Raw genomic sequence first — 115,343 nt, 5'->3', positions numbered from 1 at the left:
AGGCGGCAATCATATCCCTGACCCAATCGGCCGGACTGAACCTGATCTCTCACGGGATCAACGTGAACGCCATAGCTCCGGGTGTAGTGGACGGCGAACACTGGGACGGTGTCGATGCGTTCTTTGCAAAACACGAAGGCAAACCCCTTGGACAAAAGAAACACGAAGTGGCGGCGGCGGTCCCCTATGGCCGGATGGGGCGCGCCGAAGACCTGACCGGAATGGCGGTGTTTCTGGCCTCGGACGAGGCCAAGTACATCGTCGCACAGACCTACAATGTTGATGGCGGAAACTGGATGAGCTGATGAACCCTGTGACGAAGGCAAACCCTCCGGCGCGGCTGCGGCGCGATAGTCTTTCGGACCTGCCGGCAACCGTCAGGACTCCGACATATGCGCGCACTGACCTGACGCCGGGGATCGTCCATATCGGGCTAGGCAATTTTCACCGCGCACATCAGGCCTGGTATATTCACCAGATGATGCAGCAGGGTCTGGCCTATGACTGGGCGATCATCGGGGCCGGTGTACGAAAATATGATGTCGTGATGCGCGAGAGGTTGCTCGCGCAGGACTGCCTGACCACCTTGATCGAACTGGACCCGACAGGCATTTCCGCCGAAGTGATCGGCCCGATGATCGACTACCTGCCGATAGAGGACAACAATGCTGCCCTGATCCGTAAGTTGGTTGACCCATCCATCCGGATTGTGTCGCTGACAGTAACCGAGGGCGGGTACTTTCTGGATGCCAACACCGGGGCCTTCGACACGGATCACGAAGATATTCGCCATGATGCGCGGAACCCGAACCAACCCCGCACGGCTTTTGGTGCCATTGTAGCGGCGCTAAAGCAGCGCCGGGCGAACGGCCTCAAGCCCTTTACTGCGCTCAGCTGCGACAACCTTCAGGGCAATGGCAGAATCCTGCGCGACTGTGTTGTAGGCTTGGCGCGTATGTCCGACCCTGATCTGGCCAACTGGATTGATGGACACGGCGCGTTCCCCAATTCGATGGTCGATTGCATCGTGCCCGCAACGACGGACCAAGTGGTCTCGCAAAGCCTCGCGCTTGGCATCGACGACCGCGCTCCTGTTTCGCACGAAAATTTTCGCCAATGGGTGATCGAAGATGACTTCTGCGCCGGGCGGCCACCTTTGGAACAAGTGGGCGTAACGCTCACCCATGATGTCCACAGCTATGAGATCATGAAACTGCGGGTTTTGAACGGAGGGCACCAACTGCTGGCAAATGTTGGGGAAATTCTGAGTATCCCGACGATTTCAGACTGCATGCTGGACCCTGACATCCTGGCATTTTTTGAGAAAGTTCAGGCGGAGGAAATTCTACCTCACGTCCAAGCTGTACCCGGGACGACCGGGGAGGAATATCTTGAATTGGTAAAGAAGAGATTTTCCAACAGTGCAGTTCACGACACAACACGCCGGGTCGCGTTTGACGGATCTTCCCGACACCCGGTTTTTTTGCTGCCCTCATTGCGCGATGCGGTTGTTTCCGGGTCCTCCATACAAGGACTGGCACTGGCCGAAGCATTTTGGTGCAGGATGTGCACTGGTGTTCGTGAAGACGGCTCCGAAATTGCGCCAAACGACCCGTATTGGGAAGACCTTCAAAAGACAGCCCTGGCGTCCAAAGCCGATCCGGAACTTTGGCTGAACCAACGCCAATATTATGGCACGTCCAGCATCAGCAAACAGTTTTCCGAAGCCTTCACCGCGTGGATGAACACGATCTGGCAGAGTGGCGGTCGGAGAGCTATTGCTGAATATGTCACTCTGGTTTGACAGACATACTAATCTACCGCCGCAAATCAGGATCAGTCTCCGATACACTTTTCAATTTCCGATGGTCAGAAATATGGCGTCGGCTTACTTACGATACTTGAGCCTCTGTCAATGCAGTCGCAGTGAAGATCTGCTTCCCGCCCGTTCGTGCCCCGATGAGGACAGCTTGGATGCTGACACGAGTGCAACTACGTACGAAGCAAGCTGGTGCCGTTTTTCAGCGCCCTACCCGTTCCGGTCCAGGTTTGAACAATCGGGCAAAGACTTTGCTTCTGCTGCGGCAACTTTGGATGGAATCGAAGTCGCAAACATGATCCGCAAAGGTCAATTCACGCCTGGGCTCTGCCCATTTCTCCAATTCGCGAAACTGGCTTCTTAACCCGCTGGTCCGGCGTGATCTCCTCGTTCAGTGATAAGCTTCGCAACAGAGCCCCTATAGTATGGCAATCAGTTGGTTGGGTGCGCAAAATAAAGTCGTTTTGCGCACCACTAACGTCACCCGTAACATCAAGTCTTTTGGTCCAGGCTCAGGTTTCGCGGCGAAACTCACCGAGATATTCGGCAAGTTTCCCTACGATATCCTGTGCGTCCTCGGCAGAGACCTCTTTCCCACGAACACGAATGCGCAGCTCTCCGGCGGAAACTTCGGCCATGATATCGCCTCCCCCAGGCAGGGCGACAGTCGGCAACCGCTGAACCTGCTGTGGACGCCCCCCGCGCGCCTTGTCCTTTGACGGTGCGGGTGACGTTTTCAAGGCGTCCTCCAGCAAAGCCCACTCCGATTTCGGATCCAGCTCCCCTACCCCGGCCAGAGCCTGACGCAGTTTGGTCTGCGCACCGTCCCGCAGTGCCGAGGCCAGTTTCAAGCCAGACTTCTCGGACAAAGCAACGGGATGTTGCAACAGGTCACCCAACGCTTCGTGCACCATCGCAAAGCTGCGAACCTTGGATCGTTTTGCCTTGGAGGCCGCTGCAAACAGGACATCGACAGCGGCTTCGGTCGACGCAAACACCCCCTGCCCTGCAGCCAGCACCGCAATGCGACCGCGTTCATAAGGGCTGAGGTTTGACCTGAGCTCGTTTTCCTCGACCATGGACACATAGGCACCCTGCCCCGATCCCGCCTCGCGGATGAAGGCCGGGATTTCAGCAAAACGCGGATCCGTGTCCGCAAGACGCCGAAAGGCGTTCAGACGTCGGAATCCCGAGATCAGCCCGTAACTGTCCCCATCCCGCGTTACCTCGATCGGAGTACGCAGACCGTGGACGCGCAGCGACTCGAGCAGTTCGGCCATGGCATCTTCGTCTTCGACCATCCGGTCGCGGCGAATGAAGTCTGCGTCGATTTGATCCAATGGCAGCATTTCCGCCACCAACCCTGCGTCTTGAGCATCGCGCCACCGTGCCGCATCCCCCTGATCCTGCGCCAGGGCCAGACGATCCGTGACGGCGGTCATGCCATTCAAAGTCGCTGCCTCAGCCGCAACCTGAGCAATCGGGGGCGTTGAGGATATGGTCTCAAACGGGCTAATTGACGGTTTCGCGGCGAAACCGGCCTCAAGCTGTTCCAGTTCCGCAGTATCCGGAGCGGTCAATCTTCTGCGCTTAGCCATCTGCTTCTCCTCCCATCTGAGCGTCACGCCACCAGCAGCCGATCAGAACCTGTTTGAATTCGGCATAGGTGCGGTCAAACGTTTCCCGACCTCTTACGTATGTGTCCCGGTTGAAATCCCTGTAATCGGCCTCATAGATGCCGTTCACCTGTTCCCCAGCCTGCCCGACCAACGCCGTATAGTCCTGCCTGTATGCGTTCATGAAATCCCCGAAATAGGCCTGGATAACGTTGGCCATATCCGTCTGTTGGCTGGCATCGAAGCGGGTGATGATCGCCCGCACTACATCCCATTCAAACTTAAGTTCAGGTAAACCCGCCGCCCGCTGGGCCGCGTTCTCACCATCCTCAATGCTTGCGAAAGTCGTGTAGAGCATGTCGAAGAACCGACCCGTCGAGTCGAACTCAAGGAATGACGCGCCGAGGGGGACCAACAAAATGTCAGCAGCAGCCAGCGCGTTGATCGTTAGGTACCCAAGTGCAGGAGGCGTATCCAGGAATACGATGTCATAATCGTTAAGAACGCCTTCATCATGCAGGAAGTTGGTCAAGCCGTCCCAAAGCGGCCAGCTGCGCAGCCCCATACGCCAGACCGGGATCTGAAACTCGGCCCAATAAAGGTTCAGCTGAGCGCCTATCAGATCGATATTGGGCCAGTGCGTCTTTTGAATGACATCGCGGGGCAGGGTATTCAGCGCCTCTTGCAGGGTCTCATCCAGGGGAATTTCAGGCTGACCCGCAGCATCCCTAACCCTGTTTTCCTCCTGCACGGCACGAGCGTAATCTTTGGCAATCAGCGGAAATACCGTTTGCCATTCATCCGCAACATTTCCACCCAGAATGGAGGTCATCGATCCCTGACTGTCCAGGTCGATGACCAGTACTTTATACCCGTCCAACGCAGCAGACATGGCCAGATGCGCAGCGGTCGAGGTTTTGCCGACACCGCCTTTGAAGTTGGCAACCGCCACGACTTTAGCAGGCAACCCTTCTGGTCGGTACGGCAAGTATTCCTTAGTGCTGACGCCTTCCGCGGCGAAATGCTGCCTGAGTGTGAGAACTTCTTCCAGCGTGAACCATTTCGAACCAGCCTCGCCTTCACCCTGGGGCAGATCCGGGTTTGCCTTCAGAACCCGGCGCAAATGAGCGGGAGCCACTGGGATCAGGTATTTGGTGATTTCCCAAATCGAGAACCGGCGCAATCTTTTCTCACCATCCGGGGCATATCCCCGACGGGCCAGATCTTCGCGTCCCTTGGCACAGAACGTAGCCGCTTTTGCGAATCGAGAGGTCCCGATAGGATCAGGCAGCTTCTCCGCTGCAAGCTCGGGGTCCAGGTTCAAATAGGGCGGCAGAGGAGGTTGGGTAGATTTATTCACTGTCGATGCCTCAGATAATGTTCGCCTTACCGGCGTATATTGCCCAACATAGCGAACATTTTGCGCTGAGGCTATCCTCTGAAAGGGAGTTTTCCACAGAATATGGTCTTGGTGCTCGGTTTCGCCACGAAACTAAAAGAAAAGAGAGCACACAGGCCAACAAAGAGTTTATTATTTTTAGATGTTTTAGAATCTTTAAGTCAAAAAAATCATTATAAAACAATAGTTAGGTGTACTTCCAGTACCTGAATACGGGATCAAAGGTACCCGATTCCGGGATCAAAAGAACCCACATGCAGGACCAAAGGTTCCGGTTTGCGGGAAGAAGGGTGCCGATTCGCAGGGCTTTGAATTTTCGGACAGTTTAGACCCTAAACCCGGACCTTTCGGTGGGTGGATTTAGGTGACAGTGTCTATTGGAGGCGCATTCATGGACCGTTTCTGTGGATAACTTACCTGAGTTTGACGCTAGGTACCCAGATACGGGATTCCTTCATTCCTGTATTTGGGTACCCAAATTGATTTGATCCGCAGGTACTTTTCATGTCAGATATACCGAAAACGAGCAGCCAGGCAGAATCATGCCGGATACACAATTGGATATGGATCAGCTTTCCGGGGCACTGCGCCGGGAGACGGTCAAGAAAAACGTCGCCGCGATTCACATCAGCGGCAAACTTACGTTGTTGCAGCGCAAGCTGTCCAATGTCCTGTTGCTGAATGCCTATGACGCTCTGACCTCTGCACAGACACATACTATTGACGCCCGCACCCTTGCGATGATGGTCGGCTACAACTCCAACGATTTCGATACGCTGCGGGCCAGCTTGCGAGCGCTGGCCGAGACCGTCGCAGAGTGGGATATGCTGGACGAACAGGGTCGGCAGGAATGGGGTGTGTCCTCGCTGCTCAGTTTTGCCAAGCTGAAGAACGGGATTTGTGAGTACGCTTATTCTCCGGCCTTGGCGCAGAAACTCTATGACCCAAAAATCTATGCGCTGATCAACGTCCAAATCCAAAGGAACTTCAGCTCGGGCCATGGATTGGCGCTTTATGAGAATTGCTACCGTTTCGTTCGAACCGGGTCGACGGGATGGTGGGCGCTGGATGTGTTCCGCAAGCTCATGGGGGTCGATGGCAGCGACTATTACAGCAGCTTCAAGCACCTGAATGCGAAGATCATCAAGCCGGCCGTTGCCGAAGTGAACAAAAGCTCGGACATTTTGATCGAGCCAGAGTTTCAGAAAAAGGGACGCACGGTCACCGATATTCGGTTTCTGATCAAGGGAAACCCGCAAAAGGCGATGTTCGAGATCGACGACAGCGATGGCGTTCGCAACCTGCAGGTCTACAAGACGCTGCGCAAACAAGGGGTGTCAGACCGGCTTGCCCGCCAATGGATCGCAGAGCATGGCGAGGACTACGTGCAGCAGAAGCTGGATTATGTCAGCGGGCAGGGGGACGTGAAATCCACGGTCGGCTATTTGTCCGCGGCTTTGCGGGACGACTACCAGCCGCCGGAAAAAGAAGTACCGGCTGAACCCAGTCCCGAAGCCGTTGAGGCTGCGCGCGTGCGCAAGGCCGAAAAGGTGCTCGAGGATCAGGCCTACGCGGCGCGCGCAGCGGAACGGGCCGAGCGGTCCCGCAAATTGTCCATCGTCGAAGAGCTGGTTTCGCGGCGAAACCCCACTCAGAGGGATGCGGACAAACGGCTGTTTCTGGCAGGGCTCGACAATGATTTGGACCGGGAGCATTTCCGCGCTCATGGCTGGCGTTCGGGTCTGAACGCCAACGCTATCTTCGATTTTTGGGAAGAACTTGAACCCGACGCATTCACCTAGACGTCGGAAGAAGGGGCCGTAAACGGCCCCTTGGAACATCAACGGTCTTTCATCGCCGACTTAAGTGCATCCGCGAATGCACTGTTGTGCGCATTACCGTCAGATTTTGCGCGTTGTGTTCCTTTGGCTTTTGAGTGACCAAAGCTCTTTTTCGGTTCACGGTTGGCCCGATCCTCGCGCGCTGAGGCACCGCCATCCTTGCGCATCGTCAGGCCGATCCGTTTGCGGGGAACATCCACTTCAACCACTGTGACTTTGACAACCTGGCCGGTTTTGACCACTTCATGCGGGTCCTTGACGAACCGGTCCGCCAGTTGGCTGACATGCACGAGCCCGTCCTGATGCACACCGATATCCACGAAGGCACCAAAGGCGGCGACGTTGGTGACAGTACCTTCCAGCACCATACCCGGTTTCAGATCGGTGATCTCTTCAACGCCATCGGTGAATGAGGCGGTGACAAAGCTCGGTCTTGGATCGCGGCCGGGTTTTTCCAATTCGGCAAAGATATCCCGAACGGTCGGCAGGCCGAACGTGTCGTTGACGAATTGCTCGGCTCGCAGTCCTTTCAAAGCGCCGTCATGGCCCATGATCTGCCGGATGTCGCGTTCGCAGGCGGAAACAACCCGACGCGCCACGTCATAGGCTTCGGGGTGAACCGAGGAGGCATCCAAAGGTTCCAAGCCGTCGCGAATGCGCAAAAAGCCCGCACATTGCTCATAAGCCCGGGGGCCAAGGCGGGCCACTTTCAGCAGCTCCTTGCGCGATTGAAACGCGCCGTTCAGGTCGCGATGCAGGACAATCGCTTCGGCCAGCCCGGGGCCCAGACCCGAGACATGAGAGAGCAGGGGCGCCGAAGCCGTATTCAGATCAACGCCCACGGCGTTCACCACGTCTTCGATCACCGAGGCCAGGGATTGCGACAGGCGGTGCTGATCCACGTCGTGCTGATACTGACCGACGCCAATTGACTTCGGTTCGATTTTGACCAGCTCGGCCAGTGGGTCCTGCAGCCGCCGAGCGATTGACACGGCTCCGCGCAACGACACATCGAGATCAGGAAACTCGCGCGCGGCCAGTTCTGAAGCGGAATAGACCGAGGCGCCTGCTTCGGAGACAACCACCTTGGTCGGGGTTTTCACGGTTTTGGGCAACAGCTTCAGCGCGTCGGCCACCATCTTCTCGGTTTCGCGGCTGGCGGTGCCGTTACCGATGGCAATCAATTCGATTTTGTGGGCGGCGATCAGGTTCAGAATAGTGGCCTGTGCACCGCGCAGATCATTCTTTGGCTGAAACGGGTAAAGCGTGTCCGTTGCGACCACCTTGCCAGTGGCGTCAACAACGGCTGCTTTGACACCGGTGCGGATACCGGGGTCCAGACCCAGGGTTGCCCGCGCTCCGGCCGGCGCGGCAAACAGCAAGTCCTTGAGATTGCGGGAAAAAACCTGAATAGCTTCGTCTTGCGCCCGGCTGCGCAGGTCGGCCATCAGCTCAACCATCATCGACAGGGACAGTTTCACCCGCCAGGTCCACCCGGCCACTTTGCGCAGCCACTTATCCGCGGGGCCGTCACCACGCGTGTGCAGATGGGCGGCGACGATGGCCTCAGCCCGCGCGGCGCCCGCTTCGGGTTCCGGCGCGATATCCAGCGTTACGATCCCTTCTTTCGAGGCGCGCAGCATCGCCAACGCCCGGTGCGACGGGGTTTTCGACCAAAGCTCGGTGTGGCCGAAATAGTCGCTGAATTTTGCGCCTTCCTGTTCCTTGCCGTCGATCACTTTCGAAGTCAGCAGAGCCTCGCGTTGCATGAAATCGCGCAGCTCGCCCAGCAGGGTGGCGTTTTCGGTCAGCCGTTCGGTGATGATATCCCGCGCGCCGTTCAGCGCGTCTTTTGTGGTCGGCACCGCCTCGGTCACATAACCCTGCGCCAGAGTTTCGGGATCGGCGGACCGGTCGTCCAGAATGGCATCGGCCAACGGCTCCAGCCCATTTTCCCGCGCGATCATCGCCTTGGTTCGACGCTTGGGTTTGTAAGGCAGATAGATGTCTTCCAGCTGTGCTTTGGTATCAGCCTGCGCGATGGATTTGGCCAGATCGTCGGTCAGTTTACCCTGATCCTTGATCGAGCCCAAGATAGTCTCGCGCCGGGCCTCAAGCTCGCGTAAATAGGTCAGCCGGTCGGATAGGGTCCGCAGTTGGGTATCGTCCAGCCCGCCGGTTACCTCTTTTCGATAGCGGGCGACAAAGGGGACGGTGGCCCCTTCGTCCAGCAGTTTCACCGCTGCCCCCACCTGTTCAGGGCGGGCGTTGATCTCGGTGGCGATGGTGCGGGCGATGCGGTCCAAGGGGGCCTCCTGAAAATGTCTGGAGGAACTTCTTAGCCAGCCGCATCCCCAAGGGGAAGGGGGATCGGACCTGTTCGGCGAACCCCTGCAGGTCATCGTGCCGAGATTTTGGGACTTTGACATATCGACCCGGATCAGACGTTTCATTTCTTTCTTCCTCGGGCTATGTCAATTCTGAGCCTTCGGACCCTGGTCCGTGAGTAACACAAACAGGTCGCGAATTTTTTGATGAGTGTTGAAACAAGCTCGGAACAGGCCGTGCGCGGCGCGATCCAGATGCACTCGAAACGTGTTTGGCGGTTCGGGCTGGCGCTGTCCGGTGCATCGGATGTGGCCGACGACCTGTTGCAATCCACTTGTCTGCGCGCGCTGGAACGCCATCATCAGGTGACGTCCTTCGAGCGGCTGGACAGTTGGCTGATCACCATCTGCCGCTCGATCTGGCTGAATGAGGTGCGGGCTCGTTCGGTCCGCAAGGCGCAGGCACTGTCGGTCACGCCCGAAGCGGAACTGATTGCTGCCGGGCCGGACGCGGAAACGAATATTTTCGCCGCTGAAGTGTTTACTCAAGTGATGCAACTTCCGGAAGCGCAGCGCGAGACGGTCATGCTTGTGTTCGTCGAGGGCTATAGCTACCGCGAGGCCGCCGCGTTGCTGGAGGTGCCGATAGGAACGATTATGAGCCGGCTGTCCAACGCCCGGCAGAAACTGAAAACCGTGATGCAGCATGAGGCGGCAGACGCCGTTCGACGGAGTGGCAAATGAAGTTTTCCGACGAGACGCTGACAGCGTATCTGGAAGGCAAACTGGACGAGGCCGAAGCCCGCGCCATCGAAAGCGCGGTTGAGGCCGACCCCGAGCTTGAGCAGCGCCTGATGGCGCTGGACCCGTTTGCGCCTGTGGTGCAGGCGGTGTTCGAGCGTGTCCCCGCCGAAACGCCTGCGGTGGATCTGCCCGAGCACGTGCCTGTTGCGCCCGTTCGGCCTGCGGGAGGTGGGTTGCGGTTGCTGGCCGTTGCAGCCTCGGTCGCGGTTGTGGCCGTATCCGCCACCTACTGGGCTATGCGTCCGAAACCTTTGGGCTGGGCCGCGCAGGCGGCCATTTATCAGTCGCTCTATACGCCGGACACGATCGCGTCTCTGGACAGCTCGCCTCAGGCGCTGGACGCGCAGTTTGCGATGGCCGAGGAACAGCTGGGGCGGTCGCTGAACCGCGCGGCGCTTGAAGCCCTGCCGGGCGGAGAACTGAAACGCGCGCAGATCCTGTCATTCAAGGGCAAGCCCCTGGTTCAGGTCGTGTTTGCCGACGAACAGGGTCAGCCCTTTGCCTTTTGTGTGATCCGGCAGGGCGAAGGCGCGCCGACAAGGGAACTGAAAGAGGCGGTTCTCAGCGGGTTGGCCACGGCGACCTGGGCGCGGGATGGGTATGGATACATGCTGATCGGCGCCAAGGATCAGACCGATCTGGCCGGGCAGCTGGACATCCTGACCACAAGTTTCCCGGGCTGATGGCACGGGGTGTAAAAACGCCTTGTGAACTGCGGCAATTCCCCGAAATATACCGGATATGACGACAAGACCTGTCATACCTGATCCGGATGAGGACGCCGACGCGGTTGGTCCTCCCAGTATCTATGACGTGGACCCGCCCGAAGACGACGATCTGTGGTTTCTACCGCCCGAGGATGAAGAGGCGGTCGAGGACTATTTGATCCCCGGTCCCAAGGTGGATCGCCGATTGTTGTTCGATCCGCGGGATTGGCGCGCGGCACAGGCCGAGCTGTCCTATGAACTGGCCGATCTCGCTGCGATCTTCGGTGCGTTGGACGAACGGTTGCGCGCAGGGCCGGATGGGTGGACCCATCGGTTGGCTCTGATGGATGTGTCCGATCTGGGCTGGTGGACCGGCGACCGGATCAGTGTGGATCGACTGGCGCTGTGGACGGGTCTGCGCATCGGTGCAACCGGAGACGACGTTCAGGCGCTGTTCCGCGCAGGATGGGCGGTGCGGCGGCTAACTGCCGGTCCCGGCCCCTCGGAGGGCGGGTGGGAGACCGGCCTGACAGCGTTTCTGGACCGGATGGCGCAGGGGATCGAAGACATCCCCGAGGCGGTGGCCGATCTGGCCGAAGTGATGCGCAACTCGGAAGGTCTGCACCCGGTCACGCAGGCCGCAATGGCCTTTCACGCCTGGCGCGCGCTGTCGCAGGGTATTGGGCAGGATACCGAGGCCGCAATCATCGCGGCCCGTCATGCGGCAACGATGGGGCGGGGCGGGGCGATGTTCATGCCGCTGGCCCTGTCAGGCCCGGGCGCGTTGCGCGGGGCAGGGGAGGTGGACGAAAAGCTCTCGGCCTGGGTCCGGGGGGCAGGGCAGGCGGCGCTGGCCGCGTTGATGCACCTGGACCGGGTCAGCGCCTGGGACCAGCGCGCGCGCGAGGCCACCAGCGGGCTCAGTGGACGGACACCACCCCTGTTGATTGATGTTCTGACCGCATGGCCCATGGTTTCGGCGCCGCTGGCCGAAGAATTGACCAAAGCCTCACGCGCGGCGGTGCAACGCAATATCGACAGATTTACCCGACGTGGCCTGATCCGCGAGGTGACAGGGCAGGGGCGTTACCGGGTCTGGACTGCGGCGCTGTAATCCAGCAGCCAGTCGCGAAACGCACGCGCAGGAGGGCGCAGTGCGGCGCGCGACGGATAGACCAGATGATAGGCTTCCTGCCCGGCAACCTGAATGTCCGGCAGGCAGGGGACAAGGCCGGACAGTTGCATGATACGATCGGAGGCAGGCGCGCGGGCCAGCGCAATGCCACCGCCGCTGGCCGAAAGCTCGGCCGCCATCAGCGAATTGTCGGCAAAGAAAAACCGTGCCTGACCGGCGGGCAGACGCAAGGTTTCGAACAGGTGCAGCCAGCTTGCGCGATGGGTCGAGACCTCGATCAGCGGGAACTGAAACAGGTCCTGTGGGCTTTGGATCTGCGCTGCAATCACGGGCGGGGCCATCGGATACAGGGTTTCATGCAGCAACATGTCGCTTTCGGTCCCGTAGAGCGCCGGGTTGCCGAAGACGATCTGCAAATCGGTGAACTGGTTGGCAAAATCCGACACCAGATTCCCAGTGGTCAAGGACAGGTTGATCTGAGGATGCGCTGTCTGAAAATCCGGTAAGCCACCGGCAATCACGCCATGCGCGAACAACAGGACGGACTGTACAAATAACCGTTGTGCCCGGGATTCGCCAAATAGCCCTGTAGTGGCGGTTTCCAGCATCAGCAGAGATTGCTGAACCGATGGCAGATAAGCCCGTCCCGCCTCGGTCAGGGTCACCGCATGGGCGTGGCGGTGAAACAGCGGCGTGCCCAGCCGTGTCTCCAACGCCTTGACCTGTTGGCTGACGGCTGCTGCCGACATGTTCAACTGAGTGGCAGCGCGGGCAAAGCTTTCGGTGCGGGCCGCGGCCTCGAACACGCGCAGCCAATTAAGAGAGGGGATGCGGGACGACATGAACAAAGGCTAAGCTGAACTTATCCTCACGGGCAAGAGGTTGCGCGCTGGCCCGATTGGTTTGTGCCCTATCCTTCGGCGACACGCATCCAAGAGGTACGACATGCCGCAAACCGCCCCAAAGTCTGAAACCGCGCTGACTGCAGCCCAATCCGCACAGTATTGGGAAGACGGGTTTCTTTTTCCGCTGACGATTTTTTCAGCCCAGGAATCCGCCGAGATTCGCGCTGAGCTGGAACAGCTTGAACAGGATTGGCTGGCTGCGGATTTGCCCCTGCCGCTGAACACCTACAAGCGTGTAAACGCGCATTTGGTGATCCCGCTGGCGGCCCGGATCGCGCTGGACCCTAGGGTGTTGGACGCGGTTGAGGGCGTTCTGGGCCCGGATATCATGGTTTGGTCGGCCGAGTTTTTTATTAAAGAGGCACATACCGATCACACCGTGGGTATGCATCAGGACCTGACTTATTGGGGTATGGGTGAAACGCCGGATCAGGTCACCGCCTGGATTGCGCTGTCCCCTGCCACGGTCGCAAGCGGCTGCATGGACTTCGTGCAGGGAAGCCACAAGAACCCGATCCTGCCGCATAACGATACCTATTCCGAAACCAACCTGCTGTCGCGCGGTCAGGAGGTTGCTGTCGATGTGGCCGAGGAGGACAAGACCCATATCGAACTGGCACCCGGGCAGATGTCCTTGCACCACGGGCTGACCATTCACGGCTCGGGTCCGAACCGGTCCGAGGATCGCAGGATCGGTCTGGCCATCCGGTATCTGAACCCCAACGCAAAGCAGCTGGTTGCGGATCGTGACTATGCCATGTTGGCGCGTGGACAGGACGGGCAGTCCAACTTCGTGCATGTCGAGCCGCCAAGCCACCTGTTCTCGGAGCGGGCGTTGGCCCTTTACGAACAGGTGCGCAGGGATCAGAGCAAGGCGCTGGCGGATGGGGCCAAAAGCGCGGTTCCGTTGTACGGGTAGGCTGACCACAGCAGACAGTGTTAGGCGCTGACTTCGCCGCCTGTTGCAAAACCTCTGTTATCCTTCGATTTCCCTGACCGGCGTGCAGGCAGGAACCTGCCGCCGGTAATTTCGGCCATTTCTAGCCTTGGGTTGCATTCCGCGAGTTCTTGCTGTTTCTGAGACGTCAAAGATGCACACAGTATTCCGTGGGAAAAAATGATGACGAAAAAGGCGTTGATTACCGGTATTACCGGACAGGACGGGTCTTATCTGGCCGAGTTTCTGTTGGAAAAAGGCTATGAAGTTCATGGGATTAAGCGCCGCGCGTCCTCGTTCAACACGCAGCGGATCGACCATATCTATCAAGACCCGCATGTTCCCAACCCAAATCTGTATCTGCATTACGGTGACCTCAGCGATACGTCGAACCTGACGCGAATCATTCAGGAAGTGCAGCCGGACGAGGTTTACAACCTCGGCGCGCAGTCCCATGTCGCGGTCAGTTTTGAATCTCCGGAATATACCGCCGATGTCGATGCCATCGGCACGTTGCGCCTGCTTGAAGCGATCCGGTTCCTAGGGCTTGAGAAGAAAACCCGGTTCTATCAGGCCTCGACTTCGGAACTGTATGGTCTGGTGCAGGAAATCCCGCAGCGTGAGACAACGCCGTTCCACCCGCGCTCGCCTTACGCGGTGGCCAAGCTGTATTCCTACTGGATCACGGTGAACTACCGTGAAGCCTATGGCATGTATGCCTGCAACGGCATCCTGTTCAACCACGAGAGTCCCCGCCGCGGTGAAACCTTCGTGACCCGCAAGATCACCCGCGGTCTGGCGAATATCGCGCAGGGTCTGGAAAACTGCCTGTATATGGGCAACATCGACAGCCTGCGCGATTGGGGCCATGCGAAAGACTATGTGCGGATGCAATGGCTGATGCTGCAACAGGACAACCCCGAAGATTTCGTGATCGCGACCGGCGTGCAGTATTCGGTCCGTCAGTTCATCGAATGGTCGGCGGCTGAGTTAGGCATCACCCTGGAGTTCACAGGCGAAGGCGTGGATGAGATTGCAACGGTCAAATCGATCGAGGGCGACAACGCACCGGCCTTGAAACCGGGCGATGTGATCATGCGCATCGACCCGCAATATTTCCGTCCGGCCGAGGTGGAAACGCTGCTGGGCGATCCGTCGAATGCCAAGACCAAGCTGGGCTGGGAGCCCGAGCTGACCGTTCAGGAAATGTGCGCCGAGATGGTTGTCGAGGACCTCAAGACCTCGAAACGTCATGCGCTGTTGAAAGAGCATGGCTATGAGTTGCCTGTAAGTCTGGAAAACGGCTGAGGAGGGCGCCATGCGCAAGATCTACGTAGCAGGCCACCGCGGCATGGTTGGTGGCGCAATCCTGCGCCGCTTGCAGGATCGGAAGGCCGCAGGCGAAGCGCTTGAGTTGGTCACCCGTACACATGCTGAGTTGGACCTGACCGATCAGGCCGCCGTGCGCGATTTCATGCAGACCGAACGCCCGGATGTCGTGATCCTGGCCGCGGCCAAAGTGGGCGGTATTCACGCCAACAACACATATCCCGCGGATTTCATCTACGACAACCTGATGATCGAATGTAACGTGATCCATCAGGCCTTTGCCGCCGGGGTGAAGCATCTGCTGCAACTGGGCAGTTCCTGCATCTACCCGCGCGCTGTACCGCAGCCGATGCGCGAAGATGCATTGCTGACCGGCGTACTTGAGCCGACCAACGAACCCTATGCGGTGGCCAAGATCGCCGGGATCAAACTGTGTGAAAGCTATAACCGGCAACACGGTGTCGATTACCGCTCGGTCATGCCGACCAACCTCTATGGCCCGGGCGACAATTTCCACCCGGAAAACAGCCATGTGCTGCCTGCCCTGATCCGTCGCTTCCACGAGGCGCAGCGGGATGGTTTGGATGAGGTCGTGATCTGGGGCACCGGCAAACCCCGCCGCGAATTCCTCCATGTGGATGACATGGCCGAAGCGTCGCTGTTCGTGCTCGACCTGCCCCGCGATGTTTATGAGGCGAACACCCAGCCGATGTTGAGCCATATCAATGTCGGCTGTGGCGAGGATGTTTCGATCGCGGAACTGGCGGCTCTGGTGGCGAAAACCACCGGATTCACCGGCAAGATCACGCAGGATGTCAGCAAACCGGACGGCACTATGCGCAAGCTGATGGATGTGTCTCGTCTGGCTGATATGGGCTGGCGCGCGCGCGTCGGGCTCGAAGACGGGATTCGCGAAACCTATGCCTGGTTCCTGGATCAGGCGGACGCGGATCTGCGCGCAAAGTAAAAGCCCGGGCGTGGGCCCGGGCAATTCGAGATCAGAACCAGCGGCCAATTGCAGTGGCCGTTGGTGCCAGCGCCGTCGCATCAATCGCGGTGGACAGAACCTTGAACTGTACCTGAGTGTCAGTCGGTGCATCGAGCCCCATGAAACGGGTGGTAGCGCCTCCGCTACCGGACACCGCAACGGTTGAGCCCACCGCAAAAGCCACCGGGAAATCCCAAACCACCGCATTGCTTGCAAACAAAGCACCTTCTGTATTCGTACAGTCCATGGCCGTCAGCGAGACGGCGCAGATCTGGGTACCATCGGCAAAGCGCACATAATCGCCATTTGCGTTTGAACCGCGTTCGATGACGCCCCCGGTCGGACTGCCACCGCTCTGCGCCACGACACCCAGCAGGTTGCCCGGGCCATAGCCGAAGTCCGCCCGCATCAGCCGACCAGCGGTGGTGTCATCCGCGCTGGTCTGAACAGCCGCGCCGCTGGCGGCTCCGGTCGCTGGATCGAAACTCAGCGCGTCGGTCCAGCTGCTGCCATCGGGCGAGACTTTGATGGCAAAGCCGGTGTCGCCGGACAAGCCCATCTCGGCATGGCCGGTCCAGTTGGATTGAAACAACAGGGACGCGGTGTCGCCTGCGTTGGCCTTGTTGATCTTCAACTGATGCCCGCCGCCATCATGACTGAGAAGCGTCGCCGGAGACCGCACCGAAAGACGGTTTGTGCTGTTATACCCGGTGGCGATACCCACACCGTCCAAGTTTTGCGTCGCGACCGGAGGATTGATCCAGGCGCTGCCATCCCAGATTACTATTTGCCCGGCGCTCTCATCCCACGCGCGCCAGCCCATGCCGGGCGTCACGAAATGCCAAGCATTGTCCAGCCACGCGGCCAGCTTCCCGGCTTGCCCGGTCCAATCCCCCGTGGGTGATGGGCCCAACGCGTGGACCTCTCCCTGGTCCGGGACGGCGGGCGGGGTCGAGGCGTTTGTCGTGGCCACACTCAGTTGCGTGATCAGGTCCAGCTGCCGCAGCGCTTCGTTATGGGTGACGTGTTTTTGCGCCTGCGACGGCTGTAAAAATGGCAGGTTTAAGCGAGGTGAGTTCTGTGACACGGGCGTCCTCCTGAGGCTGTCGGTCCGACAATTGAATTGCGCGCCACATTGCCGTGTGGTGCATGAATCCTGTCTGACCGGGCCGGACGCCCGAAAAACCACTTGCTAACTTTTGCAGGCGCACAAAAAAGCCGGGGTGCAGAACACCCCGGCTGGAATTCTTGAACCTGTTTAAAGGCGGTTCGTTACTGCGCAGCCTGACCTGTGGCGACGATGTCGTGCAGATACTGGCTCAGGTCTTCGCGCAGGTCGTCGCGGGCCAGTGCAAAGGCAACCGTGGCCTGCAGGAAGCCGGACTTGGACCCGCAGTCAAAACGCTGCCCTTTGAACTTGTAGCCAAAGACCGGCACACCGTTCCCGATATCCTCGGCAATCGCATCAGTCAGCTGGATTTCTCCACCGCTGCCCTTTTTCATCTGGTTCAGGTTGTACAGAACCGACGGGCCCAGAATGTAACGCCCAATGACCGCCAGATTCGACGGTGCCTCCTCGGGTTTCGGTTTTTCGACCATACCGCGCGCACGGACGACCGAGCCGATATTTTCACCCACATCCAAAACGCCGTACGCGCTGGTTTTGTCGGCCGGAACTTCCATGGCCGCAACCATGTTGCCGCCGGTTTCCTCATAGGCTTCGACCATCTGCTTCAGGCAGGGTTTGTCGCCAGCGATCACGTCATCGGGCAGCATCACGGCAAAGGGTTCATCGCCGATCAGACGGCGGGCACACCAGACCGCGTGACCCAGACCCAGCGCTTTGTGCTGGCGGATATAGGCGATTGCACCGCTTTCCATATTGGTCGCGCTCAGGGTTTCCAGCAGCTGATCCTTGCCCTTGGCTTTCAATTCCTGCTCGAGAACCAGGTTGTGGTCAAAATAGTCCTCCAGAGCAGATTTGCCGCGTGACGTTACAAAGATGAATTCGGTGATACCGGCGGCGCGCGCCTCGTCGATGGCATATTGTACCAGCGGGCGATCAACCAAAGTCATGATCTCTTTCGGAACCGACTTTGTCGCCGGCAGGAATCGGGTGCCGAGTCCTGCGACGGGGAAGATCGCCTTTGTGACCTTACGTGCCATTTGACCTCTCAAGCTACTAAAACAATGTCTGACAGTGTGTTTACTACGCAGACCTCTTAGGACCTGTGGCCCGAACATTCAACGTCAACGGGTAAACAGACCGCGAATTCCCAAGATGGTGCCACCCAGTGGGGTATAAGTCAAAACGATCGACCTACAGCCGCTGAAACATCGCGGGTTTCTGCGTCCTCTGCGGCGAAATGAGGCATCCGAACAGTGTCTGCTGAGGCAGTGCAGAAGTGGCCGGTCGGACGTGTTACAGCGATTTGCCCCGAAGCCGGGTAAAGGGCTTCGGGGCAGGGGCGTCAGCCCGGGTTCATGATGGCCTCCAGCGGGTCATGTTCGGCCACGAAATGATCGGGTCTCACTTCGGTAAGCTGCGGAACATAGTTGTTTTCCCCCGCGGCCAACCGGCTGGGCAGGAACCGAAGCGCAGCTTTCGGGTCCATGGGCGAGGGTAGCTCACCCGGCAGTTTCAACCGCTGGCGGGTCCGTTCGACATCCGGGTCCGGGATCGGAACCGCCGAGATCAGGGACTTCGTGTAGGGGTGGATCGGATCGGAACAGATCACCTCTCCGTCGCCCAGCTCAACGATCCGGCCCAGATACAAAACCATGATCCGGTTCGACACTGCGCGCACCACCGACAGGTCGTGGCTGATGAAGATCATCGACAGCCCGAACTCTTGCTGCAACTCGCGCAACAATTCGACGATCTGCGCCTGAATGGACACATCAAGGGCCGAGACCGCCTCATCGCAGATGATCAACTTGGGTTTGTTGATCATCGCGCGTGCGATGCCGACGCGCTGGTTCTGGCCGCCGGACAGCTCGTGCGGATAGCGGTTGATCATGTTGGCCTTCAGGCCGACCCGCTCCATCATCTGCGCGACCATATCCTTGCGTTCGCGATCGGTCAGATCGGGGCGATAGGTCTTCAACGGCTCGGCAATCGAGGCCGAGATCGTCATCCGCGGATCTAGGCTGGCCAGCGGATCCTGGAACACGATCTGCAGGTCCTTGCGGTACTTGTTCAGCTCGGCCCGTTTCAGCCCGACGATGGGGTGGCCCAGCCAGCTGACATTGCCCGCGCTGGGTTCGATCAGTTGCAGAACCGCCCGCGCCAAAGTGGACTTGCCGCAGCCGGACTCACCCACTACGCCCAACGTTTCCCCTTTGCGGATGTCAAAGCTAACGCCGTCGACGGCCTTCAGCGGCACCTTGCGCCCGAACAGTCCGCCTGAGACGTGGATCGGGAAGTGCACCTTGACGTCATCGACTTTGAGAAGCGGCTCATCGATATTGTCCAGCGCCTTGGGCGCGTCGCCGGCGTCAATGCGGGGCATCGCGTCCAGCAATGTCCGGGTGTAGTCATGCTGCGGTGAACGGAAGATTTCGCGCGTGTCCCCGGCTTCGACAAACTGACCCAGACGCATGACCTGAATGCGGTCGCACATCCGGGCAACCACGCCCATGTCATGGGTGATCAGGGCAATCGCCGTGCCTTCGTCCTTCTGCAGACGCACCATCAAGTCCAGAATGTCGGCCTGAACTGTCACATCCAGCGCTGTTGTCGGCTCATCCGCGATCAATAGCTTGGGATTACACAGCATCGACATGGCGATCATGACGCGCTGGCGCATCCCGCCCGACAGCTCGTGCGGGTATTGGTTCAGCCGCCGCTTTGCTTCGGGTATGCGGACCCGATCCAGCCATTCCAGACAGCGCGCCCGCGCGGCCGAGCCCTGCAGCCCTTCATGCACCTGCAGGACCTCGCGCATTTGCTGGCCGACCCGCAGATGCGGGGTCAGGGCGGTTAGCGGGTCCTGGAAGATCATGCCGACGTCGTCGCCGCGAATCTTGTTCAGCTTGTTGATGGGCAGGTTCAGGATTTCCTTGCCGTTCAGAGTGGCGGATCCCAAGGCCCGACCGGCGGGTGGCAACAATCCCATCGCGGCCATGAAGGTCTGGCTTTTGCCCGACCCGCTCTCGCCGACGATGCCAAGGCATTCGCCCGGGTTGATGTCGAAACTGATGCCTTTGACGGCCTCGACCACGCCGTCGGGGGTATCGAACTGGACGCTCAGGTCTTTAACAGAAAACAGGCTCATATCAGCGATCCTTCGGGTCCAGAGCGTCACGCAGACCATCCCCGATGAAGAACATCGTGATGATGATGGCGACGTAGAATGTCAGGGGGAACATCAGCTGCCACAGGGTGCCATAACCCATCGTGCCTGCACCTTCGGCGATCAGACGACCCAACGAGGTATAGGGTTCCGAAATGCCCAGTCCAAGGAACGAGATGAAGCTTTCCGTCAGGATCATCTCGGGCACCAGCAGCGAGGCATAGACGATCACTACGCCCAGCAGGTTGGGCAGGATATGGCGATACATGATGGTAAATTCGCTGACACCGGCGGCGCGTGCGGCTTCGATGAACTCGCGGTTTTTCAAGGTCAGAGTCTGCCCTCGAACGATCCGCGCCATCGTTAGCCAGCCGACCGCACCCAGAGCGATGAACAGCATGAAGAACGAGCGCCCCGCGACCACCAGCAACAGGATGATGATAAGTGTGGCCGGGATGGCCAGCAGGATATCGACAAAGCGCATCATCACGCTGTCGGTACGACCGCCGATATACCCTGCCGCGATACCGTAGAAGGTGCCTACGATCAGCGCGGTTGCCGCCCCGATCAGACCCACCAGCAACGACGTGGTCGTTGCCTGAATGACACGGCTGTAGAGGTCGCGCCCCAGATCATCGACACCGAAATAGTGCCCGGTCTCAACGGACGGCATCCCCATGCCGCTAACGTCACCCATGACGTTCCAGTCTATTTCCTCGTTGTTCCACACGGCGAAATATGGGCCGACGATCGTGAACAGAACGATCAGCACCAGAATGAATACGCTGGCCATCGCGGCCTTGTTGCGGACAAAGCGCATCCGCGCGTCCTGCCAGAGCGAGCGCCCCTGAATGACCGTGTAGTCGGTGACATCTTCGGCCAGTTGGGCGGCTTTTTGTGATTTTCCAAGCATTGCCAGACCCTCAGTAACGGATTTTCGGATCGAACCAGGCATAGGCCAGGTCGGTCAGCAGGTTCACGATGACGGTCAGCGTGCCGTAAAGGATCGTGACCCCCAGCAGCACCGCATAGTCTCTTGAAAGAGCCGAACTCACATACGACTGACCCAATCCACCTGTCGAGAAATACAGGTCAACAAAGACCGATCCTGTCAGCACGTAGACAAAGACCGGGCCCAGATAAGACACGACCGGCAGCAGGGTGGGTTTCAGCGCATGGCGCCAGATCACGGTTCTGGTTGGCAGACCCTTGGCGCGGGCGGTGCGGATGAAGTTCGAGTTCAGAACCTCGAGCATCGAAGACCGTGTGATCCGGGCGATCGACCCCATGTACGAGGTCGCCAGTGCGATCACCGGCATGATCAGATATTGCCACTGTCCGCCGTGCCAGCCGCCACCCGGCAGCCATCCCAGCCACAGGGTAAAGGTCAGGATCAAGATCGGGCCCATGATGAAGTTCGGCAGCGCCTGTGCAGCGATGCCCAGACCCACAGCGAAATAGTCGATCCAGCTGTTGTGCTTGATTGCAGCGGCAATCCCCAGACTCACACCGATGACGGTGGCCACAAGGAAGGACAACGAGCCATAGGTCAGCGAGATCGGGAAACCCTGCGAGATGATGTCATTCACGTCCCGGTCCTTGAATTTGAAGGACGGGCCGAAGTCGAAATGCACCACGATATTGTACAGGTAGTCCCACAGCTGTTTCCACAGCGGCTGGTCCAACCCGTAACGCGCCTCGATATTGGCCAGAACCGCCGGCGGCAAGGGCCGCTCTGACGTGAAGGGCCCGCCGGGCGCAAAGTGCATCAGAAAGAAACAGGCGACGATCAGCAACAGGATCGTCGGAACGGCGATCAACAACCGCCGGATGATATAGGCAAGCATTTCATGCCCCCGTTATTGGCTCTGCCCCGAAAGTGGTTTTCGGGGCAAAGCGTGTTTTCAGGATGATTATTCGGCGCGTTTGTAGAGGTTCTTGGAATACCAGTTCTGCTCTACGTTGTTGATCGGCCAGTTTCCGAGATCACTGTCGATCATGAAGACGCCAGCATAGTGGTAGATCGGGATAACCGGGGTCTCTTGCGCGATGATCCGTTCCACTTCGGTGTACAGCGGAGCCGGGTCGTCCGAGGTTTTCGCTTCGGCCAGCAATTCGTCGACACGTGCATTGTTGTACTTGCCGTCGTTATAGCCGGACTGCGATTGCAGCAGGTCCAGGAAGGTCGAGGCTTCGTTGTAGTCGCCACACCATGCGCCACGGGCCAGATCGAAGTTCTGGTTGCCGCGCTCTTCCAGGAACACTTTCCATTCCATGTTCGCAAGGTTGGCGTTTACGCCCAACTTCTGTTTCCACATCTGGCTTAGCGCGACAGCCACTTTCTTGTGCGCTTCGGATGTGTTGTACACCATTTCAAAGCTCAGCGGGTTGTCGGGGCCATAGCCTGCTTCTGCCAGCAGTTCCTTGGCCAGCTCATCCCGTTCCTGCTGAGACATCGAGGCCATCTCGACTTCGGGTACGGTAAACCCGGCGGTGGCTTCAGGCGCGAAGGTGTAGGCCTGTGGTTGGCCGCCTGCCATGACGTTTTCGGTGATGATCTTGCGATCCACGGCCAGGGACAGCGCCTGACGTACGTTCGGATCTTTGAACGCTTCGGGGCCACCTTCGGACAGGTTGAAAGTGTAATAGTAGTTACACAGACGCGGATAGCTTACGGCTTCTTCCGGGTGTTCTTTTTTCAAACGCGGGAACTGACCTGCCGGGATATCGGTGCGGTCCAGCTCACCAGCCAGATAACGGGTCAGGGCGACGTTCTCGTCGTTGATGACTAGCGCAACGACCTTGTCGAGGATCGTGTTTTCATTGTCCCAGTACATCTCGTTGCGCTCACGGGTCGAACGTTCCTGCGGCAGGTGTTCGGTCAGCACGTAGGCGCCGTTCGAGACGATGTTTCCGGGTTTGGTCCATTCGCTGCCAAGCTCTTCAATGACTTTCTGCGGGGCAGGGAAGGTGGTGGTATGAGTGGTCATCTGCGCGAAATAGGGCAGCGGTGCGCTCAGCTTGACTTCAAGCGTGTGGTCGTCGATCGCGGTGACGCCCAGTTCATCGACGGGTTTTTCACCTGCGATGATCTCAGACGCATTCTCGATCGACATCAGCTCCATGAACCAGGCATAGGGCGAGGACAGGGCAGGATCGACGGCCCGTTTCCACGCGAAGACAAAGTCATTTGCCGTCACCGGGTCGCCGTTCGACCACTTGGCGTTGTCGCGGAGGGTAAAGGTATAAACGTCTTTGGTGTCGTTTGTGGTATAGCCGGTGGCAACACCGGGAACCAGATTACCGTCTTCGTCCTGGTTCATCAGGCCTTCGAACAGGTCCCGGACGATATCCGAGCCGTCGACGTCTTCAACGACCTGAGGGTCAAAGGACGTGGTTTCGTCCAGAAGGCGATAGATGAAGGTCTGATCGTCCGCCAGCGCCTCGCCGGTTTCAGGATGGGTCCCTGCGGCAAAGGCCGCGCCGGTAATCATGGTCGAGGTCAACAGCCCGGCCAGAGATGTACGAATATACTTGTTCATTTTTCTACTCCCATTTTTTAGAGGCAAGGCGCGCGCATCCATTCAGGATGGCTGCTGGCCACCTTGTTTGTCCGACTCTGGTCGAGACCGGGACCCGTTCGAATTTTGCTTTTTCAGATCGCAATGAACACCGCGTCGCAGTCTTTCGGTTTGCAGTCGGGAACGTGGTTGCGAAAGTCGCCTTTCACTGGCGCCGAAGGTGGCACTATTTCAAAAAAGGATAAAGCCTTTGCCTGAAAAATAGGCAACTATAGGTGGATTGTGAATGAAACCCGGGGTGGTTCCGAAATATAATGAGGAAACTCCAGCGGTTCTTAACACTTTCGTGAAGGTCTCGATTTGTGCTTTGCCCAAAGGACGGGGTTTTGCCGACGAAGTGACGTAAGGGACCGTGCGAATCGCTATTGGTTCAGGGTGGATTTCATGCTGGCTTCGGGGAAACAGGTCGGGGTGCGGCCCGTGGCCTGTTGCCAGCGCCCGATCGAGCGGCGGGTTTTGAATCCGGGCAACCCGTCCGCGCCGCCGACATCATGGCCCTGGCGTTCCAAAGCCCTCTGCATGGCGGCCACATCAGACCGGTACAGACTGCCGACCTTGCCCCAGCGGGCGCTGAAATCTCCGACGCCATACTGAATGCGGTCTCCGACATGGCCGACGAACAGGGCGTAGAGATCGCTTTTGTTGTAGTCCTTCAGGACGTAGAAATTCGGTGTGACGATGAAGGCTGGGCCATTGCGCCCTGCGGGCATCATCAGAAAGCCTTCGCCCGGCAGTTCATGTTTCGGGAACGGTTTGCCCGACACTCGGGTTACGCCCATCGCCACCCAGTCCCGAATGGGCTTGCCCTGATCCGGTCCTTCCAAGGCACAGGAAACCGAGGGCGGGACGGTCACTTCAAAGCCCCAGTCGCGCCCGGCGATCCAACCATGTTGGGACAGAAAATTCCCGATCGACGCGATTGTATCCTCGGGTGAGACCCAGATATCGGATCGCCCATCACCATTGCCGTCCGCCGCATAAGTCAGAAAGTTCGAGGGCATGAATTGCGGTTGGCCCAACGCACCGGCCCAGCTGCTTTTTAACGTGCCGGACGGGGCGTGCCTGGCCTCGGCGATTTGCAAAGCGGCGATCAGTTCCTCGGTGAAATAGTCCGAGCGGGTGCTCATGAAGCCTTTGGTCCCCAGCACCTGAAACGCGTTGTGGCGGATGGGGACTTGCCCATATCCGCTTTCGCGGCCCCAGATTGCGAGAATGATGCGGCCGGGCACGCCGGTTTCGGCCTCGACCCGCGCCAGTGTTGTCGCATGGCGGCGCGCCATCTGCCGCCCTGTGGCTGTCGCACCCTGCACAGAGCCTGCGTTGAAATAGCGCCCGGGCGATCCGAACTCAGCCTGTTTTTGCTGTTTGGGTGTTTCTGCCTTTTGCCCCGGCGGTACAAGATCCGGTAGTTTCCAATTGAGCGTCACCCCGTCAAAGGCCTGCTTCATGGTCTTGCGTGAGACGCCTTTGGCCCTGGCACGTGGCCAGACCGTTTCGTTCAACCAAACCTGAAATTGCCGCTCAACTGCAGCGCGATCCTGCGCATAGGCGCTTGTCGAAAGGCACCACAGGCTGAGGGCAAGAACAATCCAACGCATCACTGGAATGTGTCGCGTGCCTGTAGGGTCAAGTCAACCGCAGCATTAGTGGCGTTTTGTACACTCCTAAAGCTTTGGTTGTTCAGGTGACGCCGGGGACAATCGATGGTTTTGGAAAAAACCTTGAGAAATTTCGTGACTCTGCCGATAGTTGGCCGAAACGAAGGCAGAAGAGGACGATCAGGCGTGACCTTACTCAGACCTTCAGCTGCGGCATGGGCAGTGCTGGTATCGGCCGCAAGCGTGGCTGTATCAGCGCAGATGGCGTGGGCCGCCGACAGTTTCATGGACCCTCAGGGCCCAATTGCGGCTGTCCAGAAAACCCATCTGTTGCGGGCGACCGTTCTGATCATGATTGCCGTGCTTCCGGTGCTGGTTCTGGTGCCGTTGATTGCCCTGCGGTATCGGCGACGCAAGGGCGGTACGGCGGTCTATCGGCCGAAATGGGATTTCTCCGCGAAGCTGGAATTCGTCATGTGGGGCGTGCCGGTGGTGATTGTAGCGCTGCTGTCCTTTTATTTGTGGAAAGCGACGCACCGGTTGGATCCATATTCGGCCGCTTTCGGTGAGACACCGGCGCTGAACGTTCAGGTCGTTGGCCTCGATTGGAAATGGCTGTTTATCTACCCCGATCTGGGTATAGCCACTGTTGGTGAATTGGGAATTCCGGTCAAACAGCAGGTTGCGATGACGCTGACCACGGACACGGTCATGCAGTCGTTCATGATCCCAGCCTTGGCGGGGCAGATTTACGCCATGCCCGGCATGACGACAAAACTGCATCTTGTGGCGGACGCGCCTGAGACGATGCAAGGCGAAAACACGCAGTATAATGGCCGTGGGTTCACCAAACAGAAGTTCCTGACGCAGGCCATGCAACCCGAAGATTTCAATGCATGGGTTGAAAGCGTCCGCGCCAACGGCATTCCGTTGACCGAGGACACATACAGAACACTGGCCAAGCGCACGGATCGGGATGAGGTTCAGGCGGAATTGGGAACCCCTCTCATGCCGCTCAACGCTTTGTATTTCACGCTGGAGGGCGGTGATCTGTTTCAGTCCATTCTGCATCGTTATCACGGCGGGCAACCTCTGCCAGTGGATCAACAGCCGGGAACGGTTGAATTCGGAAAGGAGGCCACGCAATGACCGATACCGGGTTCTTTGGCCGCCTGAACTGGGACGTGTTTCCGATTGCCGGCCTGATCCAGACGCCTAACACGAATGAGATCGTGGCGAATGCGGCCGCTGGCATTGTTGTCGTGGGCGTGATCGCTGTAGTCGGGTTGCTGTCGTGGTTCCGCCTGTGGGGGCCGCTATGGCGTGACTGGCTGACCAGCGCCGACCACAAGAAGATCGGCATCATGTATATCGTCTTTGCCATCGTCATGCTGGCGCGGGGCGTGCTTGAGGGCGTGGTCATGCGCGCCCAACAGGCGGCAGGGCCGGGCGATGGTTTCCTAGAGGCCGAACATTTCGCCGAGCTGTTCAGCACCCATGGCACCATAATGGTGTTCTTTGTGGCCGTGCCCTTTGTCTTTGGCGTAGCGAACTATCTGGTGCCGCTGATGATCGGCGCGCGGGATGTGGCCTTTCCGGTGATGAACCAGATCAGCCTCGGGCTCACCGTCTCGGCCGGCATGATGTTGATGGTGTCTCTGGTGGTGGGCAATTTCTCGACCGGCGGCTGGACGGCCTATCCGCCCTACACGGGCGCTGCGTTCAATCCCGGGGTGGGGCCGGATTACTGGATCTGGGCTATTGTCGTCTCGGGTATCGGCACTACGCTGACGGGGATCAACTTTGCCGTCACCATCTACAAGCTGCGTGCGCCCGGGATGAAGTTCATGCGGCTGCCGATGTATTGCTGGACGATCATCAGCAGCTCGATCCTGATCATCTTTGCCATGCCGCCGCTTGGCGTTGCCGCGCTAATGCTGGCGGCGGACCGGTATCTGGACTTCCACTTCTTCACCAATGACCTTGGCGGCAACATGATGAACTATGCCAACCTGTTCTGGCTGTTCGGCCACCCCGAGGTCTACCTGCTGGTTCTGCCCGCCTACGGCATCTATTCCGAGGTTTTTGCCACCTTCTCGGCCAAGCGGCTGTACGGATATAACTCGCTGGTCATAGCCACCATGTGTATCGCGGTACTCTCCTTCACCGTCTGGCTGCACCATTTCTTCACCATGGGCCAAAGCGCACTGATCAATGCGGTGTTTGGCATTGCGACGATGCTGATCGCGGTCCCGACCGGGGTGAAGGTTTATGATTGGATGGCCACCTTGTACCGCGGGCGCATCCGGTTTTCCGTTCCGATGCTGTATGGCCTGGCCTTTTTGATGCTGTTTGTCATCGGTGGGTTGTCGGGCGTGATCCTAGCCAATCCCACAGTCGATTATCAGGTCCATAACACCTTGTTTCTGGTGGCGCATTTCCACAACGCGCTGTTGCCGGGGGTGCTGTTTGGCTTGTTGGCGGCCTACAACTACTGGTTTCCCAAGGCCTTCGGGTTCCGCCTGAACGAGTTCTGGGGCCGGGTTTCGGTCGTGTGCTGGACGGTCGGGTTCCTGCTGACCTTCATGCCGCTCTATTTCGTGGGTCTCATGGGGATGCCGCGCCGGTCCTTCAGCTATAGCGACGCCTCATTCCACCCCTACATGCTCGTCGCGATTATCGGTGCTTTGATCATCACCTGCGGGCTGCTGTCCATCCTCGTCCAGCTGTGGGTCAGCATCCGGGACCGTGAGAAAACCCGCGCCCCTGTTGGCGACCCATGGGACGGGCGCACGCTGGAATGGTCGATCCCGTCACCACCGCCGCCCTATAACTTCGCTATCATCCCGCAGGTTACTGACCGGGATAACTTCGCCGTGGCCAAGGAGCGGGGCGAGGCCTATCCCAGCCCCGACACCTATGAGGATATCGCGATGCCGCGCAATACTGCGATCGGGTTTACACTCTGTGTGCTCAGCGGTGTCTGGATGTTTGCACTGGTCTGGTGGATCTGGTGGCTGGCGGCCTTGATGACAGTTCTGATGCTTGCGTCCTTCATCGCCTGGACTTTCAAAACCGACTTTGAAGAAGTCATTCCGGCCGAAGAGGTGCGCAAACAACACGAAGCCTGGCTTGATCTGGTGCGCAACTCCAAACCTGTAGATCGCGACTATGAAACGACCCCAGAAAACCGCGGCCTTGCCCGCCCCGATCTGGAGGCCCTGACATGAAGCGTGCGCCCACCCACAGCTATCCCGGCCTGAACCTTGGGCGGCGTCACGAAAGTGCCCACAGGGCCACCGAGGTTGTCACCTTTGGCTTCTGGGTCTTTCTGATGAGCGACCTGGTCTATTTCGGCCTGATGTTTGCCATCTATATCACCATGATCGACGCACAGGCGGGGGGGCCGGGTCCGCATGAGCTGTTCGATCTGTACAGCATCTTTGCCCAAACGCTGATCCTGCTGACCAGCAGTCTGACGGTGGGTCTGGCGATGCTGGCGCTGAAATACAACCTGCCCCGATGGCGGATCGTTTTCTGGTTCTGCGTGACACTGGTGTTGGGCCTCAGCTTTCTGGTGCTGGAAATCCGGGACTTCATCGCAATGGCTGAAAAGGGCGGTATCCCCCAGCGCAGCGGTTTCCTGTCCGCCTTCTACGGGTTGGTGCCGCTGCACGGGTTGCATGTGGCGGCTGGCTGTCTGTGGCTGATCGTTTTGGGCATCCAACTACGGGTGTTTGGCCTGACCGACCTATTGATGTCGCGCGTGGTGCGGTTGGCGCTGTTCTGGCATTTCCTCGACCTGATCTGGATCGGCATCATCACCATCGTCTATTTCGGAGGGCTGACCTATGGATAAGCGCAGCGAGATGCACCGGCGCGAACGTCGGCGGTACGTCATCGGCTATGGCGGCTCGCTTTTGCTGACGGCGGCGGTGTTTCTCATCGCCTATAAATACGGCATCAAAACCACGGGCGTTTACCTCTCGATTGCATTGTTGGGCTTGGCGCAACTGATCGTGCAACTGGTCTATTTCCTGCATATCGACCGTCGCCGCAGCAGCCGCGAAGACCTTGACTTGGTCCTGTTTTCCACGCTGGTCCTGCTGATCATCATCCTCGGAACCGTTTGGATCATGGGCAATCTGGCGGTGCGGATGCACACCTATCCGATGTAACGACCTGCATGAGGCCTGATGCATGAAATCTTTCAAAATCGCCGCCGTCGCAGCCATGCTGATTGCCATCGCCGGCGGGCTGTTTCTGTATTGGCGGCACGAGGAACGGTATCCCTCGACCAAAGACGCTTATGTGGGTGCGAACATCATTAACGTGGCGGCGCAGGTGACGGGGCAGGTCGCTGAAGTTCCGGTCACCGACAACCAGCCGATCAAGGCTGGAGATCTGCTGTTCACGATCGACGACACGCAGTTCAAGGCGTCAGTGGATCAGGCACAGGCTGATCTGGACAGTTCGCTTCAACAGGCGCAATCCTATTCCAATCAGATTACTTCGGCTGAGGCGGCGGTTCAGTCTTCTCAATCGGCCTTCAACACTGCCAAGAATAATTTTGAACGGTCCAAGGCGCTGTTTTCGGACGGCGATCTGGCGCAGGTCTCGCTGGATCAGGCGACAACGGCGTTTGCCGAGGCCTCGGCCCGTCTGACCACCAGCCAATCCGAACTGTTGGCGCTGCAAAGCGGGCTTGCCGCGAAGCAGGACGAAGTTTTGGCCGCACGAGCGCAGCTTGAGATTGCACAGGCCAACTTGAATTGGACAAAGGTCTACGCCACCGCAGACGGCTGGATCGCAAACCTGACATTGCGCCCGGGATCGGCCGTTTCGGCTAATGCGCCGCAGTTTTCCATCGTCGAATCCTCTGACTGGTGGGTGGATGCCAATTTCAAGGAAACCGCACTGCCGCGTATCCGACCCGGCCAGCCGGTTACGATCAAGGTTGATATGCTGCCGGGGGTTGCCCTGACGGGCAAAGTGGCCTCGATCGGGCGCGGCTCGGGGGACACGTTCTCGCTCTTGCCGTCTGAGAATTCCAGCGGCAACTGGGTCAAGGTGACCCGCCGGTTCCCGGTGCGTGTGGAACTTGACCCGACCGATGTACCGCTGCGCGTGGGCGGTAGCAGTAAGGTGACCGTGGACACCACAGCGGATCAGTCCGGGAAATGACCGGATCGGCGGCAAGCCGCGTCAATCCGGTGATTGTTGTCGCTGTTGTGCTCAGCGCCATTCTCGAGGTGCTGGACAGCACCATCGTCAACGTCGCGCTGCCCCATATTCAGGCGGCATTTGGGGCCACGACCGATCAGGCGACTTGGATTCTGACCAGCTATATTGTCTCGGCGGTTGTGATCATGCCTCTGACCGGATTTGTCGCTCGCCGCGTCGGGCGCCGGCGGCTGATCCTGACGGCCATCACCGGTTTCACCACGATGTCTGTCATGTGCGGCCTGTCCTGGAGCCTTGAGACCATCGTTTTCTTTCGTCTCGCGCAGGGCATGTTCGGCGCGTTTCTGATCCCGTTGTCTCAGTCCATTCTTTTCGATGCTTTCCCCCGCGAAAAACGCGGCCAGGCGATGGCGGTTTTTGGGCTGGGTGTTGTGGTGGCCCCGGTGTTGGGGCCGACAGTTGGGGCGCTTCTGACCGAGTACTTCTCGTGGCGGATGGTATTTTTCGTCAACCTCCCGGTGGCCGCGATGGCTTTGTTGCTGCTGGCGGGCGAGCTGCCCGATGACAAAACCAAAGAGGTGCGGATCGACTGGGCAGGCCTGGCCCTGCTGGCAATTGGCATCGGCTGCCTGCAATTCATCCTCGATCAGGGCGAGACCAAGGACTGGTTGTCGTCTCGTGTCATTCAGGTGGCACTGATCGCGTCGGTTCTGGGTGCATTGGGGTTCATCGCCCACGCGTTGACCACCAAAAGGCCAGTAGTGGACTTGCGATTTTTCGCGGATCGTAACTTTGCCCTGTGCAATCTGGTCATCGCGGGTTTTGCCATCTCACTGTTTGGCGGCATCGCGATCCTGCCGACCTTTGTGCAGAACCTGCTGGACTATCCCGTTATCGCCTCGGGGCACCTGTTCATTCCGCGTGGCATCACCGCCGGGCTATCGATGGTTGTGACCGGAGCGGTGCTGGTGTCGCGGTTTGATCCGCGTCTTCTGGCCGGGGTGGGGATGCTGTTGACGGCCATAAGCAACTTCATGATGGGCGCGCTGAACATGAATGCCGGGTTCTGGGAATTGGCCTGGCCGGGGGCAGTCAGCGGGCTGGGGATGGGGTTGGTTTTTGTGCCGATGTCGATTCTGGCGTTCGAGAGCATCTCCAAATCCCGGCAGGACGAAGCTTCGGGCCTGTTCAACGTGACCCGGCAACTGGGCTCGTCGGTTGGGATATCGCTGGTGGGCACGTGGGTCGTGCGTGGCTTGCAGACGAATACAGCGGTGCTGAGCCAGAATGTGACGCCATATAATCCGGCGGCGCAGGCTTACCTGCAGCCGCTTGGCTTGACGCCCGAAAGTGCCGAAGGGGCTGCCATTCTGGGGCAGGTGATCGGCCAGCAGGCCGAGCTGATTTCCTATCTGACTGTCTTCAACAATCTGGGATTGCTGGCCTTGGCAACGATACCGCTACTGTTTTTCTGCAAAGCGCCCAAACCCGGAACGCAGGCTGCCGTTGCCGCGCATTAGCGCATCAGCACCAAACCCAGCCATAGGGCAAACCAGCATAATCCGAGGCTGAGCAGGATGTTTCCCGCGGCCAGCACGATTGTCCGTTCCCGCCGCAGCTCCAGCGATTGATACGCAAAGCTGGAAAACGTGGTGAAGCCGCCGCAGAAGCCAAATACCAGCCGTCTTTCTTCCTCGCCCAAGTCCACCGGCCCGCCAAGGTAACCAATCCACAGACCCAGCAGGAGGCTGCCCAGGACGTTCACGATCAGCGTTGCAAAGGGTAGGTCATGGTTGACGCGCAAAGCGATCCAGTGACGCAGAACCGCGCCCAATCCGCCGCCCAATCCGAACATGGCGTGAAGAAATAACGCGCTCATCCCGCCGACCTCTGCCCGTGAAGCCGCCGCCCAAGGGCCTCGCCCAGAATGGCCGCGGCAAGCCCGACGGCAATTTCTAGTGAGGCGGCGGAAATGGCACTCCAAAGGTGCGTTTCAGCCATTCGTTCCAGCTCGGCTACAAAAGAGGAAAAGGTCGACAACCCGCCGCAGAACCCGACCGCCCCCAGATGCAGCACATGCGCGTGGACGCGGTTGCGAACCGCATAAAGCCAGCCCAGCACGAAACAGGCCACAATATTGATGCCGAAAGTTGCCGTCAGCACTGGAGCACCGGGGATCTGGGCCGAGAACGCCTCGCGCAGCAACGATCCCGCCGCGCCGCCAACAAAAACAGCGACGAACATGATGGCCGTGGTCCGGACGGCTGGTCGGGTTTTTGTCACGGCCGGTTGTCCTGCTCAAGTTTACCTCAGTCTCGGCATACCTACTGCCGAAGCTTGGATCAACTGCCACCAAATCCTCTGCCTGCCTCACAATCCCGCCGGATCGCGTGAGCCCGGGCGCAAACGCTTGCAATCAAATGTCGATTTGATCCACGGTTGCTACAAGGTTGATATGGCAGCACTTTGGGAGAGCACGAAATGATTGTACGCAGACTCTATTATATCCTGAGCTACGTGTGCCTTCCCCTGACCTTGCTGTGGGGGTTTTTCTGGCCACCGGCCCATTGGTTGCTGGTGATCCTGATCCCCTATGCCGTGGTTGGTCTGTATGACATGCTGACCACCAAGCACAACGTGCTGAACAACTACCCGGTTCTGGGCCATTTCCGGTATATGCTGGAATTCGTCAGCCCAGAAATCCGTCAGTATTTCGTGGAGACCAACGAAAGCGGGCGCCCTTACAATCGGATCATTCGCAGCCTGGTCTATTCTCGTGCCAAGGGGCAGGTGGACACACAGGCATTTGGCACTCAGTACGACATCCTGACCGTGGGCTATCACCGGGCCAACCACTCGCTTGCGCCCAAGGAGGTCCCGGAAAGTGAAGAGCGGATCATGCTGGGTGGGCCGCAATGTACAAAACCCTATAGCGCCTCGCGTCTGAACGTGTCGGCCATGAGCTTCGGTGCACTCAGCGCCAATGCGATCCGGGCGTTGAACGGCGGTGCTAAGGACGGCGGTTTTGCGCATAACACCGGCGAGGGCGGGCTGTCCCCGCACCATCTGGCCGAAGGTGGAGATATCATCTGGCAGATCGGTACTGGATATTTCGGGTGTCGCACACCGGACGGCGGGTTCGACAAGGACCTGTTCGCGGAAAAGGCCAAAAAAGACGTGGTTAAGGCGATTGAGATCAAACTGTCCCAAGGCGCAAAACCGTCCCATGGAGGGGTCTTGCCCGCAGCTAAGGTGGATAAGGAAATCGCGGAAATCCGCGGCGTGCCCGAGCATCAGGATGTTATCTCTCCGCCCATCCACTCGGCCTTTGAAGGGCCAACCGGTCTATTGCATTTCGTCCAACACCTGCGAGAGATGTCGGGCGGCAAACCCATCGGGTTCAAACTGTGTATCGGCAGGCCGTCCGAGTTTATGGCGATCTGTAAGGCGATGCTGGAAACAGGCATTCTGCCCGATTTCATCACCATCGACGGCGCCGAAGGCGGCACCGGCGCGGCTCCCGTCGAATTTACCAACCGCCTGGGTATGCCGCTGAACGAGGCGCTTATCTTCGTCAACAACTGCCTGCGCGGCGTGGGGCTGCGTGATAAAATCCGGATCATCTGCTCGGGCAAGGTCGCCACCGGCTATGACATGGTCGAAAAGTTCGCACTCGGTGCGGATATGTGCAACGCCGCGCGGGCGATGATGTTTGCGGTGGGCTGTATTCAGGCATTGCATTGCAACACCAACCGCTGCCCTTCGGGCGTAGCGACGCAGGACCCGATCCGTGGACGGGCGGTGCATGTACCGCAAAAACGTAAACGGGTTCATCGTTTCCACGACGCCACATTGGAGAGCTTTCGCGAACTTCTGGGCGCGATGGGCAAGGAAAAGGTCTCGGACCTGCATCCGGGCGATATCCGCCGCCGCACAGCGGATGAGAGGGAGTGGTCCTATGCCGACCTTTATACGTTCATCGACGACGGCGTTTTGCTGACGGACTCGATCCCGGATGGATTCGCGGCGGATTGGAAAATGGCCTCTGCGGATCATTTCTGATTTTTTTCGCCCTGCCGCCAAGGATTGACCGTTTCGATCCGTCCTACCCTTTGTGATGCGCATGACAACATCGGATGAGGATCTGGCCAAAGCCGCTGCAAAAGGGGACGCTGACGCGTTTGCTGCCCTGTTGGCGCGGCATTACGACCGGGTTTTCCGTTTGGCCTTTCGCCTTACCGGGCGGGCTGATCAGGCTGAAGACTTGACGCAGGATATCTGCGCGGCATTGCCATCCAAGATTGCCGGGTTTCGGGCGCAGGCCAAATTCACCACCTGGCTGTACCGGGTTGTTGTCAACGCCGCCGAAGACGCACGCCGCCGCCAGGCCAGCCACAGCCGCGCCGCAGTTGGGTGGGGCGATGTCGAACAGATGCGGCGGGCCGAGGCTGCGGAAACCGCCGAGGCCGTTGATTGGCTGCAACGGGCCATGCGATCGCTGCCGCAGGAATTGCAAGACACGCTGGCCCTGACGCTGGAAGACGAAATGACCCATGCCGAAGCCGCTGAAGTACTGGGCGTGTCCGAGGGCACGGTGTCCTGGCGCATGTCGGATATCCGCAAGCGCCTGCGCGCCCTGCGGCAAGAGGAGCTGGCCCCATGACAGACGATCTTGAAGACCTCAAAACGCTGATGAATGCCGCCACCCCCGCGCCGGACGCGCAGCGGCGGGCAAAAAATCTGGAACAGGCGCAGAAAATTTTCGACCGGGCCCAAGGATCGCGTGCCGCCATGCGTCCGACTGTCAAGCGAGGCCTGATGGCCCGCGTGACAGAAGGAGCGAAATCCATGTTGAATGCCCTCTCACATCGCGGTGCTTTGACCGCAACAACCGCCATCGCTGCTGTGGCTCTGGTAGTGATCCTGCCGCAGACCCGCGATTACGTGGTGAACCCCACATCTTGGACCGAAAACCGCCGGGCTGAAGCGCCGGTTCCGACAGTGGAAACAGATCAGGAGGCTGCGGTTGAACACAGCCTATTGCAGGATGCCCTGCCGGATTCGATTGTTGAGGAACCAATGGTGCTTGAAGAAGCTATGCCGCCTTCAACGCCCCCCCGCGTTTTAAGCAAACGGGCAACCACAGGTTTGAGTGCCACAACCGAACTTAGGGAGGGTGCGGAATTATTCGGCGGCACAGCCTCAATAGCGCCTTCGCCTATTCAAAGTGATCTTCATATTGTACCCGAACAGAACGCCGAATCCTTCGCGAATGCCGAAACCAACCCGCTGAAAGTTACGGCGGAAGACCCGGTGTCGACCTTCTCAATTGACGTTGATACGGCCTCTTACTCGATCATCCGGTCGTCGTTGATGCGCGGCCAACTGCCGTCGAAAGACGCGGTGCGGGTGGAAGAGATGGTGAACTATTTCCCCTACAGCTATCCTGCGCCCGAAGGGAATGCGCCGTTCCGCCCGACCATTACCGTTTCACCAACGCCGTGGAACGGCGGCACACAGCTGGTTCATATCGGCGTTCAGGGAGCGCTTCCGCAGATCGAGGATCGCCCGCCGCTAAACCTCGTTTTTCTGATCGACACGTCTGGGTCGATGCAGGATGCGAACAAGCTTCCATTGCTGAAACAATCCTTCCGCCTGTTGCTGTCGGAACTGCAGCCTGATGACCAGCTCTCGATCGTTACCTATGCGGGTAGTGCCGGGCAGGTGCTGGAGCCGACGGCAGCCTCGGAGAAAGCCAAGATCCTGACCGCGCTGGATCGGTTGGAGGCCGGTGGCTCGACCGCCGGGCAGGCCGGGTTGCAACAAGCTTATCAGGTTGCAGAAGACATGGCCGACGACGGAGAGGTGACCCGCGTCATTCTGGCCACCGATGGTGATTTCAATGTTGGCCTGTCTGACCCCGACGCCCTGAAAGATCTCATCGCCCGCAAACGGGACAGCGGTACCTTCCTGAGCGTTCTTGGTTTTGGGCGGGGCAATCTGGACGACGCGACCATGCAGGCGTTGGCGCAGAACGGGAACGGGCAGGCGGCCTATATCGACACGCTGGGCGAGGCGCGCAAAGTGCTGGTTGACCAGTTGACCGGGACCCTGTTCCCGATTGCCAATGACGTCAAGATTCAGGTCGAATTCAACCCGGTGCAAATCGCCGAGTACCGCCTGATCGGATACGAAACCCGAGCCCTGCGGCGCGAGGATTTTTCGAATGACAAGGTGGACGCAGGGGATATTAGCGCAGGGCACACCGTGACGGCGATCTACGAGGTGACGCCTGTGGGCTCGGACGCGATCCGAAATGGCCCGCTGCGCTATGCCGAACAATCGGTATCCGATGGGTCCGACGAGATCGGGTTCTTCAAGATGCGCTACAAACTGCCCGGTGAAACCGAAAGCCAGTTGATTGAGGAACCGATCCTGCCGGGGCAGGGGCAGGCGACCGGGGATGTCCAGTTCTCATATGCCATCGCGGGTTTTGGCCAGTTGCTGCGTGGCGGGGAATATCTGGGCGGTTGGTCGTATGAAGATGCGATCAGGCTTGCCAACGGGGCTAAGGGTCAGGACCCGTTCGGCTATCGGGCCCAAGCCGTCACCCTGATGCGTCTGGCCGAAACGCTGTCCCAGTAATGCTTGCCTCGGGGCGCTGATTTTCAGCAGCGCCCCTTTTGGCTGACGTCAAAACTGGCGCGGAGTGTTGGCGGCGTGGGTGTGTATTTTACGTACGCTCCATTCCACTGCGTCCCGCATGGTTTTGCCCAGAGCCTCATCAAAGGCTCTGACCAGATCCGGGGTCTGGTCGCTGGCCGCGATTACGAACTCCCTAAACGAATCCGAGGCGATGATCTTGTCCTCGAACTCGTCAATGATCTTGATGTTGATGCGAACTTCGACCCGGATGGTTTGGTTGCCGTCCGCATCGCTGATCACCATTCCCTGAAATTCCCGCAGGTCAGGAACGACGACGTAATCCGCGCGCAATCCGACGGTTGATCGGCCGACGGCGGCGACCTTGCCGCTGTTTTCAAAGCTCTCGACCAGCAGCGCCTGAACGATCAGTGGAGCGCGATCTACCCAGCGCGCGCGCGGCAGGTACTGAACCTGCAAAGGCGTGGGCTGGATAGCGATCTGATCGGTATTGACCGCCGCGGTGGCCGTTGGTTCCTGCACCACGATCTGCCTTTGAACGCGCGGCAGCGACGACGAGAACGTGCTTTTGGGCGTCAACAGGTACAGGTCGTTTGGTTTGGAGGCTTGCCGCAGCGTCCCCAGACCCGTGCAGCCCCCCAGCGACACAAGGGCAAGAACCACAAGAAAAAGCCTGATCATTGGCGAAACTCCGATGCCTGGGTTCCAAGTAGGAAGCGCGCGGGGTCACGTTCGACCTTGTCGACGAGCCGGTCCAGACTGATAACCAGCCGCTGTGACTCTTCAACAAAACGAGTGAACTGGGGCAGGCCGACCCGCAGGAAATCTGACAGTTGGCGGCGGTTGTCCTGAACGATACCGTCGATCGTGCCCATCAGTTCCGAGGCAGATTGGGACGCGCTGAGGATGTCGGCCGAGATATCATCCAGCCGCTCGGTGACGTTTTTCACGGTCGACGAAATCTCGTTTGCCGCCGTGCGGATGTCGTCCATCACGGCACCGACATCTTCGTTTATGACTTTGTTGGCCGAGTCAAAGGCGCGCTCGGCGGAGGTCAGGGTGCCTCTTGCGGTCTCCATCGCGCCGGTGATGGACCCCAGTGTCTCGTTTGCGTTCAGGAACGTCTCCGAGATCGTCGCCAGGGCAATGTCAGCCTCACCCGACAGGCCGTTCAGGTTTTCGGCCAAAGTCGTCGCCCGTTCGATCAGTGGGCGGACATCTTGCTGAATGACGCGGTCGGTGTTTTCGATGGCCGTCTTGGCGCTGTCCAGGGTGGCGGTCGCGGACGCAGACGCAGTCTTTATGCTTTCCAATGTGTCCGTGCCGGTTGTCAGAGTTGTCTCGGCCTTTTCTATCAACGGGTCCAGTTTGTTGGTAAAGTCAGCGAGTTTCTTTGCCGCGCCGCCCAGATCAGAAGACAGGTTTTCGAAATCTGACAGGGTCTTGTCCAACCGGCCCGATGCCGAGGCGACATTTTCCAGGATATCGCTGACCGATTTGCGGTTCTTGTCATCGACCACGGCATTGAGGTTTTCCAGCAGGGTGACCGCCTCGTCCAGCACTTTCGGAGCACCTTCGAACAGTGATTGGATCGCACTGCGCCTGCTTTTGATCACACTGTTCTGTGGCAACCGCATACCGCTGGCCGATCCTCCGGTCAGTTCGACATAACTGACCCCTGTCACGCCCAGAGATTGCAGCTGTGCAATCGTATCCTCGGTCACGGGGATGTCGGCATCGACCTCAAGTTTGACCCGCACCTTCGACGGGTCGTTGTCGTCCAGTTGCAGCGAAATTACCTGTCCGACCGGCAGGCCGTTAAAACTTACACCGCCCGCCGCCGACAGGCCCGAGACATTGTCGAACAGCACGTCGTAATAGGCGTATTGCCGCGACACTTCGAATTTGGCGAGCCAGAGGAAAAAGCCGAACGCCCCCAGAATACCCGCAAGGGTGAAGGCGCCGATCAGGATATAATTCGCTCGGGTTTCCATGGCCTCTACCTGTCCTGCCCCTTCTCTTGCGCCGCGCGCGCCCGGGGGCCGGTGAAGTATTCCTGCACCCAAGGATGATCGACTTTGGTCATTTCTTCAATCGGTCCTTCAACCAGAACGCGTTTTTCCGCAAGAACCGCGATGCGGTCACAAATCGCATAAAGGCTGTCCAGATCATGCGTGACCATGAAGACGGTAAGCCCCAGCGCGTGCTGCAATTCTCCGATTAGTTCGTCATAGGCCGCTGCCCCGATCGGGTCTAACCCGGCGGTGGGCTCGTCCAGAAACACGATCTCGGGGTCCAGCGCCAAGGCGCGAGCCAAGGCCGCACGTTTGCGCATCCCGCCCGACAGTTCCGAGGGGAATTTGCCGCAACTCAGTTGCGGCAGGCCGACAAGGCTGATCTTCAGACTTCCTAGGGCCTGCATCAGCTTTTCGCTGATGCCTGTGTGTTCGCGCAGCGGCGCCATGACGTTCTGCAAAACGGTCAGCGAGGAAAACAGGGCGCCGTCCTGAAACGCAACGCCCCAACGCTTTTCGATGCGTCGGCGTTCCTGTTCCGGGCCGTTCAACACGTCGACACCCAGCACCTCGATAGTGCCAGAGGCGGGTTTGTTCAGCCCGACAATCGTGCGCAGCAGCACCGACTTACCAGTGCCCGAGCCGCCAACGATGCCCAGCACCTCGCCGCGCCAGACATCCAGATTGAGGTTGTCGTGCACGACCTGCGGTCCGAACCGGTTGGTCAGGTTGCGCACGCGGATCACCGCCTCACGCTGGGCGTTGGTATCCGAGGTCTGTTCCAGCACGGTTCCGTCCATGTCAGACGTCCAACGCCGAGAAGAAGATCGAGAACAGAGCATCCAGCGCAATGACCATGAAGATGGCTTGCACCACCGAGGCCGTTGTTCTCTGGCCGACGCTTTGGGCCGATCCCTTGACCTGCATCGCCTGCCAGCACGCAATCACGCCGATCACCAGCGCAAAGAACGGGGCTTTGATCATGCCGACGGCGAAATGCCAGATACCGGTGCTTTCCTTCAAACGGGTCACGAACATGCCGGGGCTGATGTCCAGATCGATCCAGCTCATCAAGCCACCGCCAAAAAGGGCTGCCATATCGGAAATGAAGCCAAGGATCGGCAGCATTATCAACAGGGCCACGACCCGCGGGATTACCAGCACCTCAATCGGGTCCAGACCCAGCGTGCGCATGGCGTCGATCTCTTCCTGCACTTTCATTGATCCGATCGACGCGGTGAAGGCCGACCCGGACCGGCCCGCAACGATGATGGCCGTCAGCAGGATGCCCAACTCACGCAGCACCGAGATCGAGATCAGCTCGACCACGAAAATCTCGGCCCCGAACTGTTTCAGCTGGGTGGCGCCCTGAAAGGCCAGCACGACACCGATCAGGAATCCCATCAGGGCCACAATCGGGATCGCCTTGAAGCCGACCTCTTCCATCTGCGACACCAGTGCGGCCCGGCGCAGCCGCCACGGCATCACTATGGTTCGGACCAATCGATGCAGCGTCAGGCCCAGAAAACCCAACATCGAAAGCGTGTCTTTCCACGACCCGACGGTGCGCATGCCAATACTGGCGACCCAGTCGGCAAAGCTGCGGCGTTCGGCTACGATCCCCGGATCGTCGGGTATGTTCTCGGCTACGGTCTCAAGCAGGGCGGAATGGGCCGGGCTCAGCCCTTCGAACCGGACTTCGGCTCCGGCGGCGCGCTCCCGCCGTGCCAGATCAGCAATCAGCCAGGCTCCGCCGGTATCCAGCGCTTCGATTTTGGACAGGTCAAATGTGACCTGGCCACCCTGCGGCTTTATCGCCGCGAATGCCTGTTCCACTTTTTCCAGAGACTGGGTCAGCATTTCGCCCGAAACACGCAGGCAGACGCCGTCGGCGTCATGGTCCGGATGTATCATGGGCTGCGTCATGTCGATATGTGATGTGAAACCGTGTTGGGCTGCAACGGATTTCTGCGCAGCGCCGGGAATTGCCGCCGTGCAATAGCAGTAGTGTGACAATTTCGGAGCGACCCGGCGCCGGTGCGGTCGAATGCGTGAATCAACCCTGCTTTTCGTTTAAGTTCAGTTTTTATGCCTGATCAAAACCCAAGGTCAGGAAGTAGTTGCCCGATCGCCCGAACCGCGACAAAGATCACAGCTGAAACGCCACGGTGGAATCAGGTTAGGCCAAATGCAGAAACCCGGAAATGTCCTGTTCATCATCATCGACCAGTTGCGGGCGGACTGCCTGAACGGGGCCCTTGCGGCCCATGTCGATCTGCCAAACCTGCGCGCATTCATGGATGAGGCGGTGACCTTTGACCGGCACTTTTCGGTCACCAACCCTTGCGGGCCGTCGCGCGCCTCGATCCTGACGGGGCAATATGCGATGAACCATCGGTCAATCCGCAATGGCACACCTTTGCGGCATGACACCCCAAGCATAGCGACCGAGATGCGCAAGGCTGGCTACCTACCCATGCTGTTCGGCTATACCGACACATCAGCCGATCCGCGAGTCTTCGATCCGGGCGATCCGATCCTGAAGTCCTATGAAAACCCTATGGCCGGATTTCACGAAGTCATCGAAATGCGGTTGGAGGAGTCTTATCCCTGGCAGTCATATCTGATGCAGAAAGGGTACGAATTTGAGAAATACTGGGACGTGTACAAGCCGGTTTCGCTAAACGGTGGTGCGCCGCGCCTGAACGATCCTGCCCTATATCGGGCCGAGGACAGCGACACCGCCTTTCTGACCGATGCGTTCCTCAGCAGCATGGCGCCGTTCAAGGACCAGAACTGGTTTGCGCATCTGACCTATATCCGTCCACACCCGCCTCTGGTCGCGCCGGCCCCTTACAATGATATGTACGATCCGGATGCGCTGCCCCTGCCGGCCGGGTTCTCAAATACTGCTGACGAAAGTGCGATGCACCCCTTCTTTGGCCCCGCGATGGAAAAGCAATCGGCGAAGGATTTCGTCGAAGGGTTCGATAACGTGGATCCGACGCCCGAAAACGCCCGGACACTACGCTCGGTCTATCTGGGACTGGCGACCGAAGTGGATCATCATGTCGGCCGTGTCATCCAGTTCCTCAAGGACAGTGGTCAATATGACAATACCCTTGTGGTGATCACCGCCGACCACGGAGAGATGTTGGGCGACCGCCACACCTGGGGCAAGATGACGGTTTATGACGCAGCCTATCACACGCCGCTGATCATCCGGATGCCCGGTAATCACGATCAGGCGGGAACCGTGGTTACTGTGCCAACAGAATCCATCGACATCACCCCGACCATACTGGATTGGGCGGGGTCGCCGATCCCGAACGCGATGGACGGGCGATCCCTGATGCCGTTGCTGCAAGGGCAGATCCCGGAGGATTGGCGCAGCTATTCGTTCAGCGAACTGGATTTTTCGGCCCCCGAAAACCCCAGCTTGTGGCAACAGAAGCTGGGTACGGGCAACAGCGACTCGTGTTTGGATATCTTGCGGGATGACCGTTTCACGCTGGTCGAATTCGCCGCCGATCTGCCGCCGCTTCTGTTTGACCATCAGGGCAAGGGCGAAATGGAGAATGTTGCCGAGAGCACCGACTATGCCGCGGACCTCGCGCGTCTGGGGCGGATGATGCTTCGGCACCGGATGCGCAACATGGATCACACGCTGTCGCTGTGTTCCCTGACATCGGACGGGGCAAAGACCAAACCGCGATACTGACCCAATCTGTCGCGTCTGTGCCCTCTACACCTGTGGCAGATCCGGTGTTACGCATGTGCTACGGGGAGGGCGAATTTGGACATTACCGAAAAGCACATAAAGGAAATGACGACCGCCGGTCTGAATCTGATCGGGCAGGCGTTGTCGATTTATGACAGCCAATTGCGGTTGGTTGTCAGCAACCGGCCGTTTCAGGTGATGTTCGATTTGCCGGACGAACTGGTCCTACCCGGAGCGCTGTTCCGGGACACGATCCGCTTTCTGGCAGCGCGGGGTGAATACGGCACAGACGCGGATGTAGAAGCAACCGTAGAGTTGAGGGTTCAACAGGCGCTGACCTTTGAACCGCATTACATGGAACGTGTGCGTGCCAACGGTCGGGTGATTTCGGTCGAAGGGGCGCCTCTGCCCAAAGGCGGCTGGGTTTCCGTTTACACCGATATCACTAACACCAAAAAAGCCGAGGCCCTGCTGCGCGCCCGATCCGAGGAATTGTCGGGCCAGTTGCTGGACCGTGCCGAAGAGCTTTCGGCAACCAACCGAAAACTGGCCGCCACCAATGCCGCGCTGGAAGAGGCCAAACGCCAGCTGACCGAGATCGAAGCCCGCACGCGTATGACGACCGAGATGATGCCGGCCCATATCGCGCATCTGGACCCGGACGGGCGCTATGATTATTCGAACCGCCGGCTCAGCTCGGTCATGCCGGGCCGCCCCTCTGAAATTCTGGGTATGCATGTCTCAGCGGCTTTGGGGTCCGCGGCCTTCCCGCGTGTCGAACCCCATCTGAAAAAGGCCTATGGCGGCGAAGCATCGGTGTTCGAGTTTACCGAAGATCAGGATTCCCGCCGTATCCGCGTGTCGTTTTCCCCGGATGGTGAAGGTGGCGTCTATGTGATGTCGGTCGACATCACCGAGGAAACTCAGGCTCGCGTTGCCCTGCAACAGACCCGACGCCGGGCGATGGCGGCGCAGATGACCAGCGGGCTGGCGCATGATTTTTCAAACCTGTTGACGATCATTCTGGGAATGCAGTCGCGGCTGGAAAAGATGGACCTGCCGGCCGAGGCTCGGGAACTGGTGAATGCCACCCAGCAAACCGCCCGGCGGGGCGGGCAGTTGTTGAACAGGATCGCGGACATGACCGGAAACCGCACCTTTCAGCCGAAAGCGACCGATATGCGTGGTCTGCTGGAGGATCTGCGCGTTCTGGCCTCTCCCTCCTTGCCGCGCGGCGTGGGGCTGTCGGTGGTCAACACTTTGCCCGACGAGGCGTTGATGCTGGACCCAGGCATGGTTCAGGACGCGCTTTTAAATCTGGTGCTGAACGCACGTGATGCCTGCGGCGGGTTCGGTCAGATCACCATCAGTGCGCATAAGATTGGCGACATCTGGATTGAAATCGCGGTCTCGGACACCGGATCAGGCTTTTCCGAGGAAGGCTTGGAGAAGGCTCTGAACCCGTTCTTCACTACCAAAGGCAGCAAAGGGTCCGGGCTGGGTTTGCCAATGGTCTACGACACCGTGAAACTTGCGGGAGGAGATCTGAACCTGCGCAATACTCCTTCGGGCGCGACTGTGGCCATGCGTTTGCCCTATCGTCCGGCCCCACCGAAACAGGAGGGCCTTGTCCTACTGGTCGAAGACAATGACGACCTGCGTTGGCAGTTTCGGGATATGCTGGTCGAGCTTGGGTTCTCGGTGATCGAGGCAACCTCGGTCGACGAAGCCCTAGCGCTGACGGCGGATATCGACGACATTGCTTTTGTGCTGTCGGACATTCGTTTGGAAGGGCAGGGGACCGGTCTGGATTTGCTGGCACAGCTTAAGCCTGCGCTGCCTTGTATACTTATGACCTCATTGCCCTATTCTGATCCACTGCATCGGCGGGCGCTGACGCTGGCACCGGTGCTGAGCAAGCCGTTTACACGGGCGCAACTCTCCGCCCTGATCCGAACTGAGGCCGCCTGATGACACAACCACTGGTCACTATTGTCGATGATGAGCCCGAAATCCGGCGTGTTCTGACCGACGCGCTGGAAGAGGCGGGCTTTCGTACCCAGAGCTTTTCCCGCGCTCGGGAATTCGAAGCTGCGTTGAAACGCGTGACGCCGGATGTGTGCCTGGTCGATTTGTCCTTGCCAGACACTGACGGTCTCGCGCTTGTTCACCGGCTGGCGCTGGAACAGGGGGCGGCGGTGATCATCATTTCGGGCCGGGCCCAGGTGCAGGATCGCGTCACTGGACTGGAGCTAGGGGCCGATGATTACATCACCAAACCGTTCGACCCTGCCGAGGTCGTGGCCCGCATCCGGGCAAGGTTGCGGTCCCCGCGCGCGCAGGCGTCGCAATCGGATGTGGCACGTTTCAATGGCTGGACCGCGCATTTTGATCGTTACGTTCTGGAGGATGGCAGCGGAACGGAAACACCGTTCAGCCATGCGGAAGGCGAGGTTTTGCGGCTGTTTCTGGAAAGTCCCAAACGCCTGATCAGCCGGGCCCAGATGCAGGAAGCACTGGGCGGTGCCGCAGGTGACAGTTTCGACCGGGCGATGGATGTACGGATATCCCGGCTGCGAACGAAACTGGGCGAGGATCCCAAAAATCCGCGCCTTATCAAGACGATCTATGGTGCGGGATATATTTTTTTGGGGGATGTCGAGTGGCGGTAAAACGCCGATCAAAATCTTGCGGTTTGATTGACTTTGTTGTCCCAACGATAAAAAAGACTAGGAATTACATGTTGTTATGTGCGAATTGGGCCGAAAAGACTGCACTTGATGTCAACCGGGACACATCGGCCTCAATATCTGCATGCTGCCTATGGATTCTTGGGGCAGTCGCGCATAACTAACAGCACCGTGCCCGACCGTTGCCGCAATGGAGCGGGTTGGGAATGAGGTAAGACCATGTCGCCGTCAGGCATCGGAACCGCTGAAGGTTTTGGAGAAAAAAATGTTCAATAAAACCTGGGCCAAATGGAAATCCAGTCATATCGGCCGTTTGCTGGGCGAGAGTCTTCGAAACCAAGGTTGGTTATACGGGATCGCGATGGCTGCCATGGTTGTGGTTGCCGGGACAACTGCAGGAACCGCGTGGATGATGGAAAACATTGTCAACGCGATGACTGAGCCAGAAATGCGGTCCAAGGTTGGATGGGTCGCCCTTGCCGTAATCGGGTTGTTTTTTAGCAAGGCAGCCGCCTCTTACGTTCAGGCGGTTTTTCTGGCGCGGGCCGGGAACCGTATTATCGCTGTTCAGCAGGAACGCTTGTACGCGAAGCTGATCAAGCGCGGGGTTGGCTTTTTCTCCAGAAACGAATCCTCCGGCTTGTTGATGCGAGTCACTAATGGTGCGCAGGCAGCCAGAGTGCTGGTTGACGTCGTCGTGACAAGCTTTGTGCGCGATCTGCTGACTTTGGTCGGTCTTGTCTTCGTGATGATCTATCAGCAGCCGATGCTGTCTGTATTGTTCTTTGTCGTAGGCCCGGTGGCATTGGTGAGTGTTCGGATGCTGCTGAAGCGCGTCAAAGCGATCATGCAGTCCGAATTGATGGCCCTGTCCGAAATCATCAAGGTTCTGCAAGAGACATCTGGCGGCATCACGATCATCAAGGTTTTCGCTCTTGAGAAACATATGACCGGTCGGATGAACGGCGCAATTCGGGCCGTCGAAGAACGGGCGAACTCGATTTCCAAACTGCAGTCTGTTGCCAGCCCTCTGATGGAGTTTCTGGCGGGTCTTGCGATTGCGGGCATCCTGGTGATCAGTGCCATTGGCTTCGGAGACAGCGAACCAACGTCTGCAGGCCAGTTGATGTCGTTTATCACGGCCCTTTTGATGGCGTATGAACCCGCAAAACGATTGTCGCGGATGCGCGTTGTCATTGAGACGACGCTTGTTCCAATCGGTATGATGTTCGAACTTCTGGATGAAGAAGAACCCATGCGTGAACGCCCCGACGCCAAGGCAATGGAACCCGGACCGGGCGAAATCCGCCTTAAGGACCTTACCTTTGGCTACAAAGGGGATACCCCGGTTATCTCGAATATGAACCTAACCTTCGAGGCGGGTAAAACCACGGCTTTGGTTGGTCAGTCGGGTGGTGGCAAATCAACAATCTTCGGTCTGATCTTGCGGTTTTACGATCCCGATTCCGGGGCGGTCGAAATTGATGGTCAGGACTTGCAGGGCGTCACCTTCGCCTCATTGCGGCAAAAGATATCCTATGTTGGCCAGGAGACGTTTTTGTTCTCGGCTTCAGTCATGGATAACCTGCGGTATGCGCGGCCCGACGCCACTGACGAAGAGGTAATGGAAGCCGCCCGTGCCGCCCATGCCCACGATTTCATCAGCAAGCTGGAATATGGCTACGATACCCCGGTTGGAGAGAGGGGCGCGTTTTTGTCCGGCGGGCAAAAACAGCGGCTGGCCATCGCGCGTGCGATTCTGCGCAAGTCCGAAATCCTGTTGCTGGACGAAGCGACCAGTGCCCTCGATGCGGAATCCGAGACGCTTGTGAAAAAAGCTCTGGACAAGCTGACCGAGAATGTAACGACTATCGTCATCGCCCACAGGTTGTCGACCGTACTTGAGGCGGACAAGATCTTCGTCATTCAGGACGGCGAAGTTCTTGAAGAAGGCAATCTTGAATCGCTGATCGAGAAGGACGGGGTGTTCCGTCAGTTGTTCGACCACCAGTTCAAACAGCCGGCTGCCGAGGAAGCAACCTCCTCGCAATAACGTCTGGGAGCCCAAGGGATTCAGTCGGTACTTGCCGGGTCTGTGCCGACTGTCGAGGTCCCTATTCGCGCAAAGCTCTGTCCTTGATTTTGACCACGGGCTGCAGCAGATATTCCAGAACCGTTTTGCGGCCCGACAGGATATCAACCTCGGCAATCATGCCGGGGATGATTTCGACGGCGACGCCGTCGGCATCGAGCATCGCATTGCTGGTTTCAATCTCGACGACGAAAACCTCTTCGTCGTTGCGCTCGGACCGTGTGATCGTATCGGCACCGATCCGCATGATCTGGCCGTCCAACGCCCCATATCGGGCAAAATCATAGGCCGTGATCTTGACCTTGACGGACTGCCCCGCGTGCAGGAACGCAATGTCTTCCGGCCGTACGTAGGCTTCGACCAGCAGCGTGTCATTCAGGGGTACGATCTCAATCAGTTCCTCCCCGCTTCGCGCCATTCCTCCGATTGTGCTGCGATGCACCCGGTTGACGATGCCGCGCACCGGAGACCGCACCTGCGCCCTATCGGCCCGATCCCGAAGTGCGGGCAAGACCGGTTGCAGCGCGGCAAGTTCGGTGGTTGCCACCGCCAGATCGGTCAGCGCGGCGCTGCGAAACCGGCTGCGGGTCGCGCGGATGCGGTCATCTATTTCGTCCAATCCGGTCTTCAGTCTTTTGCTCGCGGCCACAGCACGGGTTTTCCGACCTTCCCATTCGGCCTCTCCGCGGCGCAGCGTCAATAGCGTGGTTGCGGGTTCCATCCGTTTTTCCACCAGAGGTTCCATCATCGCGCGCTCTTCCGCCAAAAGCCTGAGCGTTTCGTCGGCGGTGATCCGGTCCACAAGGCCTTCTTCATACTCCTGCTGCCTTTGTTGGCGTTGGCGTTCAAGGATGGCTATTTCGGCGTGCAACTCAGATTGTCGCCCTTGGTACAGGGCGGCTTCTGATCGGACGACCTCGGGGGCGCCTTTGATCAGTTCCGACGAAAAACTGAGGTCAGTGCCGTCGATTTCGGCTTGCAGGCGTTGCGTTCGCGCCATCAGGCCGTAAGCGCGTTGCTGCTCCTGGCTGAACTGGCTGTCGATCTGGGTTGTTTCGAACTCCATCAACAACATGCCCTTGTCGACCACCTGTCCTTCCCGAATTTTCAATGATTGCAGAACTCCGGGTTCCGTGGCTTCGATCACCTGCACGTCGGCCGAAGGCACAATCCGTCCATCCACCCGGGTCACGTCGTCTAACTCGGTCAAATGCGCCCAAAGGCCCAGTGCGATCAGGCAGGAGGCGATCACCAGCAAAAGTAGGGAACCGCGTATCGGTGAGCGTCCGCGCATCTCACGCGCAAGGGTGGCGAGGTCAGGATGCCGCGACATTCAGATGCCTCCCTGCTTTGCGGGCGTGTTGAGCGAGCATACTCTTGGGACCATCGGCAGCCACACGCCCGCCTTCGATGACAATGACCCGGTCGACCAGTTCCAACAGGCTGGTGCGATGGGTGACGATGACCATCGTGGTGTCCTGAGTTGCCTGTTTGAGGCGCCCGATCACCTCGGCTTCGGTTTTCACGTCCATCGCACTGGTGGGTTCATCCAATAGCAGAACCGGAGGGCGTCCGATCAGGGCTCTGGCCAGCGCGATGGCCTGTCGTTGCCCGCCGGACAGTCCTTCGCCGCGCTCGGCCAGTTGAAGATCGTATCCGTTGGGATGTTGGGCGACGAAGTCTTCCACTCCGGCCACTTTTCCTGCGCGGATCAGATCCTGATCCCGTGGCCGAACAGTGCCGCTGCTGATGTTTTCACGCACGGTCCCGGAAAACAGCCAGATGTCCTGCAACACGGAGCCGACATTGCGGCGCAGATCACCCGGATCAATCTGGCGGATATCCACGCCATCCAGCAGGACAGAACCGGTTCGCGGCTCGTAAAGCCCAAGCAACAGACGCGAGATCGTGCTTTTTCCGGAGCCGATTGGCCCCAAAATCGCAACCTTTTCACCGGGTTCGATCGAAAAGGACACCCCGGCCAATGTATCTTCGGCCTGATCCGGGTAGGCGAAATGGACATTCTTGAAACTGACGCGCCCATCAAAGCTGTTCCGGCTGATCCAACTGCGTCCATGCGGCCGTTCGCTCTCGGCCTGCATCAATGCGTTCAGATTGCGATACGCGCTGCGGGCCTGATTGACACGGGTCAGGGTCTGGGCAAGCTGTCCCAGCGGAGCCAGCGCGCGCCCGGTCAGCATCACAGAGGCAACCAGCGCTCCCATGCTCGCTTGCCCATCGGTGATCAGAAACACGCCATAAAAAACGATCAAAACCTGCGCGGCCTGCTGGGTGAAGCCGGTCAGGTTCAGGGCGAACTGGGTTACCATACGGCTGCGCGCACCGTGCGAGGATTGACGCTCGATCGCGTTTTCCCAGCGGGTTCGCATTGGTCTGGCCGCCGCTGTGGTCTTGATCGTCTCAAGCCCCGAAACGGTTTCCACCAAAACAGATTGCTTGGACTGGCCGTCGGAGAAGCTTTTTTCGGCCAGACGCGACAGTATTGGCTGAACGGCCACTCCGGCCAGCAAGACAATCGGAACCGCAAGGGCAGGGATCAGGGCCAGCGGACCGCCGACCAGATGGATGACAAAGACGAACAGGGCAATGAATGGCAGATCGACCAACGCAACCAGCGTTGCCGAAGTAAAAAACTCGCGAAGGGTTTCGAACTCTCGCACAGTGCTTGCCATGGCGCCGGTTGACCCGGTACGAGACTTCATGCGGATGTTCAGGACCTGATCGAAAACACGCCGCCCCATCTGCATGTCGGCCCTTTGTCCGGCGCGGTCGATGAATCCGGCGCGCAACAATTTCAATAGGAAGTCGAACCCCAAGGCGAGACCCACACCGGCAGTCAGGGCGATCAAGGATTCGGTGGCCTCGTTGGGCAATACGCGGTCATAGACAACCATGATGAAGATCGATGTGGACAGGCCCAGCAAGTTTGCCAGCGCCGCGGCCAGAACCACTTGCGTATAGGACCACCGGTTTGCCGCCATCGCCGACCAGAACCAATGATCGGCCGAGGGGGATTCACCGCCCGATACCTCGGCCCGATGGTCGCGGCGAAACAGGATTGCGTATCCGGTATACGTGCGGCCCAGTTTGTCCTCAGACACTTCGCCGATCCCGTCCCCGAGGTCGGGGTCGAATATCAGAAGGCTCCCGTCACGCGTGCGGCCGTGGAACACAACGGCTTTGTCGTTCTCCAAAATCAACAGGGCAGGTGACAGGGTCGTGTCAAAGCCCTGCAACCTGTGCTTGCCATAACCAGCCTGCAAACCGGCACTTTGTGCCACTTCGATGGCGTCGCGAAGGGTAAGTTTATCTGATGCGCCGGTTTGGGCAGCGTGCAAGGCGGCCAATGTCAAAGGGCGGTCCAGTTGGGCCCCGACATGCAGCAGACAAGCCTCGAGTGGAGAAAGCGAAGGCGCGCACGATATAGGCAAAAGCTGTGTCATAGACCGTCACCCCATTTCACCGTTGAGACGCCCAGCAGATCCAGGATGTCGCCCGTGAGGCTCAGCGCGGCGTAGTTGGTCAGAAAGAAGTTCTGTTCGGCCAAGATCAGTCTTTCCTGCGCGTTCACATAATCCCGCTGTGCATCCAGAATTTCGATCAAGCTGCGCCTGCCGATGGTAAACTGTTCGCGTGCGGCGGTGACACTGTCGGCGTTGGCCTGCACGGCAACCCGGGCTGCCTGAAGGCGAATTGCGCCGGCTTGCTGGTCAGAGCGGACGAACCCCAGCTCACGGCGAATGTTCCGGATGACCGAGTCCCGTGCGAATTCCGCTTCTTTTACCTGGGCCTCGGCGGCCGCAATGGCGGCCCGTCGTTGCCCCGTACTGTCGATTTCGTAGTTGAAAGACAGATCGACCCCGAAATTCGCGTCATTGCTGTCATCCCGGTCGGCAAAAGCTGCGATTTCAACGCCCGGCTGGCGGCGTGCGAGGGCGGCGGCCTGCTCCGCCTTTGCCGACAGCAGGGCTGCGTCGGCTCGCCTGACCTGCGGGCTATCCATAACGATCTGAGTATCGGTCCGCGACAGTTTCGGAGCCGTGACAGGCGGTGGGAGAGCCGCTGGAGCAGCACCAAAGAACTCCCGATATTGGGCGTCTGCCCGGTCCAGGCGTGCCCTTGCATCTGCCATCCTCGTCTGCGCATCTGCCATGCGTGAGCGCGCCGTCAAAACGTCAGCATTCGATCCCACACCCTGTTCCGTACGTTCTGTGATCTGGCGCACCAGCTCTTCATGAACCGCTACGTTCCTTGTCGATATTTCCAGAATTTTCCGCCGGTCAAGAACCACGACATAGGCTTCGATTGCTGACAGCGCGACGGCCGATGCCGTCTGTACCTGGTCTCCGCGGCTTTGCAACACGCGGGCTTTTGCTGCGGTCAGATCATTCGACGCAGCGCCGCCGTCGTATACCAACTGTGAAATGCGCAGGTACGGGGTGACATCGGCAATGTCGGAGTCGATACGTTCGGACCGTGCGTTTACGCCGACGGACAGGCGGGGTAAAAATGCTCCTTTGGCGGCATCCTCGTTGGCTGCAGCTATCTCCAGCCTCGTGGCACTTTGCGCCAGATCCGGGTTTGTTTCGACAGCAGCCCTGATCCGCTGACCAAACCCACTCTGCGCCAGCCGAGGCGCAGGTGCGCTCGCGCCGGCCCCGACCGCACCGCTGGACAGGGACATCTCAACCCCTGTCAGGTCAGGCGTGGGCGTGCAGGCCGACAACATGACGGCAATGAAAAGAAAAGGTGCAAATCCAAGTCTGCGATTGAGTATAGGCATAGGTGTTTCACACCCCACTGGTTCCGAGGACATCGTCATTCTGCGCGTTGGCCATTGCACTAAGGAAACCGGAAATGTCTGAATTTTCGGTGTATTTCTGTTGTGAGTTTTGCTCTGCTAACTGTTGCTGCACCCGTGCCAGCCAAGCGAAATGGCAAAGCGAGATTTGGTGAGCATGGACCAGCAGCAACGCATCCGAATCGAGCAGTTTCAGTTTCTCTGCCGCCGACAGTTTCTTGAGCCGCGGGGCTGAAATGCCCAATGACCCGAACGGCAAAGCGACACCGTCGTGGGATTCAGCGGGTTCAAATAGCCCCATGACCCTGAGTGTCTGGCACAGCTCCAGAGTCGTCTCGCGGGCCGCAACGCGGGTTTGAAGAAATCGCTGCACGTCCCGCAATGCAGGTGACAGATTTCCGGCCGGATCAAAGAAGGGCTCGTCTTTCGGATTGGTGCTGAGCAGACCAGATGTTTCATCCACATTCAGTTGAAACAGGGCAGATCCGTCGGGCGTGTTTTGTCCGAGGGGCTGTGCCTGAAAGGGATGGCACCGCAGCTCGGACGGAACATAACTCGCCAGCCACCGTCCTTCCTGCGAAACGAAAGGCGTGGGCATATCGTCTGTCAGGGACAACACGGCCCTGGGTTCAACGCCCCCGCCAAATTCCCTGAACACAATCGGAAAGGCCGCGGCAATTTGTGGAGCTTCCTGCAATACAATTGCGCAGTCAGCGCGATTGGCTGCAAATTCGTAAGAGTTGAAACGTTTCCAGTACTGTTGCCCGTGCCGTGCGACGGTAACTGGAACCAGGCCGTTCTGCGCCATTATTGCCCCATTTTTTACTATGGCTGCCGATCAGAGTGACCGGCAGCCATTTTGATGATCAGGCGGTTGCTCCGGTGGGATCGGTATGCAGGATGTTGTCCGCGCTCAGGCCGGACAGGTCATCCAGGCCGGTGAATTGCGCGACGGTTTCAACAGATGCTGAGTTCGGAGCGCTGTAGTCGACCTTGATCAAAACACTGTCAGTCCCGTCCGTGGCCATGACGTAGATTTCGTCACCTGCCTGAAGCCCGGAAAAGCTCTCAACCGCGGTTTCGATCGTGCTTTGGGACAAATCGCCCAAAGCCGTTGTCAGACCAACAACACCGGTATCGGCGCCGATCGCATCGCCAACGGCCAGCGTTTCGACGTCTGTTCCGTCACCGCGCAGGGTTCCGACGCTCAGGCCGCTGAACATGATGGCATCCGTCACCTCGGCCGCCGGGCCGATCGTGAAACCTGTCACTGTGTCGACGCCGTTGGCTACCGTGTCTGCCTCGAACACGACGACGTCACGCCCTGCAGCCGAGACATCAATCGCATCGTTGCCGTCCTGCCCGCGGATGATGTTGTCCACATTGGTTGCGACCAGCGTGTCATCACCGTTGGTACCGAGTTGAAAGACGGAATGCCCACCAACCGAAGTCGCAACCGTCAGCTCAATGGGTTTGGTTGCATCGATGACCGTCATGTCGAAGGTCATCACGGGCTGGCTCAAGTCAATGACCGGGTTGATACCGTCGGGAATGCCAGAGATGCCGGAGTAACGGATCACCGAGGCTCCGTCTGGGTTGGCAACCAAACTGATAAGACCACTGCCTCGCACTTCAGACCCAAGATCGTAGGTCACAACCGAAGGGTCGAAGCCCAGATTCATAGCGAGAGCGAAGCCGCCAGAAATATCCGTGTCCGAGTCCGCGTAGACCTCGAAAGTCACCGTGCTCCCGGAAATTCCGGCCTGAGTGATGACATAGCTCGCAGGTTCGTGCGCGGTGTTCTCGTCCGTCGCGGTTACAGGGTCCGGCCCGCCGGAAACCGTAGCATCCGCCGAGAAATCAAGGGCATCACCCGAGTCGATACCCGAGAAATCTGAGGCCGGGACGGCCAAAGACCAACTGCCATCTGCCGCCACAGTCGTGCTGCCAATCGGGCTACCGTTGAGGGAAATATCCACCGCCTGGCCAGCGCTCAGGCCGGTCGATGTTCCCGAAACGGTTACGCCAGATGCTTGCGCGTCAGCCAGCGAAACCGCGTTGTTCGTGCCGACGGGGTTCATGGTCAAAACCGGCCGGAAGTCCGTGGTCAGAGTAGTCGTGGCCGGTGTTGCGGGGTTGCCAGCCTGATCGGATACACTGGCCGAGATCGGATAGCCGGTACTGTCTGACAGGGCCACCAGATCGGCGGTTGGGACAGTTGCCGACCATGTACCGCCAGAGGTGACACCGGAATAGGTCTGGCCGTTCAGGGTGACGGACACGGTTTGTCCGTCCTCGGCGTTTGTGGCCCCCGTGATCGTCAGATCGCTGCCCTGTTCGATCACGTCCAGTTCGGAGCCCACGGACAAGGGATCAAGCGTTACGGTCGGAGCCGTGAAATCGGTGTCAAAGCTTGTGCTTGCTCCTGCGCTGTTGCCTGCGGGGTCCGACACCGAAGCGTCAACGTCATACGACACGCCATCCTGCAACGAGCCCAGGTCCGAGGATGGGGCGGTGTAGCTCCAAGTGCCGCTGCTGACCGTGGTGGTGCCGGTGACATCTACGGTGCCGTCGGGTCGGGCGATTTCGATCGTGACCACGGTGCCATCCGCCGCGTCAGAGGTGCCGGTCACCGTCAGGTCCGTGCCCTGTTCCGCGGCGTTCATGATAGCTCCATCCGACAGGTTTGTGATGATCACTGTCGGCGCGGTGAAGTCCGTATCAAAGCTGTTGCTGGCCTGGATCGCCGGGTTCCCGGCCTGATCGGTTACATCTGCAGTAACCGCTATCGTAGCCCCGTCCGACAAGGCTGCCAGATCCGCGGTGGGAACGGTAACGGACCATGTGCCACCTGATACGGCACCAGTGTAGGTTTGACCGTTCATCGAAACGGTCACGCTCTGGCCGTCCTCGGCCGTGGTCGAACCCGTGATGGTCAGGTCGGTGCCCTGCTCAGCCGCGCTCAGTAGGGCCCCGTCCGAAAAGCTGTCGATCGAAAGCGTTGGGGCGGTCGCATCCTTGGCCAGAGGTACGCTGGCTTGAGGGGCCGCCAGACCATCGGCGTCCGAAACGTCCGCAGAGATTGTGAAACTCCCTCCGTCAGGCAGAGTCGCCAGATCGGCGGTTGGGACTGTCACGCTCCACGTGCCGCCTGTGACGGTATCGGTATAGGTCTGGCCGTTCAGGGTGACCGTGACTTGTTGACCGTCCTGCACATTGCCGGTCGTGCCCGAGATCGTCAGATCCGATCCTGCTTCGACAGCATTCAGAACTGCGCCGACGGACAACGGAGATACGGCGATGGATGGGCCCGTCAAATCAACCGGGACAGAGGCCGAGGCCGGGACAGAGACGTTGCCAGCCGCATCGGAAACAGTGACGTTGAATGCGGCGGGTACTCCAGTCGTCAGGCCAGTCAGATCTGCGCTGGGGATTGCTACGCTCCAAGTGCCGCCCGTTGCGGAGGTCGAATAGGTTTGACCGTCAAAAGTCACGGTAATTGGCTGACCATCGACGGCAGTGGTCGATCCCGTCAGCGTTAGGTCGGCGCTGACATCGATCAATTCAATCGATCCGCCTGCAACCGGGTCCAATGAAACCGTCGGAGCGGTAAAATCCGTATCAAAGCTGGCACCGGCTTGCGCGGCTGGGTTGCCCGCCTGATCGGTGACGTCCGCAGTAACCGCAATCGTCGCGCCGTCCGGCATGACGGCCAGCCCTGCGGCAGGGACCGTTACGCTCCATTGTCCGCCGACAACCGTGCCTTCATAGATTTGTCCGTAGATGGTGACGGTGACGGCCTGGCCGTCTTCGGCCGTTGTCGTACCGGTAATGGTCATATCCGTGGCCTGTTCGGCCGCGTTCATCACCGCGCCGTCGGAGAATCCGGTGATTGTCAGGGTCGGAGGGGTGGTATCCACGTCGAATGTAACTGTTTCAGACGACAGTTCCGCCCCCGCGGAATCCAGATTGCGGATCGTCACGGTTTGCTCACCCTGCGGCAGGGCAGCGGCTTCGGCTGGGGTCAGTGAAACGCTCCAGGACCCGTCCGCTTCGGGTGTCACGGTCTTGGTGACCGAGCCGATGGTCACTTCGACTGTTTCCGTACCTTCGGGCGCGGAGAGGTTCATGCTGGCGCTGCTCAAAGTGTTGGTTTGCGAACCCGCGAGGTTGAGAACAGGATTACTGGGTGCAGGCGCTGGGGCAGGCGCTGGGGCCGCATCGTCTCCTCCACCTCCGCCGCCGCCGCCACCAGCGGCAGCGGCGCCTGCCAGCCCCAGCCCACCCAGAGCAGCTCCGGCTCCACTGATCCCCCCGGCTGCAGCAGCGCCGCCGGCTTCGGCCATGCTGAATTGGGCGATCTCGGATACGACGCCCTCGGCAATCATGACAGCTCCGCTGTCCAGCACCTGCACATTTTCGGCGGCCACAACCAGTTTTCGGCCATCGGCCAGTTTCAGAAGAACGTCGCCATTATCCAACACCTTGACCGAGCGTACCCCAGGAATCGTTTCCGCGAACTGGAAGGCATAAAGCTCTTCGACAGTGGCCTGCGCCAGTGCGGGCAGAGCCAGGATTGTCGACCCGAGCCCACCGGCAATGCCACGACCGGCCCAACGGCGCATTTTGCCGTCGATCCACCGACGAATGTTCTGCTTACGCTCGAAATCGGGCTGATCCGCAGCCGGATTGATTTTGGAATCGGGTTCTTTGGTCATCTTGCCCTCACATGTGGTTTCCGCGCCCGCCCGAGGGGTCCAGGTTTTGTTCATCTGTCTTTCCCTTCGGTGACTCATGCGGTCGGACCAGAAAAAATTGAGTTAAACTGAAGCCGAACTCCTCGTTTTCTCCACATTCCCGCTTTGGTTTCGGACTGGGCATCGGATCATCCTGTAGTCGGTGCCAGATTTGGCGTGGGGTGATTTGATATGGTGCTTCAGTTCGAAGGAGTGGTTGCAACAGGGAGCGCAGCGCTCGATTCAGGTATCGGCGATACGGCTTTAAAAACGCTTAATGGCGAAACGTATCTGTACAGCGTGACCGGCCCGGGCGGTGGAATCACGGTGTGGAAGCTGGTCGAGGGCGCTCTGCCACAGTTGCAGGACACCGAGTATTTCAGCGGCACGATCACGTATCAGGTCGGCGACAGTGCTATGCCGGTGGCGCTGGCCGGGGACGACCAACTTATCCTGGATGTGGGCACTGCAACCGGGCTGGTCGGGTATGAGCTGAACCCGAACGGGACCGTGGGCACCTTGCAGGAAACCGATTCGCTGGTCGGTGGCGGGGATATTTCGGCCCTTGTTCAGCTTGGGAATGTGTTGACCATCGCGCATGAGGCGACAGGGCAAATCGCGACCTATACCGTGAACGGGGATGGCTCACTGAGCCTGATGGCATCCGTCGCAGGGCAGGCGGATTCGATGCAAGTGTTGCAAGCCGGGGCAGGTCATTTCGTGATTGCGGCCGATTCCATAAGCGGCACGATCAACACCTACAATGTGGATCAAAACACCGGTGCCCTGACCACGGTCGACAACAGCGACGCGCTGGCAACACTGGGGATCGCGACACCGACAGCGGTCGAGGTGGTGCAGGCTGATGGTCAGTCCTGGGTTGTTGTGGCAGGGGCGGGCAGCAACTCGCTCAGCGTAATGGAGCTGGCGGCAGACGGACGTCTGATTGCAACCGATCACGTTCTGGATTCGCTGCATACGCGGTTTGAAACTGTGCAGGATCTGGCCGTGGTCGAGGCTGACGGGCATGTGTTTGTCATGGCGGGCGGCGGCGATGACGGTGTTACCCTGTTTACCCTGACGCCGAATGGCCAGTTGGTGCATCTGGACAGTTTTGCCGACACCGTACACAGCGGCCTGCAGAACGTCGAAACGTTGAGTGTCGCGCATGTCGGGGACGAACTGCAAATCCTCGTCGGTTCGCAACAAGATGCGGGGCTGACGCAATTGAGCGTTTCGATAGATGATCTGGGTATCGTGCAGTCCGGGTTCGGTACGGTTACCGGGTCGGCGCAGAACGACATACTCAGCGGCAGCATCTTGGAGACCACCCTGATGGGCGGGGCAGGGGATGACATTCTGGTGGCAGGAATCGCGGCGACAACGATGGATGGCGGAACCGGTGCGGATATCTTTGTCATGCAATATGGCAGTGACCCGACGACGATTAACGGCTTTCATGCCGGTGTCGACCGATTGGACCTGTTCGACTATCCGTTGCTGCGCACGCCCGGTCAGTTGACATTTACCGCGACCGCGCAGGGGGCGCAGATTGAATACATCAACGAGGTGATCGTCATCAATTCCGCGACCGGGGGTCCTCTGACCAGCGCCGAAGTGTTCGGAGCTGGGTTTGGCGGACCGGATCACATTCCGGTGGATTTCGGAGATTTCGGCGGGCTGAAACAGGATAGTTCGGACGGCGTTTTGGGCGACATCTCGATCAACTCGGAAACCGCGAATCCCGGCCTGTCCGATGCTGAGATCCGCTTTACCCCGGACGGGGGCGGGACCATCTGCGTACGCGCGGATGACGAAGGGCGTTTCGATCTGGGTTTGCCGTCGGGCACGTTTGAGGGCGAATTGGACATCGTCAAAACCTATTCGCTGGCCAGTGACAAAATCTCGGCGCTGGATGCCTTGCAGGTTCTCCGGCTTTCGGTCGGGCTGGACCCGACATGGGGACCGGCGACGCCGGAGAATCTGATCGCGGCAGATGTCAATCAGGATGGCATTGTGAACGCGTTCGATGCGTTGGCCATCCTCAAGTTATCCGTCGGCTTGCCGGCCGAGAAAGATGCGGAATGGGTGTTCCTGGACAAGGACGCAGACCTGTCGGGCATCACGGAAACGAATGTCAGCTACGAAACCGGTGTACACGTGACGGCAGTGGACAACGTGATTGCCACGGACATGACCGCGATCCTGCTGGGGAATGTCGAACAGGCCTGAAAACCGCTGTCTCTGCTACTCACGGAAGGCCCGGTTGAAATAGTCAGCCAACGGTTTGATCAAATAGGACAAGGGGCTTCTTTCGTCGGTTTTGATCATGGTTTCCACCGGCATACCGGGCAGCAAAGCTTGACCGTTCAGACGTTCGATTTCACTGTCTTCCGGAGCAACTTCCGCACGGTAATAGGTCTGGCCGGTGCTTTCATCAGTGAAGGTATCTGCCGAAACAGTGATTACCTGCCCTTCAATTTCGGGCGTTTCACGTTGGTTAAATGCCGGAAAGCGCAAGGACACGGGTTGGCCGACAAATAGCTGATCCACATGAATCGCATCCACTCGAGCAGCCACAAGCAGCGGCGTGTCTTGCGGCACCACATACATCATCGGTTCTGCTGGCTGTATCACCGACTGCAGCGCAAAGACCTGACTGCCATAGACCGTTCCGGCGACAGGCGCGCGGATATCCAGCCGCGACAGCCGTACATCCAGTGACAGGCGACGCTCGGCCAATTCCAAAATCTGCGTCTGAACATCCCGCAGTTCGGTGATGGCCTCTTCGCGCCGCGTGGCGGCCAATTCCACAATTTCGATTTCTGTTGCAGCAATTTGCCCTGCCAAGCGCGCAACTGTCGCCTCCAACCGACCAATCTCGCCGGTCAGGCTGGCCTCTTCGCGCTGCAGGGCAGAAACCCGGCTTGCCTGCGTCAGGCCACGATTTAGCAGGCTTTTTTGATCGTCCAACTCCTCTTGAATGAGTTCAACCTGACGCCGCAGCGAGACAAGTTGTGCCTCTGTGCCTTCGATCTCTGTTTCGATCTGATCGCGCTGTTTGCCTAGTTGCTGAGTTTGTTGTGTTAGGGTCTCCAGCCGGGCTTCGAACAAGCTCTGCTGACCTGCGATCAGATCTGCATCTATGTTTTCCTGCTCTTGAACAGAAGCCAACTGAGTTGCCAGTTCCTCGGCACCTGCACCGTCGCGTTCGGCCTCCAAACGGACCCGCCGCGCCATCAGCTCAAACAGTTGAGATTCAACGATGGTCTTCTCAGATGACAAAAATGTATCGTCCAACCGGACCAGCATGTCGCCTTCGGCGACCACATCTCCGTCGCGGACATAAATCTCTCCGACAACGCCGCCATCAGGGTGTTCAACAACCTGCCTATTGCTTTGAACTTCAATGCTCCCCTGCGAAACAATAGCCCCGGCCAGACGGGTCTGAACCGCCCAGACGCCCAGTCCGCCGACAAGAACAATCAGCGCCGTAAAACCGACAAAGGCCGGTACCGTGATCCGCCACACCGGGCGTGTATCCTGATCCGCCTTATACTGCATCTTTTTTCACCTGACTGAGGCCCCGTTTGATCGCACCGGCATTCTGTACCATGGCAGCCAGCACCTCGTCCCGGCTGCCGGATTTCACCACCTGACCGTTTTCGACAACTGCCAGGTCATCACATTCCGAGATCGCCTGCGGGCGATGGGTCATGATGATGGCGGATTTTCCGGCCTCTTTCAGGCCCCGAACAGCGGCGTTCAGCGCCTCGGTTCCTTCGGAGTCCAAGGCCGAGTTCGGCTCGTCCAGTATCAGCATGACCGGGTCCCCGTACAGGGCGCGCGCTAAAGCGATACGTTGTTTTTGACCCCCGGACATCTGGCTGTCATTGCCTTCGAGAAAAGTGTCGTACCCCTTGCTGAGCGTCAGGATCAGCTCATGCGCCTTGGCTTTTTTGGCAGCGGCCACAACGGCTTCGGGATCGGGGTTTTCCGACATGCGCGCGATGTTTTCGGCCACGGTTCCGTTGAAAAGGGTTACTTCCTGCGGCAGGTAACCGATATGCTGACCCAGATCGGTGGGATCGTATTGATCCAGTGTCGCCCCGCCCAGCCGGATTTCCCCGGCGGCCGGCTGCCACAAGCCCAAAAGGGCCTTGGCCAGCGTCGATTTTCCCGATCCGCTTTTACCGATAACACCCAGCGCGCGGCCCGGTTCAAGCCGCAGCGTGACGTTTCGCAGGGTCGGTTTGTCCGCGCCCGGTGGGATGACCGTCAGGCCCTTGGCGGTCAGATCGGCCTTGGGCACGGGCAGTTTGGTGCGCGGCAATTCGGGCGGGGTCGCATCCAGAAACCGGTTCAGCGAGGTCCACGCCGTTCGCGCGCGTTCGACCATCCCCCATTGGCCCACCGTCTGTTCGACAGGTGCCAGCGCGCGGCCCAGCAGGATCGATCCGGCGATCATCGCGCCCGGCGTCAGCTCATTGCGCAGCACCAGCCAGGCGCCAAGCGCCAGCATCGCCGATTGCAGGAACAACCGCAGAGATTTGGTAAGCGAGGTAAAGCTGCCGGTCCAGTCGCTGGCGGCAATGGTCTGGCGTAGAGCGTTGGTCCGCTGGCGTTGCCAACGCTGGGTGATGTCTTCTTGCATGCCCTGTGATCGTACCACCTCGGCGGCCTGTCTGGCATGTTCCGAAAAAGCATTGGCCTGCGCCGAAGCCCGTTGTGCCGAGGCCACCTTGCGATGCGTCAAACCCTGGTTCAGCAGCGCAATTATGATCAGCAGGGAACCGCCGGCCACGGCCAGCCAGCCCAGCAGTGGGTGGAACAGGAAGATCGCCGCCAGAAAAACCGGGGTCCACGGGATATCCATCACCGCCAGCAACACGGGTGAGGAACACAGGTTTTGAATCGACTCGAGGTCGCGCAGCGCCGTTGCCGGAGCGGATCGCGCCTGCGGGTACAACGACCGGCGAAGGGTTGCGTCGAACACACGTTCATCCAGTTGTGACTGGAAGCGGGCCCCGAACCGCGCGACGATTCTGCCGCGGGCATAATCCAGCATCGCCATGAGCGCGTAGAGCAACGTCACCAACAAGAACAGTGCCGTCAGCGTTTCCACTGCGCGCGACCCCAGCACCCGGTCATAGACCTGCAACATGAACAAAGGCCCGGTCAGCATCAGGATGTTGACGAATATGCTGAACAGAAATGCCAGAGCCAGAAAGGTCATGCCCTGATTGCGTACTTTTTGCAGCTCGTGGCGAGGCGGCATCATCATGCGGTTTTTGATGTTCACGTACGAGGCCTTTGGTAACTGTTGGTCTTTAAGTCTAGGGCGTTTGCGATGTGGCGCATCCTAAAACTATGGCGCGGTGCTGAAAATGCGAGAGTTGATGAATCGGCGAAAAGATACTTGTCGTCAAGCCAACGATCGCCGGGTGGGCGTCTGGACGCTCGAGTGTTACCCGGTACGAGACCCAATGTGGTGCGTCAAGAGGATCGCGGCAAGGGGCCTCATTGTTGACACCTTTACCACGTCAATCTGGTGCCAAGGTCATTGATTAATTGTGTATTGCACCATTTTCAGGAAGGTCGGAATGAGCGCAGTTGACCACGTTTACCACTATGCGGGCTGCTCCTCTCTGGTTGGGCAGGATCATGGTCGCTCATTGTTTCTTGTTGCGGATCGGATCGGCAAAAAAGAGCCGGAAACTTATCTGACGGCTTTTGCGAAAGAACCTGACGTGACGTCCAGAGCTTTGCGGGCGGTTTCTGAAATTGTGGGGTCAAGGTTTTATGTTCCGCCATCCATGTTGGCGCGGATACTGCGCGAGGCCGATCCCGTCGCGACCGTTGGCCCGTCAACGGTTCGGTTCGAAGGCTTCTCGGCCTGTTGCAGCGCCTATATCCGTCTAGACATCGATGAAGACGCGCTTGAGGTCGCGCATCGTACCAAAGGAACCACAAACGTGGATTTCGGGCCCGAACTGCGGGCGTTGTTGGCGCAGACCAAGCCGGACAGCCGTCTGGAGATTACAATTGGCCCGCGCGCGGTTGGACTGGCGCATGAGCGGGCCAACGTCACCGAGCGCAAGGTGCCGCTGCCCGTGCGTTGGATTAAAGGCTTCGGCGAAGTGCAGGGGCACCTGTCGGGAATGGAGAAAGCATTCTCGCTACCGCCCGTGTCGGCACAGCGGTTTCTCCGCAGCCTGCCACGCTCGAAATCGGATCACCAAATTTGGGTCGCGGCCGCAGGCCCGAGGGTCAGAACCTCGACCCGACCTACGCCCGGCAGTGTGCCGCTGCGCGGAGGGCATCGCCTGCGGGTGTTCGAAACACTGGTAGGCAGAGCCAAGGCTCTTCATGTCTATGGCAATCCCACACTGCAAAGCTCGACCTGGGTGCTTGATTTTGGATCACAACGGTTGACCCTGGTGCTGAATGCCGAGCCTTGGCGCGGGTTTTCCGGCGATGGTCGGCTGCTGTCCGATCTGGCGCGGGATGAAGCAGAAATTTCCGCCCTGCGGGCGCAGTTGAACTGGCAGGACGATTTGGACCTGTCCACTTTGGCCCGAAACACCGGCCTGTCGCACGATCAGGTCAATACGGCCATGTCGCATCTGGCAGCTTTGGGTCTTGTGGGGTTCGATCTTGCCCAGTCCACTTGGTTTCACCGGGTTCTTCCGTTTGACATGGACCGGGTCGAGGCAATGAACCCCCGCCTGAAAGCGGCCCGGAAACTGGTGGATACCCGGGCGGTGACCCTTGAACAGGGCGGTGCCGAGGTGATCAGCGACACGACGGTTCATCGCGTGCGTTTTGGGGATGGCGCGCCGAGTTGTACCTGCCCGTGGTATGCCAAAAACAAATACACGCGCGGCCCCTGCAAGCACATTCTGGCCGCGGAAATGGAAACGGAGCGCTTGCAATGACCAAAGCAGAATTCCTCCAGTTGATTACAACCAAGCGTGCCCGTCACGTGCTAAAGGCACTTTCCGTCATTCCCGAAGCCGACCGTCGCGCCTTTGCCCCGATCGCTTTGAAAACGCAGAAAGCCTATGACAAAGCGTATTGGGATGCCCAGTTCAATGGCAGGAAACAAACCTCGGATTTGGCCAAGGACGGCGATGCGCTAGGTGTCGCTATTCTGGCAACGGCGCGCCCTTCCGAATACAGCTGCGGAGACTGGCGCATCCTGCCACGTTCGATCCCTCTGACGGATGTTTTCAGTGCGCTGAACCTCAGTTGGATTGATGATTGGGCCGTTGCTGCGGTCGAAGACAACCCCCGCCTCATCGAAGTGGTTCATGCGCTGTACGCGCAAGGGCAGTGCAACATCCCGCAAACAGACGCCTACATATTGGGCTACTATGCGCATCAGGCGGCCGTCCCCGAGCTGGCGCGCGACCAGTTTTTGACGCATGATGTCTGGCGGTTCTTCGAGGTTGAAGGGGGTGGGGACCTGAGCCTTGCCGCACATGACAAATACGTCGGGCGGGGGGTGTCGTGGGCGGAAATCCTGATCAGTCTGAGCGATGACGGCACGTTGGACCGAGACCGGCTGTTGGACGCCTCGCTGGACGCGCTTGAACGGGATTTCGGTCAGTTTCGGGCCGGGTGGTATTCGCGGTTTCACACCAGCCTTTGCCCTACGGACGCAGAGATTTTGCCCCAGGCCGGGCGGTATCTGAATTTGCTAGCCAGCTCTGTGCCTCCGACCGTGGTCTTTGCGTTGAAGGTGCTGAAACGGATCGACAAATTGCACGGGATTGATCCCGCTGCGCTGCTGGCCTCGATCGAACCCGCGTTGCAGGGCCGCCAGAAATCCAGCGCCGTGATGGCGTTGCAATTGCTGAAAAACTGCGCCAAGCGCCATCCCGATAGGGCATCTAATATTGCCCTGATGGCCGCATCGGCTCTGATATCCGAGGCCGGAGATGTGCAGGCAAGGGCATTGGATCTGATCGAGACCCTGGGCCAGCACTCTGTGCCTGAAGTTCAGGACAAGTTGCGCGACTATGTGGATATGGTCGCTCCGACCGTACAGGGCAGGCTTTCAGAGATTGTCGGGGGTGGTGAACCAACCCCTCTGCCTGATGCGGCTGATCCGGTGGTTCGGATTGATGCCCTTCATCCGGTGGCGTCGGTCGAAGAAGCCGTGGCAGTGTTTCTGGAGCTTTTGGAAGACGGCAGCGATCCGTTTTTGACCGAACGTGCATTTGACGGTCTGGCGCGGTTCGGAGCGGCGGCTGGTCCGCTGTTGTCACCACTGGCGAAACGGGCAACCCAGTTGAGTAACCGGGTGGTACTAGACGCTTTCGGAGGGGCAGGAAATTTCGAAAAGCCAATTCTGGCGACCGCGCTGGCATGGGCCAATGGCACGGGTTTTGACGCAGAACTGCAGCCGTTTCTTACGCCACGGTACTCTGGGCACACGCCGCTTGGGATTAATCGCAACAGCTTTGAAGGGATGTTTGCGGCCCGGGCACAAGAGCTGCTGGCTCTTGTGCGGGAAGGGCACGCTATACCAATGCTGTCGGCACCCAGTGACAACCGCGGGTATTTGTCGGCAAATCAATTAATTGATCGTTTGGCAGAGTACCAAAAGATCGGCGTCCAACCGGGGGACACGGATTTCAAACTGGCCCTCATGCGATTGGCTCCCGAGGGGCGTGAAGCCGCTCTGAACGACCTACAACCGCAATCAGAGCCGGAACGGGCGCTGGCCTATGCACTGGGGGCTGACGCTCCACCTGAGGCGGACAAACAGCTATGGGCTATTGCGTGGTCTTCGACCCTGCCGTTACGACCAGACCCACACATCGAAAACCTGATTGGCGGATCCGTGCCGGGCGCGGGCCATCCGGCACGTTTCGAGTTTTACGCAGATATTCGGCGTATAGATCAATATACTTGGCCGAGGCCGAAAATCCGGATCACGCCCCCAATTCTCGATAACGTGGATGCCGCATTGGGTTTTGCCCTGCCTGCAAAATCCGAACACACTTACATGAGCGATCCGGGCAGCAGCTGGATGGTGCTCCCGAACCCTTGGGTTGGGTTAGCACGTCCGGCGCATACCGAATTGTTCTTTGCCACCGGTATCTTCGAACTGGATTTGGACCAGAAGCTGACCAACCATCATTGTCTGATGTTTCTGGATCCGCTTTTCCGCCCCGATCCCAAGCCCGGAGCAATGGCACACGCCATGCTCGCCTGGTATCTGGCCAGCGCCGATGAGGGCATCGGGACAACCACAATCGATGCAATGGCCACATTGATGGATCAACACGTGTTCGACCCAAGCGCGTTTACATCCGCCGCGCATTCGCTTGTGTTTCACGCGGGCTTGCCGCTGCGCCGGTGGACCAAGCGCTTGACTCAGGTGGCCGGAACATCCGACGCCCATGCACGGGCGGTCAAGTCTGCACTGGCGGGCATGATGGTCGATTTGCCGTCAGAGCTTCCGCGCGATCTGGGCGGCATTCTGGAACTGCTTTATGAACTGTGCGTGGCCTCTGATGAGGCGGTGGGGTCGCCGGACACCCAGGCAGCCTTGCGGTCGATCGAGGCCGGTGGAAAAACGGGGAAGTTCGCACGCAAGCTCGCTGTCGTTGGTCAAACTGTGAATTGAACCCAGGTTGAATGTGCCGGAATACCGGAGCGCGGCTGTAAAGAGTTTAATGGTATTCCGGGCTTTCCAAATCGTGGCGCACGCGGGCATAAGCCTGCGCCATCGCCGTCAGAGTATGGGGCGGGCAGCCGATCTGTTTCAGGCAAGAGGCGTCAATGACCCGCAATTGTCCGTCAAAGGCGGTTTTGACCACGTCATCGACGGCGCGCCGGTCGGCCCCAAGGGTCAGCCGGTGATAGTGAAACCCCTGTCCCGGCGCGGTTTGGCCCAGCTTGTTCCGAACACCATGTGTGACGAGCCAGTCCAGAAAACGCCTTAGCTTCGGGTCGGGTTCCTGATCCAGGGTAGGGGTGGCCTCGGTCTGGCTGTCGCTGGGGTTATGCCGAAACTGAACCTGCGTTTTCGGGGTCCAAAGGCGGATCGGTTGCACGAAATCAAAAATCCGTCCAACCCGGCGACCGCGCAATCGAGGCCCCAGTCCGAAATTGGTCGTCAGCAGGCTGATTGGCGCTTGCGACACCGCATAGACCGAGGCGAACAGATCGCAACGCCCCCCGTTTTTTAACGTGACCGTCAGGGCGTTGAAATTGCCGCTGTTGGCATAGTTGTGTGTTGGCCCAAGGATGCAGTCCAGCCTGAAACAGTTGATGGTATAAGGCGCGTGATCGCGAAATCCGATCTCGGAGATACTGGAAATGCTGCGCGCCAAGGTGGTCGCCGTCCCAAGAACACCGGCGGCCAGAAAAACGCGGCGAGCCCGGACCTGCGTGCCTCCGCCAAGATCCAGACGCAGAACGCCCTGTTCCTGTTCGATCCTCCGCACGCGACCGGACAGAACTTCGACACTGGGAATTTCTTGCAGTCGCTTTTCGACCGCAAGAGCCATAGCGTTCAGCTGACTGCCCGGTGCATCCTTGGTTCCGACCAAAAGGCGCGGTGCGCTGGCCTCGAAATCGCTGTCCAGGTTTTGCTGCCGGGTACCGCCGATCACCTCGAGATCCGCCTGCACTGCATCGCAAGCGGTCTGATACGCCTTCCAGGTTTCCAGAAACGGTCCTTGCCCCCACGGGTCGTCGCTGCCGTAAACCTGAAGCTGTTTGCCCCAGTAATTGGCAAAGCCGCCGACTTCGGCCGCTGCATACATCGGCGGAGCGTCACCGGAAACGGGCATACGGTCCGCCAAACACGCCGGTTTTTGCCGTTCGAAAGCCACCGAAGCCACCTTTGCAGGCCCGCCCTGCCATGGGTCTGGTGTTGCGCCGGTGATCACGGCCAACGACCCTGAAAACCCACGTAATGCGGTCAGTGCGGCGTAACCGGCAGGTCCTGCGCCAATCAATGCGATATCAAAAACACGCATCACTCAGCCCTTTTGCCCCACAACAAAAGCCTTGCGGGGACAATGGTGGTGAATCTGGTATTCGGGGAGATCTCTGACGCTTTGGCGCGCCCGCGATCAAACACGTGGCCAGATTGGAGCGCTGTATAGCTGAGGGATCGGTGCTTTGAATTCTGAGCCAGACCGATTGGGGCAGAGCTGGGAGGAAGGCGTATTTTTTTGCATTGCAGGAAGAACCTTCCGCCAATACTGCCTCAAACAACGAGGCCCTCATTACAATTTCAACACAAATAACAGGCCGGATACGCAAACGAACGTGAGGCCAAGCAGGAGAAAAACTAATACTGGCGCTGCCCTATCTTAAATCAGACGCGGTGCAGCAAATGTGTAAGTTCGCTCCTTTTTCTGTTTGAGTCCTTGTATAAAACTACGCCAGTAAAGTTGCGCTTTTCTTCCTGCATATTCTTACCAACTGCACAAGCGTGTAATTTCCACGAGCCATAGCTGTTTTGAGACAATAGACGGCAACTTAAATTAACGAGATTCCCCAAAAACGGTGTTGGGTTGACTTCCTCTTCGCGGCCTCAGCAGTAGCTTCCAACATTGGTCTAGGGTCAGGATGCATTGATTTTCGTCGCGCCGCCTGAGTCACGGCTCCGAAAATGGATCGGCGACATGAGCGATCTTTTTTGGCTGACCGACGCACAGATAGTGCGTCTTAAACCCTTCTTTCCGAAATCGCATGGCAAGCCTTGGGTTGATGACAAGCGGGTTTTGAGTGGGATTATCTTCATCAGCCACATTGGGTTAAGGTGGCACGATGCCCCCGCAGCCTGTGGCCCGCACAAAACACTCTACAGCCGTTGGAGGTGCTGGAGCGAGAAAGGCATCTTCGCACGTATGATGGCTGGTCTGGCGCAAATCAGGGCGGACCCAAAGTGTCGTTGAACCTATGATTTTCGAATACATCAATGGCTTCTACAATCCACGCCGACGGCGTTCAGCTTTGGGTTCGAAAAGCCCGATCGCTTTCGAACGGAAAGTGGCCTAAACGAGCAATTGGGGCGGCACGAAAACGCGACAGGTCCAGTGTGGTTTCGTCCATTCTCCAGGAATTCTGTGTTGGGCGTTTCTTCGATTGCAGCTCTTGCTGCGACCATCGCCGAATACTTCACAACCCATCTGTTGAGAGGTGCGTGGTCAATGCGAACACCGCGTGCGGCCATGATCTCTTCCAAATCACGATAGGACACAGTGTACCGTAGATAGAAGTAAACAGCGCACAAAACCGCATCCCTCGGGAGATGGCAACCTTTCAATGAGATCATGCAGAAACCTGTTAGAGACTAAACGCTGAGGACAAACGCCGGAATCTGCATGATCGTCTATCCAGACCCAAAAGTCTGCGACACAAGCTTTTGCGTTACTCGGACAAATCCCGAATGACAAAGTGCTTAGTCGTTGTCTCAACAACTTCCCAGTAGCCCTGAAAACCGTTTGGAATCATGAAGCTGTCTCCGGTGCGAAAATCCTGCCGTGTTCCGTCTTTGTGAATCAACGCGCAATGCCCCTCAACGATATAGCAATACTCATCCTTGTCCGTGAACGCGTGCCATTTCCCAGGAGTTGATGTCCAAGTGCCCGCCGAGAGTGCACCATCAGGGCTGGAGAAATGCATCCCGATCTTGTGGTAGGGATCGCCCTCTACCACGCGGTCAGGCAGATCGCTAAGGCGTCGTTCGCTGCGCGTTGCGGGTTCGTCGAACAGGTTGATGACATGTACGTTCATCGCGAAACCTCCGGATTCGGTTGCGTGTTTGTTTCGTTTGCTTCGGCCTGGGCTGCGGTTACGGCGATCATGTGCAGAATATCCTCGGCCGAGCATCCGCGGGACAGATCATTGGCGGGCTTGTCCAACCCCTGCATGATCGGGCCGACAGCCACTGCTCCTCCGACCCGCTGGGCGATCTTGTAGGCGATGTTGCCGGCTTCGAGGTTGGGAAACACAAAGATGTTTGCGTCGCCGCCCAGAGGTGAGTCCTTGGCCTTTTTCGCCGCAACTTCGGGCACGAAAGCTGCGTCAAACTGCAATTCGCCGTCAATGAGAAGATTGGGTGCCGCGTCTCTGGCCATTTGCGTGGCCTCAACGACCTTCGACACGGCTGCGTTGCTGGCGCTGCCACGGGTCGAGAAGGACAACATCGCAACCCGCGGAGTATCCTGCGTCAACGCCCGGAAGCTTTTGGCCGACGCCAGCGCGATCTGAGCCATTTCTTCCGCCGACGGATCGACGACCAGACCGCTATCCGCAAAGACATGCGCGCCTTTTTTAATGTGATGGCCTTCGCAGAACAGCATCAGAAAAAAGCTGGATACAAGCTTTTCACCAGGCTTTGGGCCAATGACCTGAATGGCAGTCCGCACGATCTCAGCCGTGGTTGCTACCGCACCGCCAAGGGTTCCGTCCGCAAGCCCCTTCTTCACCATCAGCGCGGCGAAAACATGCGGTTTGCGTGTTTCGACGATAGCCTGTTCCTGCGTGACGCCCTTGTGCTTGCGCAGCTCATAAAACAACGTCGCCAATTCATCGAAATGTGCTGACGAGGCGGGATCTTCGATCTCGATCCCGCTACCCGGTTGGGCATTCAGGGATGCGAGCTGGCGTAAGATAAGCCCCTCATCCCCCACCAGCACAATTTGGGCAACGCCCTTTTCCCTGGCTTCAAGCGCGGCTTCTACCGCGCGAGAGTCAGACCCTTCTGACAGGACAATTTTCTTTTGCGATTGCGCAGCATTCCTGAGCAGTTCTTCCAACGGCTTCATGGCAGGTCCTTTCAAAAATGCACAAGGTAGACGCCCGCCAGAACCAGCACGGCGATAAAGACGGTTTCGGCAACGATCAGTGCGATGGCCTGTCCGCCCACATCCAGAATGCGCTTGAGCGAGGTTTTCATCCCAACCGCTGCGATTGACACCAGCAGCGCCCAGCGGCTGAGGCTGGCCATGGCCGAAGAGATGAATTCAGGGATGAACCCCAGTGAGTTCAGGGTCGCGAAGATCAGAAAGCCCACGACAAACATCGGCAAAATCGGTGGCCGTTTACCCTCGTCTTCACTAAACTCAGCATAGCGACGGACAAGCGCAGAAATCACCAGAACGACCGGGGCTAGCATGGCAACACGGATCAGTTTTACCATCGTCGCGACTTCACCGGCCTCGTCCGACACCGAAAAGCCCGCGCCCACAACCTGAGCGACGTCGTGAATAGTGCCGCCCAGAAATACCCCCGAAATCTGATCGTCGAAATCAAAGGTCTCAGTCAGGATCGGATAGGCGATCATGGCAACCGTGGACAAGACAGTCACCGACAGAACGGTGAAGATCAGATTGCGCTCGGAATGTTCGTTTTTGGGCAGAATGGCGGACAGCGCCATCGCGGCGGAGGCACCGCAAATCGCGACCGAACCGCCGGTCAGGACACCGAACCTCCAGCCACGGCCAAGCAAGCGCGCGCCGAGCAACCCAAACAGGATCGTCAGAATGACGCCCGTGATGACAACTGCAATCAATTGCGGTCCCAGACCAACCATCAGCTCAACTGAGATACGTGCACCCAACAGCGCGACGCCAAAACGCAGGACAGTACGCGCCGTAAAATCGATTCCGGCCTTGCAGCTTCCGGTGTCTTCCTCGGCCAGAAAATGAAACGCTATGCCAAGCAAAAGCGCCATCAGCATCGCCGGCGCACCGTAGTGTTCCGACAGAAACTGCGCCGCAACTGCTACAACCACGGAAATCAGAAATCCGTGGCCGTTCTTGCGAACGAAATCTTGCGCCCACGACAGGGGCGTCCGGGATGCATTTAACGCCTGCATCATGTTTCCTTTGTGTAAAAATTGCGCCCTCTTGGCCGGAGAGCTCAATGGAACCCGGGCCTGATTAGGCCCGGGTTTGACGTCTACTTAGGCGATCCCTGCCTGTTGGTTCATGTCGTCGGCGCTGATGCCTGCCACTTCGACCGGCTTCTTCATCGCGTCGCGGCGGAAGGGCTCACCCAGTTCCTGGTTGATCATGGCTTCGATCAGGGTGGTGATGCCGTTCTTCTGGTCCTCGATGGCCTGGTTCAGGGCTGCGGTCAGCTCGTCCTGAGTGCGGGCAACGACGCCTTTCAGGCCACAGGCCTGCGCGATCCCGGCATAGGACACTTTGGTGTCCAGCTCGGTGCCGACGAAGTTGTCGTCGAACCACAGGGTCGAGTTCCGCTTTTCCGCACCCCACTGGTAGTTGCGGAAGACGATCTGGGTCACGGCGGGCCATTCCTCACGACCGATTGCAGTCAGCTCGGTGACAGCGATACCAAAGGCGCCGTCGCCCGAGAAGCCGACGACCGGTACGTCCGGGCAGCCGATCTTGGCGCCGATCACCGAGGGCAGACCATAGCCACAGGGGCCGAACAGGCCCGGCGCCAGATACTTGCGGCCTTCCTCAAAGGACGGATAGGCGTTGCCGATGGCGCAGTTGTTGCCGATATCGGACGAGATGATCGCCTCTTTCGGCAGCGCGGCCTGGATCGCACGCCACGCCATGCGCGGGCTCATCCAGTCCGGCTTGGCGGCACGAGCGCGCTCGTTCCAGGTGGTGCCCGGATCGTCCTGCTCGTGATCCATCGAGGTCAGTTCCTGCGCCCAACGCGACTTTTTTTCCGCGATCTTCGCCTTGCGGGCGTCGCGGCCTTCGTCGCCTGCGGTGTCCGAAAGCTGTGCCAGGATATTGGTTGCAACGGTGGCCGCGTCGCCCACGATACCGACCGAGACCTTCTTGGTCAGGCCGATACGATCCGGGTTGATGTCGACCTGGATGATTTTCGCATTTGCAGGCCAGTATTCCAGACCGTAACCGGGCAGGGTCGAGAACGGGTTCAGACGGGTGCCAAGGCACAGAACCACGTCGGCTTCCTTGATCAGCTCCATCGCGGCCTTCGAGCCGTTATAGCCCAGCGGACCGGCAAACAGCGGGTGCGAGCCGGGGAAGGCGTCGTTGTGCTGGTAGCCAACGCAAACCGGCGCGTCCAGACGCTCGGCCAGTGCTTTCGAGGCTTCGATGCCGCCCGCGGACAGAACCGTACCGGCACCGTTCAGGATGACCGGGTTCTTGGCATCGGACAGCAGCGCGGCAGCTTCGGTCACGGCAGAGACGCCGCCAGAAGGCAGTTCGAATTCGACCACGGCGGGCAGTTCGATATCGACGACCTGAGTGAAGAAGTCACGCGGCACGTTGATCTGTGCCGGGGCCGAGGCGCGCTTGGCTTTGGTGATCACGCGGCTGAGGACTTCGGCCATCCGCGACGGGTCGCGCACTTCTTCCTGATAGCAGACGCAGTCGGCGAACATGCGCATCTGCTCCATCTCCTGGAAACCGCCCTGACCCATGGTCTTGTTCGCGGCCTGCGGTGTGACCAGCAGCAGCGGGGTATGGTTCCAGTAGGCGGTTTTGACGGCGGTGACAAAGTTGGTGATGCCGGGGCCGTTCTGCGCGATCATCATCGACATCTTGCCGGTGGCGCGGGTGTAGCCGTCGGCCATCATCCCGCCCGAGCCTTCATGCGCGCAATCCCAGAAGGTGATGCCGGCTTTCCCAAAAATATCCGAGATCGGCATCATCGCCGAACCGATGATGCCAAAAGCATGTTCAATACCGTGAAGCTGCAGAACCTTAACAAAGGCCTCTTCCGTGGTCATTTTCATCTGTGTCTGTCCTTGTTTGAGACGTCAAAGCGTTGGTGAATTAGAGAATTTCGTCCCTGAGGTAGTAGCCGACATAAGCCATGCGCTGGCCCAATCGCCGGAAGGGTGTGAGGATGCCATGGCTTGGCAGAGGCGACGTGAAGATTGGCAGGTCAAATGCCTTGTCCTTTTCACCGGCAACCAACTGCGCCATGCGTCGCCCGGCCTGAGCTGAATACATCACGCCGTTGCCGCCATACCCCATTGCGTAGAACACGCTTTGATCAGGGTCTGGCTGGAAGATACGGGGCATCATGTCGTGGCTTACATCGACCCACCCCCACCACGAGTAGTCGAGGTTGATGTCTTCCAGCGCCGGGAACTTGCGGGCGAGGCCCTTTTTCAGCAGTTCCAAATGCTTGTTGTTTTCAGCATCCCGCCCTGTCACCGCACTGCGGCTGCCGATCTGCATCCGGTTGTCCGGCAACAGGCGATAGTAGTGCCGCAGTGTGCGGGTATCGGTCAGGGGCGACTTGGTCTGAATGCCGCACTCTTCCAGCTCGGACCGGGTCAACGGCCGGGTGACCATCGAATTCGACAGGATCGGCATCAGGCGATGTTTCGTCCGATTGTTCAAGCCGGGTGGCGTGTAGCCGGCGGTCGCCAGAGCTACGGTCTTTGCCCGGACAATGCCCCCCGGCGTGCGCAGATGATGAACGCCGCTTTTGGTCTCCCATCCCATCACCGGGCTGCCGGTGTGGATTTTCACGCCCAACCGGCGGGCCATGTTGACATAACCAAAGGCCAGCTTGCCGGCATGAATGCAGGTGCCATCAGGCTCCCACATGGCGCCGGCTGCCTCCATGTCCCGCACGTGGCTTTCGTGCAATTCATCGCGGTAGATGATGCGCGAGTCATAGCCGAATACATCGTTCAGCAGCTTGCTCTCTTTCTTGAGCGACGGCATCACCTTGTCCCGGTGAGCAATATAGTAATGCCCACCTGGCTGCGGATCGCAGTCGATATCATCCGACGCGATCAGATCATTGAACAGCTCAAAGGCTTCGGTCACCTCTGCGTGCATGCCTTTGGCAACATCAATGCCCCACCGCTCGATCCACTGCGATCGCTTCAGGCGCCCGGATGAAATCTGGGCTTGCCCGCCATTGCGGGTCGAACAGCCCCAGGCCACGGTGTTTGCCTCCAGAACCACGGCCTGAATGCCATGTTCCTTGGCCAGATGAATGGCGGTCGACAGGCCGGTATAGCCCGAGCCGATGACAACGACATCGGCGTTCATGTCACTGGATACCGGGCCGTCATCCGCTGGCGGCGTGCCTGCGGTACCAATCCAATAGGTTGGCGCGTGGTCGCGATTGTGACCCGGACCCGCATCTATGATGGGGTCATATTTGGGATCATAGCTGGCTTTGGGCCAGTGACGCGGGATGCTGTTGTCCACCATTCTTGTTTTTCTCCGAAGCTGCGCGCAGGGCGGCGGATCAGGCTTTGAACATTGGGCGCGTTTTGCGAAGCGCCTGTTTCACGATGATTTTCCCGTCACGCACGGTGAACAGATCGGCGCCTTCGGCCTCGATCCGCATGCCGTTGGCGTCGGTGCCGGAAAAGGTCCATTCCGATACGGCCCGGTCACCATGCACGAAATGGCTGTGGTGATCCCAATGGGCGTCCTTCATGCCGGCCCACACGCCAGAGAAGGCGGCGGCGATGGCTTCAGCACCTTCGACTTTGTTGCCGTATTTCTCATCGCCGGCCACGGTGTAGAACACACAATCATCGGCGAAATGGGTCATCACACCGTCGATGTCGTGACGGTTGAACGCGTCGAACGTGTCGGCCAGGTCCTGTGCGGTCAGGGTTTTGCTCATTTGTTTTTCCTTCTAATGAGGGTTGTTATGCGTCGTCCGGGTTCGGAACGATCAGTGTCGGGATCTTGGACCGCCGCAAAACGCGCTTGGCGACGGTGCCCAGGAAGGTGTGCGAGAAGCCGTGGTCATGCGCGCCCAGCACGATCAGATCGCAGCCCATCTCCACCGAACGGCGCAGGATCACTTCGGCCGGGTGGCCATCGGTGACCTCGACCGAGGTGACCTGTTCGCGGATCTTGGCGTCATCGCCTTCAAAACGGGCCCAGAACTTGGCCTGCCGTTCGGCCAACACCTGGCGCACCATTTCGTGGCGGCGCGACTGCGCGGTTTTGCGGGTCTCCTCGTTCAGGATGAACATTTCCATCGTGATTTTGACGTCATCTGAAAGCGGCTCGTTGACGTGTAGGACGTGAATCTGCGCTCCGGTCGCCTGCGCGATGCTGGCGGCATGGCGCAGGGCGTGGGGTGAGTTCGCCGACAGGTCGGTGGCAAACAGGATGTTGGTGACCAGTTGTTTCATGTCGTCATCCTTTCCGGGTCAGTAGCCCAGCAGCCGTGGTAGCCACAGCGACAGTTCAGGGAAGAAGGCGATGATGAAGATCGCGGCTGTATTGGCGGCGGCAAACGGCAGCGCTCGCAGCGAGATCTGCTCGATCGAGATGTTCGAAATCCCCGAGGCGATGAACAGGTTCTCACCCAGCGGTGGTGTCTGGAAGCCGATGCCCAGGGTACAGACCATCACCACGCCAAAGTGGATCGGATCAATTCCCACCGAATAGGCCACGGGCAGCATCACCGGAACCAGGATCAGGATGGTGGCCAGCGTCTCCATGAACATGCCGACGAACAGCAGGAAGAAGATGATCAGCGCCCAGATCAAATAAAGGTTGTCGGTAAAGCTGAGCATCGAGTCAGCGATGATCGCCGGGATCTGGTTTTCCACCAGCAGGCGTCCAAACACGGTTGCGGTGAACAGGATCAGCAGCACCCGCCCAGTCAGCCACGTCGTGGCCTCAAGCGACTGGAACAGCGATTGCCAGGTCAGTTCACGGTAGATGACCACACCTACGACCAGCGTGTAGAAGATCGCGACAATTGCAGCCTCGGTCGGGGTGAAGAAGCCGGTGTAGATACCGCCCAGGATCACCAGCGGTGCCATCAGCGACCAGAACCCGCGATACATCTCGCAGAACACGTTACGGATGGACCAGCCTTCGGCCGAGCCCTTGTAGCCGCGCTTTTTGGACATGAAAAAATTAAGGATCAGCAAGCTGGTGGCAATCAGGAAGGCCGGAACAAAACCTGCGATGAACAGTTTCGAGATTGAGACCGATTGGAAGGTGCCGAATTTTTCGACCGCTTCGGGCGGTGGTGCCATGCCGAGCGCGGCAATGCCGAAAATCACCATCGGGATGGAGGGAGGAATGATAATCCCGAGGCCGCCAGAGGAGGCCGTGATCGCCGAGGCATAGCCGCGCTCATATCCGCGGTTGATCATTGCAGGGATCATCAGCATCCCCACCGCCGCGGTTGTTGCCGGGCCGGAACCCGAGATGGCGCCAAAAAACAGACAGGCCATGACAGTTGCCGCCGAAATGCCGCCGGTGAAGGGGCCGGCCAGACTTTCAGCTACATTGATAAGCCGTTTTGATATCCCGGCGGCCTCCATCAGGGCTCCGGCCAGGATAAAGGCGGGCAGCGCCATCAGCGGGAAGGCTCCCACCGAAGTAAAGGCGATCTGCACGAATTTGATGGGGTTTTCGCCCAGATACAGGAACGAAAACAGCGAAGCCACACCCAGAGCCACAGTGATCGGAGCACCGATAAGCAGCAATAGTAGGAATGAGCCAAACAGAATTGTAACGATTTCGGATTCCATGACGTGTCCTCCCGGCCCTTAGTCGTTCTTCGCTGCTTCGGTCGCAGCTTTGATTTCGTCGAGGTCGATCTGATCGGGGTCGTGAATTTCCTCGCCCTTGATAAGGCGGCGGTAGTTCACCTGAAGGATGCGGAAGGTCATCAGCGCAAAGGCGATGGGCAGCACCATGTAGATGTACTTCATCTCGATGCCCAACGTCTGGGACTTCCAGAACTTGTTCATCTTGTTGAAAACAAAGTCCGTCGCCAGATAGAGGAAGTAGACGTTGAAGAAGAGCCAGAAGAGATCGGCAAAGGCTTCGATATACTTGATCGCGCCGTCGGGCAGGAACTTGAACTGGAACGTCACGCGGTTATGCGCGCCCTTCAGGGCGGCGTAACTGGCGCCGAAATAGACGAACCAGACGAACATGTAGACCGAGAGTTCCTCGATCCAGCTGATCGAAAAGCCGAAGACTTCGCGCGCGACGATCTGTACGAACAAAAGGCAGACGAAACCGGATAACAAAATCCGGCATATGATGCTTTCTATATTGTCCAGAAATTTCCAGAACATGTGGTTTCCCTCCTCCCTGAGATGAGAAGAGCGCCGTGGCGCTCTTCCCTGCATCGCTCTGCGGCGATTACTGCTGGACCGGATCGCGGCCGATGGCTTCGAGAACAGCGTTCAGCTTTTCGACGCCGCCGATGGACTCGTAGAACTGCGGCCATACGGCACCGGTCGCCAGTTCGATGAACTCGGCCTCGTCGTTTTCGGGATCAACAATTTCCATGCCCTTGGCGACCAGCTCTTCTTTGATCGCGGCTTCCGAGTCGCGCAGGAACTGAGCAGATTTCAGGGTCGCTTCCTGACCTGCTTCCAGAATCATCTGCTGCTCTTCTTCGCTCAGGCTCTGGAACACGGCTTCGGAAATAATCAGCGGTTCGATCGAGAAGATGTAACGCAGGTTGGTGACGTGGTCCTGCACCTCGTAGAACTTCATCGCATTGATGGTCATGTACGGGTTGTCCTGACCGTCAACGACTTTGGTCTGCAGGCCGGTGAAAGTTTCCGACCAGGCCATCGGGGTCGGGTTGATGCCCCAGGCCTTGTAGGTTTCGATCATGATCTCGTTCTTGGGAACGCGGATGATCAGATCCTGCAGGTCGGCAACCGAAGTTACAGGTTTCTTCGAATTGGTCAGGCGGCGGAAGCCGGTATAGGTCCACGCGATGATGCGTACGCCTGCGTCACGGATTGTGTTTTCGGTCAGTTCCTGGCCGATCGGGCCCTGGGTCAGGGTTTCAGCGTCTTCCAGGCTGAGGATGACGTAGGGCAGAGTGAACACGCCCACCGAAGGAGAGAACGGAGTGACGTTGTTGATCGCCAGCAGCGACATGTCCAGCGTGCCGATGGCCGCTTCGTTCACGGTATCCTGTTCCGAGCCCAGCTGACCGTTCAGGAACAACGTGCCGGTGTGTTCGCCGCCCGATTTCGCCTCCAGCGCTTCGACAAAGAACTTGCCGGTCGCTTCCTGCGGGCTGCCTGCACTGTCGCCGACCGCGATCTTGAAGTCTTTCGCGTCAGCCGCGCCTGCGACCATCAGCGCCGCCACGGATACGGCAGCGGTGAAGGTGCCAAGCTTGTTAATGATTGACATGGATTTCCTCCCGTTTGTCAGATTTCGAGGTGCGCGCTGACCAGGGGAGAGTTGGCCAGTCCGATTCTGCCTCGGCGCGGAAAACCTAGCTTGCGCAAAGTGTTTCTTCGTTGCTAAACTTTGCGCGATAGGTTTCACATATATCGAACTTGCAGAATGAAGCTCGACACACTGTCCACACGAATAGGCGACGCCGACATCCGGCTGTTGCGGGTGTTCAAAACCGTTGTTGAAAGTGGCGGGCTTTCGGCAGCCGAGGTTGAGTTGAATATCGGCAAGTCGACAATCTCCAAACACATCTCGGACCTTGAGCTGCGTCTGGACCTGAAACTCTGCAATCGCGGGCCTTCTGGTTTCTCGCTGACAGAGGACGGGGAAAAGGTGCTGCGCGCCGCCGAAGAACTGCTGATTTCCGTCTCGCAGTTTCGAACCGAAGTGAACGAAATCAAGGAGCAACTGGCGGGAACCATTCGGGTAGCGTTGTTCGATCAATGCACCTCAAACCCGGAGGCGCGGTTGGCCCGCTCGATTCACAAGTTCAACGAGGCTGCGCCCGCCGTTCAAATCGAGCTTTCGGTGGAACCCCCCAACGTGATCGAAACCATGGTTATTACCGGGCATCTGGATATCGGGATCATTGCGTTGCACCGTCCCTCAGCCAGTCTTGATTATGTCCCGCTGTATGGCGAAGACATGTTCCTGTATTGCAGCAACGAGCACCCCCTGTTTGATCGTTCAGAGTCCGATCTAAGCGTGGACGAGCTGCGCAAGTTCAACTATGCGGGCCTCAGCGTGAATTCCCCAAATCTCATCGTTGGTCAGCAGCTGGGCTTTAAGCGCGCAGCAAAGGTACAGAGCGAACAGGCTCTTGCTGTTTTGATCCTGTCCGGCCGGTATCTTGGGTATCTGCCAGACCACCTTGCCCGGCAATTTGTCGACCAGAAAATGATGAAGAAGGTTTTGCCCAGCGAAACGCAGTATCGAACGCGATTTGCGGCTGTGACCCGAAGGCAACCCGCGCCAACACGCATCACCAAACTTTTCATGAGTGTTTTGAGCCAACAACACGACAGTCCAGATCATGCTGAAACCTGCTGACGGTTAATTTGAAGGCAACAATCACAAAGTGTTGTGTCGCAGACTTTTGGGTCTGGATTGACGATCATGCAGATTACAGCGTTTATTCACACCGTTCACTTCTGTCTGCGGTACACCGTGTCCTATCGTGATTTGGAAGAGATCATGGCCGAACGCAGTGTTCGTGTTGACCAAGGGCGTCTCAACAGATGGGTTGTGAAGTATTCGCCGATACCCGCAGCGAGAGCGCAATCGAAGAAACGCCCCAAAATCTCGGGCAAACCGAATGGATATACAATACAGATGTCGGCCTCGCTGGTATCGATTTACTCCTGCAACGAGCCCGCCTGCTTTACCAACGACAGAACCTTTTCCGTACTGTCGGATTCCTGGCTGAGAAGCAGGGCAAGCCTGGCGAGAAAATGCTCGGATTGCTGCGGGCCGACCAAATCAATGGATTTGGCGATTGCCTCATAGACTGTTTCGATGTCGACCTGAGCCATCAGCTTCTCCTCACTTGCAAACTGCAGTTTTGTAAGCCGCAAGTACCTCAGCTGGCGTGGCGGCTTTCCAGCGTGCTGCGACATGCCGGTCGGGCCGGATAAGATACGCCGTTTCTTTTCTCGCGCCATAGATCTCCGCCACTGGGCCGTCTGACGACAGGACAATGGCGCATAAGTGTTCACGCGAAACTGCAGACTGAATGGCGTCGGCAAGCGCCTGATCAAAACACAAAACCGTAAAACCATGGCCCAACTCGCCGGACAAGTAGCCTCGGTTCAGCTTGACTTCAGACAGAACCTTTCCGACCTCGGGGCCCGTCGTAAATTCATCGGAACACGGAGTCACAACCGGGCTGTCGGCATAGATATAGGGGCGCATCTGACGCGGATTGGCCAATTGTCCTGCGAATTCATGGTCCATTGCCAGTGACAAGGCAGCATTGCGCATCACTTCCCAACCATGTGTTGGCGGTGTCATGAAACGTGCACTCTTGGAGGCATTCGCAAACACGTCCATCGTCGCGCCACGCCGCTCGGGTGTGTAACTGTCCAGCAAATCAGGTCCGGCCTTGCCGTTCAGCACCCAGCCCAATTTCCAGCCGATGTTGATCGCATCGGCTAAGCCGTTGTTCAGGCCGCGCACGCCGAAGATTGGCACGATATGGGCGCTATCGCCGACAAAGAACACCCGACCGTCGCGGTAGTCATCCAAGGCCAGCGTGTTGGCGGTGTAAACGCTCCACCATTCCAGGTTCCACGGACCCTCATAGTCAATTTCGTGCAACACACCTTGCACGCCGGCTCTGATTTGGTCTTCCTGAATGGCGTCTTCCGTCGCCTCGTCTTCGAACAACTGGTAGTCGATCCTCCAGATATTGTCGGGCTGCCGGTGGATCAGGACCGTACCGCCGCGGCGGCAGGCCGGATCGAACAGTGCCCGCCTGATCGTGGGATAATCATGGTCCAACTGTACGTCTGCAATGACATAGCGGCCTTCAAAATTCTCACCTTTGAGCCGCAACCCGCGCATTTTGCGGATCGGGCTTTTTCCGCCATCGCAAGCTAGCACCCAATCGGCGCAAAGGTCATAGACGTCCTCGCTGTCCTTGACGGTCAGTTCCACTCCATCCTTCAGATCTTCTATTGCAACGACCTCGCTTTGCCAGCGCATGTCAATCAGATCGTTCCGGGCAACCGCATCATGAAGATATTCTTCGATATATTGCTGCTGGATATTGTACATCGGACGGTATTTTTCGTTCTCGCCGTCCGGCATCTCGAACTCGAGGATTTGCCGATTGCGGTAGAATGACCGACCTGTCGTCCATCCCAGTGACTTCTCCAGAAACGGGTCCAGTGCACCAATGCTATCCAGCATGTAATAGCTCTGACGCTCGATGCAGATCGCGCGACTGCCGTCATTAAATGTCGATTTGTTGTCGAGCAGTACCGAAGGAATACCTTCTTTTGCCAACGCCAGCGCCGCTGTCATGCCAACGGGACCAGCCCCGACAATGGCGACTTTTGCCCGATTTGAGAGCCCTCGTCGTTCAGCATCTTTCGGGGCTTCAAAATGCGGATATGTGAAGTACAGCGACTCCAGTTGGCCTTTTCCTGTGGGTCTCATGCCGTCCACCTTTTGAATACCGCGCGTTCCTGCTCAGTCTTTCATTGCAACGACATTCCTGTCTGTCCTCTGAGTTAAGGGACAAGGCAGGATGAACTGGTGAGCCTTTGGACTGCTGTCAACAGCGTCACGCGCACAAGGCGAAGAGAGCAGACTTTGAATTGATCCCCAGTTTTTCATAGGCCCGTTTGCGGTAGGTGTTGACTGTGCTGGCCGCCACATCAAGTTCCCAGGCGATGGCGTCTGTTGTCAGGCCTCTCAGGATTGCCTCGCAAATCTCTTTTTCGCGGACTGACAACGAATTGAGCGGGCTTTGCAGTTGAGCAGGCTGGTTTTCTGCATAGTGCAGCAATACGATTTTCGACACGAGGGTCCAGAAGTCGCGGCGGAGTTCATCTTCGCTGATGATAAATGGGCCGTTCTCTTGAAAACGGTAAAAATTCATCCCAACCACCTCGTCGTCGCTTCGCGCAAGCACGGTGATCTTGTCGACAATTCCCGTCTTCTGGAAAAACTCCTGCCAATAATCTGGCGGCATCCGATCGGAAAGCTCGCGCAGCGTGAGAATACGCATCTGTCCGTCTTGTTTTGTGGCCTCGATATCTGTGCGCAGAGGGTCGCGCAAATACCCGCCTCGTAGGTATTTGTGCGCCAGGTTTTTTGCCGCCTGCTTCTGCCGTTCGTTGAACGACAGATAGCAGTGCGGGCGGTCGCGCTTGTACGAGAAAATCATACATTGATCGGCTTTGACGACATGTTCGATCATATCCAGAAAATGCGCATTGAAGTCCGCAGAGCCGACAGACGCCAGGCAAGACGACAATATTTTCAGGAACTTCGGGGCCCCTTCACCGCTGAAGAAGTTTTCAAGTGTCATGATCTCATGATGAGCAGATTTCGTGGTGTTGGCAACTTGAGGGCTTAACAAAAACCACGCTGTCCGGCGTGTCCCCTGCAACAAGGGACATAAATCTCCAAGCTTGGCGCTTATCGTCACAGCCAGATTTAGACCGGTTCCCAGGGCATGGCGAAACGGCACCAACACTCAAGGAGCGCCTGAAGACTATGAGTGAAGCAACACAGATGGAATACAAGGCCGGTCTGTCCGCAAATGACGTCAGCGCCCTTGCCCAAGGTCGCGCCGTGACGAAGCTTTCCTCGAATGAAAACCCGTTTGGACCTTCGCCCAAGGCCGTGGCTGCGGCACAGGCAGCCCTTGAAGGGGCAAATGTATATCCAGAACGAAATGACGCAGCCCTGTGTGGAGCCCTTGCCGATTTTCATGGTCGTGGTCTGACGCCATCGCATTTTTTCGCCGCAAACAGTGGTGTCGAGGTGTTGTCCCTGATCGAAGATGCCTGTCTCACTGAAAGAGAGCGCGCGATCATCTGCCCCCCTTGCTTTGGTGCCTATTCGGCGTCGCTGCAAAAGAAGAGGGCACCGATCGATACCGTGGCGCTGCAGGGTGCCGGTTACCAAGTTGACGTGGATGGCATTCTGTCAGCGGTGACTCCAGAAACGCGTCTTGTCTACCTGTGTAATCCCAACAATCCGACGGGTACCTGGTTTGGCGAAGAAACCCTGTCTGCAATCCTGGATGGTCTGCCGGATCATGTGACACTTGTCTATGACGAGGTCTATTTCCAGTTCGCCACCGAAATGGGCTTGCCCGATGCAATACGGCACGTTCTGGATGGGCGAAACATCGTGATCGTGCACAGTTTTTCCAAGGCCTACGGTCTGGCGGGAATGCGTCTTGGATACGGCATCGCGCCGCCGGAAATGACCGCCCGAATTCAGCGACTGAAACGTGCCTTTCACATCAATACCGCAGGCATGGCAGCCGCCATCGCCGCCCTGACAGATAAAGAACATCTGAAGAAAACCGTCGACAACAACCATTCAGAGCGAAAGCGGTTGGCCAGCGGCCTGCGCGATCTGGGTTTGGAGACGAGCCCCAGCCAGGCCAACTTCGTGATGTTCCGCTGCCCCGTCGGCCATGATGCAGACAGCCTGACAAATGCCCTGGTGCAAGAGGCGGTGATGGTTCGCCCAGCCTTCCATCTGCCGCACCACATTCGTGCCACCGTGGGTACACCTGAGGACAATACGCGGCTCATCGCCGCCCTGAAAACTGTGATCGGAGGCTGAATCATGACCACCAGAATGACGGGCGGGGAAGCCGCCGTCCTTTCGCTCCACAACCTTGGTGTCGAGACCGTGTTCGGGTTGCCCGGTGTGCAGAATGACTGGCTTTACAACGCGTTCTATGATCACCGTGACAAGTTCCGGATCATTCATACGCGCCACGAACAGGGCGCGGCGTACATGGCGCTCGGCTCGGCCTTGGCCACAGGCGAAACCAGCGTGTTCAACGTGGTGCCGGGGCCTGGCATTCTCAATGCAAGCGCGGCTTTGTCCACGGCCTATGCCACCAATGCCAAAGTGATGTGCCTGACTGGCCAAATTCCGTCGCACAAGATCGACCGGGGCATGGGCGACCTACACGAGATCAACGATCAGTTGGGTATCCTGAAACGCCTGACAAAATGGGCTGAGCGGGCGAGCAGCCCCGCCGAGATTCCCGGCCGCATCAAGGAGGCCTTCGCCCAGACCGGTTTCGGGCGCCCTCGACCTACGGCGCTGGAAATCCCAATGGATGTGCTTGCGGCGCAGGGTCCGGTGGATCTGGACGCAGGCGATGTGGCGCCGAAACAGCCACCTCTGGACGAAGAAGGCCTGAACCAGGCGGCCGAGATGCTGGCTGGTGCTGAGAACGTGATGATCTTCGTGGGCAGCGGAGCAATGGATGCCAGCGAGGCGGTTCGCCAACTGACCGAGAAACTTCAGGCGCCGGTCGTGGCTTTCCGTAATGGCCACGGCGTAGTCGACAGTCGCAGCCCGCACGGTTTTCACATGCCCGCCGCCCGCCCGCTTTGGGCAAAGACAGATGTCGTTCTGGCCATCGGCAGCCAGATGCGTATCCCGATGGAGAAATGGACCCAGAGCCACCGCCCCAAAATCATCCGCATCGATGTTGATCCGGTCAGCCACACGGTTTTCTCCCGCCCCGAGCTTGCCATTACGTCACGCGCCGAAGAAGCGGTGCCTTTCCTGCTGGAACGGCTGGAGGGTTACAGGCGCTCATCACGTATTGAGGAGTTGCAGGAAGCCAAGGCTGCCTGGACAAAGAAATCGGCGGTGCTGGAGCCCCAGCAAACCACCCTGCGCATCATCCGCGAAGAACTGGGTGAAGACGGGATCTTTGTGGACGAACTGACACAGGTCGGGTTCGCCAGCCGGTTTGCCTACCAAAGCTACAAGCCGCGCACGTTCATTTCGACCGGGTATCAAGGCACGTTAGGTTATGGGTTTCCGACCGCACTGGGTGTCAAAGTGGTCCGCCCGGATGTGCCGGTCATTTCGATCACCGGCGATGGTGGCTTCATGTTCGGGGTGCAGGAACTGGCAACTGCCGTGCAGCACAAGATCCCGTTGGTCACCATCCTGTTCAACAACAACCAGTTCGGCAATGTCCAGCAGATGCAGAAGAACGACTATGGCGGCCGGATCATAGCGACCGATCTGGTGAACCCGGACTTCCCCCGCATGATCGAGAGCTTCGGGGCGCAGGCCCTGCAGGCTACGGACGCAACTGAGCTGCGCGCTGCGATCCGACGCGGACTGGCAACAACCGACGGCCCCACCGTGATCGAAGTTCCGTTCGAAGAAATGCCCAGCATCGACCAGTTCCGATAGGAGCCAGACAGTGACACAGTTGGAACAGGACAAGATCGACGCCTTGCGCGCGCTCGACGCTCCAAGGGGGCACAACATCATCGATGGTCGATTCCTTTCGTCGGCATCCGGGCGTGAGATACCGGTCAGCAGCCCCATTGACGGGGCGGCGCTTGGAACCCTTCCCGACAGTGATGTGGAAGACATCGATCGCGCGGTAGCGTCTGCTCGTGCGAGCTTTGAGGCGGGCGTTTGGTCTTCACTTGCCCCCGCCGCACGCAAGAAGGTGCTGTTGAAATGGGCGGAGCTGATCGAGGCCGAGGCCCTGAGCCTCGCCGTTCTGGGCGCGCGCGACAATGGCACCGACATTCGCATGGCTTTGATGGCCGAGCCGACATCTGCCGTAGGTACCATTCGTTATTACGCCGAGGCTATCGACAAGGTGAATGGCGAGGTCACACCTACGCCGTCTAATGTCCTGTCGCTGATCCAGAGGGAACCGGTGGGTGTGGTCGGCGCGATCATTCCCTGGAACTTCCCGCTGATGATCGGCGCGTGGAAGATGGCGCCCGCACTTGCGGCGGGCAATTCGGTAGTCCTCAAACCTTCGGAGGACGCCAGCCTGTCGACGATCCGTGTGGTCGAACTTGCACTTGAAGCCGGGCTGCCGCCGGGCGTGCTAAATCTGGTGACGGGGCAGGGTGCAACAGCGGGCAAAGCCTTGGGACTGCACATGGATGTCGATGTGCTGGCCTTTACTGGTTCGGGAGCGGTTGGCCGAAAACTGATGGAGTACTCGGCGCGATCCAACCTGAAACGGGTGTATCTGGAACTCGGCGGCAAATCACCCAACATCGTCTTTGCCGATGCACCCGATCTTGAGGTGACGGCAGCCCAGACAGCCGCCTCGATCTTCCGCAACAACGGTCAGGTTTGCGTTGCGGCCTCGCGCCTGGCGGTCGAGCGCACCGTTTATGACGAGTTCATGGAGAAGCTGCGCGAACATGCCGAGGCACTGCACGTAGGCGACCCGCTGAAACTGGACCATACCACCGGCGCGCTGGCCAATGCCGCGCAACTGGACAAAACCAAAGCGGCAGTGAAATTGGCGTTGGAACAAGGCGCCATTTTGGCCACCGGTGGCGAGGCACTGCACACCGACACTGGCGGGTTCTATCACCAGCCCACCATTCTGACGGATGTCACACCCGACATGAGCGTGGTGCAGAACGAGGTCTTTGGCCCCGTACTGGCAGCGCGAGCTTTTGACACCGAAAATGAGGCGGTCGAGATTGCCAACGAAACCGTCTACGGGCTGTCCTCGGCGGTTTGGACCTCGGACCTGTCGCGGGCACACCGGATGGCTGGTCGCATAAAATCCGGTCAGGTGCATGTGAACTGCTTCGCTGGCTCGGACATGACATCCCCTCTGGGTGGAGTGGGCCAATCGGGGAACGGTGCGGACAAGTCCCTTCATGCGCTGGAAAAGTACGAGAACTTCAAAGCGACATGGATTCAGTTGTGACCGCACAGGCACTCTTTGTCCGGGAACGGAGAATGCGCCTTATCGGCGACGCACTGGCGGCAGAGTTTTGGGGCACCGCGCGGCTTCTGGCAATCACCTGACCTTGCGAGCAGGTCACATTCGGAGAGCGACATGGCCAAGGCTAAAAACATCCTGTTCATCATGTTCGACCAGCTGCGCTGGGATTACCTTGGCTGCTACGGTCACCCGCATCTGCATACGCCCAACATCGACCGGCTGGCGTCAATGGGTGTGCGGTTTGATCGAGCTTACATCCAGTCTCCGATTTGCGGGTCGTCGCGCATGTGTTTTTACACGGGCCGCTACGCCCACAGCCACGGCGCGACCTGGAACACTGTCCCGCTGAAAGTCGGAGAGCAGACGCTGGGCGACCACTTGCGCAAGGCCGGTATGGGCTGCTGGCTGGTGGGCAAGACCCATATGGAGCCCGATCTGGAGGGCATGGAGCGCCTTGGCCTTAGCCGTGACACCATTATCGGTGCGCGTGTTGCCGAATGCGGCTTTGATGTGTTCGAACGAGACGACGGCATGCGCCCCGAAGGACCAGCGGGCCTGTATGATCCCGGCGGCGCGTTGAAGTACAGCGAATACCTGTCGGAGAAGGGCTACGACAGCGATAACCCTTGGCATGACTTCGCAAACTCCGGGCTGGATGAAGACGGGAATGTGTTGTCCGGTTGGTTCCTCAGGAACTCTCCGCTTCAGGCCAACATCGCCGAAGATGACAGCGAAACCCCCTATCTGACGCGCCGGGGCATGGCGTTCATGGAACAGGCGGGTGACGAACCCTGGTGCATGCACCTTAGTTACATCAAGCCACACTGGCCATACATCGTCCCCGCGCCCTATCACGACATGTACGGCCCCGAACATGTTCAGGCCGCCCAACGCTCGAAAGCGGAACGTGAGAATGCGCATCCGGTAATGGACGCCTTCATGAAAAGCCGGGTCAGTCAGGCCTTTGCCCGCGACGAGGTACGTGATGCGGTGATCCCGGTCTATATGGGGCTGATCAAGCAGATCGATGACCAGATGGGGGTGCTGTTCAAGTGGCTTGAGGACACGGGGCGCATGGATGACACAATGATCGTGCTGACCTCGGATCACGGCGATTTTCTCGGCGATCACTGGCTGGGCGAAAAGTCGTTCTTCTATGAAAGCTCGATCCGAGTGCCGTTGATCATCTATGACCCCTCGCCCGAGGCGGACGCCACCCGGGGCACCGCGTGCGATGCTTTGGTGGAAAGCATTGATCTGGCGCCGACATTCCTGGATTTGGCAGGCGGTGAGCCTGCGGATCACATCCTCGAAGGGGAATCCCTGTTGCCGATCCTGCATGGTCAAAAACCCGATACGGAGCGTGAGGCAGTGTTCTGCGAGGTCGATTTCACCACCAACAACGAGGCCGTCTTATTGGGAGCCAGCCCAGACGAAGCCATGGTGTTTATGGTTGCGACACGCCGCTGGAAGCTCATCCACTTCGAAACGGGGCACCGGCCCATGTTGTTTGACCTGCAGACCGACCCGGAGGAGTTGGTGGACCTTGGTGCCTTACCCGAACATGGCGACACGATCCGCAAGATGTATGACCTGCTGGGTGCATGGGCCCGACGGTTGTCGCAACGCACAACGGTTTCCAAGAAACGGCTGGAAGAAATCCGCGCAGAAAAGGCAGACACCGGCGTGATGATCGGCGTCTGGGATGAAAACGATGTCCCCGCCAGGCTGACGGCAAAATACACCGGACGCCGGGCCAGGGACATGCGGCAGGCGGAATAGAGACCTTCTTGTCATATGTTTCAGTGGACAGGCAGGAACTCATTCATACGTTAACTTGTTTTCCAACTCATCCCGGTTGCGGGTGGCGAGTTGGGAGGCAAGGCATGACACTGAAAAACCTGCTGGTTGCCTATAACGGCGGCGAAGCATCGGATACCGCCTTGCATCTGGGCGCCTTGATGTCGCGAAAATACGATGCCCATCTGACCGGCATCGTTGCGCATGGCGTGTCAAACATTGTGCAGAACTTCCCCCCCTGGCTGGCACAGAAGGTGGCGGCTTCTCTGGATGACATCATCGCGGGTCGGGTGACGGAACTCGAAGACAGGTTTCGCAGCTATCTCGATGGCAAGGTCGATCCCGACAAACAGCACTGGATCGATGTCCACGCCGATCCGGATCGGACCATTTCCTTTTACACGCGGATGTTCGATGTCACGGTTCTGGGGCAGTATGAAAACTTGCCTGCGGCGGATGAATATACGCTGCACCCTGATCGGATTGCACACGCAAGTGGCCGACCGATCCTGGTGGCACCCAAGCGGTTCCGGCCGACGGAAATCAACGAAAGTGCCGTGATCGCGTGGGATGGTAAGCGTAATGCGTCCCGCGCCCTGTTCGACGCCATGAACATCTTGGAAACCAAGCGGATGGTTACGATCGTCACCGTGGGGGACAAGAGTGTTCACCGGGAAACCAAGGGCATCGATCTGCCGACGCTGCTGGCACGCCACGGTGTCGAGGCAAAACACGTCGTGGTGCCGAGGGGATCGGGCGGAACCGCTCGGACGATCCTCGACTTCTGCATGGAACAGAAAACGGGCCTTTTGGTCATGGGAGCCTTCGGTCACTCGAAACTGTCCGAAGACCTGTTTGGCGGGGTCACGAAACACATCCTTCGAGAGGCTGAAATACCCGTTTTTGTCTCTCATTGACGCAGGCGGGCAGGGCGGTCCGGAGGAGAACCAACGACCTGTCCCGAAAGCACGATCCAAAGACACCTTGAAAGGGAGGAAACCATGAAGCTGAAACGGACAATCACCGGGTTTGTGGCCGGGGCATTGATGGCCTTTGCCGGAGGTGCAATGGCCGAAGACTGGGAGCCAACCGGTACACTTCGCTTGCAGATCGGCTTTGCCGCTGGTGGATCGACCGACACGATGGGCCGCGTCATTGCCAAGGTTATGAAAGAGCAAACCGGCTGGAACATCATTGCCGAAAACAAGACGGGCGGCGGTGGCGTCGCCATGTTTACCGGCATCGCCAAAATGCCGCCCAAAGGGAATGTCATCGGCCTGGGTGTCAATATGCCCGTCCTGATCAACCTCGTGAAGCGCGGCGACCAACTTGGCTTCGATCTCGACAGTTTCGAATATCTCGGCACTGTTTCGCGGGCTCAACTGGCGCTGATCGCCCGGGCTGATGCACCGTTCGACGACCTTGCTGGTATGATCGAGTATTCCAAGGCCAATGACGGGTTGGCCATCGGCTTCGGAGCCCCGCCGCAGAAGCTGTTGATGGAGGTGGTAAACCGCGAAGCAGATGCAAATCTTCGCTTTGTGTCGACCAAGGGAGAGGCGGAAACCCAAAAGCTGATCCTTGGCGGTCAGGTGATGGCCGGGTTCTCTGCTGGTACCCACATCAAATACCTCGAGTCGGGTGACTTCAAGATGATCGCCAGCGCCAATGACGCCCGCCACGACTATGCGCCGGACGTGCAGACGGTGCGCGAAGCGGGGATCAGCGCCTATCTCGACCCTTACTTCTATTTCGCTACAACCGCTGGCACCGATCCTGCTGCTGTCGCGGCCCTGACCAACGCGCTCGAAAACGCAATGGCTACGGATGAAGTGGCCGAGATCGTGCGCAACGCCGCAACGACCGAGGTCCTGAACCTCGGCGCCGAAGGCACTGAGAAGATGATGGTCGACGGCGTGGAGAACGTCAAAGTCCTGTTCGGACAGTAACTGACACCCCCCCGCTAAAAAGAACTCGGCGGGGGCATTTTCAGGAGGGCACCATGAAGATCAACGCAGACCGCGCTTCCGGACTTTTCTTTCTGCTGTTTGGATTGGCGCTCTATCTGTTCATCATACCAACCTTCGTCGAACAGGTGGAAGGTGGCTGGGTTCACCCTGACACCGTCCCCAATGCTGTTGCCATCGTGTTGAGCCTCTGCGGTGCCTTGTTGATGCTGCGCCCCACGAAACACCACACGCAAGAGGCAAGCGAATTTGTCCGGGCCGGGCTCTACTTCGGCCTGCTTATGGTTGGTCTTGTTCTCATGGGCCGGTTTGGGTTCATTTATGTCGCCCCCATGATTGCCCTGGCCATCATGTTACTGATTGGCGAACGACGTCCCTTCTGGCTGGTATGTGGGGTCGTGGGAATGCCCGGCGCGATCTGGTTGCTGGTTGTGCAGGTCCTCGACCGGGCCTTGCCCTGAGGAGAGTGGACATGGTTGATCTTTCCACAATTCTGGCGGGCTTTGCCGATGCCTTCACAATTTGGAACCTGGCATTCGTCCTTTTCGGTGTCGTCGTCGGCCAGTTCGTTGGCGCGGTCCCCGGAATCGGGCCAGTGATGGCCATGGCAATCGCCATCCCGTTTACTTTCGGACTCGACCCGCTGCCTGCCATTGCTTTTTTGGTCGGGGTAAACAAGGGAGGGCTGGTTGGTGGCGCTGTGCCTGCGGTCCTCATGAATACGCCCGGCACCCCCGATGCGGCTGCCACGGCCATGGACGGCTATCCGCTCGCACGGGATGGCAAGCCGCTGAAGGCCACCAAGATGGCGCTGTTTTCTTCGGTGACCGGGGACTCCTTCAGTGATTTGGTCCTGATCACGGTTTCAGCACCCTTGGCAATACTCGCCCTGCGCATGGGGCCGGTAGAAGTCTTTGCCCTGATGGTCTTTGCGTTTTCGGTGCTTTCCGGGCTGATTGGCAATTCGCTGATCAAAGGCATCATCGCCGCCGCCTTGGGTCTGCTCTGCGCATCCGTCGGGACCGACCCTGAAAACTACACGCCTCGCCTGATCTTCGGGATGTTCGATTTCTACGACGGGCTGCCCCTGGCATCGGTTGCGATCGGAACGCTGGCCATTGCAGAGATCCTGCGCCGACTGACGCAAATGTCCGGCCAGGTGAAACCCGCGGTCGAGGTCAAGGACACCGGCAATCCGCAGGACATGCGCGTGTCCTGGGCGGAATACTGGGCCTGCCGCTTTACCATGCTGCGGGGTGCGATGATCGGAACCGTTCTGGGTGCGCTACCCGGGATCGGATCAACTGCGGCGGCTTTCATGTCCTATGCCTCTGCCAAAAGCGCCTCGAAGGATCCCGGTTCGTTCGGTAAAGGCAATCTGCACGGCATCGCCGCTGCAGAATCCGCGAATTCGGCGGTTGTGGGTTCAAACCTCATTCCCCTTCTGACTCTCGGCATTCCTGGCAGCGTCGGCGCTGCCCTGATCATCAGTGCTTTCATGATCCATGGTATTCAACCTGGCCCGCTTCTGTTCCAGGATCAGGGCCGCCTGATCTATGGGCTGTTTGGCGCCATGATCATGGCAAATTTCCTGAACCTGTGGGTTGGCCAAGTGGGCCTGCGATTTTGGGTCAAAGTTGTTTCGGCGCCGGAATCCATCATCTTCGCTTCAGCGCTGCTGCTCTGTATCGTTGGTGTTTCGATGGCAACCGGAGGCATTTTCGGCGTGATTGTAATGCTAGTCTTTGCCGGGATCGGCTATCTGATGAGCAGCTTCGGTTACTCGGTTGTCATCTTTATCATTGCCTTTTTTCTGGGACCGCGCTTTGAGATATCGCTTTCGCAGAGCCTTGCTTTGATGAACGGCGACTGGACACGGATAATCGAGTATCCGATCGCGCTACTCCTGCTACTGGTATCGATCATATCGATATGGTGGTTCCTTAGGCGTTCAGGGCCAGACACCACTAAATCATCGCAAGTCACAGCCGAGGACTGAGATCAGGACATAGGTGCCATCGTCGAATACTCACTTATTTTAGGCTCGTTTCTAACTGCGCAGCGAACGTCTCCTCTGGCGTGCCGCACTGCATAATCCCTCCAGACCAACAAAGATCGGCTAAGGGTTTTTTGCTACAGATGCAGAGGTGCGGAATGGCTGAATTGTAGTGATTTGTAACCTAAGCGAAAATCTGACGTCTGCTGAGTGCGAAAATGGCAAACTCCAAATGAAGAGGAGACCTTGAGCGCCTCATGAAGGTGAACGGCTTGTTGAGGTTCATAAGCAGAAATTAGGTGTAATCATGGTTATGTTAAATAGTAAGCGGGTCACCGTCAGAATACTTCAAGCTAAGTTTATAGGCTTCACCAAGTTTGACCGCTATACACGTTTTGGCTGCCATCGACATCACGTTTTAAGAGGTTGGAATGCAACAAACAGCCAAGCGTCAACCGCAAGCGATCACGATTTCCAACGGAGGTTTGACGGCGACCTTGATGCAATTGGGGGCAATGTTGTGCGATCTTCGTCTGGAGGGTTGCGACCACTCGTTGGTACTTGGATGGCGTGATCCGGCAGAATATTTGCGCAAGGATGAGTATTTGGGGCCTATCGTTGGCCGTTGCGCGAACAGAATTTCGTCGGGGGCTTATCACCTCAACGGAGAGACGTTTCACCTGAATCGCAATTTTCGCGACCGCCATTGCCTGCATGGCGGGCAGGATGGAGCCTCAACTCAGCTTTGGAAAGTTGAGCATTGTTCAGCGACCAGCGTGACTTTCACTCTGCATTTGCCGGACGGGCACATGGGGTTTGGAGGAGATCTGTTCGTGTCAGCCCGATACAGCGTGGAAAACCCGGCGGTGTTGCGTCTGGAGATTGAGGCACATTCGGACAGCGCCACGGTCTGTAATTTCGCACCGCATTGGTATTTCAACCTGAACGGTGGCGGAGACATAACCGGCCACAAGTTGGAAATCGCCGCCAATCGATACCTGCCCGTTGATGACGATCTGATTCCGTCGGGCAATCCCACGCCAGTTCAGGGCACCGAGTTCGATTTCCGCACGCCAAGGATGGTTGGGGATTTCCCGTTCGACCACAATTTCTGCATCTCCGACCAGCGGACGCCGGAAAAGCCTGTGGCGGTATTGGAGTCCCCGCTGTCCGGTGTTCGGATGGCGCTGTCTTCCACCGAACCGGGCTTGCAGGTCTATTCCGGAACACATCTGAACCATCTGGAACGTGAGACCCTGTCCGGCGAACCATACGTGCCCTATTCAGGCTTGGCGCTGGAGCCGCAAGGCTGGCCGGATGCGCCGAACAATCCCTCCTACCCCAGCGTGATCCTGCGCGCGGGGGAACGGTATCTCCACATATCTCGGCTCAGCTTCAACCGGTCAGCGCACCACAACGGTTGACCGAACGGATTCGATCCAGCATCCTGCGCCGTAACAGATTGACCCAGCGCGGTTATTTTTCATTGCGGTCATTTAAGTTAGCAAGGTCCGAAACATGCCCATTGCATCGCAGAAGCAATATGTGCTGGACACGCATCGGCTGCGCGACCCGGAACAGACCCTGCAGATCGTCAAGCCGTTTCTGAAGGATATGGGCATCACCCGGATTGCGAACCTGACCGGGCTGGACCGGATTGGGCTACCCACGGTGATGGTCGCAAGGCCCAACTCCCGATCAGTTGCGGTGTCGCTGGGCAAGGGGCTGTCCTTGCGCGCGGCCGAGGCCTCGGGCGTGATGGAAGCGATTGAATCCTGGCACGCTGAACGGGTTCAGTTGCCGCAACGGCTGGCCAGATATGCAGAGCTTGCTGAAGAGGCCATGGTGGTCGACGCGACCAGTCTGCCACAAGTGACCGGAGGGCGCTTTGACCCGCATCGGAATATGCTGTGGGTTAAGGGGCACGATCTGGGCACGGGTGGACCATGCTGGGTCCCGCTTGAGATGGTCGATACCGATTACACCAGCGCGCCGGTCGGCGGTCAGGCAGCCTTTCCCCGCACCACCAATGGGCTGGCCTCGGGCAACAACCTGGCCGAGGCCAGCTGTCACGCCATTTGCGAGCTGATCGAACGGGATGCCACAACCCTTTGGCACCACCAACCGGGATTGCCGCGTCTTGATCCGGGCAGTGTCGATGATCCGCGCTGTCGTCAGGCCATTGAGATGATCACCGATGCGGGGTTGGAGGTCGGGCTGTGGAACACGACCTCAGATATCGGCATCGCCAGTTTTCGCTGCGTGATCTGCGAAGGCGGTGGGCAGCCCGGCCATATCGGCATCGGGGACGGGTGCCATCCGGACCGCGCCATTGCCTTGCTACGCGCCCTGACCGAGGCGGCGCAGACGCGGCTGACCTATATCTCGGGCGCGCGGGACGATTTGGACCCCGAGGAATTCACCGATCAGGCGAAAATGGACCGCGGGCGCTATGTGCGCGATTTGATTGACGGCGCTGCGGCGGATCAGAGTTTTGGCGACTGCCCGTCGCATGTAACCAACTCTTTTGACGAGGATTTGGAGCTGTTGTTGCAGCGGCTCTCCGCTGTGGGCGCCGCGCAAGTGGTAATGGTCGATCTGTCTCGGCCGGAATATGACATTGCCGTGGTGCGGGCCGTCATCCCTCGGCTTGAGGCGCCGCATGACGAACCGGATTACATCCCCGGCCCCCGGGCCCGGCGCATCAGGGAAGATCTGACATGACGGCGGTGGTTTTTGTAGGCCCAACCCTTGCGCCAGAGGCGATCTCGGAATGTCTGGACGCCACGATCCTGCCGCCCGTTCGGCAGGGTGATGTGTACCGCGTAGTGGGCGACAAACCGACGGCGATAGGTATCATCGATGGGTTTTTCGAAGGCGTGCCCTCGGTCTGGCACAAAGAGATTCTGTGGGCGATCGAACAGGGCATTCCGGTCTTCGGCAGCGCTAGTATGGGCGCCCTGCGTGCGGCGGAACTGGCCAATTTCGGAATGATCGGTGTTGGGGGCATCTTCGAGGATTACTATAACGGCACGTTGCAGGACGACGACGAGGTTGCTGTGCTGCATAGCCCGGCTGAGTTGGGCTTTCAGCCTCTGAGTGAGCCGATGGTGTCGATCCGTGCGACTGTGACGCAGGCTCAGACCGCAGCGATCCTGCCATCAGATACGGCCTCTGAGGTGCTGCGCTGCGCAAAGACGATGCACTACCGTAATCGCATCTGGTCAGACATTCTTGCGGCGCTGCAGGACCTTCCGGGCATTGCCGAATTCGAAGACTGGCTGCCGACGGGGCGCATCGACGCCAAGGCCCGGGATGCTGTTGCCATGCTGGAACGTATGTCGGAACATCTGGCCGGAAGCCCCCTGCCCCCGACGGACATTGCACGCACCGAACGCACTTTAATGTGGAAAGCGTTGCGCGCACGGATCGATGCCGGGGACTCGGTCGCCGACCACAGCGTGATCGACGAGTTGCGGCTGCAGCCCGAGCTTTACTCTACCTTGAGGGACCGTGCGGTTCTGGCCCTGCTGTCGCGCGAGGAGGCCTCGGGACAGGATCGCACCCCAGAACGGGATGAACTGGTCCGGCAGATGGAGGACCACCGGGCCAATGTCGGCCTGTCACGGCGATCCGACCTGATGGCCTGGATTGCAGCGAATGACCTGAACCCCGAGGGTTACGAGGCGATGCTGGCCGACGCGGCCCGGATCGAAGCCGCCACTGCGTCACGGGCGGGCCGTCTGGACACGCAGCTGCTGTCCGAACTGCGCCGTTCGGATCAATACACTCAGCTGCGGGATCGGGCCGTTAGCAAGGCGGAACAGGCTCTTCCGACTGGCCAATCCGGCGTGGACCGGTTGCGGGTGCTGATGTGGTATTTTGAATCTCGTCTTGACCAGACGGTGCCCGATGATCTTGACTCTTACGCAGTGGCGCTTGGTCTGACCGGGCGCGATGCGTTTTATGAGATGATAGAAGCAGAGTTTTTGTATTGCCACAGCGGAGCCGCCGAATGAGAGGCCGCCGGATTTGACCGGGCACCACACGGGAGGGCGTTTTGTGAACTTACCCGAACAGATCGAAGAAGAACCCGGCACCCGGTTTCTGCTGTATCCGCAGTCTCCGTTTCTGGAGCCCAACGCCCAACTGGAACTGGTCGAGATTTCTGCGCCACAGGGTAGCATTGGGCCGGGGCCGTCCGGGCCGCGCATGTACACGGTCGACCCGGTCGGGAAGACCACCCCTTATGGTGCGATAATTCCGGGGCCAAACGGACCGGGCATGTATCTGCCGCCCTGGGACGGGCAAATCCAACCGCCCGCCATGCCGGATGAGTTCGGCAACTTCATCCACATCGACCCAACCAATCCTGCGTTTGAAGCCGCGCATCTGTTCGGCTCGGCCCATTTCACCATGGATGTCTGGCAGGGTTATTTTGACCGCCCGATCCCTTGGCATTTCGCGCGCGACTTTGACCGGCTTGAACTGTCGCTGCTGCCCAGCCTCGACAACGCACATATCGGCTGGGGGTTTCTGGAAACCGGCGGCACCCATGAACACGGCGATGAATACCGCCCCTACAGCCTGAACTTCGACGTAGTCGCGCATGAGATCGGTCATGCCATCATCTACAGCGTGATCGGGATGCCGTCTAACGGCGATGCCTCGGGCGAGTATTACGGGTTCCATGAATCCGCGGCTGATCTGGTGGCTTTGCTGGCGTCGTTGCATTTCGGTTCGGTGGTCGATGACTTGCTGGAGAACACACGCGGGAACCTCTATACCTTCAACCGCCTAAGCCGATTTGCCGAACTGTCGGAAAATGCGCAGATCCGAATTGCGGCCAATGACCGGTCCTTGTCGGAATTTGCTGCCGGCTGGTCCAGCGAGCACGCTTTGTCCGAGCCCCTGACTGGTGCAATGTTCGATATCTTCGTCGACATCTATCACGAGCGTTTGCTGGTGCATGACCTGATCTCGCCCGAAGAAGAACACCTGTCGGATCAGTTGGAAGGCTCTCCTGACTACAGCCGGGTGATGCAGGGAATTTTCGACAAGCGATATGCCGAAAATCCCGAAGGGTTCCGCATCGCCCTGCTCGAGGCGCGCGACTTTCTGGGCACTTATCTGGCCGACACATGGGAGATGCTTGACGCGGATATGCTCAGTTATTTCGGGGTGGAAAAAGCCCTGCTGGCGGTGGATCAAGAGATCACCGGCGGCGCCTTCCGCAACATAATCGAGGGCAACTTTCGGATGCGCGACATCGGTCTGACAACCGCCGGGCCACGCCTGCCCAATCCCGAAGAAGACAGTCATTCGAATTCGGTCCGCACGCAGGTGCCGGGTTAGCGCCTAAAATTCTTTATTTTTGAATGGTTTTGTGGCATGCAATCGTAGGGTGATTTTTGGAACGTATTTGCTCGAGTTATTTATTCGGGTTAATTTAGAGGGGGTAGATGAGGGTTCTGGCTTCGTCGATCCCGTAGTTGGGAGAAAGTGAGATGTCCGAATCCTTACTCAGTTTTTCAGAAGTGTTGTTGTTTGGTCGCTTGGTTCAAGAGATAGAGATAAAACCTACAATTACAGCGAAGGCGGCCACCGACCAGGAACTAACCTCACCATTTAGCGGTACTTCAGTTAACGGGGTGACTGTGGGTGTAGGTGAAAAAATTCTGGTCAAGGATCAGCCAAAGGGTAAACGCGATGAAAACGGACTTTGGACAGTTACTGGTGGCGCTGGCAATCCTTGGGACCGCAAGACTCAATACCCATGGGGTACAATAATTGAAGTTTTAGAGGGTGGCGGAACCAATAGTCAGAAAGGGTTTTGGAAGCAAATCGGCAGCTACAACAAAGGGCGCCAAAAATTCAAAAAAGTATCCAAACGCAAAGGGCTTGGAAAAAACAATCAACTGGCCGATCAGTTGGGTGATGACGCACGAATTGCTCGGATTTACGCCTTTGCCTACGAAGGAACCCATTACGAACTACCCGAACCTATCTTGATGCTGGTTCATGGCGAAGGTGAAAGCGCAACGGATGGAAATAAGCCGGGTGATCTGGCAGCGCGCGCACCCAACGATCCGTCACTTAGCGGGGTTTCCGCTGCCGACTACCAAATTGCCAATGATATTCGAGTGTGGGATTACGACAAGGCCGATTACACAATGCGTATGGACGTGATGACTGGTCAGTTCGAACAAGTTCTTCTGGACATCTATTTCGGCTTTGACAGCCCGGCTGTCAGCGGCGCGCGTGTGAGTGGTGCACGCGTCAGCGGTGCGCGTGTCAGCGGCGCCCGCGTAAGTGGGGCGCGTGTTAGCGGAGCCCGGGTCAGCGGTGCACGTGCGCGCGGCTCAGAAGACTGATCCGGCACCAAGTTCACTGCTCACATCAGGCGAGAATAGTAAAAGGCCCCTGCCAAGCGGGGCCTTTTACGTTCAGAAGCCTGCCTTTTTCAGCCCCTCGACAAAGTGCTGAGTGTCTTCTGGCAGGCGATCCGGCTGCACGCTCTCCCACCGTTTCAGCGAGAAGTTGGGATGCGCCTTCCGATGCCGTTCCGCAATGTCACGCGCGATGTCCAACTGATCGAGTTGCGCGAAACTGGCAGCCAGCAAGCGTTGTCCCTCGGTGGGGTTGTTCATCTTGTTGACGGCTTCAATGGAGTCTTCATAGCGGTGAAGATTGAAATATGCGCCGCCCAGATGCCAAAGGTACTGATCTGGGAAATATGGGTTCAACCGCATCGCCTGTTGGAGATGTGAGATTGCGGCTTCGTTGTCACCATAATGCGCCAGCGCATCGGCGTAATCGGAATGCATGTCAGCGTCATTCGGGTTCAGTGCCAGAGCACGCCGATAGGATTGCAGCGCCGCGTCATGTTCCTTGCGATACAGGTGCACATAGCCCAGCTCGCCAAACCCGCGCGCGTCTGTGGGGTCCAGTTCGATCGCGCGCTGCGCAAAAGTCAGGGCCTGATCCAGCGCAGTGGCAGGGTCCTCGGACCAGGAATAGCGCCAGTCAATATTCAGTGTCCGTGACAGGGCCGCCGCCGCGCGGGCATAGCCTTCGTCCAGTTCAAGGGCCGACTCGTAGAAGCTTTGCGCTTTGCGGTTGTCGTTTCGAGTGTACTTGAAAATGTGGTGCTGACCCTGAAGCACGGACCCATACGCCTCAAGGTCGGACGGGATCGCCTGAATCATGCGCTGCTTTTCGTGCGATTCAATCATCACTGCGGTGGCCGCCACGATGCACTCGGTCACTTCGTCAAGGATGTCAAAAATATCGTCGATCTTGCGATCAAATCGTTCGCCCCAGATGGTGCGTTCGGTTGTGGCGTCGACCAGTTCCGCTGTGATCCGGATACGGCTGGCCGACCGTCGCACACTGCCCCGGGCGACATAGCGCACGTTCAGCTTTTGCGCGGCCTCTTTCGGTGGCATCTCCTGTGTCTTGAAGAAAAAAGACGAATTCCGCGCGATCACGAACAGATTGCGGAACTTGGACAGGTTCATGATGATGTCGTCGGTCAGCCCTTCGGCGATCCAGCTGTCCGACTCATCCCCACCCTGGCTGCTGAAGGGCAGAATGGCGACCGAGGGCGTGTCGGGACGTTCTAACACATCTCCAAGTATTTCAGGACGCATCGTCCCGGCCATTGTCGCCCCGGCGACCTCACTGCGCACGCAATAGGTCGAGATCGGGGACAGGATGTTCTTCAGCTTTTTCGGACCAAGAAATTCATACCCATAACGTAGGCGATTGCAGACCTGATCATATACCGCAGAACTGACGTAAACCCTTTCAGGTTCCGCGATTTCCTGAAGCCTGGCGGCGATATTGACGTTGTCGCCGTGGATGCCGCGATCATCGATCAGGATTTCGCCCAGATGGACGCCAGCGCGGAACATGAGGCGCTGATTATCCGTGCGCTCCTGGTTGTGCTGGCTGGCGATACGATGCAGCTCCACCCCGAACTCAACCGCACTGGTGGCGGTGTCAAACAGGGCCAGAATACCGTCTCCGCGCACTTCGACCACCCGGCCCTGAAACGCGGCGCAGGTTTCTTCGAGCTGAGACATCAATAGCTTCAGAGCATTGTATGTATCCAGCTCATTCTCGCTCATCAGGCGCGAATAGCCGACGACATCGGCAAACAGGATGGCGCCCAGCTTTTGCGTGATGGAAGGATTTGGATTTGTGGTGTTCACATTCAATACTCGTCTGAGGGGCTGCGTTCGAACCCTATCGTCAGTTTATAGCAAAATGTGCTTTTGCACTCAGAAAGCAAAATCACACCCCGTTACTCACACTCATCAACCTGCGGCGGCCAGGACCAGCCTGATATCCCGTTCGACCCGAAGGTTACGACTGTCCCCGGGTCAAGTTCCTTTGCCAAGATGGGGCGTCGGTCCATCCAATCCTGCTTGAGAACACCAACGACGACCATGTCGTGAAATGTTCCATCCGCGAACCAGGCTTGCCGCATGGTTCCTTCAACCTGACACCCCAGTCTTTCCACAAGGTCGCGGCTTATGTGGTTATCGTCGCGATAATACGAGGTAAGTCGGTTTAAGCCAAGCTGACGGAATGCAAAATCCACAACCAGAGCGGTTGCTCTGATGGCCAAACCTAACCGTCTGGCTGATTTTTCTACAAACATTGCGACAACGGCGTCGCGATTGATCGGAGATATCGCCTCGAGACCCGCCAATCCCATAACTTTTCCACTGTCGGATTCGACAACGAACCAGCACTTGCAGTTGCTTTCCGATGCTTTGAAAACGTCGCTCCAGATTTCTTCGGATTTCATCAGGCTGAAAGGTATGCGCGAAGTGCGGTCAAATCGGGCGAGGTCCTCGATGTCCTGAAACCAGGGGGTGATGGCCTCCAGATCCGCCTTCTCCAGAGGGCGCAGCTTGAATACGCTGATAGGTTTGTCTGGCAATGGATCAACTACCTTTAATAAAAGTCAGAAAATACATTCCAGACCCTAACACACTTGTTCAACAAATACGAAATGAGAATATCCCGACCCAGCGGATATGCTCTGTTAGGTCTACGCTTTTGACCCGCGTGAACAGAAACCGGCCCGCCTGAAACAGGCAGACCGGTTTGCCGTGAGTGGTCTGGTCTTAGTCGTACAGAACGGCCGAGATTTTCGGGTCGTCCATGTTTGACGCATCGTAATAGTAGAAGCCGGTGTCGATCAGGGCCGGAACCTCTTCGCCGTTCAGGGCGGCAACAGCGGCCTTGACGGTTTCATAGCCGATCCCCACCGGGTTCTGGGTAATGGCTCCTGCCATCAGGCCGCTTTTGATCGCGTCCTTCTGGGCCTTGCCGCTGTCATAACCGATGATGACCAACCCTTCGGTACCCAGCTCCTGCACGCCGTTCACCACGCCGATGGCCGACCCTTCGTTGGTGCCGAAGATACCGTTCAGATCCGGGTTTGCGGTCAGAATGGCCTTGGTGACCTCGGTCGATTTCAGGTGATCGCCCTGCCCATATTGCACGGTGACAACCTCGATATCCGGGTACTTCTCGGCGATGCGATTCACGAAACCGTCGCGGCGGTCTATACCGGTGCGGCTGGTCTGGTCGTGCGCGACCACGGCGACTTTGCCTTTACCGCCGATCTTCTCGGCCATCTTGTCTGCGGCCAGCCCTGCGGCAGCCAAATTGTCTGTGGTTGCGGTCGAGATCGGAATATCGCTGTCAACGCCGCTGTCAAAGGCGATGATCGGAATACCTTTATCGGCGGCCTGTTTCAGCAGCGGGATGGCGGCCTGGCTGTCCAGTGCGGCAAAGCCGATGGCCTTGGGATTGTTGGCCAGTGCTGCGGCCAGCATGTCGATCTGGCGATCCACCATGGTCTCGTTGTCGGGGCCTTCGAAAGTGATTTTCACGCCATACTCGTCTGCGGCCTGTTCCGCGCCGGACTTCACCGCCTGCCAGAACTGGTGCTGGAAGCCTTTGGACACCAGCGGAATGTAGATGTCCTCGGCCGCGGCCATCGAGGCCGGTGCGGCAAGAGTGGCAGCGCTCAGCGCCCCCAGAATGAAACGACGTGTAAACATGTTCTTCTCCTCCTTGTTGGTCGTTTGTTTGGTGGTTCAGCCGGTTTTCTTGCGCCGGGCCATGTCGGCGTAGACGGCCAGAATGATGATCGCGCCGGTCACGACGGTCTGCCATTCCTGCGCAACCGACAGCACGCGCAACCCGTTGGTCAGCACCGCCATGATCAGTGCCCCGATGAGGGTTCCAAGGATCGTGCCGCGCCCGCCGGACAGGGATGTGCCGCCGATCACCACGGCTGCGATGGCCTCCAGCTCATAGCCCAACCCCAGCGCGGGTTGCGCCGAGTTGAGACGCGAGGCGATGAGGATACCGGCGATACCGCAGATGGCCCCGGCCAGCGCATAGATGCGCATTTTCCACATATCGGTGTTCACACCGGACAGGCGCACCGCCTCTTCGTTCGATCCCAGCGCAAAGGTATAGCGCCCCAGAACCGTGCGACCCAGAATGTACGAGGCCGCGATGGCCACAAGGAACAGGATCAGCACGCCGTTGGGGATGGGCAGCGCGGGAAAAACCTCTCCGATCAGGGACCCGCGCGAAATCTGGTCGAACCCGGGTGTGTCGTTGAAATAGATCGGGCGCGTGCCCGAGATCACAAGCGACAAGCCTTTGAGGATCAGCATCATGCCCAGCGTGGCGATGAACGGCGGGATTTTCATTTTGGCGACGAAAGTGCCCGAGCACAGACCGCAAAGGGCCCCTGCCCCAATGGCTGCAGCCACACCCAGCAGCAACGGCATCCCCAGATAGGTCAGCACCACCCCCGCGATCACCGCGCAGAATGTCATCAGCGTGCCCAGTGACAGATCGATCCCGCCGGTGATGATAATCAAGGTAGCGGCCACGGCCAGCACCCCGTTAACCGAGGTGGCCTGCAGAATGGCGATCATGTTCGAGGTCTGCATGAAATTCGGCGATGCGATCGAAAACCCGATGAGCAAGGCGATCAAACTGGCAAATGCCAGCAGCTTTTGATAGGCGCCGCTTTCCGACAGGCCTGCGAAAGGCTTTTTCTTGTCGATATCCGTGGCTGTGGTCATTGTACTGTCCCTGTTACCTGCATCGCCGCCTTACGTTGGGTGGCCAGATGCATGATGTCTTCCTGAGTGGTGTCTTTCCCGCCGGGTAGGATGCCGGTCAGGCGGCCCTCGCACATGACGGCGATGCGGTGGCTGAGGCGCATGATCTCGGGCAGTTCAGATGAGATCACGATGATTGTCTTGCCCTGATCCGCCAGTTCTTCGAGCAGCTTGTAAATCTCGGATTTTGCGCCCACGTCGATGCCGCGGGTGGGTTCATCAAAGATCAAAATATCGCAGTCACGCAGCAGCCATTTGGCGATGACAACCTTTTGCTGGTTGCCGCCAGACAACAGCCGCACCTCCTGCACATCAGACGGCGTACGAATGCCCAGCTGCTTGATATAGCTATTGGCCGTAATGCTGATCTCGCCGTCGTTCAGAACGCCACCCATACCGGTGAACAGGTCCATTGAGGCCAGCGCGATATTGTCCCGCACGTTCATTCCGGTCGCCAGGCCAAAGTGTTTGCGGTCTTCCGACAGATACCCGATCCCGGCGCGCACCGCGTCCTTGGGCGATTTGATCGACACGGGTTTGCCGTGCACGCGGATTTCACCGCTGTCCTTGGGGTCGGCCCCGAAAATAGCCCGCGCCACTTCGGTGCGCCCTGCCCCCATCAACCCGGCAAAGCCCAGTATTTCTCCCTTCTGAACCGAGAAGCTAACTTCGCGGATATCCTTGCCCCGCGTCAGGTTCGACACCTGCAATGAAACCTCGGCCTCACTCAGGTCGGGCACGTCCAGAGGTTCTTCGTTCACCTCGCGCCCCACCATCATCGCAATGATCCGACTGATCGGAGTATCAGCCGCATCTACAGTGCCGACATATTCACCGTCACGCATGACGGTGACGCGGTCGGCGATCTGTTTCAGCTCATCCATTTTATGGCTGATGTAGACGATCCCTACACCTTCGGCCTTGAGACGACGAATGATCACGAACAGCTCGGCAATCTCGGCGTCGTTCAGCGCGGCCGTGGGTTCGTCCATGATCAAAACCTTTGACCGATAGGACAGCGCCTTGGCGATCTCGACCATCTGCTGCTTGGCTATGGTCAGGGTGCCGACCAGTGTCTTCGGGTCTAGCGATAGGTTCATCGAAGCGAAAATCTCGGCGGTCTGCGCGTTCAGCGCGGCCTCGTTCAGTCGGCCGAAGCTTTTGCGCGGTTCGCGCCCGATAAAGATGTTCTGCGCCACGGTCAGGTCGTTCATCAGGCTCAGTTCCTGATGGATGATGCCGATGCCCAGGTCCTGCGCCTCGCGCGGAGTATTTGGGCTGACCGACTTGCCTTCGATCACCAGATCGCCGCCGTCGCGCTGATAAATCCCCGACAGGATTTTCATCAGCGTGCTTTTCCCAGCCCCGTTCTCGCCCATCAGCGCGTGAACCTCGCCCGGAAACAGATCGAACTGCACGGATTTCAACGCGTGCACCCCGGGGAAGTGTTTGTCGATCCCCGTCATGTCGACCAGTTTTGTCATTTCTCCTCCCATATCGCCCCTCTCCCCAAGGGCTGCGCGGATTACATCACCGCGCCGATTTGCCAGGGGACGAATTCAACACCCCCAAAGCCAAGTTCCTCACTTTTGGTTTTCTCACCGGAGGCGACGCGGACCAGGATTTCGAACAGCTCGTCACCCTTGTCTTCGATGCTGATCCCGTCGGTGACGATGTCCCCGCAGTTCAGGTCCATGTCGTCCGCCATCCGCGCATACATTTCGGAGTTTGTTGCTAGCTTGATGCAGGGCGTCGGCTGATAGCCCGAGACCGAGCCGCGCCCGGTGGTGAACACAATCAGGTTCGCACCCGAGGCCACCTGCCCCGTGACCGAGCACGGATCGAACCCGGGGCTGTCCATGAAGACAAAGCCCTTTTTGTCGACCATCTCGCCAAATTTGTAGACGTCGCGCATCGGTGCGGTGCCGCCCTTGGCTACAGCGCCCAGCGATTTCTCCAGAATTGTGGTCAGCCCGCCCCGCTTGTTGCCGGGGCTGGGGTTGTTGTCCATCTCGCCGCCATTGCGGGCAGTGTAATCCTCCCACCAGTGGATACGCTCAATCAGTTTCTGGCCCACTTCGGGTGTTTCGGCGCGGCGGGTCAGCAGGTGCTCGGCGCCATAAACTTCCGAGGTTTCCGACAGGATTGTCGTGCCGCCATGGCGTACCAAAAGGTCCGAGGCATACCCCAACGCCGGATTGGCGGTGATCCCTGAATACCCGTCTGATCCGCCGCATTGCATCCCGACCGTAATCGCGCTGATCGGTGCCGGGGCGCGTCTGGCCTGATTGGCCAGTTCCGCAATACCGCGCAGTTCGTGCAAGCCGCGTTCGATGGTGCGGCGGGTGCCGCCTTCGTTCTGGATGGTCATATAGCGGAGCGCGCCGTCCGCCCGGATTGCCCGACCACCGACCAGATCCGCGACCTGCATGACCTCACAGCCCAGCCCGATCAGCAATATGCCCGCGAAATTCGGATGCTGGGCATAGCCGGCCAGCGTGCGGAACAAGGTCGCATAGCCTTCGTCCTTGCCGGACATGCCGCAGCCGGTGCCGTGCACGATCGGCACCACTCCGTCTACATTCGTATAGCTATCCAAAAGACCCGTTTTCTCAGCCGCTTCAGCAATGAAGCGCGCGACCGAACCCGAACAGTTCACCGTTGTCAGAATGCCGATGTAGTTGCGCGTTCCCACCTTCCCATTGGCACGGTGAAAGCCCTGAAATGTGCGGCCTTCATCCAATGGCGCCAATGGTGTGTTGGCGCTGGCATGGGCGTAGTCCTGTTGATGAGCGCCCATACCAAGGTTGTGCACGTGGACATGGTCGCCGGGTTTGATGTCATTTTTTGCCTGCCCGATGATCTGGCCGTAGCGGATGACATTCTCACCGGCAGCAATCGCGTCAATGGCGATCTTATGCCCGCGATGAACGGGGCCAGTCAGCGGTGAGGTCAGCCCGAAAGGCTGATCTCCGGCGTGCAAATCGCGCAGCGCGATCACGACATTATCAACTGGGTTCAGCTTGACCGTGTCACGAGTCGCCGTCTCGGAGGCCTTATTTTCTTGGTCTGCGTGCATTTCGTCCCCGCTTGCCTGCCTCGATTGCTAAAGCGCGATCTCACACTTGTCAACTAACATGTTAGTATGATAGATCGAGACCATGACCAAACCACAAGACATCGACGCGCAGCTGCTGCGCGATATTGCATCGGATGAAGGCTCGTTGGCGCAGCGGGTCTACCTGGCAATTAAGCAGGCCATTTTGTCATTGGATTTCCCACCCGGGGCGACGCTCAGAAAGGCGCCGATCTGCGAACGGCTGGGTGTGTCGCGCGCGCCAGTGACCGAGGCGATTGCCCGGCTGGCCGCCGAGGGGCTGGTGGACGTGGTGCCGCAATCGGGAACGCGGGTGTCCTATTTCTCGATGCCGGAAATCCGCGAAGGCATGTTCCTGCGTGAGGCCTTGGAGCTGGCAACCGTCGCCAAGGTGGCGCGTGATCTGACCGAGGATCAGCGCAAGAAACTCAGCCGGAACATGCGTCTGCAAGAGCTGCTGATCGAAGATGAGGATATTCCCGGCTTCTACCAAGCGGATGAGGAATTCCACGCGCTGCTGATGCAATTCACCGGTTTCAAGCGTCTGGGCGACGTGGCGCAGACCGTTTCCCTGCAAGTCAGTCGCGCCCGGATGCTGTTGCTGCCGACACCGGGGCGGATTGCGGAAACCCTGGCAGAACATCGAGCCATTCACGCCGCGATTTTGGACCGCAATGAACAGGCGGCGCAGGCGGCCATGCGGCACCATCTGGGGCAGCTGATGCCGCGGATCGAGGTCCTGATTCAGGAGCAGCCGCATCTTTTCAACATCACCTCTCAGCCAACACGGGAAGCAGGATGACCGTTTCGCAGACCGAACTTTTGAACCATCGTACCAAAAGACCTGTGCCGCTGACTCGCATGGGGTTCGGTGGCGCACCTTTGGGCAACCTCTATCGTAAAGTCTCGGACGAGGATGCGCAGGCCGCTTTGCAGGCGGCTTATGATGCGGGCATCCGGTTTTTCGACACCGCGCCCCAATACGGGCTTGGCCGGTCCGAGCATCGGTTTGGTGAGGCCATCGCCCGCTTTGGACGTGAAAACATCCAGCTTTCGACCAAGATCGGACGTCTGCTGCTGGATTGTGAGCCGCATGAGGTAACGCCCGAAGCCTTTGTAGATGTGCCGCAAAAACGCATCGTGTTCGATTACACCTATGACGGCGTGATGCGGTCTTATGAGGCGAGCCGGGAAAGGCTTGGTGTCGCCAAGGCCGATATACTGCTGGTGCATGATGTCTGTGTCTTCAGCCAAGGCAGTCAAGAGATGTCGGACGCGAAGGTCCGCGAGTTGTTCGATGGTGGCGGCTACAAGGCGCTGATCGAGCTGCGCGAGGCCGGTGAGGTTGCGGCAATCGGTGCCGGAGTGAACGAATGGCAGGTTTGCGAAAGACTGTTGGGGTTGGGCGACTTCGACAGCTTTTTGTTGGCTGGCCGGTACACTCTGCTGGAACAAGAAGCGTTGGACAGTTTCCTGCCGCTTTGCGAACAGCGGGACGTGGGCATCATTCTGGGCGGGCCGTACAATTCAGGCATTCTGGCCACCGGGGCCGTGCCGGGCGCCAAGTATAACTACGCCGAAGCGCCCAAGAATATTCTGGATCGGGTGCGCAAGATCGAAGCGGTCTGCGCCGCGCATGACACGCCGTTGATTGCGGCCGCGCTGCAGTTCGTTTTGGGCCATCCTAGCGTCAAAACCGTGATCCCCGGCGCGGTCAGTGCCGCCGAAGTGCAGGCCAATGTCGCATTGTTGAACCGCGAAATCCCGTTGGGGCTTTGGTCAGATCTGCGGTCCGAGGGGTTGATCCGCCCCGATGCGCCATTGCCAACTGAGGCCGCCAATGCTGCGTAACATCGACCCGATCCTCTCGCCGGAACTACTGCACGCGCTCCGCGCTATGGGTCACGGGGATGAGATCGTGATCGCGGACGCGAATTTTCCTGGTTCAAGCATTGGCCCGACTTGCATCCGCGCTGATGGGTCTTCGGCCAGTGAAATGCTGAAGGCAGTGCTGTCCGTCATGCCGTTGGATACCTACGTGCCTGATCCGGCGTTGACCATGCAGGTGGTCGGTGACCCGGGCACCGTGCCCGAAGCCGTGGCGGAGTTTCAAACCATCATCGATGCTACGGCAGACTGCCCTGCCCGCATTCAAGGAGTGGAGCGGTTTGCCTTTTACGATCGCGCCGCGAGCGCCTTTGCCATCGTTCAGACAGGCGAGCGCAGGCTGTATGGCAACATTATCCTCAAGAAAGGCGTCATTGGATGAGGATCGACGCGCATCAGCATTTCTGGGCGTTGGCGCGGGGTGACTACGGCTGGCTAACGCCAGAGCTTGCCGTGATTTACCGAGACTTCACACCGGAAGATCTAATACCCTTGCTTGAAAAGGCAGGGATTGAAGGCACGATTCTGGTGCAAGCTGCCCCGACCGTGGCCGAGACGGAATATATGCTGTCTCTGGCCGATCAGACTCCGTTCATCAAAGGCGTGGTCGGCTGGGTTGATTTCGAAGCCGCCGATGCGCCTGCGCAGATCGAGGCACTGTCCGCGCACCCGGCTCTGGTTGGGTTGCGGCCGATGATTCAGGACATTCCTGATCCGAACTGGATGCTGGGGGATGCTCTGACACCGGCATTTGAGGAGGTGCAACGCAAGGGTCTGACCTTTGATGCCCTGACTCTGCCGCAACATCTTGGTCCGCTGCGCCAGCGTCTGGCGCACCATCCGCAGATGCGTGTGGTGATTGATCACGGGTCCAAACCGCTGATCAAGGACGGGGTGATTTCGGGATGGGCCGAAGACATGGCCGCACTTGCCCGCGACACTAACGCCTGGTGCAAGCTGTCCGGCTTGGTCACCGAAGCTGCGCCGGATTGGACCGTTGATGACCTGCGTCCCTTTGTCGATCACCTGCTGAACACGTTCGGCCCGTCCCGCCTGATCTGGGGCAGCGACTGGCCGGTCTGTACTTTGGCCAGCAGCTATCAACATTGGCTGGATACCACCGATGAACTGTTAATTGCGCTGACGGAACCCGAACGCAAAGCGGTGCTGGGGGGCAATGCCACCCAAGCCTATAACCTCAGGGATTGAAATGAACTTTCCGAAACTGGATGCCGAAGGACTGTGGCTGGGGCGTGTGGAACGCGAGGGTGTAGGTCCTTGCGTCGTGACCCCGCGCGACGGACAACTGTTTGATATCACTTCCAAAGAGGCACCGACGGTACGCGATATCCTCGAACGCGAGGATGCCGCCGATTACACGCGTTCCGCACCTGGTGAGGCGTTGGGTTCTCTGGATGCCGACCATTACTGGCTGGCTCCGTGTGATCTGCAGGCGGTGAAGGCCTGTGGTGTCACCTTCGCAGGCTCCATGGTCGAGCGGGTGATCGAAGAGCAAGCCGCAGGTGATCCGGCCAAGGCCGACGCGATCCGCACCCGCATCGGCGCACGTATTGGCGACAGCCTGACCAATATCGTGCCGGGGTCCGAAGCGGCCGCGCAGGTCAAAGAGGCGCTGATCACAGAGGGGCTTTGGAGCCAATATCTGGAGGTCGGGATCGGCCCGGATGCCGAGGTGTTCTCCAAGGCGCAGGTGCTGTCTTCGGTTGGGTTTGGCGCGGATGTCGGGCTGCACCCGATCTCGACCTGGAACAACCCGGAACCCGAGGTTGTTCTGGCCGTCACCTCACAGGGTCAGATCAAGGGCGCCACGCTGGGCAATGACGTCAACCTGCGCGATGTCGAAGGACGCTCGGCCCTGTTGCTGAGCAAGGCCAAGGACAACAACGCCTCATGCGCGATCGGACCAATGATCCGGCTGTTCGATGACAGTTTCACGCTGGATGACGTACGCGCTGCCGAACTGACACTGACGGTGACCGGGCCTGACGGGTTTCAGATGACGGGTCATTCCTCGATGGCGCAGATCAGCCGAGATCCGCAGGATTTGGTGGCCCAGACAATCGGGCGGCATCACCAATATCCCGACGGGTTGATGCTGTTTCTCGGAACACTCTTTGCACCGACCCAGGATCGGGATACTCCGGGGGGTGGGTTCACTCATAAACTGGGTGATATCGTCACGATTTCAAACGATAAGCTGGGCGCGCTGACCAATACGGTGCGCCTGTCGACCGAATGCCCGGAATGGAAATTCGGGGCGTCTCATCTGATGCGAAACCTCGCCCGGCGCGGGCTGATTTAAGGAAGAATTGAACATGTTGACCGGAAAACACCTGATCGCGGGCGAATGGGTCGGGACCGAGGCCACTTTCGCGTCGGACCCTGCACATGGTCCAAGCCACGACTTCTCTGTAGGGACACCCGCGCATGTAGACACCGCCGTTCAGGCCGCAGAAGAGGCCTTTGCCACTTTTGGCTGGTCCACGCGGGCCGACCGGGCGGCGCTGCTGCGGAAAATCGCGGACGAGATCGACGCACGCGGCGATGCAATCACCGAGATCGGATGCCAGGAAACCGGCCTGCCCGAGGCGCGGCTGCAAGGTGAGCGAGGCCGTACCGTCGGCCAGCTTCGTCTGTTCGCAGATCACATCGAAGCCGGTGCGTATCTGGACCATCGCCACGACCCAGCATTGCCGGACCGCGCGCCTCTGCCCCGCCCTGATCTGCGCATGATCCAGCGCCCCTTGGGTCCGGTTGCGGTGTTTGGCGCGTCGAACTTCCCGCTGGCGTTCTCGGTCGCGGGTGGGGACACGGCGGCGGCCTTGGCTGCGGGCTGTCCCGTGATCGTCAAAGGCCACCCAGCACATCCCGGTACGGGCGAGATCGTGGCGCAGGCAATCGATGCCGCAATCAAGGCGACCGGCAATCCTGCTGGCACATTCTCGTTGATCCAAAGCGACGGGATCGGGGTCGGAACGGCCTTGGCCCAACACCCGTTGATCCGGGCGGTGGGGTTCACCGGATCGTTGCGTGCAGGTCGCGCATTGTTCGACATCTGCGCACAGCGTCCGGAGCCCATCCCGTTCTTTGGTGAGCTGGGCTCAGTCAACCCGATGTTCGTTCTGCCAAACGCTGCGGCGGCGCGGGGAGCCGAGATTGGCACCGGTTGGGCCGGTTCCCTGGCTATGGGCGCAGGTCAGTTCTGCACCAACCCCGGTATCGCCATCGTGGTGGACGGGCCGGATGCCGATGCTTTGCAGGCAGCGGCGCAGTCCGCTTTGGACAAGACGGGCGAACAGACGATGCTGACCAGCGGTATCGCGGACGCTTACCGCAAGGGCGTGGCACAATTCGCCGAGGGGGCCGGAGTTGTTCAGATCGTCGGCAAAGACAGCGCGCCCCGCAGCGCCGCCCCGAACCTGTTTGTCGTCTCCGGCGACAATTGGCTGGCTGATGACAGCCTGCATGAAGAGGTCTTTGGCCCCACCGGCATCATCGTGCGCGCCCGGGACGTCGATCAGATGACCGACATCGCACGCGCAGTCGAAGGGCAACTGACCTGCACCCTGCATATGGACGCAGAGGATGCGGACACCGCGCGCAAATTGGTCCCTGTGCTGGAACGCAAGGCCGGACGGCTGCTGGCCAACGGCTTCCCCACTGGTGTGGAGGTTTGTGACAGCATGGTGCATGGCGGCCCCTACCCTGCCTCGACCAATTTCGGCGCAACCTCGGTTGGCACCCTGTCGATCCGGCGTTTTCTGCGACCGGTTTGCTATCAAAACTTGCCCACCGATCTTTTGCCTGAACAACTGTGAGAGCTGCGATGACTTCCTCAAACCGTCTATCCGGCAAAACAGCCCTCATCACCGCCGCAGGTCAGGGAATCGGGCGTGCCTCAGCCGAACTTTTTGCGGCCGAGGGCGCGCGTGTTATTGCCTGCGATATCAATGAGGCGGCGCTAGGTGAACTTGGGCAAATCTCAGGCGTTCAGACCCTGAAACTGGATGTCACCGATGCGGATGCCGTTCAGGCGGCCACGGCGAATCTGCCGCCGCTGGATGTGTTGTTCAACTGCGCGGGCTATGTCGCGGGTGGATCTATTCTGGATTGCGAAGAAACGGACTGGGATTTCAGCTTCGATCTGAACGTCAAGGCCATGTACCGGCTGATCCGCCTGACCCTGCCTGCGATGTTGGAAAATGGCGGTGGATCGATCATCAACATGTCTTCGGTCGCGTCGTCTCTGAAAGGCGTGCCGAACCGCTTTGCCTATTGTGCCTCCAAGGCTGCGGTGATCGGTTTGACCAAGTCGGTCGCTGCGGATTTCGTGACGCAGGGCATCCGCTGCAACGCGATCTGTCCCGGAACGGTCGACAGCCCCAGCCTGCATGACCGACTGCGATCCACCGGGGATTACGAACAGGCGATGACGGACTTCATCGCGCGTCAGCCGATGGGCCGGATCGGTACAGCCCAGGAAGTGGCGGAACTTGCCCTGTATCTTGCAAGCGACGCCAGCAACTACACCACTGGACAGCCCTTTGCCATCGACGGCGGTTGGACCATCTGAGTTGAAAAGGAACAGGAAATGAAGCTTTTACGCTATGGATCGGTCGGCGCGGAAAAGCCCGGTGTGTTGGATGCGGAGGGCAATATCCGCGATCTGTCCGGCGTCGTTGATGATATCGCTGGCGATATGCTGGGCGATGAAGGCTTAGCGCGCCTGAGCGGGCTTGATCTGGCCGGGCTGCCGGTTGTCGAGGGCGAACCGCGCATCGGTGCCTGTGTGGGTCAGGTCGGCAAGTTCATCTGTATCGGCCTGAACTATGCCGATCACGCAGCCGAAAGCGGTATGGAACTGCCCGCTGAACCGGTGATCTTTTTCAAGGCGACATCTGCCATCGTTGGCCCGAACGACACCGTTGAAATCCCGCGCGGCTCGGTCAAAACCGATTGGGAAGTTGAGCTGGGCGTGGTGATCGGCAAAGAGGCGAAGTATGTCTCCGAGGCCGAAGCACTGGACCATGTGGCTGGCTATTGCGTGGTCAATGATCTGTCAGAGCGTGACTTCCAGCTGCACCGCTCGGGTCAATGGGTCAAAGGTAAATCCGCCGACACGTTCGGCCCGATTGGTCCCTGGCTGGTGACGCGGGACGAAGTTACCGACCCGCAGAACCTGCCGATGTATCTTGAGGTCAACGGCCACCGCTATCAGGACGGATCGACCAACACGATGCATTTCGGAGTGGCAACTGTCGTCTCGCACCTGTCGCAATTCATGTCGCTGCAACCGGGCGATGTGATCTCGACCGGGACCCCTCCGGGCGTCGGCATGGGGCAGAACCCACAGACCTATCTGAAGCCGGGCGACAAGATGGAGTTGGGCATCGAAGGGCTGGGCGTGCAGCGTCAGGATGTTGTGCAGGGCTGACCTGTTGACCCGAGCGAAAAAAGGCCCCGGCCAGATGGACCGGGGCCTTACTGTTTTTAGTGTCAGGGTACTCAGCTCGGCCAGGGTAGAGAGTATGTTTTGACGTTAGTGAAGAATTTCATGGCTTCGATGACGCCTTCTTTGACGCCGTTTCCGCTGTCCTTGATGCCGC

91 protein-coding genes and 5 pseudogenes (1 of these 96 running past the window's edge) are annotated in these 115,343 nt (G+C 58.6%); 51 read left to right on the top strand and 45 right to left on the bottom strand.

Annotated features, from left to right (window positions below):
* From GOX63_RS13540 to GOX63_RS23795, 3 genes and pseudogenes are all read left to right on the top strand, one after another.
* Positions 1-305: the final stretch of an L-iditol 2-dehydrogenase gene (locus GOX63_RS13540; RefSeq protein WP_170326656.1), read on the top strand. Its footprint begins 469 nt before the window's first position; the window shows 305 of its 774 coding nt (coding positions 470-774); its start codon lies off the left edge, out of view; it ends in the stop codon at positions 303-305.
* Positions 305-1,804 carry a mannitol dehydrogenase family protein gene (locus GOX63_RS13535; RefSeq protein WP_170326657.1) on the top strand — a complete coding sequence of 500 codons (1,500 nt, stop codon included), beginning with the start codon at positions 305-307 and terminating at the stop codon, positions 1,802-1,804. The genes GOX63_RS13540 and GOX63_RS13535 overlap by 1 nt, the downstream gene beginning before the upstream one ends.
* A gap of 259 nt (positions 1,805-2,063) precedes the next feature.
* A pseudogene (locus GOX63_RS23795) lies at positions 2,064-2,183 on the top strand (IS6 family transposase); the annotation flags it as partial.
* Between the two features lie 148 nt (positions 2,184-2,331).
* Here the strand turns inward: GOX63_RS23795 and GOX63_RS13530 are convergent.
* Together GOX63_RS13530 and GOX63_RS13525 are read right to left on the bottom strand one after the other, a co-directional pair.
* Complete coding sequence (locus GOX63_RS13530; protein ID WP_170545976.1) at positions 2,332-3,417, bottom strand: ParB/RepB/Spo0J family partition protein; 1,086 nt, start codon at positions 3,415-3,417, stop codon at positions 2,332-2,334.
* Complete coding sequence (locus GOX63_RS13525) at positions 3,410-4,795, bottom strand: AAA family ATPase (RefSeq protein WP_170326659.1); 1,386 nt, start codon at positions 4,793-4,795, stop codon at positions 3,410-3,412. The genes GOX63_RS13530 and GOX63_RS13525 overlap by 8 nt, the downstream gene beginning before the upstream one ends.
* A 581-nt stretch (positions 4,796-5,376) precedes the next feature.
* Here GOX63_RS13525 and GOX63_RS13520 point away from each other — a divergent pair.
* Positions 5,377-6,636, top strand: a complete 1,260-nt coding sequence (locus GOX63_RS13520) for a replication initiation protein (protein WP_170326660.1) — start codon at positions 5,377-5,379, stop codon at positions 6,634-6,636.
* Between the two features lie 38 nt (positions 6,637-6,674).
* Here GOX63_RS13520 and GOX63_RS13515 read toward each other — a convergent pair whose 3' ends face one another.
* The gene (locus GOX63_RS13515) at positions 6,675-8,981 is read right to left on the bottom strand and encodes a Tex family protein (protein WP_217356199.1); all 2,307 of its coding nucleotides are present in this window, start codon (positions 8,979-8,981) and stop codon (positions 6,675-6,677) included.
* Between the two features lie 228 nt (positions 8,982-9,209).
* On the opposite strand from GOX63_RS13515, the gene GOX63_RS13510 reads away from it, so the two are divergent.
* The 3 genes from GOX63_RS13510 to GOX63_RS13500 are packed head-to-tail and all read left to right on the top strand — an operon-like array spanning position 9,210 to position 11,627.
* The gene (locus GOX63_RS13510) at positions 9,210-9,746 is read left to right on the top strand and encodes an RNA polymerase sigma factor (RefSeq protein WP_170326661.1); all 537 of its coding nucleotides are present in this window, start codon (positions 9,210-9,212) and stop codon (positions 9,744-9,746) included.
* Positions 9,743-10,489, top strand: coding sequence for a hypothetical protein (locus tag GOX63_RS13505; RefSeq protein ID WP_170326662.1), 747 nt, complete (start codon positions 9,743-9,745; stop codon positions 10,487-10,489). Before GOX63_RS13510 ends, GOX63_RS13505 begins: the two co-directional genes overlap by 4 nt.
* 58 nt (positions 10,490-10,547) lie before the next feature.
* Positions 10,548-11,627 carry a helix-turn-helix domain-containing protein gene (locus GOX63_RS13500; protein WP_170326663.1) on the top strand — a complete coding sequence of 360 codons (1,080 nt, stop codon included), beginning with the start codon at positions 10,548-10,550 and terminating at the stop codon, positions 11,625-11,627.
* Here GOX63_RS13500 and GOX63_RS13495 read toward each other — a convergent pair.
* Positions 11,600-12,490 (bottom strand): LysR family transcriptional regulator, encoded by an 891-nt coding sequence (locus GOX63_RS13495; protein WP_170326664.1) that lies wholly within the window; start codon positions 12,488-12,490, stop codon positions 11,600-11,602. The genes GOX63_RS13500 and GOX63_RS13495 overlap by 28 nt on opposite strands.
* Before the next feature lie 103 nt (positions 12,491-12,593).
* Between GOX63_RS13495 and GOX63_RS13490 the strand changes: the two genes are divergently transcribed.
* From GOX63_RS13490 to fcl, 3 genes are all read left to right on the top strand, one after another.
* Positions 12,594-13,472 carry a phytanoyl-CoA dioxygenase family protein gene (locus tag GOX63_RS13490; protein ID WP_170545973.1) on the top strand — a complete coding sequence of 293 codons (879 nt, stop codon included), beginning with the start codon at positions 12,594-12,596 and terminating at the stop codon, positions 13,470-13,472.
* 201 nt (positions 13,473-13,673) lie between these two features.
* On the top strand, positions 13,674-14,798 hold the full coding sequence (gene gmd / locus GOX63_RS13485) for a GDP-mannose 4,6-dehydratase (RefSeq protein ID WP_170326666.1): 1,125 nt from the start codon (positions 13,674-13,676) through the stop codon (positions 14,796-14,798).
* 10 nt (positions 14,799-14,808) lie between these two features.
* Positions 14,809-15,786, top strand: coding sequence for a GDP-L-fucose synthase (gene fcl / locus GOX63_RS13480; RefSeq protein WP_170326667.1), 978 nt, complete (start codon positions 14,809-14,811; stop codon positions 15,784-15,786).
* A gap of 31 nt (positions 15,787-15,817) precedes the next feature.
* Here the strand turns inward: fcl and GOX63_RS13475 are convergent, their stop codons facing one another.
* The 7 genes from GOX63_RS13475 to GOX63_RS13445 all read right to left on the bottom strand — a co-directional run bounded on the left by GOX63_RS13475 (position 15,818) and on the right by GOX63_RS13445 (position 25,281).
* The gene (locus tag GOX63_RS13475) at positions 15,818-16,894 is read right to left on the bottom strand and encodes a DUF2793 domain-containing protein (protein WP_170545970.1); all 1,077 of its coding nucleotides are present in this window, start codon (positions 16,892-16,894) and stop codon (positions 15,818-15,820) included.
* A 185-nt stretch (positions 16,895-17,079) separates the two neighbouring features.
* The gene (galU, locus tag GOX63_RS13470; protein ID WP_170326669.1) at positions 17,080-17,973 is read right to left on the bottom strand and encodes a UTP--glucose-1-phosphate uridylyltransferase GalU; all 894 of its coding nucleotides are present in this window, start codon (positions 17,971-17,973) and stop codon (positions 17,080-17,082) included.
* Between the two features lie 305 nt (positions 17,974-18,278).
* Positions 18,279-20,084, bottom strand: coding sequence for an ABC transporter ATP-binding protein (locus GOX63_RS13465; protein ID WP_170326670.1), 1,806 nt, complete (start codon positions 20,082-20,084; stop codon positions 18,279-18,281).
* Between the two features lies 1 nt (position 20,085).
* Complete coding sequence (locus GOX63_RS13460; protein WP_170326671.1) at positions 20,086-21,015, bottom strand: ABC transporter permease subunit; 930 nt, start codon at positions 21,013-21,015, stop codon at positions 20,086-20,088.
* A 10-nt stretch (positions 21,016-21,025) separates the two neighbouring features.
* Complete coding sequence (oppB, locus tag GOX63_RS13455; protein ID WP_170326672.1) at positions 21,026-21,949, bottom strand: oligopeptide ABC transporter permease OppB; 924 nt, start codon at positions 21,947-21,949, stop codon at positions 21,026-21,028.
* A gap of 66 nt (positions 21,950-22,015) precedes the next feature.
* Positions 22,016-23,644 (bottom strand): peptide ABC transporter substrate-binding protein, encoded by a 1,629-nt coding sequence (locus GOX63_RS13450; RefSeq protein WP_170326673.1) that lies wholly within the window; start codon positions 23,642-23,644, stop codon positions 22,016-22,018.
* A 401-nt stretch (positions 23,645-24,045) separates the two neighbouring features.
* On the bottom strand, positions 24,046-25,281 hold the full coding sequence (locus tag GOX63_RS13445; RefSeq protein ID WP_170545967.1) for a lytic murein transglycosylase: 1,236 nt from the start codon (positions 25,279-25,281) through the stop codon (positions 24,046-24,048).
* Between the two features lie 186 nt (positions 25,282-25,467).
* Between GOX63_RS13445 and GOX63_RS13440 the strand changes: the two genes are divergently transcribed.
* The 6 genes from GOX63_RS13440 to GOX63_RS13415 are packed head-to-tail and all read left to right on the top strand — an operon-like array spanning position 25,468 to position 31,985.
* Positions 25,468-26,430 (top strand): cytochrome ubiquinol oxidase subunit II, encoded by a 963-nt coding sequence (locus tag GOX63_RS13440; protein WP_367646721.1) that lies wholly within the window; start codon positions 25,468-25,470, stop codon positions 26,428-26,430.
* Positions 26,427-28,511: a cbb3-type cytochrome c oxidase subunit I gene (locus GOX63_RS13435; RefSeq protein ID WP_170326675.1), complete on the top strand. Its 2,085-nt coding sequence runs from the start codon at positions 26,427-26,429 to the stop codon at positions 28,509-28,511. The genes GOX63_RS13440 and GOX63_RS13435 overlap by 4 nt, the downstream gene beginning before the upstream one ends.
* A complete protein-coding gene (locus GOX63_RS13430; protein ID WP_170326676.1) occupies positions 28,508-29,140 on the top strand; it encodes a cytochrome c oxidase subunit 3 in 633 nt (210 codons plus the stop codon). Before GOX63_RS13435 ends, GOX63_RS13430 begins: the two co-directional genes overlap by 4 nt.
* Positions 29,133-29,459 (top strand): cytochrome o ubiquinol oxidase subunit IV, encoded by a 327-nt coding sequence (locus GOX63_RS13425; protein WP_170330281.1) that lies wholly within the window; start codon positions 29,133-29,135, stop codon positions 29,457-29,459. The genes GOX63_RS13430 and GOX63_RS13425 overlap by 8 nt, the downstream gene beginning before the upstream one ends.
* Positions 29,460-29,481: 22 nt before the next feature.
* Complete coding sequence (locus GOX63_RS13420) at positions 29,482-30,465, top strand: HlyD family secretion protein (protein ID WP_170545964.1); 984 nt, start codon at positions 29,482-29,484, stop codon at positions 30,463-30,465.
* Positions 30,462-31,985, top strand: coding sequence for a DHA2 family efflux MFS transporter permease subunit (locus tag GOX63_RS13415; RefSeq protein WP_170326679.1), 1,524 nt, complete (start codon positions 30,462-30,464; stop codon positions 31,983-31,985). The genes GOX63_RS13420 and GOX63_RS13415 overlap by 4 nt, the downstream gene beginning before the upstream one ends.
* Here GOX63_RS13415 and GOX63_RS13410 read toward each other — a convergent pair.
* The gene (locus GOX63_RS13410; protein WP_170326680.1) at positions 31,982-32,344 is read right to left on the bottom strand and encodes a fluoride efflux transporter FluC; all 363 of its coding nucleotides are present in this window, start codon (positions 32,342-32,344) and stop codon (positions 31,982-31,984) included. The genes GOX63_RS13415 and GOX63_RS13410 overlap by 4 nt on opposite strands.
* A complete protein-coding gene (locus GOX63_RS13405) occupies positions 32,341-32,748 on the bottom strand; it encodes a fluoride efflux transporter FluC (RefSeq protein WP_367646722.1) in 408 nt (135 codons plus the stop codon). Before GOX63_RS13405 ends, GOX63_RS13410 begins: the two co-directional genes overlap by 4 nt.
* Before the next feature lie 198 nt (positions 32,749-32,946).
* On the opposite strand from GOX63_RS13405, the gene GOX63_RS13400 reads away from it, so the two are divergent.
* From GOX63_RS13400 to GOX63_RS13390, 3 genes are all read left to right on the top strand, one after another.
* The gene (locus tag GOX63_RS13400; RefSeq protein ID WP_170326681.1) at positions 32,947-34,527 is read left to right on the top strand and encodes an FMN-binding glutamate synthase family protein; all 1,581 of its coding nucleotides are present in this window, start codon (positions 32,947-32,949) and stop codon (positions 34,525-34,527) included.
* Between the two features lie 61 nt (positions 34,528-34,588).
* A complete protein-coding gene (locus GOX63_RS13395) occupies positions 34,589-35,128 on the top strand; it encodes an RNA polymerase sigma factor (protein ID WP_170326682.1) in 540 nt (179 codons plus the stop codon).
* Positions 35,125-37,110, top strand: a complete 1,986-nt coding sequence (locus tag GOX63_RS13390; protein ID WP_170326683.1) for a vWA domain-containing protein — start codon at positions 35,125-35,127, stop codon at positions 37,108-37,110. The genes GOX63_RS13395 and GOX63_RS13390 overlap by 4 nt, the downstream gene beginning before the upstream one ends.
* A 48-nt stretch (positions 37,111-37,158) precedes the next feature.
* Here the strand turns inward: GOX63_RS13390 and GOX63_RS13385 are convergent, their stop codons facing one another.
* Genes GOX63_RS13385 through GOX63_RS13370 form a run of 4 tightly spaced genes read right to left on the bottom strand, consistent with a single transcriptional unit; the run spans position 37,159 to position 41,057 of the window.
* Positions 37,159-37,809: an ABC-type transport auxiliary lipoprotein family protein gene (locus GOX63_RS13385; RefSeq protein WP_170326684.1), complete on the bottom strand. Its 651-nt coding sequence runs from the start codon at positions 37,807-37,809 to the stop codon at positions 37,159-37,161.
* Entirely contained in the window at positions 37,806-39,122 is a 1,317-nt protein-coding gene (locus tag GOX63_RS13380; RefSeq protein WP_170326685.1) for an MlaD family protein, read from the bottom strand. Before GOX63_RS13380 ends, GOX63_RS13385 begins: the two co-directional genes overlap by 4 nt.
* 5 nt (positions 39,123-39,127) lie before the next feature.
* On the bottom strand, positions 39,128-39,943 hold the full coding sequence (locus GOX63_RS13375) for an ABC transporter ATP-binding protein (RefSeq protein ID WP_170326686.1): 816 nt from the start codon (positions 39,941-39,943) through the stop codon (positions 39,128-39,130).
* Position 39,944: 1 nt separating this feature from the next.
* Entirely contained in the window at positions 39,945-41,057 is a 1,113-nt protein-coding gene (locus GOX63_RS13370; RefSeq protein WP_254435952.1) for an ABC transporter permease, read from the bottom strand.
* A gap of 274 nt (positions 41,058-41,331) precedes the next feature.
* On the opposite strand from GOX63_RS13370, the gene GOX63_RS13365 reads away from it, so the two are divergent.
* The 4 genes from GOX63_RS13365 (at position 41,332) to GOX63_RS13350 (ending at position 47,607) form a co-directional block, all read left to right on the top strand.
* Entirely contained in the window at positions 41,332-42,864 is a 1,533-nt protein-coding gene (locus GOX63_RS13365) for an alkaline phosphatase family protein (protein ID WP_170326688.1), read from the top strand.
* A 105-nt stretch (positions 42,865-42,969) separates the two neighbouring features.
* Entirely contained in the window at positions 42,970-44,835 is a 1,866-nt protein-coding gene (locus tag GOX63_RS13360; RefSeq protein ID WP_437436613.1) for a hybrid sensor histidine kinase/response regulator, read from the top strand.
* The gene (locus GOX63_RS13355) at positions 44,835-45,536 is read left to right on the top strand and encodes a response regulator transcription factor (RefSeq protein WP_170326690.1); all 702 of its coding nucleotides are present in this window, start codon (positions 44,835-44,837) and stop codon (positions 45,534-45,536) included. Before GOX63_RS13360 ends, GOX63_RS13355 begins: the two co-directional genes overlap by 1 nt.
* A 283-nt stretch (positions 45,537-45,819) precedes the next feature.
* Complete coding sequence (locus tag GOX63_RS13350) at positions 45,820-47,607, top strand: ABC transporter ATP-binding protein (protein ID WP_170545959.1); 1,788 nt, start codon at positions 45,820-45,822, stop codon at positions 47,605-47,607.
* 61 nt (positions 47,608-47,668) lie between these two features.
* On the opposite strand, the gene GOX63_RS13345 is transcribed toward GOX63_RS13350, so the two are convergent.
* The 5 genes from GOX63_RS13345 to GOX63_RS13325 are packed head-to-tail and all read right to left on the bottom strand — an operon-like array spanning position 47,669 to position 57,240.
* Positions 47,669-48,979 (bottom strand): HlyD family type I secretion periplasmic adaptor subunit, encoded by a 1,311-nt coding sequence (locus tag GOX63_RS13345; RefSeq protein WP_170545956.1) that lies wholly within the window; start codon positions 48,977-48,979, stop codon positions 47,669-47,671.
* Positions 48,963-51,110 carry a type I secretion system permease/ATPase gene (locus GOX63_RS13340; protein ID WP_170326693.1) on the bottom strand — a complete coding sequence of 716 codons (2,148 nt, stop codon included), beginning with the start codon at positions 51,108-51,110 and terminating at the stop codon, positions 48,963-48,965. Before GOX63_RS13340 ends, GOX63_RS13345 begins: the two co-directional genes overlap by 17 nt.
* On the bottom strand, positions 51,107-52,450 hold the full coding sequence (locus GOX63_RS13335) for a TolC family protein (protein ID WP_170545953.1): 1,344 nt from the start codon (positions 52,448-52,450) through the stop codon (positions 51,107-51,109). The genes GOX63_RS13340 and GOX63_RS13335 overlap by 4 nt, the downstream gene beginning before the upstream one ends.
* Before the next feature lie 7 nt (positions 52,451-52,457).
* Positions 52,458-53,276: a SapC family protein gene (locus GOX63_RS13330; RefSeq protein ID WP_170545950.1), complete on the bottom strand. Its 819-nt coding sequence runs from the start codon at positions 53,274-53,276 to the stop codon at positions 52,458-52,460.
* 58 nt (positions 53,277-53,334) lie between these two features.
* Entirely contained in the window at positions 53,335-57,240 is a 3,906-nt protein-coding gene (locus GOX63_RS13325) for an Ig-like domain-containing protein (protein WP_254435951.1), read from the bottom strand.
* Between the two features lie 156 nt (positions 57,241-57,396).
* On the opposite strand from GOX63_RS13325, the gene GOX63_RS13320 reads away from it, so the two are divergent.
* On the top strand, positions 57,397-59,436 hold the full coding sequence (locus GOX63_RS13320) for a beta-propeller fold lactonase family protein (protein ID WP_170545947.1): 2,040 nt from the start codon (positions 57,397-57,399) through the stop codon (positions 59,434-59,436).
* A gap of 15 nt (positions 59,437-59,451) precedes the next feature.
* On the opposite strand, the gene GOX63_RS13315 is transcribed toward GOX63_RS13320, so the two are convergent.
* Positions 59,452-60,768 carry an HlyD family type I secretion periplasmic adaptor subunit gene (locus GOX63_RS13315; RefSeq protein WP_170326697.1) on the bottom strand — a complete coding sequence of 439 codons (1,317 nt, stop codon included), beginning with the start codon at positions 60,766-60,768 and terminating at the stop codon, positions 59,452-59,454.
* Positions 60,758-62,488, bottom strand: a complete 1,731-nt coding sequence (locus GOX63_RS13310) for a type I secretion system permease/ATPase (protein WP_170326718.1) — start codon at positions 62,486-62,488, stop codon at positions 60,758-60,760. Before GOX63_RS13310 ends, GOX63_RS13315 begins: the two co-directional genes overlap by 11 nt.
* A 319-nt stretch (positions 62,489-62,807) precedes the next feature.
* Here GOX63_RS13310 and GOX63_RS13305 point away from each other — a divergent pair, with 319 nt between their 5' ends.
* Positions 62,808-64,142 carry an SWIM zinc finger family protein gene (locus GOX63_RS13305; protein WP_170326698.1) on the top strand — a complete coding sequence of 445 codons (1,335 nt, stop codon included), beginning with the start codon at positions 62,808-62,810 and terminating at the stop codon, positions 64,140-64,142.
* Positions 64,139-66,844, top strand: a complete 2,706-nt coding sequence (locus GOX63_RS13300; protein WP_170326699.1) for a DUF6493 family protein — start codon at positions 64,139-64,141, stop codon at positions 66,842-66,844. Before GOX63_RS13305 ends, GOX63_RS13300 begins: the two co-directional genes overlap by 4 nt.
* 46 nt (positions 66,845-66,890) lie before the next feature.
* Here the strand turns inward: GOX63_RS13300 and GOX63_RS13295 are convergent, their stop codons facing one another.
* On the bottom strand, positions 66,891-68,204 hold the full coding sequence (locus GOX63_RS13295; protein WP_170545945.1) for a hypothetical protein: 1,314 nt from the start codon (positions 68,202-68,204) through the stop codon (positions 66,891-66,893).
* A gap of 654 nt (positions 68,205-68,858) precedes the next feature.
* Between GOX63_RS13295 and GOX63_RS13290 the strand changes: the two are divergent.
* Both GOX63_RS13290 and GOX63_RS24115 read left to right on the top strand, forming a co-directional pair.
* Positions 68,859-69,101: pseudogene (locus tag GOX63_RS13290) on the top strand (transposase); the annotation flags it as partial.
* 28 nt (positions 69,102-69,129) lie between these two features.
* Positions 69,130-69,234: pseudogene (locus GOX63_RS24115) on the top strand (IS3 family transposase); the annotation flags it as partial.
* 42 nt (positions 69,235-69,276) lie between these two features.
* Here GOX63_RS24115 and GOX63_RS23790 read toward each other — a convergent pair.
* The 11 genes and pseudogenes from GOX63_RS23790 to GOX63_RS13240 form a co-directional block, all read right to left on the bottom strand.
* A pseudogene (locus GOX63_RS23790) lies at positions 69,277-69,511 on the bottom strand (IS6 family transposase); the annotation flags it as partial.
* 95 nt (positions 69,512-69,606) lie between these two features.
* On the bottom strand, positions 69,607-69,972 hold the full coding sequence (locus GOX63_RS13285; RefSeq protein WP_170326701.1) for a cupin domain-containing protein: 366 nt from the start codon (positions 69,970-69,972) through the stop codon (positions 69,607-69,609).
* Positions 69,969-71,006, bottom strand: coding sequence for a phosphate acetyltransferase (gene pta / locus GOX63_RS13280; RefSeq protein WP_170326702.1), 1,038 nt, complete (start codon positions 71,004-71,006; stop codon positions 69,969-69,971). The genes GOX63_RS13285 and pta overlap by 4 nt, the downstream gene beginning before the upstream one ends.
* Before the next feature lie 11 nt (positions 71,007-71,017).
* Positions 71,018-72,058, bottom strand: a complete 1,041-nt coding sequence (locus GOX63_RS13275) for a YeiH family protein (RefSeq protein WP_217356198.1) — start codon at positions 72,056-72,058, stop codon at positions 71,018-71,020.
* Positions 72,059-72,145: 87 nt separating this feature from the next.
* Positions 72,146-73,927, bottom strand: coding sequence for a sulfoacetaldehyde acetyltransferase (gene xsc / locus GOX63_RS13270; protein WP_170545943.1), 1,782 nt, complete (start codon positions 73,925-73,927; stop codon positions 72,146-72,148).
* Between the two features lie 40 nt (positions 73,928-73,967).
* Positions 73,968-75,371 (bottom strand): NAD(P)/FAD-dependent oxidoreductase, encoded by a 1,404-nt coding sequence (locus GOX63_RS13265; protein WP_170545940.1) that lies wholly within the window; start codon positions 75,369-75,371, stop codon positions 73,968-73,970.
* Positions 75,372-75,408: 37 nt separating this feature from the next.
* Entirely contained in the window at positions 75,409-75,795 is a 387-nt protein-coding gene (locus GOX63_RS13260; RefSeq protein ID WP_155142170.1) for a nuclear transport factor 2 family protein, read from the bottom strand.
* Between the two features lie 25 nt (positions 75,796-75,820).
* Positions 75,821-76,315 carry a universal stress protein gene (locus GOX63_RS13255; RefSeq protein WP_170545937.1) on the bottom strand — a complete coding sequence of 165 codons (495 nt, stop codon included), beginning with the start codon at positions 76,313-76,315 and terminating at the stop codon, positions 75,821-75,823.
* Positions 76,316-76,333: 18 nt separating this feature from the next.
* On the bottom strand, positions 76,334-77,674 hold the full coding sequence (locus GOX63_RS13250) for a TRAP transporter large permease (protein ID WP_170329028.1): 1,341 nt from the start codon (positions 77,672-77,674) through the stop codon (positions 76,334-76,336).
* Positions 77,675-77,692: 18 nt separating this feature from the next.
* A complete protein-coding gene (locus tag GOX63_RS13245; protein ID WP_170329026.1) occupies positions 77,693-78,229 on the bottom strand; it encodes a TRAP transporter small permease in 537 nt (178 codons plus the stop codon).
* A 67-nt stretch (positions 78,230-78,296) separates the two neighbouring features.
* Positions 78,297-79,313, bottom strand: coding sequence for a TRAP transporter substrate-binding protein (locus GOX63_RS13240; protein WP_170329024.1), 1,017 nt, complete (start codon positions 79,311-79,313; stop codon positions 78,297-78,299).
* 156 nt (positions 79,314-79,469) lie between these two features.
* Between GOX63_RS13240 and GOX63_RS13235 the strand changes: the two genes are divergently transcribed.
* Together GOX63_RS13235 and GOX63_RS23785 are read left to right on the top strand one after the other, a co-directional pair.
* Positions 79,470-80,411: a LysR family transcriptional regulator gene (locus GOX63_RS13235; protein ID WP_170329022.1), complete on the top strand. Its 942-nt coding sequence runs from the start codon at positions 79,470-79,472 to the stop codon at positions 80,409-80,411.
* A gap of 66 nt (positions 80,412-80,477) precedes the next feature.
* Positions 80,478-80,666 (top strand): annotated as a pseudogene (locus GOX63_RS23785) (IS6 family transposase); the annotation flags it as partial.
* A 50-nt stretch (positions 80,667-80,716) separates the two neighbouring features.
* Here GOX63_RS23785 and GOX63_RS13230 read toward each other — a convergent pair.
* The 3 genes from GOX63_RS13230 to GOX63_RS13220 all read right to left on the bottom strand — a co-directional run bounded on the left by GOX63_RS13230 (position 80,717) and on the right by GOX63_RS13220 (position 83,565).
* A complete protein-coding gene (locus GOX63_RS13230) occupies positions 80,717-80,893 on the bottom strand; it encodes a DUF2783 domain-containing protein (RefSeq protein ID WP_170329020.1) in 177 nt (58 codons plus the stop codon).
* A gap of 10 nt (positions 80,894-80,903) precedes the next feature.
* On the bottom strand, positions 80,904-82,520 hold the full coding sequence (locus GOX63_RS13225) for an FAD-dependent monooxygenase (RefSeq protein WP_170545934.1): 1,617 nt from the start codon (positions 82,518-82,520) through the stop codon (positions 80,904-80,906).
* Between the two features lie 127 nt (positions 82,521-82,647).
* Positions 82,648-83,565, bottom strand: a complete 918-nt coding sequence (locus GOX63_RS13220) for a helix-turn-helix transcriptional regulator (protein ID WP_170329016.1) — start codon at positions 83,563-83,565, stop codon at positions 82,648-82,650.
* Between the two features lie 20 nt (positions 83,566-83,585).
* Here GOX63_RS13220 and GOX63_RS13215 point away from each other — a divergent pair, with 20 nt between their 5' ends.
* From GOX63_RS13215 to GOX63_RS13155, 13 genes are all read left to right on the top strand, one after another.
* Positions 83,586-84,671, top strand: a complete 1,086-nt coding sequence (locus GOX63_RS13215) for a pyridoxal phosphate-dependent aminotransferase (protein ID WP_217356197.1) — start codon at positions 83,586-83,588, stop codon at positions 84,669-84,671.
* Between the two features lie 3 nt (positions 84,672-84,674).
* On the top strand, positions 84,675-86,279 hold the full coding sequence (locus tag GOX63_RS13210) for a thiamine pyrophosphate-dependent enzyme (protein ID WP_217356196.1): 1,605 nt from the start codon (positions 84,675-84,677) through the stop codon (positions 86,277-86,279).
* 19 nt (positions 86,280-86,298) lie between these two features.
* Positions 86,299-87,783, top strand: a complete 1,485-nt coding sequence (locus GOX63_RS13205; protein ID WP_170329036.1) for an aldehyde dehydrogenase family protein — start codon at positions 86,299-86,301, stop codon at positions 87,781-87,783.
* 132 nt (positions 87,784-87,915) lie between these two features.
* Positions 87,916-89,583: an alkaline phosphatase family protein gene (locus GOX63_RS13200; protein WP_170545932.1), complete on the top strand. Its 1,668-nt coding sequence runs from the start codon at positions 87,916-87,918 to the stop codon at positions 89,581-89,583.
* Between the two features lie 104 nt (positions 89,584-89,687).
* On the top strand, positions 89,688-90,518 hold the full coding sequence (locus GOX63_RS13195) for a universal stress protein (protein WP_170545929.1): 831 nt from the start codon (positions 89,688-89,690) through the stop codon (positions 90,516-90,518).
* 84 nt (positions 90,519-90,602) lie between these two features.
* Positions 90,603-91,550, top strand: a complete 948-nt coding sequence (locus GOX63_RS13190; RefSeq protein WP_170329010.1) for a tripartite tricarboxylate transporter substrate binding protein — start codon at positions 90,603-90,605, stop codon at positions 91,548-91,550.
* Positions 91,551-91,603: 53 nt separating this feature from the next.
* The gene (locus GOX63_RS13185) at positions 91,604-92,029 is read left to right on the top strand and encodes a tripartite tricarboxylate transporter TctB family protein (RefSeq protein WP_170329008.1); all 426 of its coding nucleotides are present in this window, start codon (positions 91,604-91,606) and stop codon (positions 92,027-92,029) included.
* A gap of 11 nt (positions 92,030-92,040) precedes the next feature.
* A complete protein-coding gene (locus GOX63_RS13180) occupies positions 92,041-93,567 on the top strand; it encodes a tripartite tricarboxylate transporter permease (RefSeq protein WP_170329006.1) in 1,527 nt (508 codons plus the stop codon).
* A 428-nt stretch (positions 93,568-93,995) separates the two neighbouring features.
* A complete protein-coding gene (locus GOX63_RS13175) occupies positions 93,996-94,988 on the top strand; it encodes an aldose epimerase family protein (RefSeq protein WP_170329005.1) in 993 nt (330 codons plus the stop codon).
* A 94-nt stretch (positions 94,989-95,082) separates the two neighbouring features.
* A complete protein-coding gene (locus tag GOX63_RS13170; protein ID WP_170329003.1) occupies positions 95,083-96,288 on the top strand; it encodes a YcaO-like family protein in 1,206 nt (401 codons plus the stop codon).
* Entirely contained in the window at positions 96,285-97,583 is a 1,299-nt protein-coding gene (locus GOX63_RS13165) for a TfuA-like protein (RefSeq protein ID WP_170329001.1), read from the top strand. The genes GOX63_RS13170 and GOX63_RS13165 overlap by 4 nt, the downstream gene beginning before the upstream one ends.
* Before the next feature lie 43 nt (positions 97,584-97,626).
* Positions 97,627-98,919, top strand: coding sequence for a hypothetical protein (locus GOX63_RS13160; protein ID WP_170329000.1), 1,293 nt, complete (start codon positions 97,627-97,629; stop codon positions 98,917-98,919).
* 152 nt (positions 98,920-99,071) lie between these two features.
* Positions 99,072-99,938 carry a hypothetical protein gene (locus GOX63_RS13155; protein WP_170328998.1) on the top strand — a complete coding sequence of 289 codons (867 nt, stop codon included), beginning with the start codon at positions 99,072-99,074 and terminating at the stop codon, positions 99,936-99,938.
* Positions 99,939-100,010: 72 nt separating this feature from the next.
* On the opposite strand, the gene GOX63_RS13150 is transcribed toward GOX63_RS13155, so the two are convergent.
* The 6 genes from GOX63_RS13150 to GOX63_RS13125 all read right to left on the bottom strand — a co-directional run bounded on the left by GOX63_RS13150 (position 100,011) and on the right by GOX63_RS13125 (position 107,811).
* Complete coding sequence (locus GOX63_RS13150; protein ID WP_170328997.1) at positions 100,011-101,780, bottom strand: adenylate/guanylate cyclase domain-containing protein; 1,770 nt, start codon at positions 101,778-101,780, stop codon at positions 100,011-100,013.
* Between the two features lie 92 nt (positions 101,781-101,872).
* Positions 101,873-102,517: a GNAT family N-acetyltransferase gene (locus tag GOX63_RS13145; RefSeq protein ID WP_254435950.1), complete on the bottom strand. Its 645-nt coding sequence runs from the start codon at positions 102,515-102,517 to the stop codon at positions 101,873-101,875.
* Between the two features lie 187 nt (positions 102,518-102,704).
* Positions 102,705-103,649: an ABC transporter substrate-binding protein gene (locus GOX63_RS13140; protein WP_170328995.1), complete on the bottom strand. Its 945-nt coding sequence runs from the start codon at positions 103,647-103,649 to the stop codon at positions 102,705-102,707.
* A gap of 36 nt (positions 103,650-103,685) precedes the next feature.
* Positions 103,686-104,693 carry an ABC transporter permease gene (locus tag GOX63_RS13135; RefSeq protein ID WP_170328993.1) on the bottom strand — a complete coding sequence of 336 codons (1,008 nt, stop codon included), beginning with the start codon at positions 104,691-104,693 and terminating at the stop codon, positions 103,686-103,688.
* Positions 104,690-106,216, bottom strand: coding sequence for a sugar ABC transporter ATP-binding protein (locus GOX63_RS13130; protein ID WP_170328991.1), 1,527 nt, complete (start codon positions 106,214-106,216; stop codon positions 104,690-104,692). The genes GOX63_RS13135 and GOX63_RS13130 overlap by 4 nt, the downstream gene beginning before the upstream one ends.
* A gap of 41 nt (positions 106,217-106,257) precedes the next feature.
* Positions 106,258-107,811, bottom strand: coding sequence for a UxaA family hydrolase (locus GOX63_RS13125; protein WP_170545926.1), 1,554 nt, complete (start codon positions 107,809-107,811; stop codon positions 106,258-106,260).
* 82 nt (positions 107,812-107,893) lie between these two features.
* Between GOX63_RS13125 and GOX63_RS13120 the strand changes: the two genes are divergently transcribed.
* Genes GOX63_RS13120 through GOX63_RS13085 form a run of 8 tightly spaced genes read left to right on the top strand, consistent with a single transcriptional unit; the run spans position 107,894 to position 115,171 of the window.
* Positions 107,894-108,631, top strand: a complete 738-nt coding sequence (locus tag GOX63_RS13120; RefSeq protein WP_170545923.1) for a GntR family transcriptional regulator — start codon at positions 107,894-107,896, stop codon at positions 108,629-108,631.
* On the top strand, positions 108,628-109,680 hold the full coding sequence (locus tag GOX63_RS13115) for an aldo/keto reductase (RefSeq protein WP_170545921.1): 1,053 nt from the start codon (positions 108,628-108,630) through the stop codon (positions 109,678-109,680). The genes GOX63_RS13120 and GOX63_RS13115 overlap by 4 nt, the downstream gene beginning before the upstream one ends.
* On the top strand, positions 109,670-110,098 hold the full coding sequence (gene fucU / locus GOX63_RS13110; protein WP_170328983.1) for an L-fucose mutarotase: 429 nt from the start codon (positions 109,670-109,672) through the stop codon (positions 110,096-110,098). The genes GOX63_RS13115 and fucU overlap by 11 nt, the downstream gene beginning before the upstream one ends.
* Positions 110,095-110,925, top strand: coding sequence for an amidohydrolase family protein (locus GOX63_RS13105; protein ID WP_170328982.1), 831 nt, complete (start codon positions 110,095-110,097; stop codon positions 110,923-110,925). Before fucU ends, GOX63_RS13105 begins: the two co-directional genes overlap by 4 nt.
* A gap of 1 nt (position 110,926) precedes the next feature.
* Complete coding sequence (locus tag GOX63_RS13100) at positions 110,927-112,039, top strand: fumarylacetoacetate hydrolase family protein (RefSeq protein WP_170328980.1); 1,113 nt, start codon at positions 110,927-110,929, stop codon at positions 112,037-112,039.
* A 13-nt stretch (positions 112,040-112,052) separates the two neighbouring features.
* A complete protein-coding gene (locus tag GOX63_RS13095) occupies positions 112,053-113,555 on the top strand; it encodes an aldehyde dehydrogenase (NADP(+)) (RefSeq protein ID WP_170328978.1) in 1,503 nt (500 codons plus the stop codon).
* An 8-nt stretch (positions 113,556-113,563) separates the two neighbouring features.
* Positions 113,564-114,310 (top strand): SDR family oxidoreductase, encoded by a 747-nt coding sequence (locus tag GOX63_RS13090; protein ID WP_170328976.1) that lies wholly within the window; start codon positions 113,564-113,566, stop codon positions 114,308-114,310.
* Between the two features lie 18 nt (positions 114,311-114,328).
* Positions 114,329-115,171: a fumarylacetoacetate hydrolase family protein gene (locus GOX63_RS13085; RefSeq protein ID WP_170328974.1), complete on the top strand. Its 843-nt coding sequence runs from the start codon at positions 114,329-114,331 to the stop codon at positions 115,169-115,171.
* The last annotated feature ends 172 nt before the right edge of the window (positions 115,172-115,343 follow it).

Source organism: Ruegeria arenilitoris (assembly GCF_013031355.1).
Taxonomy (GTDB): domain Bacteria; phylum Pseudomonadota; class Alphaproteobacteria; order Rhodobacterales; family Rhodobacteraceae; genus Ruegeria; species Ruegeria arenilitoris_C.
Note: the sequence above shows the minus strand (reverse complement) of the source record. Positions and strands in the feature narration are given on the sequence as shown.

Bases quoted from the DNA above. Each gene is read 5' to 3' on its own strand.
- GOX63_RS13320 (WP_170545947.1), top strand. From the start codon at position 57,397: ATGGTGCTTCAGTTCGAAGGAGTGGTTGCAACAGGGAGCGCAGCGCTC.
- GOX63_RS13345 (WP_170545956.1), bottom strand. From the start codon at position 48,979: ATGTCGCGGCATCCTGACCTCGCCACCCTTGCGCGTGAGATGCGCGGA.
- GOX63_RS13180 (WP_170329006.1), top strand. From the start codon at position 92,041: ATGGTTGATCTTTCCACAATTCTGGCGGGCTTTGCCGATGCCTTCACA.
- GOX63_RS13315 (WP_170326697.1), bottom strand. From the start codon at position 60,768: ATGCAGTATAAGGCGGATCAGGATACACGCCCGGTGTGGCGGATCACG.
- GOX63_RS13380 (WP_170326685.1), bottom strand. From the start codon at position 39,122: ATGGAAACCCGAGCGAATTATATCCTGATCGGCGCCTTCACCCTTGCG.
- GOX63_RS13460 (WP_170326671.1), bottom strand. From the start codon at position 21,015: ATGCTTGGAAAATCACAAAAAGCCGCCCAACTGGCCGAAGATGTCACC.
- GOX63_RS13370 (WP_254435952.1), bottom strand. From the start codon at position 41,057: ATGATACATCCGGACCATGACGCCGACGGCGTCTGCCTGCGTGTTTCG.
- GOX63_RS13135 (WP_170328993.1), bottom strand. From the start codon at position 104,693: ATGACCACAGCCACGGATATCGACAAGAAAAAGCCTTTCGCAGGCCTG.
- GOX63_RS13210 (WP_217356196.1), top strand. From the start codon at position 84,675: ATGACCACCAGAATGACGGGCGGGGAAGCCGCCGTCCTTTCGCTCCAC.
- GOX63_RS13445 (WP_170545967.1), bottom strand. From the start codon at position 25,281: ATGCGTTGGATTGTTCTTGCCCTCAGCCTGTGGTGCCTTTCGACAAGC.
- GOX63_RS13400 (WP_170326681.1), top strand. From the start codon at position 32,947: ATGATTGTACGCAGACTCTATTATATCCTGAGCTACGTGTGCCTTCCC.
- GOX63_RS13465 (WP_170326670.1), bottom strand. From the start codon at position 20,084: ATGAGCCTGTTTTCTGTTAAAGACCTGAGCGTCCAGTTCGATACCCCC.
- GOX63_RS13140 (WP_170328995.1), bottom strand. From the start codon at position 103,649: ATGTTTACACGTCGTTTCATTCTGGGGGCGCTGAGCGCTGCCACTCTT.
- GOX63_RS13335 (WP_170545953.1), bottom strand. From the start codon at position 52,450: ATGCCTATACTCAATCGCAGACTTGGATTTGCACCTTTTCTTTTCATT.
- GOX63_RS13300 (WP_170326699.1), top strand. From the start codon at position 64,139: ATGACCAAAGCAGAATTCCTCCAGTTGATTACAACCAAGCGTGCCCGT.
- GOX63_RS13305 (WP_170326698.1), top strand. From the start codon at position 62,808: ATGAGCGCAGTTGACCACGTTTACCACTATGCGGGCTGCTCCTCTCTG.
- GOX63_RS13410 (WP_170326680.1), bottom strand. From the start codon at position 32,344: ATGAGCGCGTTATTTCTTCACGCCATGTTCGGATTGGGCGGCGGATTG.
- GOX63_RS13535 (WP_170326657.1), top strand. From the start codon at position 305: ATGAACCCTGTGACGAAGGCAAACCCTCCGGCGCGGCTGCGGCGCGAT.
- GOX63_RS13350 (WP_170545959.1), top strand. From the start codon at position 45,820: ATGTTCAATAAAACCTGGGCCAAATGGAAATCCAGTCATATCGGCCGT.
- pta (WP_170326702.1), bottom strand. From the start codon at position 71,006: ATGAAGCCGTTGGAAGAACTGCTCAGGAATGCTGCGCAATCGCAAAAG.
- GOX63_RS13200 (WP_170545932.1), top strand. From the start codon at position 87,916: ATGGCCAAGGCTAAAAACATCCTGTTCATCATGTTCGACCAGCTGCGC.
- GOX63_RS13430 (WP_170326676.1), top strand. From the start codon at position 28,508: ATGAAGCGTGCGCCCACCCACAGCTATCCCGGCCTGAACCTTGGGCGG.
- GOX63_RS13355 (WP_170326690.1), top strand. From the start codon at position 44,835: ATGACACAACCACTGGTCACTATTGTCGATGATGAGCCCGAAATCCGG.
- GOX63_RS13340 (WP_170326693.1), bottom strand. From the start codon at position 51,110: ATGACACAGCTTTTGCCTATATCGTGCGCGCCTTCGCTTTCTCCACTC.
- GOX63_RS13235 (WP_170329022.1), top strand. From the start codon at position 79,470: ATGAAGCTCGACACACTGTCCACACGAATAGGCGACGCCGACATCCGG.
- xsc (WP_170545943.1), bottom strand. From the start codon at position 73,927: ATGAAAATGACCACGGAAGAGGCCTTTGTTAAGGTTCTGCAGCTTCAC.
- GOX63_RS13085 (WP_170328974.1), top strand. From the start codon at position 114,329: ATGAAGCTTTTACGCTATGGATCGGTCGGCGCGGAAAAGCCCGGTGTG.
- GOX63_RS13125 (WP_170545926.1), bottom strand. From the start codon at position 107,811: ATGCACGCAGACCAAGAAAATAAGGCCTCCGAGACGGCGACTCGTGAC.
- GOX63_RS13190 (WP_170329010.1), top strand. From the start codon at position 90,603: ATGAAGCTGAAACGGACAATCACCGGGTTTGTGGCCGGGGCATTGATG.
- GOX63_RS13325 (WP_254435951.1), bottom strand. From the start codon at position 57,240: ATGAACAAAACCTGGACCCCTCGGGCGGGCGCGGAAACCACATGTGAG.
- GOX63_RS13500 (WP_170326663.1), top strand. From the start codon at position 10,548: ATGACGACAAGACCTGTCATACCTGATCCGGATGAGGACGCCGACGCG.
- GOX63_RS13495 (WP_170326664.1), bottom strand. From the start codon at position 12,490: ATGTCGTCCCGCATCCCCTCTCTTAATTGGCTGCGCGTGTTCGAGGCC.
- GOX63_RS13255 (WP_170545937.1), bottom strand. From the start codon at position 76,315: ATGAAACAACTGGTCACCAACATCCTGTTTGCCACCGACCTGTCGGCG.
- GOX63_RS13265 (WP_170545940.1), bottom strand. From the start codon at position 75,371: ATGGTGGACAACAGCATCCCGCGTCACTGGCCCAAAGCCAGCTATGAT.
- GOX63_RS13130 (WP_170328991.1), bottom strand. From the start codon at position 106,216: ATGACAAAACTGGTCGACATGACGGGGATCGACAAACACTTCCCCGGG.
- GOX63_RS13165 (WP_170329001.1), top strand. From the start codon at position 96,285: ATGACGGCGGTGGTTTTTGTAGGCCCAACCCTTGCGCCAGAGGCGATC.
- GOX63_RS13240 (WP_170329024.1), bottom strand. From the start codon at position 79,313: ATGTCAATCATTAACAAGCTTGGCACCTTCACCGCTGCCGTATCCGTG.
- GOX63_RS13230 (WP_170329020.1), bottom strand. From the start codon at position 80,893: ATGGCTCAGGTCGACATCGAAACAGTCTATGAGGCAATCGCCAAATCC.
- GOX63_RS13155 (WP_170328998.1), top strand. From the start codon at position 99,072: ATGTCCGAATCCTTACTCAGTTTTTCAGAAGTGTTGTTGTTTGGTCGC.
- GOX63_RS13170 (WP_170329003.1), top strand. From the start codon at position 95,083: ATGCCCATTGCATCGCAGAAGCAATATGTGCTGGACACGCATCGGCTG.
- GOX63_RS13250 (WP_170329028.1), bottom strand. From the start codon at position 77,674: ATGGAATCCGAAATCGTTACAATTCTGTTTGGCTCATTCCTACTATTG.
- GOX63_RS13310 (WP_170326718.1), bottom strand. From the start codon at position 62,488: ATGATGATGCCGCCTCGCCACGAGCTGCAAAAAGTACGCAATCAGGGC.
- GOX63_RS13120 (WP_170545923.1), top strand. From the start codon at position 107,894: ATGACCAAACCACAAGACATCGACGCGCAGCTGCTGCGCGATATTGCA.
- GOX63_RS13415 (WP_170326679.1), top strand. From the start codon at position 30,462: ATGACCGGATCGGCGGCAAGCCGCGTCAATCCGGTGATTGTTGTCGCT.
- GOX63_RS13115 (WP_170545921.1), top strand. From the start codon at position 108,628: ATGACCGTTTCGCAGACCGAACTTTTGAACCATCGTACCAAAAGACCT.
- GOX63_RS13225 (WP_170545934.1), bottom strand. From the start codon at position 82,520: ATGAGACCCACAGGAAAAGGCCAACTGGAGTCGCTGTACTTCACATAT.
- GOX63_RS13175 (WP_170329005.1), top strand. From the start codon at position 93,996: ATGCAACAAACAGCCAAGCGTCAACCGCAAGCGATCACGATTTCCAAC.
- GOX63_RS13425 (WP_170330281.1), top strand. From the start codon at position 29,133: ATGGATAAGCGCAGCGAGATGCACCGGCGCGAACGTCGGCGGTACGTC.
- GOX63_RS13435 (WP_170326675.1), top strand. From the start codon at position 26,427: ATGACCGATACCGGGTTCTTTGGCCGCCTGAACTGGGACGTGTTTCCG.
- GOX63_RS13245 (WP_170329026.1), bottom strand. From the start codon at position 78,229: ATGTTCTGGAAATTTCTGGACAATATAGAAAGCATCATATGCCGGATT.
- GOX63_RS13360 (WP_437436613.1), top strand. From the start codon at position 42,970: ATGACGACCGCCGGTCTGAATCTGATCGGGCAGGCGTTGTCGATTTAT.
- GOX63_RS13195 (WP_170545929.1), top strand. From the start codon at position 89,688: ATGACACTGAAAAACCTGCTGGTTGCCTATAACGGCGGCGAAGCATCG.
- GOX63_RS13505 (WP_170326662.1), top strand. From the start codon at position 9,743: ATGAAGTTTTCCGACGAGACGCTGACAGCGTATCTGGAAGGCAAACTG.
- GOX63_RS13100 (WP_170328980.1), top strand. From the start codon at position 110,927: ATGAACTTTCCGAAACTGGATGCCGAAGGACTGTGGCTGGGGCGTGTG.
- fcl (WP_170326667.1), top strand. From the start codon at position 14,809: ATGCGCAAGATCTACGTAGCAGGCCACCGCGGCATGGTTGGTGGCGCA.
- GOX63_RS13215 (WP_217356197.1), top strand. From the start codon at position 83,586: ATGAGTGAAGCAACACAGATGGAATACAAGGCCGGTCTGTCCGCAAAT.
- GOX63_RS13490 (WP_170545973.1), top strand. From the start codon at position 12,594: ATGCCGCAAACCGCCCCAAAGTCTGAAACCGCGCTGACTGCAGCCCAA.
- GOX63_RS13260 (WP_155142170.1), bottom strand. From the start codon at position 75,795: ATGAGCAAAACCCTGACCGCACAGGACCTGGCCGACACGTTCGACGCG.
- GOX63_RS13095 (WP_170328978.1), top strand. From the start codon at position 112,053: ATGTTGACCGGAAAACACCTGATCGCGGGCGAATGGGTCGGGACCGAG.
- GOX63_RS13530 (WP_170545976.1), bottom strand. From the start codon at position 3,417: ATGGCTAAGCGCAGAAGATTGACCGCTCCGGATACTGCGGAACTGGAA.
- GOX63_RS13275 (WP_217356198.1), bottom strand. From the start codon at position 72,058: ATGCAGGCGTTAAATGCATCCCGGACGCCCCTGTCGTGGGCGCAAGAT.
- GOX63_RS13510 (WP_170326661.1), top strand. From the start codon at position 9,210: ATGAGTGTTGAAACAAGCTCGGAACAGGCCGTGCGCGGCGCGATCCAG.
- GOX63_RS13395 (WP_170326682.1), top strand. From the start codon at position 34,589: ATGACAACATCGGATGAGGATCTGGCCAAAGCCGCTGCAAAAGGGGAC.
- oppB (WP_170326672.1), bottom strand. From the start codon at position 21,949: ATGCTTGCCTATATCATCCGGCGGTTGTTGATCGCCGTTCCGACGATC.
- galU (WP_170326669.1), bottom strand. From the start codon at position 17,973: ATGGCACGTAAGGTCACAAAGGCGATCTTCCCCGTCGCAGGACTCGGC.
- GOX63_RS13105 (WP_170328982.1), top strand. From the start codon at position 110,095: ATGAGGATCGACGCGCATCAGCATTTCTGGGCGTTGGCGCGGGGTGAC.
- GOX63_RS13365 (WP_170326688.1), top strand. From the start codon at position 41,332: ATGCAGAAACCCGGAAATGTCCTGTTCATCATCATCGACCAGTTGCGG.
- GOX63_RS13420 (WP_170545964.1), top strand. From the start codon at position 29,482: ATGAAATCTTTCAAAATCGCCGCCGTCGCAGCCATGCTGATTGCCATC.
- GOX63_RS13450 (WP_170326673.1), bottom strand. From the start codon at position 23,644: ATGAACAAGTATATTCGTACATCTCTGGCCGGGCTGTTGACCTCGACC.
- GOX63_RS13520 (WP_170326660.1), top strand. From the start codon at position 5,377: ATGCCGGATACACAATTGGATATGGATCAGCTTTCCGGGGCACTGCGC.
- GOX63_RS13295 (WP_170545945.1), bottom strand. From the start codon at position 68,204: ATGCGTGTTTTTGATATCGCATTGATTGGCGCAGGACCTGCCGGTTAC.
- fucU (WP_170328983.1), top strand. From the start codon at position 109,670: ATGCTGCGTAACATCGACCCGATCCTCTCGCCGGAACTACTGCACGCG.
- GOX63_RS13375 (WP_170326686.1), bottom strand. From the start codon at position 39,943: ATGGACGGAACCGTGCTGGAACAGACCTCGGATACCAACGCCCAGCGT.
- GOX63_RS13285 (WP_170326701.1), bottom strand. From the start codon at position 69,972: ATGAACGTACATGTCATCAACCTGTTCGACGAACCCGCAACGCGCAGC.
- GOX63_RS13330 (WP_170545950.1), bottom strand. From the start codon at position 53,276: ATGGCGCAGAACGGCCTGGTTCCAGTTACCGTCGCACGGCACGGGCAA.
- GOX63_RS13390 (WP_170326683.1), top strand. From the start codon at position 35,125: ATGACAGACGATCTTGAAGACCTCAAAACGCTGATGAATGCCGCCACC.
- gmd (WP_170326666.1), top strand. From the start codon at position 13,674: ATGACGAAAAAGGCGTTGATTACCGGTATTACCGGACAGGACGGGTCT.
- GOX63_RS13385 (WP_170326684.1), bottom strand. From the start codon at position 37,809: ATGATCAGGCTTTTTCTTGTGGTTCTTGCCCTTGTGTCGCTGGGGGGC.
- GOX63_RS13185 (WP_170329008.1), top strand. From the start codon at position 91,604: ATGAAGATCAACGCAGACCGCGCTTCCGGACTTTTCTTTCTGCTGTTT.
- GOX63_RS13090 (WP_170328976.1), top strand. From the start codon at position 113,564: ATGACTTCCTCAAACCGTCTATCCGGCAAAACAGCCCTCATCACCGCC.